The sequence below is a fragment of the Rhizobium sp. Leaf453 genome (assembly GCF_001425605.1).
Classification (GTDB): Bacteria; Pseudomonadota; Alphaproteobacteria; order Rhizobiales; family Rhizobiaceae; genus Pararhizobium.
Genome location: NZ_LMRG01000026.1, coordinates 57,672 through 170,849 on the forward strand (window position 1 = coordinate 57,672; position 113,178 = coordinate 170,849).

At 57.7% G+C, this 113,178-nt stretch carries 110 protein-coding genes, 3 tRNA genes and 3 pseudogenes (2 of these 116 running past the window's edge); 60 read left to right on the plus strand and 56 right to left on the minus strand.

From position 1 onward, the window contains the following. Positions 1 to 1,239: the 5' portion of a Na/Pi cotransporter family protein gene (locus ASG68_RS21730; protein ID WP_062581170.1), read on the minus strand. It extends 408 nt beyond the left edge of the window; only the first 1,239 of its 1,647 coding nucleotides appear in the window; the start codon lies at positions 1,237 to 1,239; the stop codon falls past the left edge of the window. A 372-nt stretch (positions 1,240 to 1,611) separates the two neighbouring features. Here ASG68_RS21730 and ASG68_RS21735 point away from each other — a divergent pair, with 372 nt between their 5' ends. Genes ASG68_RS21735 through glp form a run of 5 tightly spaced genes read left to right on the plus strand, consistent with a single transcriptional unit; the run spans position 1,612 to position 7,087 of the window. Further along, positions 1,612 to 3,507: a peptidylprolyl isomerase gene (locus tag ASG68_RS21735; protein WP_062581173.1), complete on the plus strand. Its 1,896-nt coding sequence runs from the start codon at positions 1,612 to 1,614 to the stop codon at positions 3,505 to 3,507. An 18-nt stretch (positions 3,508 to 3,525) separates the two neighbouring features. Further along, positions 3,526 to 4,539 carry an anthranilate phosphoribosyltransferase gene (gene trpD, locus ASG68_RS21740; protein ID WP_062581175.1) on the plus strand — a complete coding sequence of 338 codons (1,014 nt, stop codon included), beginning with the start codon at positions 3,526 to 3,528 and terminating at the stop codon, positions 4,537 to 4,539. A 12-nt stretch (positions 4,540 to 4,551) separates the two neighbouring features. Beyond that, entirely contained in the window at positions 4,552 to 5,367 is an 816-nt protein-coding gene (gene trpC / locus ASG68_RS21745; RefSeq protein WP_062581177.1) for an indole-3-glycerol phosphate synthase TrpC, read from the plus strand. Next, on the plus strand, positions 5,367 to 5,864 hold the full coding sequence (gene moaC / locus ASG68_RS21750) for a cyclic pyranopterin monophosphate synthase MoaC (protein WP_062581178.1): 498 nt from the start codon (positions 5,367 to 5,369) through the stop codon (positions 5,862 to 5,864). The genes trpC and moaC overlap by 1 nt, the downstream gene beginning before the upstream one ends. Continuing rightward, entirely contained in the window at positions 5,864 to 7,087 is a 1,224-nt protein-coding gene (gene glp, locus ASG68_RS21755; RefSeq protein WP_062581180.1) for a gephyrin-like molybdotransferase Glp, read from the plus strand. Before moaC ends, glp begins: the two co-directional genes overlap by 1 nt. A 238-nt stretch (positions 7,088 to 7,325) precedes the next feature. Here the strand turns inward: glp and ASG68_RS21760 are convergent. Together ASG68_RS21760 and lexA are read right to left on the minus strand one after the other, a co-directional pair. Next, positions 7,326 to 7,399, minus strand: a tRNA-Cys gene (locus tag ASG68_RS21760). A 277-nt stretch (positions 7,400 to 7,676) separates the two neighbouring features. After that, positions 7,677 to 8,390, minus strand: coding sequence for a transcriptional repressor LexA (gene lexA / locus ASG68_RS21765; protein ID WP_062581181.1), 714 nt, complete (start codon positions 8,388 to 8,390; stop codon positions 7,677 to 7,679). 295 nt (positions 8,391 to 8,685) lie between these two features. Here lexA and ASG68_RS21775 point away from each other — a divergent pair. Both ASG68_RS21775 and ASG68_RS21780 read left to right on the plus strand, forming a co-directional pair. Then, positions 8,686 to 9,899, plus strand: a protein-coding gene (locus ASG68_RS21775) for an IS3 family transposase (protein ID WP_156384901.1) whose coding sequence is annotated in 2 segments (ribosomal slippage) — positions 8,686 to 9,022 and positions 9,022 to 9,899 — 1,215 coding nt in all. Because the reading frame shifts where the segments join, the coding sequence is not laid out codon by codon here. A 176-nt stretch (positions 9,900 to 10,075) separates the two neighbouring features. Beyond that, entirely contained in the window at positions 10,076 to 10,423 is a 348-nt protein-coding gene (locus tag ASG68_RS21780) for a hypothetical protein (RefSeq protein WP_062585805.1), read from the plus strand. A 33-nt stretch (positions 10,424 to 10,456) separates the two neighbouring features. On the opposite strand, the gene ASG68_RS21785 is transcribed toward ASG68_RS21780, so the two are convergent. Next, a complete protein-coding gene (locus tag ASG68_RS21785; RefSeq protein ID WP_062585886.1) occupies positions 10,457 to 10,729 on the minus strand; it encodes a hypothetical protein in 273 nt (90 codons plus the stop codon). A 217-nt stretch (positions 10,730 to 10,946) separates the two neighbouring features. Here ASG68_RS21785 and ASG68_RS21790 point away from each other — a divergent pair. From ASG68_RS21790 to ASG68_RS32810, 7 genes and pseudogenes are all read left to right on the plus strand, one after another. Further along, positions 10,947 to 11,021: transfer RNA gene (locus ASG68_RS21790), tRNA-Asn, on the plus strand. A 223-nt stretch (positions 11,022 to 11,244) separates the two neighbouring features. Next, a complete protein-coding gene (locus ASG68_RS21795; RefSeq protein WP_062585804.1) occupies positions 11,245 to 12,702 on the plus strand; it encodes a cryptochrome/photolyase family protein in 1,458 nt (485 codons plus the stop codon). After that, positions 12,699 to 14,042: an NAD(P)/FAD-dependent oxidoreductase gene (locus ASG68_RS21800; protein WP_062585801.1), complete on the plus strand. Its 1,344-nt coding sequence runs from the start codon at positions 12,699 to 12,701 to the stop codon at positions 14,040 to 14,042. The genes ASG68_RS21795 and ASG68_RS21800 overlap by 4 nt, the downstream gene beginning before the upstream one ends. Further along, positions 14,043 to 14,921 carry a DUF1365 domain-containing protein gene (locus ASG68_RS21805; protein WP_082478056.1) on the plus strand — a complete coding sequence of 293 codons (879 nt, stop codon included), beginning with the start codon at positions 14,043 to 14,045 and terminating at the stop codon, positions 14,919 to 14,921. Positions 14,922 to 14,963: 42 nt separating this feature from the next. Beyond that, a complete protein-coding gene (locus ASG68_RS21810; RefSeq protein ID WP_062585800.1) occupies positions 14,964 to 16,217 on the plus strand; it encodes an SAM-dependent methyltransferase in 1,254 nt (417 codons plus the stop codon). Positions 16,218 to 16,287: 70 nt separating this feature from the next. Next, positions 16,288 to 16,710 (plus strand): annotated as a pseudogene (locus ASG68_RS32805) (MFS transporter); the annotation flags it as partial. A 112-nt stretch (positions 16,711 to 16,822) separates the two neighbouring features. Next, positions 16,823 to 17,551 (plus strand): MFS transporter, encoded by a 729-nt coding sequence (locus tag ASG68_RS32810; protein WP_274534234.1) that lies wholly within the window; start codon positions 16,823 to 16,825, stop codon positions 17,549 to 17,551. 50 nt (positions 17,552 to 17,601) lie between these two features. Here ASG68_RS32810 and ASG68_RS21820 read toward each other — a convergent pair whose 3' ends face one another. Together ASG68_RS21820 and ASG68_RS21825 are read right to left on the minus strand one after the other, a co-directional pair. Next, positions 17,602 to 18,444, minus strand: coding sequence for an SDR family NAD(P)-dependent oxidoreductase (locus tag ASG68_RS21820; protein WP_062585795.1), 843 nt, complete (start codon positions 18,442 to 18,444; stop codon positions 17,602 to 17,604). Positions 18,445 to 18,555: 111 nt separating this feature from the next. After that, positions 18,556 to 19,203, minus strand: coding sequence for a ChrR family anti-sigma-E factor (locus ASG68_RS21825; RefSeq protein ID WP_062610099.1), 648 nt, complete (start codon positions 19,201 to 19,203; stop codon positions 18,556 to 18,558). Between the two features lie 295 nt (positions 19,204 to 19,498). Here ASG68_RS21825 and ASG68_RS21830 point away from each other — a divergent pair, with 295 nt between their 5' ends. The 5 genes from ASG68_RS21830 (at position 19,499) to ASG68_RS21850 (ending at position 23,285) form a co-directional block, all read left to right on the plus strand. After that, positions 19,499 to 20,539: a cysteine synthase A gene (locus ASG68_RS21830; protein WP_062585793.1), complete on the plus strand. Its 1,041-nt coding sequence runs from the start codon at positions 19,499 to 19,501 to the stop codon at positions 20,537 to 20,539. 7 nt (positions 20,540 to 20,546) lie between these two features. Continuing rightward, entirely contained in the window at positions 20,547 to 21,290 is a 744-nt protein-coding gene (locus ASG68_RS21835) for an alanyl-tRNA editing protein (RefSeq protein ID WP_062585791.1), read from the plus strand. A gap of 15 nt (positions 21,291 to 21,305) precedes the next feature. Then, on the plus strand, positions 21,306 to 22,160 hold the full coding sequence (gene sseA / locus ASG68_RS21840) for a 3-mercaptopyruvate sulfurtransferase (RefSeq protein ID WP_062585789.1): 855 nt from the start codon (positions 21,306 to 21,308) through the stop codon (positions 22,158 to 22,160). 5 nt (positions 22,161 to 22,165) lie between these two features. Next, positions 22,166 to 22,732, plus strand: coding sequence for a GNAT family N-acetyltransferase (locus ASG68_RS21845; protein ID WP_062585788.1), 567 nt, complete (start codon positions 22,166 to 22,168; stop codon positions 22,730 to 22,732). Between the two features lie 82 nt (positions 22,733 to 22,814). Further along, a complete protein-coding gene (locus ASG68_RS21850) occupies positions 22,815 to 23,285 on the plus strand; it encodes a DUF1203 domain-containing protein (RefSeq protein ID WP_062585785.1) in 471 nt (156 codons plus the stop codon). A 50-nt stretch (positions 23,286 to 23,335) separates the two neighbouring features. Here ASG68_RS21850 and ald read toward each other — a convergent pair whose 3' ends face one another. Then, positions 23,336 to 24,454, minus strand: a complete 1,119-nt coding sequence (gene ald / locus ASG68_RS21855) for an alanine dehydrogenase (RefSeq protein WP_062585783.1) — start codon at positions 24,452 to 24,454, stop codon at positions 23,336 to 23,338. A gap of 154 nt (positions 24,455 to 24,608) precedes the next feature. Here ald and ASG68_RS21860 point away from each other — a divergent pair, with 154 nt between their 5' ends. Then, on the plus strand, positions 24,609 to 25,070 hold the full coding sequence (locus ASG68_RS21860) for an Lrp/AsnC family transcriptional regulator (RefSeq protein WP_062585782.1): 462 nt from the start codon (positions 24,609 to 24,611) through the stop codon (positions 25,068 to 25,070). A gap of 11 nt (positions 25,071 to 25,081) precedes the next feature. On the opposite strand, the gene ASG68_RS21865 is transcribed toward ASG68_RS21860, so the two are convergent. Beyond that, positions 25,082 to 26,326, minus strand: coding sequence for a sensor domain-containing diguanylate cyclase (locus ASG68_RS21865; protein WP_062585780.1), 1,245 nt, complete (start codon positions 26,324 to 26,326; stop codon positions 25,082 to 25,084). Between the two features lie 190 nt (positions 26,327 to 26,516). Beyond that, positions 26,517 to 26,837, minus strand: coding sequence for an HlyU family transcriptional regulator (locus ASG68_RS21870; RefSeq protein WP_062585778.1), 321 nt, complete (start codon positions 26,835 to 26,837; stop codon positions 26,517 to 26,519). A 99-nt stretch (positions 26,838 to 26,936) separates the two neighbouring features. Here ASG68_RS21870 and ASG68_RS21875 point away from each other — a divergent pair, with 99 nt between their 5' ends. Next, positions 26,937 to 27,842 carry an alpha/beta hydrolase gene (locus ASG68_RS21875; protein WP_244484305.1) on the plus strand — a complete coding sequence of 302 codons (906 nt, stop codon included), beginning with the start codon at positions 26,937 to 26,939 and terminating at the stop codon, positions 27,840 to 27,842. Positions 27,843 to 27,854: 12 nt separating this feature from the next. Here ASG68_RS21875 and ilvA read toward each other — a convergent pair whose 3' ends face one another. Further along, the gene (gene ilvA / locus ASG68_RS21880) at positions 27,855 to 29,102 is read right to left on the minus strand and encodes a threonine ammonia-lyase (protein WP_062585776.1); all 1,248 of its coding nucleotides are present in this window, start codon (positions 29,100 to 29,102) and stop codon (positions 27,855 to 27,857) included. A gap of 183 nt (positions 29,103 to 29,285) precedes the next feature. On the opposite strand from ilvA, the gene ASG68_RS21885 reads away from it, so the two are divergent. Next, entirely contained in the window at positions 29,286 to 29,900 is a 615-nt protein-coding gene (locus ASG68_RS21885; protein WP_062585774.1) for a hypothetical protein, read from the plus strand. 9 nt (positions 29,901 to 29,909) lie between these two features. Here the strand turns inward: ASG68_RS21885 and ASG68_RS21890 are convergent, their stop codons facing one another. Next, positions 29,910 to 30,671, minus strand: coding sequence for a competence/damage-inducible protein A (locus ASG68_RS21890; protein WP_062585772.1), 762 nt, complete (start codon positions 30,669 to 30,671; stop codon positions 29,910 to 29,912). Positions 30,672 to 30,834: 163 nt separating this feature from the next. On the opposite strand from ASG68_RS21890, the gene wrbA reads away from it, so the two are divergent. Then, positions 30,835 to 31,434 carry an NAD(P)H:quinone oxidoreductase gene (gene wrbA / locus ASG68_RS21895; protein ID WP_062585765.1) on the plus strand — a complete coding sequence of 200 codons (600 nt, stop codon included), beginning with the start codon at positions 30,835 to 30,837 and terminating at the stop codon, positions 31,432 to 31,434. Positions 31,435 to 31,686: 252 nt separating this feature from the next. Next, the gene (locus ASG68_RS21900) at positions 31,687 to 31,929 is read left to right on the plus strand and encodes a DUF2188 domain-containing protein (RefSeq protein ID WP_062585763.1); all 243 of its coding nucleotides are present in this window, start codon (positions 31,687 to 31,689) and stop codon (positions 31,927 to 31,929) included. Positions 31,930 to 32,148: 219 nt separating this feature from the next. Here the strand turns inward: ASG68_RS21900 and ASG68_RS21905 are convergent, their stop codons facing one another. Beyond that, complete coding sequence (locus ASG68_RS21905; protein ID WP_244484306.1) at positions 32,149 to 32,385, minus strand: hypothetical protein; 237 nt, start codon at positions 32,383 to 32,385, stop codon at positions 32,149 to 32,151. A 201-nt stretch (positions 32,386 to 32,586) separates the two neighbouring features. On the opposite strand from ASG68_RS21905, the gene ASG68_RS21910 reads away from it, so the two are divergent. From ASG68_RS21910 to ASG68_RS21925, 4 genes are all read left to right on the plus strand, one after another. Then, positions 32,587 to 32,671 (plus strand) — tRNA-Leu (locus ASG68_RS21910). 42 nt (positions 32,672 to 32,713) lie between these two features. Then, on the plus strand, positions 32,714 to 33,211 hold the full coding sequence (gene gpt, locus ASG68_RS21915) for a xanthine phosphoribosyltransferase (RefSeq protein ID WP_062585761.1): 498 nt from the start codon (positions 32,714 to 32,716) through the stop codon (positions 33,209 to 33,211). 179 nt (positions 33,212 to 33,390) lie between these two features. Beyond that, positions 33,391 to 33,975: a hypothetical protein gene (locus ASG68_RS21920; protein ID WP_062585878.1), complete on the plus strand. Its 585-nt coding sequence runs from the start codon at positions 33,391 to 33,393 to the stop codon at positions 33,973 to 33,975. A 708-nt stretch (positions 33,976 to 34,683) separates the two neighbouring features. Beyond that, the gene (locus tag ASG68_RS21925) at positions 34,684 to 38,502 is read left to right on the plus strand and encodes a vitamin B12-dependent ribonucleotide reductase (protein ID WP_062610209.1); all 3,819 of its coding nucleotides are present in this window, start codon (positions 34,684 to 34,686) and stop codon (positions 38,500 to 38,502) included. A 719-nt stretch (positions 38,503 to 39,221) separates the two neighbouring features. On the opposite strand, the gene ASG68_RS33095 is transcribed toward ASG68_RS21925, so the two are convergent. Both ASG68_RS33095 and ASG68_RS33100 read right to left on the minus strand, forming a co-directional pair. After that, positions 39,222 to 39,554: a helix-turn-helix domain-containing protein gene (locus ASG68_RS33095; protein WP_413814039.1), complete on the minus strand. Its 333-nt coding sequence runs from the start codon at positions 39,552 to 39,554 to the stop codon at positions 39,222 to 39,224. Then, positions 39,457 to 39,747, minus strand: a complete 291-nt coding sequence (locus ASG68_RS33100; RefSeq protein WP_082554039.1) for a helix-turn-helix domain-containing protein — start codon at positions 39,745 to 39,747, stop codon at positions 39,457 to 39,459. The genes ASG68_RS33095 and ASG68_RS33100 overlap by 98 nt, the downstream gene beginning before the upstream one ends. 145 nt (positions 39,748 to 39,892) lie before the next feature. Between ASG68_RS33100 and ASG68_RS21935 the strand changes: the two genes are divergently transcribed. The 3 genes from ASG68_RS21935 to ASG68_RS21945 all read left to right on the plus strand — a co-directional run bounded on the left by ASG68_RS21935 (position 39,893) and on the right by ASG68_RS21945 (position 43,030). Continuing rightward, a complete protein-coding gene (locus ASG68_RS21935) occupies positions 39,893 to 40,216 on the plus strand; it encodes a hypothetical protein (protein ID WP_156384903.1) in 324 nt (107 codons plus the stop codon). Continuing rightward, positions 40,213 to 42,252 carry an AAA family ATPase gene (locus ASG68_RS21940; RefSeq protein WP_062610107.1) on the plus strand — a complete coding sequence of 680 codons (2,040 nt, stop codon included), beginning with the start codon at positions 40,213 to 40,215 and terminating at the stop codon, positions 42,250 to 42,252. The genes ASG68_RS21935 and ASG68_RS21940 overlap by 4 nt, the downstream gene beginning before the upstream one ends. 403 nt (positions 42,253 to 42,655) lie before the next feature. Next, positions 42,656 to 43,030 carry a putative phosphothreonine lyase domain-containg protein gene (locus tag ASG68_RS21945; protein ID WP_062610109.1) on the plus strand — a complete coding sequence of 125 codons (375 nt, stop codon included), beginning with the start codon at positions 42,656 to 42,658 and terminating at the stop codon, positions 43,028 to 43,030. Between the two features lie 112 nt (positions 43,031 to 43,142). Here the strand turns inward: ASG68_RS21945 and ASG68_RS21950 are convergent, their stop codons facing one another. The 7 genes from ASG68_RS21950 to ASG68_RS21980 form a co-directional block, all read right to left on the minus strand. Further along, positions 43,143 to 43,703, minus strand: a complete 561-nt coding sequence (locus tag ASG68_RS21950) for a hypothetical protein (RefSeq protein WP_062602212.1) — start codon at positions 43,701 to 43,703, stop codon at positions 43,143 to 43,145. After that, the gene (locus ASG68_RS21955) at positions 43,678 to 44,304 is read right to left on the minus strand and encodes a hypothetical protein (RefSeq protein ID WP_151343419.1); all 627 of its coding nucleotides are present in this window, start codon (positions 44,302 to 44,304) and stop codon (positions 43,678 to 43,680) included. Before ASG68_RS21955 ends, ASG68_RS21950 begins: the two co-directional genes overlap by 26 nt. 194 nt (positions 44,305 to 44,498) lie before the next feature. Then, positions 44,499 to 45,014, minus strand: a complete 516-nt coding sequence (locus tag ASG68_RS21960; protein WP_156384905.1) for a GNAT family N-acetyltransferase — start codon at positions 45,012 to 45,014, stop codon at positions 44,499 to 44,501. A 73-nt stretch (positions 45,015 to 45,087) separates the two neighbouring features. Then, on the minus strand, positions 45,088 to 45,591 hold the full coding sequence (locus ASG68_RS21965; protein ID WP_244484307.1) for a ribonuclease H family protein: 504 nt from the start codon (positions 45,589 to 45,591) through the stop codon (positions 45,088 to 45,090). 23 nt (positions 45,592 to 45,614) lie between these two features. Next, positions 45,615 to 46,835 carry an arsenite efflux MFS transporter ArsK gene (gene arsK / locus ASG68_RS21970; protein ID WP_062610115.1) on the minus strand — a complete coding sequence of 407 codons (1,221 nt, stop codon included), beginning with the start codon at positions 46,833 to 46,835 and terminating at the stop codon, positions 45,615 to 45,617. 3 nt (positions 46,836 to 46,838) lie between these two features. Further along, on the minus strand, positions 46,839 to 48,248 hold the full coding sequence (locus ASG68_RS21975) for an NAD(P)-binding domain-containing protein (RefSeq protein ID WP_062610117.1): 1,410 nt from the start codon (positions 48,246 to 48,248) through the stop codon (positions 46,839 to 46,841). Positions 48,249 to 48,302: 54 nt separating this feature from the next. Beyond that, positions 48,303 to 48,623, minus strand: a complete 321-nt coding sequence (locus ASG68_RS21980) for an ArsR/SmtB family transcription factor (RefSeq protein ID WP_062610120.1) — start codon at positions 48,621 to 48,623, stop codon at positions 48,303 to 48,305. Positions 48,624 to 48,854: 231 nt separating this feature from the next. Here ASG68_RS21980 and ASG68_RS21985 point away from each other — a divergent pair, with 231 nt between their 5' ends. Further along, positions 48,855 to 50,588, plus strand: coding sequence for an adenylate/guanylate cyclase domain-containing protein (locus ASG68_RS21985; protein ID WP_234937111.1), 1,734 nt, complete (start codon positions 48,855 to 48,857; stop codon positions 50,586 to 50,588). A 265-nt stretch (positions 50,589 to 50,853) separates the two neighbouring features. Here ASG68_RS21985 and ASG68_RS21990 read toward each other — a convergent pair whose 3' ends face one another. From ASG68_RS21990 to ASG68_RS30860, 5 genes are all read right to left on the minus strand, one after another. Beyond that, on the minus strand, positions 50,854 to 51,309 hold the full coding sequence (locus ASG68_RS21990) for a DUF411 domain-containing protein (protein WP_062610122.1): 456 nt from the start codon (positions 51,307 to 51,309) through the stop codon (positions 50,854 to 50,856). Between the two features lie 301 nt (positions 51,310 to 51,610). After that, complete coding sequence (locus ASG68_RS21995) at positions 51,611 to 54,787, minus strand: efflux RND transporter permease subunit (protein ID WP_062610124.1); 3,177 nt, start codon at positions 54,785 to 54,787, stop codon at positions 51,611 to 51,613. Beyond that, positions 54,784 to 56,208 (minus strand): efflux RND transporter periplasmic adaptor subunit, encoded by a 1,425-nt coding sequence (locus tag ASG68_RS22000; protein WP_062610126.1) that lies wholly within the window; start codon positions 56,206 to 56,208, stop codon positions 54,784 to 54,786. Before ASG68_RS22000 ends, ASG68_RS21995 begins: the two co-directional genes overlap by 4 nt. Continuing rightward, the gene (locus ASG68_RS22005) at positions 56,205 to 56,561 is read right to left on the minus strand and encodes a FixH family protein (RefSeq protein ID WP_407692741.1); all 357 of its coding nucleotides are present in this window, start codon (positions 56,559 to 56,561) and stop codon (positions 56,205 to 56,207) included. Before ASG68_RS22005 ends, ASG68_RS22000 begins: the two co-directional genes overlap by 4 nt. Positions 56,562 to 56,732: 171 nt before the next feature. After that, positions 56,733 to 57,104: a hypothetical protein gene (locus ASG68_RS30860; RefSeq protein WP_082554041.1), complete on the minus strand. Its 372-nt coding sequence runs from the start codon at positions 57,102 to 57,104 to the stop codon at positions 56,733 to 56,735. A gap of 264 nt (positions 57,105 to 57,368) precedes the next feature. Here ASG68_RS30860 and ASG68_RS22010 point away from each other — a divergent pair, with 264 nt between their 5' ends. Continuing rightward, complete coding sequence (locus tag ASG68_RS22010; RefSeq protein WP_062610130.1) at positions 57,369 to 57,590, plus strand: heavy-metal-associated domain-containing protein; 222 nt, start codon at positions 57,369 to 57,371, stop codon at positions 57,588 to 57,590. A 178-nt stretch (positions 57,591 to 57,768) separates the two neighbouring features. On the opposite strand, the gene ASG68_RS22015 is transcribed toward ASG68_RS22010, so the two are convergent. Further along, positions 57,769 to 58,287 carry a hypothetical protein gene (locus ASG68_RS22015; RefSeq protein WP_062610132.1) on the minus strand — a complete coding sequence of 173 codons (519 nt, stop codon included), beginning with the start codon at positions 58,285 to 58,287 and terminating at the stop codon, positions 57,769 to 57,771. A 45-nt stretch (positions 58,288 to 58,332) separates the two neighbouring features. On the opposite strand from ASG68_RS22015, the gene ASG68_RS22020 reads away from it, so the two are divergent. Continuing rightward, a complete protein-coding gene (locus ASG68_RS22020) occupies positions 58,333 to 58,929 on the plus strand; it encodes a Crp/Fnr family transcriptional regulator (RefSeq protein ID WP_244484308.1) in 597 nt (198 codons plus the stop codon). 63 nt (positions 58,930 to 58,992) lie between these two features. Here ASG68_RS22020 and ASG68_RS22025 read toward each other — a convergent pair whose 3' ends face one another. The 3 genes from ASG68_RS22025 to ASG68_RS22035 are packed head-to-tail and all read right to left on the minus strand — an operon-like array spanning position 58,993 to position 61,732. After that, entirely contained in the window at positions 58,993 to 60,039 is a 1,047-nt protein-coding gene (locus ASG68_RS22025) for a CBASS cGAMP-activated phospholipase (protein WP_062610134.1), read from the minus strand. Next, positions 60,036 to 60,476, minus strand: a complete 441-nt coding sequence (locus ASG68_RS22030; protein WP_062610136.1) for a hypothetical protein — start codon at positions 60,474 to 60,476, stop codon at positions 60,036 to 60,038. Before ASG68_RS22030 ends, ASG68_RS22025 begins: the two co-directional genes overlap by 4 nt. Continuing rightward, entirely contained in the window at positions 60,473 to 61,732 is a 1,260-nt protein-coding gene (locus ASG68_RS22035; protein WP_062610138.1) for a nucleotidyltransferase, read from the minus strand. The genes ASG68_RS22030 and ASG68_RS22035 overlap by 4 nt, the downstream gene beginning before the upstream one ends. Positions 61,733 to 61,938: 206 nt before the next feature. On the opposite strand from ASG68_RS22035, the gene ASG68_RS22040 reads away from it, so the two are divergent. From ASG68_RS22040 to ASG68_RS22050, 3 genes are all read left to right on the plus strand, one after another. Next, positions 61,939 to 62,265 (plus strand): helix-turn-helix domain-containing protein, encoded by a 327-nt coding sequence (locus ASG68_RS22040; RefSeq protein ID WP_062583482.1) that lies wholly within the window; start codon positions 61,939 to 61,941, stop codon positions 62,263 to 62,265. Further along, complete coding sequence (locus ASG68_RS22045; RefSeq protein ID WP_062610139.1) at positions 62,262 to 63,167, plus strand: ImmA/IrrE family metallo-endopeptidase; 906 nt, start codon at positions 62,262 to 62,264, stop codon at positions 63,165 to 63,167. Before ASG68_RS22040 ends, ASG68_RS22045 begins: the two co-directional genes overlap by 4 nt. Before the next feature lie 66 nt (positions 63,168 to 63,233). Continuing rightward, positions 63,234 to 64,112 carry a hypothetical protein gene (locus ASG68_RS22050; protein WP_210173834.1) on the plus strand — a complete coding sequence of 293 codons (879 nt, stop codon included), beginning with the start codon at positions 63,234 to 63,236 and terminating at the stop codon, positions 64,110 to 64,112. Positions 64,113 to 64,232: 120 nt separating this feature from the next. Here ASG68_RS22050 and ASG68_RS22055 read toward each other — a convergent pair whose 3' ends face one another. Beyond that, positions 64,233 to 64,430, minus strand: a complete 198-nt coding sequence (locus tag ASG68_RS22055) for a hypothetical protein (RefSeq protein ID WP_082478073.1) — start codon at positions 64,428 to 64,430, stop codon at positions 64,233 to 64,235. Positions 64,431 to 64,766: 336 nt separating this feature from the next. On the opposite strand from ASG68_RS22055, the gene ASG68_RS22060 reads away from it, so the two are divergent. The 3 genes from ASG68_RS22060 to ASG68_RS22070 all read left to right on the plus strand — a co-directional run bounded on the left by ASG68_RS22060 (position 64,767) and on the right by ASG68_RS22070 (position 66,291). Then, a complete protein-coding gene (locus ASG68_RS22060; protein ID WP_037166890.1) occupies positions 64,767 to 65,255 on the plus strand; it encodes a ferritin-like domain-containing protein in 489 nt (162 codons plus the stop codon). 54 nt (positions 65,256 to 65,309) lie between these two features. After that, the gene (locus ASG68_RS22065) at positions 65,310 to 65,573 is read left to right on the plus strand and encodes a hypothetical protein (RefSeq protein ID WP_062610142.1); all 264 of its coding nucleotides are present in this window, start codon (positions 65,310 to 65,312) and stop codon (positions 65,571 to 65,573) included. A 232-nt stretch (positions 65,574 to 65,805) separates the two neighbouring features. Continuing rightward, complete coding sequence (locus ASG68_RS22070; RefSeq protein WP_156384906.1) at positions 65,806 to 66,291, plus strand: hypothetical protein; 486 nt, start codon at positions 65,806 to 65,808, stop codon at positions 66,289 to 66,291. A 29-nt stretch (positions 66,292 to 66,320) separates the two neighbouring features. Here the strand turns inward: ASG68_RS22070 and ASG68_RS22075 are convergent, their stop codons facing one another. The 3 genes from ASG68_RS22075 to ASG68_RS22085 form a co-directional block, all read right to left on the minus strand. Further along, positions 66,321 to 66,983, minus strand: coding sequence for an adenylate/guanylate cyclase domain-containing protein (locus tag ASG68_RS22075; protein ID WP_156384907.1), 663 nt, complete (start codon positions 66,981 to 66,983; stop codon positions 66,321 to 66,323). A 179-nt stretch (positions 66,984 to 67,162) separates the two neighbouring features. Further along, on the minus strand, positions 67,163 to 68,071 hold the full coding sequence (locus ASG68_RS22080; RefSeq protein ID WP_082554042.1) for a DUF4238 domain-containing protein: 909 nt from the start codon (positions 68,069 to 68,071) through the stop codon (positions 67,163 to 67,165). A 51-nt stretch (positions 68,072 to 68,122) separates the two neighbouring features. Beyond that, positions 68,123 to 68,884 carry an abortive infection family protein gene (locus ASG68_RS22085; RefSeq protein ID WP_244484309.1) on the minus strand — a complete coding sequence of 254 codons (762 nt, stop codon included), beginning with the start codon at positions 68,882 to 68,884 and terminating at the stop codon, positions 68,123 to 68,125. A 99-nt stretch (positions 68,885 to 68,983) separates the two neighbouring features. On the opposite strand from ASG68_RS22085, the gene ASG68_RS22090 reads away from it, so the two are divergent. Further along, positions 68,984 to 71,467, plus strand: a complete 2,484-nt coding sequence (locus ASG68_RS22090; protein ID WP_062610150.1) for a heavy metal translocating P-type ATPase — start codon at positions 68,984 to 68,986, stop codon at positions 71,465 to 71,467. 55 nt (positions 71,468 to 71,522) lie between these two features. Next, positions 71,523 to 71,966 (plus strand): Cu(I)-responsive transcriptional regulator, encoded by a 444-nt coding sequence (gene cueR, locus ASG68_RS22095; protein WP_062610151.1) that lies wholly within the window; start codon positions 71,523 to 71,525, stop codon positions 71,964 to 71,966. A gap of 55 nt (positions 71,967 to 72,021) precedes the next feature. On the opposite strand, the pseudogene ASG68_RS32570 reads toward cueR, so the two are convergent. Then, a pseudogene (locus ASG68_RS32570) lies at positions 72,022 to 72,375 on the minus strand (hypothetical protein); the annotation flags it as partial. 348 nt (positions 72,376 to 72,723) lie between these two features. On the opposite strand from ASG68_RS32570, the gene ASG68_RS22110 reads away from it, so the two are divergent. Continuing rightward, on the plus strand, positions 72,724 to 73,227 hold the full coding sequence (locus ASG68_RS22110) for a hypothetical protein (RefSeq protein WP_320416529.1): 504 nt from the start codon (positions 72,724 to 72,726) through the stop codon (positions 73,225 to 73,227). 97 nt (positions 73,228 to 73,324) lie between these two features. Here the strand turns inward: ASG68_RS22110 and ASG68_RS22115 are convergent, their stop codons facing one another. Next, the gene (locus ASG68_RS22115; protein ID WP_062610156.1) at positions 73,325 to 73,807 is read right to left on the minus strand and encodes an NUDIX hydrolase; all 483 of its coding nucleotides are present in this window, start codon (positions 73,805 to 73,807) and stop codon (positions 73,325 to 73,327) included. 189 nt (positions 73,808 to 73,996) lie between these two features. Further along, positions 73,997 to 74,569 carry a c-type cytochrome gene (locus tag ASG68_RS22120; RefSeq protein ID WP_062610158.1) on the minus strand — a complete coding sequence of 191 codons (573 nt, stop codon included), beginning with the start codon at positions 74,567 to 74,569 and terminating at the stop codon, positions 73,997 to 73,999. A gap of 694 nt (positions 74,570 to 75,263) precedes the next feature. On the opposite strand from ASG68_RS22120, the gene ASG68_RS22125 reads away from it, so the two are divergent. The 4 genes from ASG68_RS22125 (at position 75,264) to ASG68_RS22140 (ending at position 78,688) form a co-directional block, all read left to right on the plus strand. Further along, positions 75,264 to 77,477 carry a copper-transporting P-type ATPase gene (locus tag ASG68_RS22125; protein WP_062610160.1) on the plus strand — a complete coding sequence of 738 codons (2,214 nt, stop codon included), beginning with the start codon at positions 75,264 to 75,266 and terminating at the stop codon, positions 77,475 to 77,477. Further along, positions 77,474 to 77,686, plus strand: a complete 213-nt coding sequence (locus tag ASG68_RS22130; RefSeq protein ID WP_062610163.1) for a DUF2933 domain-containing protein — start codon at positions 77,474 to 77,476, stop codon at positions 77,684 to 77,686. Before ASG68_RS22125 ends, ASG68_RS22130 begins: the two co-directional genes overlap by 4 nt. Beyond that, on the plus strand, positions 77,683 to 78,186 hold the full coding sequence (locus ASG68_RS22135) for a polyketide cyclase (protein ID WP_062610165.1): 504 nt from the start codon (positions 77,683 to 77,685) through the stop codon (positions 78,184 to 78,186). The genes ASG68_RS22130 and ASG68_RS22135 overlap by 4 nt, the downstream gene beginning before the upstream one ends. Before the next feature lie 61 nt (positions 78,187 to 78,247). Further along, positions 78,248 to 78,688, plus strand: a complete 441-nt coding sequence (locus ASG68_RS22140; protein ID WP_062610219.1) for a hypothetical protein — start codon at positions 78,248 to 78,250, stop codon at positions 78,686 to 78,688. Between the two features lie 49 nt (positions 78,689 to 78,737). Here ASG68_RS22140 and ASG68_RS22145 read toward each other — a convergent pair whose 3' ends face one another. The 4 genes from ASG68_RS22145 to ASG68_RS22165 all read right to left on the minus strand — a co-directional run bounded on the left by ASG68_RS22145 (position 78,738) and on the right by ASG68_RS22165 (position 81,414). After that, complete coding sequence (locus ASG68_RS22145) at positions 78,738 to 79,070, minus strand: four-helix bundle copper-binding protein (RefSeq protein ID WP_062610167.1); 333 nt, start codon at positions 79,068 to 79,070, stop codon at positions 78,738 to 78,740. Positions 79,071 to 79,085: 15 nt separating this feature from the next. Further along, positions 79,086 to 79,514: a DUF305 domain-containing protein gene (locus ASG68_RS22150; protein WP_062610169.1), complete on the minus strand. Its 429-nt coding sequence runs from the start codon at positions 79,512 to 79,514 to the stop codon at positions 79,086 to 79,088. A 463-nt stretch (positions 79,515 to 79,977) separates the two neighbouring features. After that, the gene (locus tag ASG68_RS22160) at positions 79,978 to 80,727 is read right to left on the minus strand and encodes a sulfite exporter TauE/SafE family protein (protein ID WP_062610172.1); all 750 of its coding nucleotides are present in this window, start codon (positions 80,725 to 80,727) and stop codon (positions 79,978 to 79,980) included. Between the two features lie 246 nt (positions 80,728 to 80,973). Next, on the minus strand, positions 80,974 to 81,414 hold the full coding sequence (locus tag ASG68_RS22165; RefSeq protein WP_062610174.1) for a YqaA family protein: 441 nt from the start codon (positions 81,412 to 81,414) through the stop codon (positions 80,974 to 80,976). Positions 81,415 to 81,628: 214 nt separating this feature from the next. Here ASG68_RS22165 and ASG68_RS22170 point away from each other — a divergent pair, with 214 nt between their 5' ends. The 11 genes from ASG68_RS22170 to ASG68_RS22215 all read left to right on the plus strand — a co-directional run bounded on the left by ASG68_RS22170 (position 81,629) and on the right by ASG68_RS22215 (position 94,199). Next, a complete protein-coding gene (locus ASG68_RS22170) occupies positions 81,629 to 82,009 on the plus strand; it encodes a hypothetical protein (protein ID WP_062610176.1) in 381 nt (126 codons plus the stop codon). Positions 82,010 to 82,099: 90 nt separating this feature from the next. Next, positions 82,100 to 82,327, plus strand: coding sequence for a hypothetical protein (locus ASG68_RS32575; RefSeq protein WP_082554045.1), 228 nt, complete (start codon positions 82,100 to 82,102; stop codon positions 82,325 to 82,327). Next, a complete protein-coding gene (locus ASG68_RS22175) occupies positions 82,324 to 83,784 on the plus strand; it encodes a TolC family protein (protein WP_062610177.1) in 1,461 nt (486 codons plus the stop codon). Before ASG68_RS32575 ends, ASG68_RS22175 begins: the two co-directional genes overlap by 4 nt. 14 nt (positions 83,785 to 83,798) lie before the next feature. Continuing rightward, positions 83,799 to 85,148 carry a multicopper oxidase family protein gene (locus tag ASG68_RS22180; RefSeq protein WP_062610179.1) on the plus strand — a complete coding sequence of 450 codons (1,350 nt, stop codon included), beginning with the start codon at positions 83,799 to 83,801 and terminating at the stop codon, positions 85,146 to 85,148. Between the two features lie 32 nt (positions 85,149 to 85,180). Further along, positions 85,181 to 85,660 carry a plastocyanin/azurin family copper-binding protein gene (locus ASG68_RS22185; RefSeq protein WP_062583459.1) on the plus strand — a complete coding sequence of 160 codons (480 nt, stop codon included), beginning with the start codon at positions 85,181 to 85,183 and terminating at the stop codon, positions 85,658 to 85,660. Between the two features lie 21 nt (positions 85,661 to 85,681). After that, complete coding sequence (locus ASG68_RS22190) at positions 85,682 to 85,966, plus strand: copper-binding protein (protein ID WP_062610180.1); 285 nt, start codon at positions 85,682 to 85,684, stop codon at positions 85,964 to 85,966. A 131-nt stretch (positions 85,967 to 86,097) separates the two neighbouring features. Continuing rightward, on the plus strand, positions 86,098 to 87,453 hold the full coding sequence (locus ASG68_RS22195) for an adenylate/guanylate cyclase domain-containing protein (RefSeq protein WP_062610182.1): 1,356 nt from the start codon (positions 86,098 to 86,100) through the stop codon (positions 87,451 to 87,453). A gap of 1,700 nt (positions 87,454 to 89,153) precedes the next feature. After that, a complete protein-coding gene (locus tag ASG68_RS31585) occupies positions 89,154 to 89,759 on the plus strand; it encodes a hypothetical protein (RefSeq protein ID WP_156384909.1) in 606 nt (201 codons plus the stop codon). Continuing rightward, positions 89,737 to 91,695, plus strand: a complete 1,959-nt coding sequence (locus tag ASG68_RS22205) for a hypothetical protein (protein WP_156384910.1) — start codon at positions 89,737 to 89,739, stop codon at positions 91,693 to 91,695. The genes ASG68_RS31585 and ASG68_RS22205 overlap by 23 nt, the downstream gene beginning before the upstream one ends. Beyond that, the gene (locus tag ASG68_RS22210; protein WP_082554047.1) at positions 91,676 to 93,727 is read left to right on the plus strand and encodes a tyrosine-type recombinase/integrase; all 2,052 of its coding nucleotides are present in this window, start codon (positions 91,676 to 91,678) and stop codon (positions 93,725 to 93,727) included. Before ASG68_RS22205 ends, ASG68_RS22210 begins: the two co-directional genes overlap by 20 nt. Before the next feature lie 58 nt (positions 93,728 to 93,785). Then, on the plus strand, positions 93,786 to 94,199 hold the full coding sequence (locus tag ASG68_RS22215) for a hypothetical protein (RefSeq protein WP_062610189.1): 414 nt from the start codon (positions 93,786 to 93,788) through the stop codon (positions 94,197 to 94,199). A gap of 144 nt (positions 94,200 to 94,343) precedes the next feature. On the opposite strand, the pseudogene ASG68_RS33105 reads toward ASG68_RS22215, so the two are convergent. Beyond that, a pseudogene (locus ASG68_RS33105) lies at positions 94,344 to 94,967 on the minus strand (integrase core domain-containing protein); the annotation flags it as partial. 210 nt (positions 94,968 to 95,177) lie between these two features. Here ASG68_RS33105 and ASG68_RS22225 point away from each other — a divergent pair. Continuing rightward, the gene (locus ASG68_RS22225) at positions 95,178 to 96,239 is read left to right on the plus strand and encodes a hypothetical protein (protein ID WP_156384911.1); all 1,062 of its coding nucleotides are present in this window, start codon (positions 95,178 to 95,180) and stop codon (positions 96,237 to 96,239) included. A gap of 107 nt (positions 96,240 to 96,346) precedes the next feature. Here ASG68_RS22225 and ASG68_RS22230 read toward each other — a convergent pair whose 3' ends face one another. From ASG68_RS22230 to pcsA, 13 genes are all read right to left on the minus strand, one after another. Next, positions 96,347 to 96,703 (minus strand): endonuclease domain-containing protein, encoded by a 357-nt coding sequence (locus ASG68_RS22230; protein WP_062585757.1) that lies wholly within the window; start codon positions 96,701 to 96,703, stop codon positions 96,347 to 96,349. Positions 96,704 to 97,444: 741 nt separating this feature from the next. Beyond that, positions 97,445 to 98,722, minus strand: coding sequence for a hemolysin family protein (locus ASG68_RS22235; RefSeq protein WP_062585755.1), 1,278 nt, complete (start codon positions 98,720 to 98,722; stop codon positions 97,445 to 97,447). Between the two features lie 187 nt (positions 98,723 to 98,909). Then, positions 98,910 to 99,662, minus strand: a complete 753-nt coding sequence (locus ASG68_RS22240) for a FadR/GntR family transcriptional regulator (protein WP_082478052.1) — start codon at positions 99,660 to 99,662, stop codon at positions 98,910 to 98,912. 24 nt (positions 99,663 to 99,686) lie between these two features. Continuing rightward, positions 99,687 to 100,655, minus strand: a complete 969-nt coding sequence (gene yjfF, locus ASG68_RS22245) for a galactofuranose ABC transporter, permease protein YjfF (RefSeq protein ID WP_062585751.1) — start codon at positions 100,653 to 100,655, stop codon at positions 99,687 to 99,689. Then, positions 100,652 to 101,677, minus strand: a complete 1,026-nt coding sequence (locus tag ASG68_RS22250; protein WP_062585749.1) for an ABC transporter permease — start codon at positions 101,675 to 101,677, stop codon at positions 100,652 to 100,654. The genes yjfF and ASG68_RS22250 overlap by 4 nt, the downstream gene beginning before the upstream one ends. Then, positions 101,674 to 103,197: a galactofuranose ABC transporter, ATP-binding protein YtfR gene (ytfR, locus tag ASG68_RS22255; RefSeq protein ID WP_062585747.1), complete on the minus strand. Its 1,524-nt coding sequence runs from the start codon at positions 103,195 to 103,197 to the stop codon at positions 101,674 to 101,676. Before ytfR ends, ASG68_RS22250 begins: the two co-directional genes overlap by 4 nt. 239 nt (positions 103,198 to 103,436) lie before the next feature. After that, entirely contained in the window at positions 103,437 to 104,399 is a 963-nt protein-coding gene (gene ytfQ / locus ASG68_RS22260; protein WP_062585745.1) for a galactofuranose ABC transporter, galactofuranose-binding protein YtfQ, read from the minus strand. A 168-nt stretch (positions 104,400 to 104,567) separates the two neighbouring features. Next, positions 104,568 to 105,638 carry a BMP family ABC transporter substrate-binding protein gene (locus ASG68_RS22265; protein ID WP_062585743.1) on the minus strand — a complete coding sequence of 357 codons (1,071 nt, stop codon included), beginning with the start codon at positions 105,636 to 105,638 and terminating at the stop codon, positions 104,568 to 104,570. A gap of 42 nt (positions 105,639 to 105,680) precedes the next feature. Next, entirely contained in the window at positions 105,681 to 106,601 is a 921-nt protein-coding gene (locus tag ASG68_RS22270; protein ID WP_062610191.1) for an ABC transporter permease, read from the minus strand. Further along, positions 106,601 to 107,695 carry an ABC transporter permease gene (locus ASG68_RS22275; RefSeq protein ID WP_062610193.1) on the minus strand — a complete coding sequence of 365 codons (1,095 nt, stop codon included), beginning with the start codon at positions 107,693 to 107,695 and terminating at the stop codon, positions 106,601 to 106,603. Before ASG68_RS22275 ends, ASG68_RS22270 begins: the two co-directional genes overlap by 1 nt. Beyond that, positions 107,685 to 109,259, minus strand: coding sequence for an ABC transporter ATP-binding protein (locus tag ASG68_RS22280; protein WP_062585738.1), 1,575 nt, complete (start codon positions 109,257 to 109,259; stop codon positions 107,685 to 107,687). The genes ASG68_RS22275 and ASG68_RS22280 overlap by 11 nt, the downstream gene beginning before the upstream one ends. Before the next feature lie 53 nt (positions 109,260 to 109,312). After that, the gene (locus tag ASG68_RS22285; RefSeq protein WP_062585736.1) at positions 109,313 to 110,290 is read right to left on the minus strand and encodes a quinone oxidoreductase family protein; all 978 of its coding nucleotides are present in this window, start codon (positions 110,288 to 110,290) and stop codon (positions 109,313 to 109,315) included. Positions 110,291 to 110,299: 9 nt separating this feature from the next. Further along, the gene (gene pcsA / locus ASG68_RS22290) at positions 110,300 to 111,025 is read right to left on the minus strand and encodes a phosphatidylcholine synthase (protein ID WP_062585874.1); all 726 of its coding nucleotides are present in this window, start codon (positions 111,023 to 111,025) and stop codon (positions 110,300 to 110,302) included. Between the two features lie 284 nt (positions 111,026 to 111,309). Here pcsA and ASG68_RS22295 point away from each other — a divergent pair, with 284 nt between their 5' ends. Then, positions 111,310 to 112,512: a UbiH/UbiF family hydroxylase gene (locus ASG68_RS22295; RefSeq protein ID WP_062585872.1), complete on the plus strand. Its 1,203-nt coding sequence runs from the start codon at positions 111,310 to 111,312 to the stop codon at positions 112,510 to 112,512. On the opposite strand, the gene ASG68_RS22300 is transcribed toward ASG68_RS22295, so the two are convergent. After that, a protein-coding gene (locus tag ASG68_RS22300) for an AEC family transporter (protein WP_062585734.1) crosses the window boundary here: on the minus strand, positions 112,480 to 113,178 show its 3' portion. It continues 279 nt past the right edge of the window; only the last 699 of its 978 coding nucleotides appear in the window; the start codon falls outside the window, past its right edge; its stop codon occupies positions 112,480 to 112,482. The genes ASG68_RS22295 and ASG68_RS22300 overlap by 33 nt on opposite strands.

The window sequence follows — 113,178 nt, forward strand, 5'->3', positions numbered from 1 at the left end:
CAGATTGATCGCATAATCGATGATGACGATCGAGCGCCGCCCGTTCTCGTCGCTCAGGCCGTTTCGCCCCAGACGCGAAAGATAGAGTTTCACCTCCTGCTGCAACTGATCGACCTGCTTCTCCAGCTTGCCGACACCTTTCAGCGGCGCGAGATCGTTGCGATTGAAGGCGGTCATGGTGGCGATCAACATGCCTTCGATCAGGTCGCCGACGCGCAGAACCTCCCGCGTGGCACCTGATAGTGCGATGACCGGTGTCGTGAGCGCCCGGTCATCAAGATACAGCGGGCCGCTCTCGTTTTTCGGCTCGTCAGGAATGAGACGGAGCATAACGGCCGAGAGCAGCGAGGAAAACGGCCAGGCGAGAATGGCAAGCGCGATGTTGAACAGGAGATGGATATCGACGGGTAATTTTTCCGGCGGCAGGGAAAGCGTCTGCAGGAAATCGGCAACAAAACTTGCGGCAGGCAAGGCGATGAGGCAGCCGATCGTGCGCACGAGCAAATTTCCCGCAGTGACCCGCCGGGCGGAAGCGGGAGCCGACAAGGTCGCAATAACGGGCGGGATGGCACCGCCCAGATTGGCGCCGAGCACAAGGGCAATCGTCAAGCCGGACGACAGGATGCCTGACACTGACAATGACAAGATCAGCACGACGACCGCGAGGCTTGACGAAGAAATGAAGGCCAGCACCGCCGCAAAGATCAGCGCCACCGGCCAAGCGCTATCGAGCATGGCGAGGAAGGCGCCAAGCGACGGGGATTGCCGCATTGGTTCCGTCGCGAGCCCAAGCAGGTGCAAGGAAAGAAGCATCAGACCGATCCCGACCAAGGCAGATCCTGCGCCTTGTTTCGCGCTCGACCGCCCTGCGCGGTGCAGGACGACGCCGGCAAGAATGAGCAGCGGTGAAAGCCAGTCGATGCCCGTCGCAACGATCCATGCGGTTACCGCAGTTCCAACATTGGCCCCCAGCAGAACGATCTGCGCCATGCGCGAGCGGACGAGACCTTTTTCAACGAAGGACGCAATCATCAAAGCCGTTGCGGTCGAACTTTGCAAGGCGACGGTCGCCACGAAACCCGCGACGAAGGATCGGACCGGGCCGCTCGTACCCTGCGCCAGTCCCGTCCTGAGCTTGATGCCGAAAGCCCGCGTGGCGCCGTCCTTGACCTGCGACAGACCAAAGAGCAGCAGCGCGACTGCGCCGAACAGATTGATCATGACGATGATGGATTCCATGCAGCACTCCGGGATTCGCCCACGCCATCCGCGATCGAGTCGGCATATTCAGGCGGAACAAGACTAACATTCCAGAGGCGCAATCACGTACGCCAAAACCATTTGTGACAGATATTTTTCAGTTGCCGGCTAACAATTCCGACATCGATAGGTCTCGCGACGTCAAGCGGTGGTCCGGGACAAGGGCATGAGCGATCCGACCAGGCGGCCCCAACCGGTGATTTCTGCCTGAAGCCTGTCCCGTTGCCGGAAGAAGGACAATTCTCGCGTTTTTTTGCGTGTCCAAACCCTTCAATTCCAGATCGGATTGCTCTATGCAACGAAACCGGTCGCCATTCGGCGGCGCTGAATTGCGACGAGGTATGCAGTCCCATGCTTGAATTCCTGAGAAGAGGCTCCCAGACCTGGGTTGTCAAAGGGTTGATGGTCCTTCTTGTTCTATCCTTCGGTGTCTGGGGTGTATCAACGTCGCTTGTTCCTGGCACGGCCGATTCCGTCGTCACGGTTGGCGACATCAAGGTCTCGCCGAGCGATTTCCGTCTCGCTTACGAACGCCAGGTCGCCCAGCTTTCCCGTCAGTTCGGAACGCAGCTGACCCGCGAGCAGGCGAAGGCTTTCGGTGTCGAAGCGCAGGTCTATTCGCAGCTTGTTGCCGGTGCGACCCTCGACCAGCTCTCGGAAGACATGAACCTCGGCCTGTCGCAGGACCGCCTCGCGACGCTGATCAGCGAAGATCCGGCCTTCAAGGGCGTGAACGGCCAATTCGACCGCATGACTTTCTCGAGCGTGCTGCGCAATGCCGGCCTGCGCGAACAGGATTATATCAACAATCGCAGCCAGGTCGCCGTTCGCTCGCAGATCGTCGAGGCGCTTTCTGATGGTTATACACCGCCGAAGGTTCTGGGCGACGCCTTGCGGCAGTATCGCAACCAGACGCGCACGATCGATTATCTGCTGCTCTCGAACGCCAATATCGATCCGGTGAAGGCGCCGGCCGACGAGGTGCTCAAGCCTTGGTTCGAAAGCCATAAGGCTGAATACCGCGCGCCGGAATTCCGCAAGATCAGCTATGTGAAGCTGGAACCATCCGATATTGCCGATCCGGCATCGGTAACCGAGGAAGAAATTCGCGCCGATTACGACCGCCGCAAGGACACGTTCGGAACACCGGAAACGCGGACGGTCGAGCAGTTGACCTTCCCGTCGCGTGCCGAGGCCGATGCCGCCGCTGCAAAGCTGGCAGCCGGCACGAGCTTCGACGAACTCGTGACGGCGTCCGGCAAAACCGCAGCTGATGTTCTTCTCGGTGACTTCAACCGCAACCGCATGCCCGATCCGAAACTCGGCGCCGCTGCGTTTGCCGTTACCGCCGATGGCCAGACGACACCGGTCGTCGAAGGTGCATTCGGCCCCGTCATCCTGCGCGTGACAAACATCAAGCCCGAAACCGTCCGCAGTTACGACGATGTGAAGGAAGAATTGCGCAAGGAACTCGCCCTTGCAAATGCCGCGAACGAAATCATGTCGATCCACGACAAATTCGAGGACGCGCGTGTATCCGGTTCCACCATGCAGGAAGCGGCAGATCAGACCAACCTCAAGCTCGTGGTTCTCGGCGCTGTTGACGCCAGTGGCAACGATGCCCAGGGCGATCCCATCGAGGGCATTCCAGAAGCCAAGTCGCTGCTCCAGGAAGCGTTCAAGGCGGATGTCGGCGCGGAAACCCTGCCCGTCAATCTCGGCCGTGATGGTTATGTCTGGTTTGATGTCATCGAGGTAACGCCGGCGCGCGACCGCACGCTCGACGAAGCCCGTGAAAAGGCTGTCGCGGCATGGACTGCGGAGCAGCAGCGCACTGCCTTGGCCGCCAAGGCCGCCGAACTCAAGGCGCGCGTTGAGAAGGGCGAGACCCTCGCGACGATTGCCACGGAGCTGGGTATTGCTGTTGAGACCAAGAACGGCCTTCGTCGCGCATCGGATGATGCAGCCCTGAGCCCGGCCGCAGTTGCTGCCGCGTTCGGCGGAGCGAACGGCCTCGTCGCCAACGCGCCCGGCATTGGCGGCGAAGGCCAGATCCTGCTGAAGGTGACCGAGGTCAATGACGATAACCCGGGCGACGCGCTCGACAACGACGATCGCCAGATCAACGCCATGGCGCAGGCCAGTGGCGATGACATTCTCGATCAGATGGTCAGCGAGTTGCAGAAGGGCTACGGTGTTGCGATCAACCAGCAACTCGCCGAACTCGCTCTGTCGCAGCAGCGGTAACGCAAGAGGAAGTGAAGCATGCCTGACTTGAAGCCTTTCATCGCCAAGGCCGCAGCGGGTCAGGCGCTCAACCGCGACGACGCGCGCGCCGCCTTCGAGATCATCATGTCCGGCGAGGCAACCCCCTCGCAGATTGGTGGCTTCCTGATGGCCCTGCGCGTGCGCGGCGAAACGGTGGATGAGATCGTCGGTGCGGTCGGCGCGATGCGGGCACGCATGCTGACGGTCGAGGCGCCTGCAGACGCCATCGATATCGTCGGAACCGGCGGCGATGGCGCCGGCACTTACAATATCTCGACGCTTGCCGCCCTGATCGTCGCCGGCGCCGGCGTGCCGGTCGCCAAGCACGGCAACCGGGCGCTCAGCTCGAAATCCGGCACTGCGGACGCGCTCTCCTGCCTCGGCGTCAAGCTCGATATCGGTCCGGGTGCGATTTCCCGCTGCATCAGGGAAGCAGGCCTTGGCTTCATGTTTGCCCAGCAGCACCATTCGGCGATGCGCCATGTCGGCCCGACCCGTGTCGAGCTCGGCACACGGACGATCTTCAATCTGCTCGGGCCGCTGTCCAACCCGGCCGGCGTTACTCAACAACTCGTCGGCGTCTTTGCGCCGCAATGGGTCGTACCGGTCGCGGAGGTTCTGCGCGATCTGGGCTCGAAGAGCGTTTGGGTTGTGCATGGCGAAGGCCTGGACGAGATTACCACGACGGGCGTCACGCAAGTCGCGGCACTTGAGAATGGCGAAATTCGCAGCTTCGAACTGACGCCGGCCGATTTCGGCCTGGAAAAGGTTCTACTGGCTGACTTGAAGGGTGGAGACGGTGCGCACAATGCCGTGGCGCTCAAGGGTGTGCTGGAAGGCGACGCGACACCCTATCGCGATATCTCGCTCGCCAACGCGGCTGCCTCCTTGGTGATCGCCGGAAAGGCGGGCGACCTGAAGGAAGGCATGACGCTGGCACGTCAGTCACTCGAAAGCGGCGCCGCCCATGCGACGCTGGAACGGCTCGTGCGCGTCTCCAACGCAGCGTAAGGAACAGGTTCGATGGCCGACATTCTGCAGAAGATCGAGATATACAAGCGCGAGGAAATCGCAGCTGCCAAGGCCCGCGTCAGCCTCGCTGACCTGAAGGCCATGAGCACCGAGCAGGAAGCGCCACGCGGCTTCTTCAAGGCTCTGAAAGCAACGCAGTCGGAAGGGCGTTTTGGCCTGATCGCCGAGATCAAGAAGGCAAGCCCGTCGAAAGGCCTCATCCGCCCGGATTTCGACCCGCCGGCGCTCGCCAAAGCCTATGAATCCGGTGGGGCGGCCTGCCTTTCGGTGCTGACCGATACGCCGAGCTTTCAAGGTGCGCCGGAATTTCTGACTGCAGCGCGCAATGCGTGCGCACTGCCGGCGCTGCGCAAGGATTTCATGTTCGACACCTATCAGGTGCACGAGGCCCGGGCATGGGGCGCCGATTGCATCCTGTTGATCATGGCTTCCCTGAACGACAGTGATGCGCAACGGCTCGAAGACGAGGCATTTTCGCTCGGCATGGACGTACTGATCGAGGTGCATGACGAAGAGGAACTGGAGCGCGGCCTCAAGCTCGCCTCGCCGCTCGTCGGCATCAACAACCGCAACCTTAAGACCTTCGAAGTCGATATCGCGCTTTCGGAGAGGCTGGCGCCACTGGTTCCTTCAGACCGGCTGCTGGTCGGAGAAAGCGGCATTTTCACCCATGCGGACTGCGCGCGTCTCGCAAAGACCGGAATCTCGACCTTCCTCGTCGGCGAAAGCCTGATGCGCAAGGACGATGTCACTGCAGCCACCCGCGCGCTCCTGACCGGCTCTGCCGACATTCTGGCTGCCGAGTGATGTCGAGCCCATCCCTCACCCATATCAACGCCAGCGGCGAAGCCCATATGGTCGATGTGGGTGACAAGGATGAAACGACGCGTGTCGCCGTGGCTGAGGGCCATGTCCGCATGCGGCCGGAAACGCTGGATCTCATCCTCAAGGGCAATGCCAAGAAGGGCGATGTGATCGCGACAGCACGGCTTGCCGGCATCATGGCGGCCAAGCAGACCGCCAACCTCATTCCGCTCTGCCACCCGCTGATGCTGTCGAAAATTGCTGTCGACATCACCGCCGACGAGAGCCTGCCGGGCCTGCGCGTCCAGACCGTGGCCAAGCTGACCGGCCGCACCGGCGTCGAAATGGAAGCGCTGACAGCGGCGAGCGTTGCCTGCCTGACGATCTACGACATGGCGAAGGCGGCCGACCGGGAAATGGAAATCGGCGGTATCCGGCTGCTGCAAAAGTCCGGCGGACGTTCCGGTGACTATATTCATGGACAGGAGCAACAGGACTGATGTCGCTTCTCCCCGTGGCCGACGCCCTTGCCAGACTTCTCGCGGCGGCAAAGCTGACCGAGAAAATGGAAACCGTTGGGCTGCATGAGGGAATGGGCCGCGTCCTTGCAAAGGATCTGGCCGCCAACCTGACACATCCCGCCTTCGACAATTCCGCCATGGATGGTTATGCCGGTCGTCACGCGGATTTTGCGACGGTTGGCAGCGAACTTCGGGTGATCGGACAGTCAGCCGCAGGTCATGGCTTTACCGGCACAGTCGGACCCGGAGAGGTCGTACGGATTTTCACCGGCGCCCCCGTTCCAGCCGGCGCCGATACCGTCCTCATTCAGGAAGATGCCGAGACGCTCGGCGATGGCCGCATCCGGACGACGTTTGCGCCGGCCGAGGGCCGCCATATCCGTCGCAAGGGTCAGGATTTCAAAACCGGCGATAGCATCCTGCGGCGCGGCGATATGTTCGACGCTGGACGCCTGACGGTCGCGGCAGGCATGAACGTCGCTGAACTTCCCGTTTACGTTCGCCCGAAGGTGGCGATCCTTGCGACCGGCGACGAACTCCTGCCGCCGGGAAGCATTCCAGGCCCCGACCAGATCATTGCCTCCAACACCTACGGCGTTGCTGCCTTGGCGCGCGACAATGGTGCCGAGGTCATCGATCTCGGCATCGTGAGGGATGACCCGGACGCCATTGCCGCTGCGGTTGCCAAAGCACAGGCCTCGGGCGCCGATGTACTGGTTACACTTGGCGGCGCCTCTGTGGGCGATCACGATCTCGTTCAGTCGACGCTGATTGGCAGCGGCATGGAACTGGATTTCTGGCGGATCGCCATGCGGCCAGGAAAGCCGCTGATGGTTGGCACGCTCGGCGGCATGCAGGTGCTTGGCCTGCCGGGGAACCCGGTGTCCAGCCTGGTCTGCGCCCTGCTCTTCCTTGAGCCGCTGGTGCGCCGTCTGTCACGATTGCCAACTCGTAACCGAACCGCGATCGCCGCGACGGAGGACCTGCTTGCGGCCAACGACAAGCGGCAGGACTATGTCCGTGCCCGCCTCACCCGCAATGCGGATGGTGGCCTTATTGCACACCCATTTTCACGACAGGATTCGTCGATGATGCAGGTCTTCGCCCAATCCGATTGCCTGATCGTCCGGCCGCCCCATGCGCCGGAGGCTGCGCCGGGTACCTCCTGTGACATTCTGATGCTGCGCGATCCAGCGTTCTGATTGTCCAGGCATTTTGCCTGTCAACACGAACGCTCCCCTCTCGGACGGTCTGCTCTTACCGCCCGAATGGAGGGATATGACGCGAATGGACATGCGGCGATCACGTCTCGTTTCCATAGCGGAAACTCCTCGCGCTTACCATCAAGCGATTTGGAAAACCGAGAATTGATCGAAACACACAACCATCGGAATCAAACCATCTTAGGCGACATAAGACATTGTTCTGTGTGGAAAATTTTGGAGGCCTCGCCCGGAATTGAACCGGGGTACAAGGATTTGCAGTCCTCTGCGTCACCACTCCGCCACGAGGCCTCTCAAGCTCGAATAATCGAACCGTGGCGGCGGTTTAGAATGATCCTAGACAAATCGCAAGAGGATAAATCCGAAAATCGTCCGCGTTCATTTCCGAAATGATGTTTCCCGGCCGTTCGTCCACCGGCGACCCGGATCGTCTTTAAAAGCATCAGCAACGGCTGGACGCGGGATCACAATGACCCCACTCACCTTTATAGACAGCCTGCTGCCAATCTCCCATTCGCTGTCGCGAGAACCGGCGCGGACGAACGTGTGTTCGCCCTCGACGATTCGATCAGTGATAACGCCGAATCAAGCCGACCAGCTTGCCTTGAATCTTCACCCGGTCAGGCCCGAAAATGCGGGTCTCATAGGCCGGGTTGGCGGCTTCGAGTGCGATGGAGGCACCCTTGCGCCGGAAACGCTTCAGCGTCGCTTCTTCGTCATCAACGAGCGCCACGATGATTTCGCCGGGGCTGGCCGTGTTGGTGTTGCGAATGATGACCGTATCGCCGTCGAGAATGCCGGCTTCGATCATCGAATCGCCCCGGACCTCCAGCGCATAGTGATCGCCCGTACCGACCATCTCCGTCGGAACCGAAATGTCGTGGGTGTTGTTCTGAATGGCAGAAATCGGTACGCCAGCGGCAATCCGCCCCATGACCGGCACCGAAACGCTGTCGCTGTTGACCGCAACCGGCTTGGCCGGTGCAGGCTTTTCCGCGGGAGCACCGAGGCTGCCCTGAATGACGCTGGGTGAGAAGCCCTTCTTGGGCTGCAGGCTGGGGGAGTAGGCCTCCGGCAGCTTGATCACCTCAAGCGCACGTGCCCGATTCGGCAAACGGCGGATGAAGCCGCGCTCCTCGAGCGCGGTGATCAGCCGGTGGATACCGGATTTCGACGCCAGATCCAGCGCATCCTTCATTTCGTCGAAGGACGGAGGCACGCCGGATTCCTTCATTCTTTCGTGAATGAAGAGAAGCAATTCCTGTTGCTTGCGGGTCAGCATGAACGATCACTCCGGATTCGAGAAACAAAGCAAGAACGAACACTATATGTTCCATATGTGTTCCACAAGCCCCCTGGAAATCTTTTAATGTTTTCAACAGCGTTCCGGGCACAGTGAACTGCACCCCATTTCGACCGGACAGTCGGCATAAGCAGAAAGGCTCAAGCACAGGCTTGAGGACAGGCTTATGTCTAACGAGTATCGACACGTTGAATTGCTGACGGGTGATGTCCGCCGTAGGACCGGACAGTCGGCATAAGCAGAAAGGCTCAAGCACAGGCTTGAGGACAGGCTTATGTCTAACGAGTATCGACACGTTGAATTGCTGACGGGTGATGTTCGCCGCAGACGGTGGACAACCGAGCAGAAGCTGACAATCATTGAGCAGAGTTTCGAACCAGGCGAGACGGTATCGTCCACCGCTCGCCGCCATGGCGTTGCGCCCAATCTGCTTTACCGGTGGCGCAGGCTTTTGAGCGAGGGAGGTGCTGCAGCCGTGGATTCAGACGAGCCGGTTGTCGGCAATTCGGAAGTGAAGAAGCTGGAAGACCGCGTCCGCGAGCTGGAGCGCATTCTCGGCCGCAAGACGATGGAGGTGGAAATCCTCCGGGAAGCATTGTCCAAAGCGGACTCAAAAAAACGGATATCGCGGCCGATCTTGTTGCCGAAGGACGGTTCGCCATGAAGACCGTTGCAGACACCCTGGGTGTCTCCCGTTCCAACCTCGTCGAGCGGCTGAAAGGCATTTCAAAACCGCGCGGCTCCTATCATAAGGCCGAGGATGCAGAGCTTCTGCCTGTCATCCGTAGGCTGGTGGATCAAAGGCCAACCTATGGCTATCGGCGGATCGCCGCGCTCCTCAATCGCGAAAGGCGAGCCGCCGACAAGCCTGTCGTAAACGCCAAACGAGTTCATCGCATCATGGGCAACCACGCCATGCTGCTGGAGAAGCATACGGCCGTTCGCAAAGGCCGTCTCCACGACGGCAAGGTCATGGTCATGCGCTCGAACCTGCGCTGGTGCTCGGATGGCCTGGAGTTCTCCTGCTGGAATGGTGAGGTCATTCGGCTCGCCTTCATCATCGATGCCTTCGACCGCGAGATCATCGCCTGGACTGCGGTCGCCAATGCAGGCATCTCCGGTTCGGACGTGCGCGACATGATGCTGGAGGCCATCGAGAAGCGGTTCGCAGCAACCCGGGCCCCGCATGCCATCGAGCATCTCTCGGACAATGGCTCGGCTTACACAGCGCGCGACACGAGGCTATTTGCCCAGGCGCTCAATCTGACGCCCTGCTTCACGCCACTAGCAAGCCCCCAGTCGAACGGCATGTCGGAAGCCTTCGTCAAAACCTTGAAGCGGGACTACATCCGCATATCTCAAGTTCCGGACGCCGAAACAGCGCTCCGGCTCATCGACGGATGGATCGAGGACTACAACGAAATCCATCCACATTCCGCGCTCAAGATGGCTTCCCCTCGGCAGTTCATCAGGGCTAAATCAAACTAGCCGACCTGTCCGGTGAAACGGGGTGCACTCCACACAGAGAAAGATTGACCAATGCCGTCAGGCGAGACTCACCACGCCTGCCCAGCGTTTTGGGAACTTTTGTCTTACCCTAACCGTTGCGACGTCATCACAACGACAGCGAGCGGTGCGGTCTTGCACCGTGACAGGAGGCAAGCATGACAAACTATATTGATGAACGTGGTGATCGGGTATCGACGGCTGACACGAACAAAACAGTTCGTGTCAGCGGCGTAGAGGCTCGGCAAGGTCTATTGGGACGCCCCGTGCTGATGGTCCTGATCGGCGGGTTGGCGCTCGCAGCGGTTGCCTGGGCCGGGGTGGAAATATTCGGAGAATCGACCGACAACGACGCGGCGACCCAAGTGCAGCAGGTTGCACCGGCAACGGACGAGGCAGCGCCAGCCAATCAGGGCACCGTCGATAATACACCTCCGGCTGGCGACCAGATGCAGACCGCCCCGACGGACAAGAATCCGAACCCGCAAACGGGTACGGGCGGCTGAACGATTCTCAGCTTAGCTCCACGTCGCGCCGGCTCAGGACGAGGGCTGGCGCCGGCGTGCCCACCACACGGATATTCGGCGCCTCTGGCGGCGGACGAAGGCGAGGTCATGAGACAGGACCAGGAATCCCAGCGGCACCATCCAGAATCCGAGGACTGGCAGAAAACCGAGGCAGCCGCCGACGATCAGCACACTTCCGAGGGCGATGCGGACGCCACGTGACTGGGGCAATCTCAACCGCCATGTGCCCAGGATCAATTCATGCGTTTGCGGATCGATACCGAATTTTTTCTGCTGTGCTGCCATGAACTCCACCTGTTGGGACGCCGCTGGGCACGGCATCGTGAGCAACGCGGAATTGGCGGTATTGTTCACCTCCAAGACGGATCGCGTTGCCTCCCTCACATGGGGAGTTCTCCACAGTCATGCAAGATTGTGCACTTTTTTTGAAAAACCGCTTGGCAAATCGAAAAAGCATTTGTATTAGCAGCCTCACTTCTGCAGCACACAGCGGCGCAGATGATCCCTGGTAGCTCAGCGGTAGAGCATTCGACTGTTAATCGACAGGTCGCCGGTTCGAATCCGGCCCGGGGAGCCAGTTTCAGAAAGGCTGCATTCGAAAGCGAATGCAGCCTTTCGCAGTTTTAGACCTTCCCACAATCTGTCGCCGCAAATCGCTTTTGTACGCGTCAGCGGCTCACGCCGTTGTGATCGGCATGCCCAGCGCAAAACAATGAAATAAAAAAGCTTTCGCCGCGAAACCTTTGATCCGCGCTTTCCGTATCTGCGTAAAGAAACATCAAAAGGATGTGCGGGCAAAAATGAAAAAGAGTGACTCTTCTCCCGATAGCCCCGTTCTCGTCTGGTTTCGCAAGGACCTGCGGCTGGACGACAATCATGCGCTCCATGCGGCGGTGCAGTCCGGCTACAGCGTCATGCCGCTGTATATCCGCGAACCAGCCGAAAGCGGTACCGGGCCACTTGGCGCTGCGCAGGGCTGGTGGCTCCACCACTCACTGCGCGCCCTTTCATTGGCATTCGACAAACTGAACAGCCGGCTCCTGTTGCTGACTGGTGAGCCAGAGGAGATTCTCTCTCGCCTTATGAAAGAGACCGGCGCTTCCTGCGTGTACTGGAACCGCCGTTATGATTCGAACGGTATTGCCGTGGACAGCGCGCTGAAGAATCTCCTCGGCGATGCCGGCGTGACCGTGAAGAGTTTTGCCGGCCAGCTTCTGCATGAGCCATCGCGGGTGAAGACGGGCTCCGGTACGCCCTACCGCGTCTATACGCCCTTCTGGCGCGCACTGGAGGCTGCGGGCGAGCCGGATGCGCCGCTGGATGCTCCCACAGACATTCCTGCGCCAGGTGAATGGCCGAAGAGCGAGAAACTTGGCGACTGGAATCTTCTGCCGGCGAAGCCCGACTGGGCGAAGACCTTCAACGAAGTCTGGACGCCCGGCGAAGCCGCTGCCCTTGAACGGCTGGACGATTTCATCGATCAGGCAATCGACGGCTACAAGACGAATCGTGATCTTCCGGGCCGGGATGGAACGTCGCGGCTATCGCCGCATCTGGCTCTGGGGGAAATATCCCCAGCCCGCATCTGGCATGCGACGCGAAAGCTGAAGGATGTTCCGACCGAGGACGTCATCACGTTTCGCAAGGAACTGATCTGGCGCGATTTCTCCTATCATCTGCTGTTCCACAATCCGGATTTGCCGCGCGAAAATCTCAACCGTCGCTACGACGACTTTGCCTGGGTCAAGGACGAGCCGGCATTCGAGCTCTGGACCAAAGGGCAGACCGGCTATCCGATCGTCGATGCCGGCATGCGCCAACTCTGGCGGCATGGCACGATGCACAATCGCGTCCGCATGATCGTCGCATCCTTCCTGATCAAGGATTTGCTGATCGACTGGCGCCGGGGCGAAGCGTGGTTCCGTGATACGCTGGTCGATGCAGACCCCGCCTCCAATGCGGCAAGCTGGCAGTGGGTCGCCGGCAGCGGCGCGGATGCCTCGCCCTTCTTCCGCATCTTCAATCCGATCACGCAGGGTGAAAAATTCGATCCCGACGGCACTTACGTGAAAACGTTCGTGCCCGAACTTCAGGGCATGCCCGCCAAATTCGTACACCGGCCATTCGAAGCCCCGGTTCAGGTGCTGAAGACCGCCGGTGTCACGCTCGGTGAAACCTATCCCAAACCCATCGTGGATCATGCAAAGGCGCGCGACCGCGCACTTGCTGCCTATGGCAACATCAAGGACGCCGCATGAACGCCCATTTCATCCACGGCCCAAACAACCCGCCCGGACGTCGCCTGTCGATCGCGGTGATCGGCTCCGGCATTTCCGGCAGCGCGGCAGCCTGGGCGCTCAATCCCGTTCATGATGTCACCCTGTACGAGAAGGACGCGCGTCCCGGCGGCCACACGGCAACGGTCGATATCGATTATGATGGAACGCCGATTTCGGTCGATACCGGCTTCATCGTCTACAACGAGGCCAACTATCCGAACCTCACGGCACTGTTTGCCGAATTGGGCGTCACGACCCACAAGAGCGACATGAGCTTTTCGGTGTCACTGGATCAGGGGCGGCTCGAGTGGAGCGGTGATAATCTTGCGACCGTGTTCGCGCAGAAACGCAATCTGCTCAGGCCATCCTTCCTGATGATGCTGCGCGAAATCCTGCGGTTCAACCGGATCTGCCTGGAAGACCGCAGCGCCGGACGGCTGGCGGCGATGTCCATCGGCGATTATCTCAACTGGCGCGGCTTCTCGCCGGGCTTCACCAACAATTACCTCGTGCCCATGGCGGCGGCGATCTGGTCGACGCCCAGCGGCAAGATGTTGGAGTTCCCAGCCGAAAATTTCATTCAGTTCTTCGACAATCACCGCCTGATCTACTCGAAGCCCCATCCCTGGCGCACGGTCACCGGCGGCAGCCGCAATTACCTGCAGAAACTCCTGCGGCCGCTCGGCGATCGTGTCCGGCTCGGCTGCGCTATCCGTTCGATCCGCCGCGAGGATGGCCGCGTCGTGATCGTCGATGGCGACGGTGTCACCAAGGTCTTCGACAAGGTGATCATCGCTGCCCATAGCGATCAGGCGTTGAATATGCTTTCGGACGCGACGGCGGCGGAAACGTCGTTGCTCTCCGCAGTCCCCTATCACGCCAACCGTGTCATCCTGCATCGCGATGCCGGGCTGATGCCGAAGCGGCCGAAAGTCTGGGCGTCGTGGAACTATCTGCGTTCGGCCAAGCCCTGTGGCACACAGGGCGTCGCTGTCAGCTACTGGATGAACCGCCTGCAGGGGATTGATTCCCGTTGCCCGCTGTTCGTCACGCTGAATCCGGAGCGTGAACCGGCGCCCGAAAGCGTCTTTGCAGAATTTTCCTACGATCACCCGCAATTCGATGCGCGCTCCATGGCGGCGCAGCAACGGCTGAAGGCAATCCAGGGCGATAACAACACGTTTTTCGCGGGTGCCTGGACCGGTTACGGCTTTCACGAGGATGGCCTCGCCTCCGGGCTCGCCGCCGCCGAAGCGCTCGGGGGAATCATCCCTTGGCGCCAACAGGGAGCGGTGGATTTCCGGGAGGCGGCCGAATAGATGCAAACCACGCTCGGCTCGGACATGGCACGAAACGGTGCGCCTCCCGACGAGGCGGCCCTTCTCTATGCTGGCCACGTCATGCATCAGCGCATGAAGCCGGTCGGCCATCGTTTCAGCTACGAGGTCTTTTCCCTGATGGTCGATCTCGACCGGCTGGATGAGGCAGATCGTTTGAGCGCCGTCTTCTCCGTCAATCGGCGCAACCTGCTCTCCTTCCACGAGAAGGATCACACGGGCGATACCGGCGTGTCCTTGCGGAACTACGTCGACAGCATGCTGGAAGATGCCGGTGTCGAAACCCGGTCAGCGCGCGTGCTGCTGGTCTGTTATCCGCGCATTCTCGGCCTCGTCTTCAATCCATTGGCGGTCTATTATGCCTATGGCGAGAACGGCCGCCTGTGCGCTCTGGTATACGAGGTCCGAAACACGTTCGGAGAACGCCACACCTATGTCTGCCCGGTCGCATCCGGCGACCTCTCCGATGCCGGTATCCGGCAGCAATGCGACAAGATTTTCCATGTCTCGCCGTTCATTCCGATGGCGATGCGCTATCTGTTCCGCATGCTGCCGCCGGGCCGCGAAATCCGCTGGCGCATTCTGGAGACGGACAGCGATGGCCCCTTGCTCGCAGCCACTTTTTCCGGCGTGCAGGTGCCTTTGAAAACAGGTCAGATTTTGCGGCTTGTTGCCCGTATCCCGCACCTTACATTCAAGATTATCGCCGGAATTCATTGGGAAGCGCTGAAGCTCTGGATCAAGGGCATGCGTTATATCTCGCGGCCCGAAGCACCGGCCCCTACCAGTACCTGGAGAAACGGCCACCGCCTGCGGCACGGATTTTATGATGAAAGCAAGGTTGGCGACCCGGCGGAATAAGGTTATTTTGTGTCAAGAGCAATGATTGCTGAGGATCTGTAGATGAGTACAGCAGGCACCGGTTATTGTGACTTGAAGGACGCCGAGCGTCTTTCGACTGAAAATCTCTCGAACATTGTCAAAGGCCTTCCCGCCAAGGCACAAATGGTTCTTCGCGGGCTCGTTCACATGCAGACGGGCTGCCTGAAGCTCACCTTGCCCGACCGCCGCACCGTCGTGGTCAAGGGCAAGACGCAAGGTCCCGTCGCGTCCGTCACGCTGCACAACTGGAACCTGCCGCAACGGGCGCTGACCGGCGGCACGATCGCGGTTGCCGAAAGCTACATGGACGGAGATTGGGACAGCCCGGATGTCGGCGCCTTTCTCGAACTCTTCCTCGTCAATGCCGAGGTCGGCAGCCATTTTTCAAACGGCGCGCGCGGCGTCATGCGGCTCTTGGAAAAATTCCGCCACTGGATGAACGCCAATACGCGCTCGGGCTCGAAGAAAAACATTTCGGCGCATTACGATCTGGGCAACGCCTTCTACAAGGAATGGCTGGACCCGACCATGACCTATTCCTCGGCGCTCTATTCAACCGGCGCCAACGACCTTCAGTCGGCGCAGCGCGCCAAGTACAAGGCGCTTGCGGACGCGGCCGGCATCCGCGCCGGGCATCACGTGCTTGAAATCGGCTGCGGTTGGGGCGGCTTTGCCGAATATGCCGCAAGCGAGATCGGCTGCAAGGTCACCGGGCTGACGATCAGCCGCGAGCAACTGGCGTTTGCCACAGAGCGCATGAAACGCGCCGGTCTCTCCGACAAGGTCGACATCAAGTTCCAGGATTACCGCGACGAAACGGGTCTTTACGATCGTATCGTCTCAATCGAGATGTTCGAGGCCGTCGGCGAAAAATACTGGCCCGCCTATTTTGCGCAGTTGCAGCGCTGCCTGAAACCGGGCGGAAAGGCGGGTTTGCAGATCATCACCATCAAGCCGGAAGCCTATCGCGAGTACCGTGCCAATCCCGATTTCATCCAGAAATACGTCTTCCCCGGCGGCATGCTGCCGACCCGCGAGCACCTGATCGATCTTGGCCGCAAGGTCGGATTGAAGATCAGCGGCGATTTCGGCTTCGGCCTCGACTATGCCCGCACATTGGCTGAATGGCGCGAGCGCTTCTGGAATGTCTGGGATAAGGTCGAGCCGCTCGGCTTCGACACCCGTTTCAAGCGTCTATGGGAGTTCTACCTGTTCTACTGCGAGGCAGGCTTCCGGGCGAAGAACATCGATGTGAGACAGATCGTGTATGAGTGAGAGGCCGACCGGCGGCGAAGTGCAGATGCCGATAAGCCGCCGGATGCTCCTCGTCTATGCCCTGCCCGCCATGCCGCTGGCTGCGCTCGGCCTGCCGCTCTATTCGCTCGTTCCGACTTACTACACCGAAATACTCGGCCTCCCAATTGCCGCCGTCGGCTGGGCGCTGCTGCTGGTCCGCATGTTCGATGCCGTCAGCGATCCGCTGGTTGGCTATGCCGCCGATCGCATCCGTCCGGATTTCGGCCGAAGGCGCCTACTGTTCCTGATCTCCCTACCCGTCGCGGCCGTGTCGGCATTCATGCTGTATTGGCCTCCCGCAGATGTGGGCATCGGCTGGCTTACGTTCTGGGGCATGCTGGTCTCACTGGGCTTCACGCTGGCGATCGTGCCCTATTCGGCCTGGGGCGCGGAACTGGTGGCGGATTACCATGGCCGGACCCGGCTCACCGCGACGCGCGAAGGCCTGACACTGGTGGGCACGCTGATCGCCATTGTCCTGCCCTTTGCCATCGGTTTCGAGCAGAAGGGGTTTTCCGGTCTTGCCGTGCTCGGTCTGGTCTGCAGTCCTGTTGCCGGCCTTCGGATATCTCACTGTCTGGCGCGTGCCGGAACCAGAAGATGTCACCCGAACGCCACTGTCATTGGCGGCGGCGCTGTCCCAACTCGCCCGCAATCAGCCTTTCCTTCGCTTGATCGTTGCGTTCTTCCTGAACGGCCTTGCAAACGGCATACCGGCCACGCTGTTTCTCTATTTCGTCTCGGCACGGCTGCAACTGCCCGACATGCGCGGCCCCTTGATGTTCCTTTATTTCTTGAGCGCCATTGCCGGCGTACCGCTGGCGGCAGTTGCGGCAAAACGGCTCGGCAAACACCGCGCCTGGGCCATCGCCATGCTTGCTGCCTGCGCGATCTTTGCCGCTGCGCCGCTTCTGTCGGCCGGAGCGCTCATTCCATTCGCCCTGATCTGTGCTGCAACGGGCCTCTTGCTCGGTTTCGACCTCGCCATCCCGCCCTCGATTCAAGCCGATGTCATTGATACGGATACCGCCGTTTCCGGCGACCAGCGCAGCGGTTTCTATTTTGCTGCCTGGGGATTGGCGACCAAGCTTTCCTTGGCCTTGGGCGTCGGAATCGTCTTTCCATTGCTCGGCTTTTTCGACTTCGAGCCGGCATCGGGTTCACAGAACAACGCGGCGGCACTATTCGCACTGGCCGTCATCTATGCCTGGATACCGATCGTACTCAAACTTTCAGCGATCACCCTCATGTGGAATTTTCCACTCGCCGAGGACACGCAAAAGCAATTGCGCGCGCGTATCCGGCAAAGCTGACCTTTCTCGCCATCCTCGGATAACAGTCGGATGTGAACGTCAACCGCCGGTCATACGACCTGAGGATCACGGGCGACGGCTTCCGGCGCGTGGTTTGCGGTCACGAGCGGCCGCGTCTTCCAGCCGGTGGCCCTGTTCATCAGCCAGAAATAGAGACCGTACGGAAGCAGGTTGAGAAACTTCAAGGCATAGGTGAAGCGTTTCGGGAAAGTAATCTCGAAACCGCTGGATTTTAGCCCGCTGACGATGTTGTCTGCCGCCTCCTCAGGACTGACCAGCGCCGGCATGGCAAAGGCGTTCCGTGCGGTGGCAGGCGTGTCGACAAACCCCGGATTGATGATCTGCAGCCGTATCCCGGCCTTGTCGAGATCGAATTTCAGGCTCTCGGCCATATTGATCAGGGCTGCCTTGGTCGCGCCATAGGCGGCACTGGTCGGCATGCCGCCATAGCCTGTCACCGAGGAGACGATGGCGATCTGGCCATGGCCGCGCGCCTTCATGTGACGCACTGCTGGCAGCAGGCAATTCACCGTGCCGTGCAGATTGACAGCAAACGTCTTTTCGAAATCCTCCCGGTGCATGTCCTCGCCGTGGACGGGGATGTAGACGCCGGCGTTCAGTACCGCCAAAGCCATCGAGCCGTGTTCGTATTCGATGGCAGCTAAAATACGTTCCATGTCGCGCGGATCGGTGACGTCTCCGTCTAGCACGATGATCTTTCCGGGACCGGGCGATTCATGCTGCAGGTGCACGAGCTTTTCATGGTCTCGCGCCGTCACGACGACGTTAAAACCTTCCTGGACCAGTTTCAGCGCCAGCGCCCGGCCAATGCCGGAACTTGCTCCTGTCACCCAGGCAAGACCCAATTCGGGGTGCGCAACAAAATCGGTCATCGGTCTTCCTTTCCTGCTGAACATCGCGCCGATGCCGCAACAGGGCATCACGAAATAATACGCGCTGAAATGCAGTTTGTTCCGATATTCTGGCCATTCCGGGGCGGTGGCTCAACCGATGAGATCGCCGATCAGTTGCCGGGAGGAGCCGGTCAGTTTCAACGGCGCGTCCGAGACCGCAAACCCGATGCACGGCACTTCGCTTTCGGCCTTTGGCCGGTGATCGACGCTCTCGTCGGCCACCGAAATATCCCCCTTGCCGAAGCGTCCGCGCACATCGTTGAAAGCGCCGTCAAGCACCAGCAGCAGTTCATAACCCTGATGGGTATGTGCCGGTACGGCGCGTCCGGGGCGAAGCCAGAAAAAGCTGACATCGCAACCGTCAATCTTGCCGACATTGAATTCCTTGAAGCCGGGCAGCTTTCGTTTCCACGGCATGTCCTCCCCCTCGAATCCGACAAGCTCGCGGATGGCTTTTGGGAAAAGTGCGTTCGTCGGACGCTCGGTCTGTTTTGCAGTGACATCGATGGGAGGTGCGGAGAAGATCGCGTTCAGAATGTCGTCCCTCGACGCCAACGCAGCGGGTTCCATCTTTTCCAGCGCATCGCCCGCGGCTGTTTCAAAGTCGATGACTTTCGCGCGGTTGACGGACTTCATTTCCAGATGCGCCTCGACAAGCACACGCGCGGGCTCTGGCAGGATGCCTGCAGCATACCGCGCCATCAAGGCATCCACCATGTCGAGCTGAAAATCAGCCATGAATTGCAGCACCTGTTTTGCTGGTTGAGCCCCTGGACCGTATCGCCTCATTACGTGCAGGGTCAAGAATCGGATCACCGCGTTCGAAGCCGTACTCTGGTTTGCGGGGTCAATTTTTGCCCGTGACGTAGCCCTGTTGAAACGCTATTTCTTGCTTCGACGGCCAGCGCGGTCGAAAAGACACTATTATTTCGGACGTTTGGATCGTCACTCAACGATCGGAACGATCCGTGCCAACACCTGTTCAACCAGGCTCCGGCCTGGACCATTGCCCGCCAATCCAAGAGGTCTTCTCATGCCCGTCCTGCCATCCGTTCTCGATGCCATCGGCAATACGCCGCTGATCCGCCTGAAGGGCGCATCCGAGGCAACGGGTTGCAACATTCTCGGCAAGGCGGAGTTCCTCAATCCCGGCCAGTCGGTCAAGGATCGCGCGGCGCTGTCGATCATCCGCAATGCGGAGCGGTCCGGTCAGTTGAAGCCGGGCGGCGTCATCGTCGAAGGCACGGCCGGCAATACCGGTATCGGTCTTGCGCTGGTGGCGCAGGCGCTGGGCTATCGCACGGTCATCGTCATTCCGGAAACGCAGAGTGAGGAAAAGAAGGACGCCATTCGCCTTCTTGGGGCCGAACTGGTGGAAGTGCCGGCTGTGCCCTACAAGAACCCGAACAACTACGTGAAGCTCTCCGGCCGTCTCGCCGCCGAACTGGCCAAGACCGAGCCGAATGGCGCGATCTGGGCCAACCAGTTCGACAATGTCGCCAACCGTGATGCCCATGTGGAAACCACCGCGCCGGAGATCTGGCGCGATACTGACGGCAAGATCGACGGTTTCATCTGCGCCGTCGGCTCGGGTGGCACGCTCGCCGGCGTTGCCCAAGGGCTTCGATCGTTCAACCCGGACGTCAAGATCGGCCTTGCAGACCCGGAAGGTGCCGCGCTCTACAATTTCTATGCGAACGGTGAACTGAAGGCTGAAGGCAGCTCGATCACCGAGGGTATCGGTCAGGGGCGTATCACTGCCAATCTCGAAGGCTTCACCCCGAATTTTTCGTATCAGATCTCCGATTCGGAGGCGGTTTCCGTGGTGTTCGATCTGGTCGAAAACGAAGGCCTCTGTGTCGGCGGCTCCTCCGGCATCAATGTCGCAGGCGCTATTCGCCTCGCAAAAGATCTGGGTCCCGGACATACCATCGTGACGATCCTCTGCGACTATGGTAACCGCTATCAGTCGAAACTGTTCAATCCGGCGTTTCTGAAGTCGAAGGGCCTGCCCGTCCCGGCATGGCTGACACGAAACTCCGGAATCACGGTGCCATACGAACCTGCCGGATAAGCATCCCATGACAACGACTGCCCTTTTTCGTGACGACTTCTACCTTTCAACAGCAGAAGCGGTCGTGACGGGGATAGGGCCAGACGGTGGGATCGAACTCGACCAGACCTGTTTCTATGCAACGTCGGGTGGCCAGCCCGGCGATAACGGTTTCCTCGAGCGCGCCGACGGCAGCCGAATCGAGATCGCCACGACCCGTCACGGCGAAACCAAGGACATCATTTTCCACATGCCGGCCGCCGATCAGCCTGTGCCGGAGGTCGGCGAAAAGCTGGTGCTGCATATCGACTGGCCGCGCCGCTACAAGCTGATGCGCATGCACACGGCCTGCCATCTCCTGTCCGTCGTCTGCCAGTATCCGATCACCGGCGCCGCTGTCGGCGAGGACGAGAGCCGGGTGGATTTCGACATGAGCGAAACCATCGACAAGGATGTCGTGACCGCCGACATGATGGCGCTGGTCGAGGGTAATCATCCGATCTATCTGCAATGGATCACCGACGCGGAACTCGCCGCCAATCCCGATATCGTCAAATCCAAGAATGTCCGGCCACCGATGGGGCTCGGCCGTGTCAGCCTTGTCTGCATCGGCGAGAATGCTTCCATCGACAGCCAGCCCTGCGGCGGCACGCATGTTTCGGAGACACAGGAAGTCGGCCAGATTTTCATCGCCAAGATCGAAAAGAAGGGCAAGGAAAACCGCCGTTTCCGCATCCGCTTCGGCACGCCGGAAGCAAGCCCCGCCCTCTGACCGGAGAGATCCATCATGTCTGAACAGAAGAGCGCATTCGTCGTGTCCGCGGATTGGCTGCAGGAGCGTCTGGGCGATCCCACGATGAAGATCGTCGATGCCTCCTGGTATCTGCCGGCGCAGAATCGCGATCCGAAGGCGGAATATGCCGCCGCGCATATTCCGGGTGCCGTGTTCTACGATCAGGACCTGATCGCAGACCCCGACAGCGGCTTGCCCCACACCATCCCCTCGCCCATGGCCTTTGCCGATGCCGTCGGCAAGCTCGGGCTCAGCGATACCGACACGATCGTCGTTTATGATGGCCCCGGCATTTTCACGGCACCCCGCGTATGGTGGCTTTTGCGCACCATGGGCGCGACCTCGGTCTTCGTCCTCGATGGCGGCATGGATGGCTGGAAGGCGGAAGGGCGGCCGGCAACGACCGAGGTGCCACACCCCGCGCCTGCGACCTTCCGCCCGACCTTCAACGCCAGCGCCGTCACTTCCTTTGACCAGATGACCACGATCGTTGCCAATGGCGACCGCCAGATCGCCGATGCCCGCGGTGCCGGCCGGTTCACCGGAGAGGAGGCTGAGCCACGTGCCGGCATGCGCTCCGGCCACATGCCGGGTGCCAGAAGCCTGCCCTCGGGCGTCTTCTCGACAGGCGGCAAGCTGAAGTCTCTGGACGCTTTGCGCGAAACCATTGAGGGCGCCGGCATCGACCTCGACAAACCTGTTGTCACTACGTGCGGGTCTGGCGTCACTGCTGCCATCATCATGTTGGCGCTGCAATCGCTGGGACATACGAGTAACACGCTTTATGATGGCTCCTGGTCCGAATGGGGCAGCCGAGCGGATACATCAGTCGTTACCGGAAAAGAGTGAACGGCATGGCAGAGACTGCAGGAATCGAACCGCTGGACGTTCACGTCACAGAACTGGAAATGCTCGCGCCGCCGAAGCAGAGCCTTCCTTTTCCAGTCAATATCCAGACCGCCCTCATGCGCGTGCCGGAAATCCCACTGCCCTTCTATCGCTTCCTCTATCTGCAGGTCGGCCGGCGCTGGACCTGGGTCGACCGGCTGCGCCTGAGCGATGAAGACCTGACGGCAACGCTGCACGACAAGCGCAATTCCGTGACGGTGCTCTACGTCAATGGCGCGCCAGCTGGCTTCTTCGAGTTGCTCCAGGTGGACAAGGATATCGTCGAACTCTCCCATTTCGGCCTGTTCGAACATGCGCTTGGCCTCGGGCTTGGCAAATGGTTCCTGCTGCAGACCCTCTATGCCGCGTGGAGTTCCGATCCGAAAAAGGTGCGTGTGGCCACCAACACGCTCGATCACCCCCGTGCCTTGCAGCTTTACCAGCGCTTTGGCTTCAACCCGGTATCAACCCGAGACGCAAAAGTCCTGCCGCTGAGCGACGACGAACTTCTGGCACTCTCGCGCACGCTTTGACGATCGGTTACCGGCAAGAATCGGGTGTCGCCGACCTGGTACGCATGGCATGTCCTCCGGCATCCAAACCGGAGGAAAACCGATGTCCCTGCGCTATAAGCCCATGCCAAGCGATATTGCCGCTCGCTACCGCCGCCTTGAACCCGATGCCTATGGCATGGTGCCGGAACGGCATGTCTCCGATGGACAGGGTATGCCCTGCCGCCATTGCCTGGCGAACATCGCCGCCGGCGATTCCTATCTCATCCTCGCCTATCGCCCCTTCCCGGCGCTTCAGCCCTATGCCGAAACCGGCCCGATCTTCCTGCATGCCGAGGAGTGCCCGGCCTATGCCGGCGGCGCGGAGGTTCCATCGATCCTGAGGACCAGAAAGGATTATCTGCTGCGGGGCTATAGCGCCGACGATCGCATCGTCTACGGCAGCGGCGCCGTCACGGCCGTGGAGGATGTGCCGAAGCGCGCCAGTGAACTGCTGGAGCGCGCGGATATTGCCTATGTGCATGTGCGCTCGGCGCGTAACAACTGCTATCAGTGCCGGATCGAGCTTGCATGAAAAGGGCCGGAAATCCCGGCCCTTGCAGATGTTCCGGGAAGCGATGGTGATCAGGCGATCTTCAACAGTGCTTCCGGTGCGTGGTTCTCGTAACCCAACGCTTCCGCCACCGCCTTGTTGGTGACGCGGCCCTTGTGGACGTTGAGGCCAGCGCGCAGGTGCCGGTCCTCGGCAATCGCCTTCAGGCCGCGGTCGGCAAGCTGCAGACCGTAGAACAGCGTCGCATTGTTCAGTGCATGCGCCGATGTGACGGGCACCGCGCCCGGCATATTGGCGACGCAATAGTGCACGACGCCATCGACTTCGTAGGTCGGGTCGGAATGTGTCGTCGCATGCGATGTCTCGAAGCAGCCGCCCTGGTCGATGGCGACATCGACGATGACGGCGCCCTTCTTCATGCCGGAGAGCATTTCGCGCGTCACCAGCTTCGGTGCGGCTGCACCTGGAATCAGCACGGCACCGATGACGAGATCGGCCGAGAAGACTTCCTCTTCCAGTGCATCGATGGTCGAAAACCGGGTGTGGACACGACCGCCGAAGATATCGTCGAGCTGGCGCAGGCGCGGGATCGATCGGTCGAGAATGGTCACATCAGCGCCGAGGCCAACGGCCATGCGGGCCGCATGCAGGCCGACGACGCCGCCACCGATGACGGTGACCTTGGCCGGCAGAACGCCAGGCACACCGCCGAGCAGGATGCCGCGTCCGCCATTGGCTTTCTGCAGCGACGTGGCGCCAGCCTGGATCGCCAGACGTCCGGCAACTTCCGACATCGGTGCAAGCAACGGCAGGCCGCCACGATCATCCGTCACCGTTTCATAGGCGACAGCGGTAACGCCGGAGCCGAGCAGACCCTTGGTCTGCTCCGGATCGGGAGCGAGGTGGAGATAGGTATAGAGAAGCTGACCGTCGCGAAGCTGTGCGCATTCGGCGGGCTGCGGCTCCTTGACCTTGACGATCATATCGGCTTTTTCAAACACATCCTTGGCGGATGCGACAATCTTGGCGCCGGCAGCGCGGTAGGCGTCATCCTCAGCGCCAATTCCTGCCCCCGCCTTGGTTTCGATGATCACATCATGGCCATGGGCCACATACTCCCGGACCGATCCGGGGGTGAGCCCGACACGATATTCATGGTTTTTGATTTCCTTCGGGCAACCGACACGCATCCTCGCGTTCCTCTCCTCTGCGGCTTTCGCCATTGCTGTTGGACACCATAAGGGATCAGAAACAGCGCCGCATGTCCTTGCAAAGACGATGGAGCTCGCGATAATCTTCCGTGAGTTATTGCGCAAATAGGCAGAAAGTTCGCAGGATATTCGAATGTCGATGATGGATGCAATTGATGCTGCGATCCTGCGGATTCTTCAACAGAATGGCAGGATCGCGAATGCCGAGCTTGCCGAGCGCGTTGGCCTGTCCGCTTCCGCCTGCTCGCGCCGGGTCGATATTCTCGAAAAATCCGGCGTGATCAGCGGCTATCACGCCCGCCTGTCGCACAAGGCACTCGACTACCGGATCATGGTGATCGTCCATATCTCGCTGTCGGGCCAGTTCGCCAAGACGCTGACGGAGTTCGAGGCGGCGGTCAAACTCTGTCCGAATGTGCTCGTGTGCTACCTGATGTCGGGCGAGTACGATTATATCCTGCGCGTCGCGGCGAAGGACCTCGAAGACTATGAGCGAATCCACCGTGACTGGCTGTCGGCCCTGCCGCATGTGGTGAAGATCAATTCCAGCTTTTCGCTGCGAGAGGTGATCGATCGCCCGAATGTCGGCGTCTGAACGATCGGGGGTCAGAGATTGCCGACTACGCAGTTTCGGCCTTTGCGCTTGGCCTCGTAGAGGCGCGCATCCGCCTTGGCCAGCAGGTCCATCGCAGTTGAACCGTCGATCGGTGCCGATGCAATGCCGATACTGATCGTCACCGTTGAATGATCAGCGGTCATGACATCGCTCATGACACGCAGCCGCAAATCCTCTGCACGGGTAACGGCCTTGATGTGATCGAGACCTTCGCAGAGCACGACGAACTCCTCGCCCCCATAACGAAACAGCCGATCGCCCTGCCTTAATCCAGATTGTATCGCCGCGGCGATCGCTTTCAAGACCTGGTCCCCCTCGATATGTCCGAACCGGTCGTTGATGCTCTTGAAGTGATCGGCATCGATGATCATCAAACTGGCAGGATTTCCTGACGTGACTGCGCTGCGGATCAGTCGCGGCGCCTCGAATTCGAAGCGGCTACGATCGAGAACGCCCGTCAGCATGTCTCTTCCCGACTTCGACAAAAGGTCCTCGTAGCGCTCACGGAAAGTCAGCGTGTTGAATATGTCGCCAATCGGTTGTTGCGAAACCGGGAGGGCAATATGGCTAGACAGGCGCAGATAGGCTCCGAGTATGACCGAATAGAAGACCGCCGCTCCCATCTTTGCGATCCAGCCACCCCAGAAAACGTCCATCGGCACGCCGTTGATGGCATGCAACGCGATAAAGAATCCGGTCTGGTCGAAGGTCAGAACCACCGCGCCACAGATCAGGAAGCGCAATGTCAGGGATTTCCGTACCCAGCGCCCGATCCGCTCGTAGAGCAGGATGATGATGAGCGAATCCAGATAGAGCAGCAGTGTGCCCCACAGCATCAGCCAGCCCATCTCGTCGATAAACGTCAGGTCGGCGGTGCGTTCCGGCGCGATCATGACCGTATCATGCAATCGCAGGATGAAGCCAAGTCCGAGTGTCAGGAAATTTCCCGCCAGAAGACCATAGATCGGCTGGCGCACCATTGCCGCATCCTCCTTCACGTAGAGAAGGAGGATCATCAACAGCTTGCCGGAAAACAGAACCGCCGAGCCCGGTGAGATGACACCGAACGGCAGTTGGACGTAAAACACGGCCGCAAGATATGTTTCGATGAAATGCATGACGCCGAGCGCCGCAATGAAAACACCGATACCCAGACGATGGCGCAGGTGCAGCAGCGCGAGCATGATCACGACATAGACGAGACCTTCGCAGAGAAACAGGACTATGTTGGTCATCGGCAGTCGTTCACCCGGATTTGCTTCCCGGTTCTATAAAGACCAAGTTTGAAGAAAAGTTTATGAGTTTACCCGCATCGCGTGTCCAATGCGCTTTGAGTGCTTATCGCACTCAATTGTCAGTGGTGTCGATGGCGAAATTTAGCGACCGGCAGATCATCAATCTGAGATCGAGACGTCGAAGCAACCATCAAACTTGGCGGGAAACGGCATCGTCGGAAAATAGAGACGGGCCGTGCTGGTCGATGATCTGGTGGCCCTTACGCAGCGTTGCGTCGATCACGTCCTGCTCCGAGCTGAAAAGGTCCGCACGAATGAAGGTGCGCACTTTCGTCACCCCATCGACTTCCTTTTCCACCGAGCCGGCCAGCCGGAACTGCGCGCCTTCGCGCTTCGGTGTCGCGCGGATCACGCAATCCGCATAGGCTTCGGTCTTGCCTCCGCCGGACGCATTTGCGTCCTCTTTGGAGCCACCCGAAAGTCCGAACAATTTTGAAAAAAACGAAGCCATGCGGAAGACTTACCCACGGCAAACCGGCCTGTCAAAGGTTAAGTTTTGGCAAGATGTGCGGTGTATCCTCAAGTTCGGGAAACAGGCGCTAAAGCGATCATGACAGCAGATTTCGAAGCAATCGCATCGGTCCGGGATATCGACGACGGGCTTGCACATCGCGAATCGGCGTTTCCGGATATCCGTCCGGGCCTTGCCAAGGAAATCGTCTGGGCAGATCCTTCCGCGAAAAATCGCACGCCACTCGCCATCGTCTATATCCACGGCTTTTCCGCCTCGAAGGGCGAGGTTAGGCCCCTGCCCGATCGGATTGCAGAGGCACTGGGCGCCAACCTGTTTTACACCCGCCTCGCTGGCCATGCCCGCAGCGGCGATGCCATGACGGAGCCCACTGTCGAAGACTGGGAAAATGACATGGCCGAAGCCCTGACGATCGGGGCGCGGATCGGCGAACGGACATTGATCATCGCGACCTCCACCGGCGCCTCGCTCGCCACATGGGCCTTGGCGAACCCGGTTCTGTCGGCCCGCGTTGCCGGCGCGGTCTTTCTGGCGCCGAACTATCGGATCAAGGGACGCGGTGCCTTTCTCCTGACGGCACCGCTTGCAGCGATGACCGCCCGTCTCATTCTCGGCCCTCACCGCTCCTTCACCCCCAGAAACGATCTGCACGCCGCCTACTGGACGACCCGCTATCCGGTGCGGGCACTGCTGCCGATGGCACGTCTGGTCAAGATCGTCAGCACGCTGTCATACGAGAACATCCGCGTGCCGGCACTTTTCCTGCATTCGTCCCGCGACCAGGTAATCGATCACAGCCGCACGCAGGTTGTCGCGGAACGCTGGGGCGGACAGGCGACGCTGCTTGATCCCGGCGATATCGGTGATCCGCACGGCCATGTCATTGCCGGCGACGCACTGTCGCCGAACACCACCAAAAGCCTGATCGGCATCATCCTGAATTGGTTCAGGAAAGACGTTCAAAAGGCAGATATTGCTTCATAAAATGATATCATATCAAATGACGAGATTGGCTAGTATCTCGTTGTCTGTGATATCCTGATAGCGCAGCCCGGCACCATCGAACGCAGCCTTCAACCGTGGGAAATTCTCCGGATTCCTGGTTTCAATGCCGATCAGGATCGAGCCGAAATTGCGCGCCGACTTCTTCAGATATTCGAACCGCGCGATATCGTCCTCTTCTCCGAGCAAGCCGAGAAAGTCCTTCAACGCACCGGGACGCTGCGCCATCCGCAGGATGAAATATTTCTTCAGGCCCGCATGCCGCATGGCCCGTTCCTTCACATCCGGCAGGCGCTCGAAATCGAAATTGCCACCCGACACCACCGCCACGATCGTCTTGCCTTCGATCCGCTCCCGGCCGAGTGCCTCTAACGCAGTGATTGACAAGGCCCCCGCCGGCTCAAGCACGACACCCTCGACATTGAGCATATCGGTGATCGTGACGCAGATGGCGTTTTCCGCCAGAAGCAGAACCTGATCCGTCGAGAAACGCCGGAGCGCTTCGAAATTCAAATCACCGATCCGCCCGACCGCCGCGCCATCGACGAAGTTATCGACCTGATCGAGTGTCACCACCGAGCCAGCTTCAATGCTGCGCCTAAGGCTTGGCGCTCCCTCTGGCTCGCAGAAGATGAAGGCTTCCGGGGACACGACGTCCTTTAGATATCCGGTCATACCGGCCGATAGTCCGCCACCGCCGACCGGCATGATGACGAGGTCGGGAACGGTGCCTTCGGGAAGTTGCTCCATGATTTCGGCCGCAACCGTCGCCTGCCCCTCGATGATGTCGGCATGGTCGAACGGCGGCACCATCACGCCGTCGATTGCATCGACGTGATCGCGGGCCGCCTGGTAGCACTGGTCGAAGAAGTCGCCGACCAACTTGATGCTGATGAACTCGCCGCCGAACATCCGCGTCTTGTCGATCTTCTGCTGCGGTGTCGTCACCGGCATGAAAACCACGCCCGGCACGCCGAAATGCCGGCAGACGAAGGCAAAGCCCTGTGCGTGATTGCCGGCCGAGGCGCAGACGAACGTCTTGCCCGTGCCACCCGCCGCGATCACCTTGCGGAAGAAGTTGAAGGCTCCGCGAATCTTGTAGGAGCGCACCGGCGAGAGATCCTCGCGCTTCAGGTAGATCGTCGCGCCATAGCGCGCGCTCAGATGCTCGTTAAGCTGCAGTGGCGTTGCCGGAAACAGCGCGCGCAGAGCCTCTGCGGCATCATCAACATCCTGCTTCATGGAATGCGGTCTTTCCTTCGGGTTCCTGTTGCCCTGCCTATGCCACAACACCCAGATTGAGGCCATCGGTATTCGCAAAATAACATGAGTTGTTTGATCATGTTTATTCATATCGAGGCCGCTTGACAGCGTCGGGCAAATCCCGAAAATCCGCGACCGAGGATCGGTCCTGTGGAGGAAAACATGTGCACCGGCAACAAGATCAGCGCTCTGGCTTACGCCGTCTGCGCTTCGGTGCTGATGCAATTTGCAGGCGGACCGGCAAGCGCTGGGCCGCTGGCGCAGGCAGCCGCGAAAGCCGAGGCCTTGGCCGCGGCGGGCGATACAGTCGGCGCCCACAATCTCCTTCGCTCCGCGGCGAGCGACTTTTCCGCCAAACTGCCCTTCTCGATCGCCAAGGCGGTGTTCGTGAAGGCCAGCCCGGATGGTTATGCGCGCTACGACCTGCGCGACGGCTCATCCTTCAAGCCGGGCGAGAAGCTCATCTCCTATATCGAACCGATCGGCTTGAGCTGGAAACCCGCCCCCGCCGGCAGCAAGAAACAGTCGCACTTCTCCGTCGACATGGACATTCTGAGCATCACGGGCGAGCAATTGGCGAGCCAGAAGGCAATCGGCGAATACACCTTCGCCAGCCTCGTCCCCAACCAGGAAATCTACGCCACCCTGACCACCGATGTCAGCGGCGGTGCGGCCGGAGATTATATCCTCCGCTTCCGTTTCAACGATCTCAACAACGGCAAATCCACCACTGTCGATCAGAAGTTCACGATCTTGGGACCAGTCGCCCAGCCCTGAAGATAGCCCTCAATTTTGCGCGGCGGCTTTCGCAGCCGCAATCGCCTCGATCATCGCCTTTACATCAAACTCCGCCGCGTCGAGCAGCGCTTCGTCTCGGGCGCGGATGACGAGATCCGTCGAGAACGACTTGCCGTCGAACTTCGGGTAGGAACCGATGCTGGTCTGCGGATGGGCTTTCTGCACCTCGCCGAGCGGCCCGCCGATATCGCCTTCGCCGAACGGCGACCTGACCGTGCGCGATTTCACCGCCGTTCCGGTTTCGAGCTGCGGCAGCAGCACATCCAGCATCGCCTGGAAAACCTGCGGCACACCGGCCATCACATGGACATTGCCGATGCTGAACCCCGGCGCCGTCGAGACGGCGTTGGGTATATGCCGCGCGCCGTTCGGCATGCGCGCCATGCGCCGGCGCGCTTCCGTGAATTCCATACCGCGACGCTCGTACATGGCAGCCAGCAGCGTCATGGCTTCCGGATCATGGATACATTCGACGCCGAAGGCACGCGAAATGGCGTCGGCGGTAATGTCGTCATGGGTCGGCCCGATCCCGCCGGAGGTGAAGACATAGTCGTAACTGCCCCTGAGTGCGTTGAGTGCAGCCACGATCGCCGGCTCGTCATCGGCGACGATACGCACTTCCTTGAGATCGATGCCGGCGATGGTCAGCATTTCCGCGAGATGGCCGATATTCTTGTCCTTGGTGCGTCCGGAAAGCAGTTCGTCGCCAATGGCGAGCATGGCGGCCGTGACGATTTTTTCGCTGGTCATTGCAAATTCCCTGGTTTGCGACTGTGATCGTTCAGTCAAAAATCCTGCTGTCTACTATTATCGAACAGTCTGTTATCCGCATGGGTTCGGACAGAGCCTGCATGAACTGGTAAAACGCTCTCCAGAGGCAATCAAGCAGCATTGCCAGATCAAGGAGAAGACGATGGCTAAGGTACTGGTGCTTTACTATTCCGCTTATGGACATATCGAAACGATGGCCTATGCCGTGGCCGAGGGTGCAAAGTCGGCAGGCGCCGATGTCACCGTCAAGCGCGTCCCGGAACTTGTTCCGGAAGATGTCGCCAAGGCGTCGCATTTCAAGGTCGACCAGAAGGCCGAGATCGCCAAGCCGGATGAACTGGCCGAATACGACGCCGTCATCTTCGGCGCCGGCACCCGTTACGGCACGGTCGCCTCGCAGATGCGCAACTTCGTTGACCAGACCGGTGGTCTATGGATGAAGGGTGCGCTGGTCGGCAAGGTCGGCTCGGTTTTCACGTCCTCCGCCACGCAGCACGGCGGTCAGGAAACCACCATCCTCGGCTTCATCCCCACGCTCATGCATCACGGCATGGTCGTTGTCGGCCTGCCCTACGCGTTCCAGGGCCAGATGGGCCTTGAGGAAGTCAAGGGCGGCTCGCCCTATGGCGCTTCGACGATCACCGGCGGGGACGGCGCACGCCAGCCCTCCGAAGTCGAACTGGAAGCAGCCCGTTACCAGGGCGCCCATGTCGCCAAGATCGCTGCAAAGCTTTCCGCATAAGCGACCGGACACGGTTTGCTGGACCTCAAGGGCGGCCGCAAGGTCGCCCTTTTTAATGCCTGAGGCTCAGCAACAGCCACCGAATACAATTCCCGCTCGTTTCGTGTTAGGCTGCTTCGCCCGGACGAGAGACGATAAATCAGCGACACGCATTCCGGCATCTGGAACGATTGGCCTCGACCGGCCGTTCCGTCCGGTCAGACCGCAAGCCATGATGGCATTCGAATGCGGCGCGCTTTCAGGGAGCAGGACATGACGAGAGTGGTATACGCAGTCGTTCAGCATGATGGTGGGTGGGCCTACAAGCTCGCCGATGTTTTCTCCGAATCCTTTCCGACCCGGGAAATGGCGCTCGCCGCTGCCCGCGCCGCGGCCGCCGAACAGCAGGTGGGCGGCGATGATGAGGAAATCAGCTTTCAGGATCAGGACGGGCACTGGCATTTTGAACATGCCGATGGTGGCGATCGTCCGGAAGCTGTCGTCGACGATCGCTGAATGACCGCGAAGCCGTCCGGCACGTCGCTGTTGTGAAATCGAGTGCCCCTCTCCGGCGCCGAAGAGGGGCAAATTTGTTTCGTGATGAAAACGCCGAGTTTCCCTCCCTCGGCAAGGCGATTTAGTCTGTGCTCGCGCCCCAGATCAATCGAAACCCTTTATTAACCTTCACGCGTAGGGTTAATGGCCTCTGGCGTCGCTCTGTCGCAATCGACCGACTCAGGTTGCCGTTTCGAGCAATCCCGCCTGACGGAACCACTCATCGACGCTTGCCTGCACTGCGGCTTTCGCCTCGTCGAGTGTATCGGCGGACTGGAAATCATAGCGCAGCGTGCCGTTGCAGCCGGAGACCATCCATTTCCAGTTGTTCTGGCCATCATGCTGCAGCACGAAGGCTAACTGGTTCTGGCCGAGCATGCCGATATAGGATCGGTTTCGGAGTGGCTTCCACGTCAATGGGATTTCTTGCAGCACTGCAGCTTGGCCTTCTTGTTTCCTCTCAAATATAGGCTTCTGGCTGTTAACGCATAACCCTGTCGTTTGAGGGGTTTTTGCAAAACCGCATTGTTACCCAACGAACCGTAAATCACCGGCTGGCCAGTCTTTTCCGAGACAGGCACTTGACCTTGGCGCGCGGGTGTTTGAAAGAAAAGGAATGCGGACGTGGCGAAACTGGTAGACGCAAGAGACTTAAAATCTCTCGGAGAGATCTGTACGGGTTCGATCCCCGTCGTCCGCACCAGATCTCGAACCGTCGACGCCGCGTCTAACCGGAGCCTTGCACATGTCACTTCCCGAAAAAGCGTTTCCCGTTTCATGGGATCAGTTCCACCGCGACGCGCGCGCACTCGCATGGCGCCTCGCCGACAATGGCCGCACCTGGAAGGCCATCGTCTGCATCACGCGGGGCGGGCTCGTTCCGGCGGCCATCGTCTGTCGCGAATTGAACATCCGCCTGATCGAGACGGTTTGCGTCGCCTCCTATCATACCTATGATACGCAGGGAGAGATGTACGTGCTCAAGGGTATCACGGAGGAACTGAAGGCCAATGAGGGCGAAGGCATCCTGATCATCGACGATCTGACCGACACCGGCCGTACGGCAGCGATCGTCCGTGCCATGTTGCCAAAGGCGCATTTCGCGGCCGTCTATGCCAAGCCGCAGGGCCGTCCGCAGGTGGATACCTTTGTCACCGAAGTCAGCCAGGATACCTGGATTTATTTCCCCTGGGACATGGGCTTTACCTATCAGGAACCAATCGCGAAGGGTTCGCGCGGCTGATTGCGAGCCGCTGGTATCTTATTACAGCGGCAGCGGCGTTTTTTTTCATCATCGTTCGCGAATATTCACTGGTTTTCAAGACGCTACACCTGATAAATTGAACCATCGTCGCAGCGATGACAAGAACCCGAGGCGGATCGCAGGCGCCGCCGGAACGGGTCGAACGGGGGTGGATCATTGTGCCAAGGTTTTTTGCTTCGACCATCGTCGGTGCCTGCTTTTGGGCGCTCCAACTTGCCCCATCCTCCGCAAATGACGTCCATGTTGCGGCGGTAACCGCCTATGTCGAGGCCAATGTGCGGCGCTGGATTCAGGACCCCGTCATTATCGACGGGATCAATGATCAGAACGAACTGCATGCACATCTCACCCAGTTCGACATCGAGACCATGGATGCCAACTGGAAGATCGAATTTGCAAGCAACAACCGCCCCCTCATCGACTCTGTCCTGAATAATGCGCTTTCGAAATTCCTCAAGGAAAAGCAGGCGGATTCTGACGGTGTCATCACCGAAATCTTCGTCATCGATGCCAAGGGCCTGAGCATCGGCGAGAGCGAGGTGAGTTCCGATTACTGGCAGGGCGACGAGCTGAAGTGGCAGAAGACTTATCTTGTCGGCCCGGATGTCCTGTTTGTCGATCGGCAGGAAAAGGATGAATCGACGCAGATGCTGCAATCACAGGCCAGCATGACCATTTCCGACCCGAAGACCGGGCAGCCCATCGGTGCGATCACTGTCGGCATCAATCTCGACGCCCTGTAATTGTGAAACCGAAGAAATGCGGGCGCGCTGGCGAAAGTGACAGCCTTATGTGCCAACCCTTCGGCGCACGACGCTGAAAACGAACGCGAATCACATTTATCCACGGCCCACATTTGGCGTAGCTTGGCTATGGCGGAAGCTCGCGAGGGTTAATTCTCTATTGTTTTTCACCCGCAAAATCTCACTTTTTCCACATGCCCCTGCGGCAAGCCCTGAGGCCTCGCGAGCAAGCATCTGATTTTGCTGGATTTGCCTGATGTCCCCGTTTTCCACAGGTAGCACACACAACATCTGGTGTTCATAAATACGGCACAAACCAGCCCTTGACGGAATCGGGTCCGATACCGTTAATGGATTTCACGTTGCGGCGGCGGCGGGACCGGAAAGTTACGAGGCCGGTTCATTTCAGAAAAAATCGTCTGTGTATCAGGCGGCCCTGGTGGATGATCCGCCGGTCGCGACGGTTATTTTTTGTGATCTCCCCAGGCGCCAAACACGTCACAAAACGCTGGCGTAAAGAAGTTGTTAATACTATATTTAGTGTTTGCAGCGAAAATCAGCACAAGATACAGGGTTACCCGAGACGGGTTTCCCACTCAGATCGGAAACTGGAACTGGCTGCGCGACCTCCCGTGCGGCCGGACGGAAATAATTGTGCCTTGAGCCTCCTTCGGTTCAGGCATGCGGCAAACAAAGGACAAGGGACAGATGCAGATCGAACGTCGTTTCACCAAGGCAGGCCAGTCGGCCTATGCCGAGATTGAGTTCCGCAAGGCCATCAGCGAGATCAAGAATCCCGATGGCTCGATCGTGTTCCGCCTTGCCGATATCGACGTGCCCGCGCAGTTCAGCCAGGTTGCCGCCGACATTCTCGCCCAGAAATATTTCCGCAAGGCCGGCGTTCCCGCACGCCTGAAAAAGGTCGAGGAAAATTCCGTTCCGTCCTGGCTGTGGCGCTCCGAGGCCGACCTCGCCGCCATGAAGGATCTCCCGAAGGAAGAACAGTACGGTTCCGAAACCGACGCCCGCCAGGTTTTCGATCGTCTGGCCGGTACCTGGACCTATTGGGGCTGGAAGGGCAACTATTTCGCCTCTGAAGAAGACGCCCTCGCCTTCCGTGACGAGCTTGCCTACATGCTCGCCACCCAGCGCGTCGCGCCGAACAGCCCGCAGTGGTTCAACACCGGCCTGCACTGGGCCTATGGCATCGACGGCCCCGGCCAGGGCCATTTTTATGTCGACCCCTTCACCGGCAAGCTCGTCAAGTCGAAGTCGTCCTACGAGCATCCGCAGCCGCATGCCTGCTTCATCCAGTCCGTCGGTGACGACCTCGTCAACGAAGGCGGCATCATGGACCTGTGGGTGCGCGAAGCCCGCCTGTTCAAGTACGGCTCCGGCACGGGCTCCAACTTCTCCTACCTGCGCGGCGAAGGCGAAAAGCTGTCCGGTGGCGGCAAGTCGTCGGGCCTGATGTCCTTCCTCAAGATCGGCGACCGCGCCGCCGGCGCCATCAAGTCGGGCGGCACCACCCGACGTGCGGCCAAGATGGTCGTCGTCGATATCGATCACCCGGATATCGAGGAATACATCAACTGGAAGGTCAAGGAAGAGCAGAAGGTTGCCGCCCTCGTCACCGGCTCGAAGATCGTCTCCAGGCACCTGAAGGCGATCATGAAGGCCTGCGTGAATTGCGCTGGTGATAACGGCGCCTGCTTCGATCCGAACGAGAACCCGGCCCTCAAGCGCGAAATCCGCGCCGCCAAGAAGGATCAGGTGCCGGAAAACTATATCCAGCGCGTCATCCAGTTCGCCAAGCAGGGTTACAAGGACATCGAGTTCAAGACCTACGACACCGACTGGGATTCGGAAGCCTATCTCACCGTGTCGGGCCAGAACTCCAACAACTCCGTCTCCCTGAAGGACGATTTTTTGCGCGCCGTGGAAGCGGATGGTGACTGGAACCTCACCGCCCGCAAGGACGGCAAGGTCATGAAGACGCTGAAGGCGCGCGACCTGTGGGAATCGATTTCCTACGCTGCCTGGGCATCGGCCGATCCGGGCCTGCATTTCAACACGACCATGAACGACTGGCACACCTCGCCGGCCGCAGGCTCGATCCGCGCCTCCAATCCGTGCTCGGAATACATGTTCCTCGACGACACTGCCTGCAACCTTGCCTCGCTGAACCTGCTTCAGTTCAAGGATGCCGCCACCAAGAACATCAATATCGGCGATTACGAGCATGCCGTGCGCCTCTGGACGCTGGTGCTTGAAATCTCGGTGATGATGGCGCAGTTCCCGTCGCGGGAAATCGCCGAGCGCTCCTATGAATACCGCACGCTCGGCCTCGGTTACGCCAATATCGGCGGTCTCTTGATGTCGTCGGGCATTCCCTACGATTCGACTGAAGGCCGCGCCATCGCCGGTGCGCTCACCGCGATCATGACCGGCGTCTCCTATGCGACCTCGGCCGAAATAGCCGCCAAGCTCGGTCCGTTCCCCGGCTTCAAGCCGAACCGCGAATCGATGCTGCGCGTCATCCGCAACCATCGCCGCGCCGCCCATGGCGAGACGCAAGGCTATGAAAGCCTGTCGGTCAACCCGGTCGCGCTCATCCATGCCGAATGCCCGGATCAGGCCCTGATCGCCCATGCGACCGCCGCCTGGGACAAGGCGCTCGAACTCGGCGAACAGCACGGTTATCGCAACGCCCAAGTCTCCGTCATCGCGCCGACCGGCACGATCGGCCTCGTCATGGATTGCGACACGACCGGCATTGAGCCAGACTTTGCGCTGGTGAAGTTCAAGAAGCTCGCCGGCGGCGGCTACTTCAAGATCATCAACCGCGCTGTTCCCGAAGCGCTGCGCACGCTCGGCTATTCGGAAAGCCAGATCGCCGAGATCGAGGCCTATGCCGTCGGTCACGGCAACATCAACCAGGCCCCCGGCATCAACCCCGGCTCTCTGCGTGCCAAGGGCTTTTCTGATGAGAAGATCGAGGCGATCAACGCCGCCACCAAGGCCGCCTTCGACATCAAGTTCGTCTTCAACCAGTGGACGCTCGGTGCCGACTTCCTGAAGTCGACGCTGAAAGTCTCCGACGAACAGCTGTCCGACATGAGCTTCAACCTGCTCGAGCATATTGGTTTCTCGAAGAAGGACATCGAGGCCGCCAACATCCATGTTTGCGGTGCGATGACGCTGGAAGGCGCGCCGTTCCTGAAAGCCGAACATCTGCCGGTGTTCGATTGCGCCAATCCATGCGGCAAGATCGGCAAGCGTTACCTCTCGGTCGAAAGCCATATCCGCATGATGGCGGCTGCCCAGCCGTTCATCTCGGGTGCGATCTCCAAGACGATCAACATGCCGAACGATGCGACCGTCGAGGATTGCAAGAACGCCTACATGCTGTCCTGGAAGCTGGCGCTGAAGGCCAATGCGCTTTATCGCGATGGCTCCAAACTCTCCCAGCCGCTCAACGCCTCGCTGATCGAGGACGAGGACGACGAGGATGCGCTGGAGGATTTCATCCAGCAGCCGGTTGCCGCTCAGGCCGTGACCGTCACGGAAAAGATCATCGAGCGCGTCATCGAGCGGGTCACCCGCGAGCGTGAAAAGCTGCCGAACCGCCGCCAGGGCTATACCCAGAAGGCGATCGTCGGTGGCCACAAGGTCTACCTGCGCACCGGCGAATTCGGCGATGGCCGCCTCGGCGAGATCTTCATCGACATGCACAAGGAAGGTGCCGCCTTCCGTGCAATGATGAACAACTTCGCCATCGCCATCTCGCTCGGCCTGCAATACGGCGTGCCGCTGGAAGAATATGTGGAGGCCTTCACCTTCACCAAGTTCGAGCCGGCCGGCATGGTTCAGGGCAATGACGCGATCAAGAACGCCACGTCGATCCTCGACTACGTGTTCCGCGAACTCGCCGTCTCCTACCTCAACCGCCATGACCTCGCCCATGTCGATACATCCGACTTCGGCAACACGGCGCTCGGCAAGGGCATCCAGGAAGGCAAGACCAACCTGATCTCCACCGGCTGGACCCGCGGCCACAAGCCGACGCTCGTCACCGGCGGCCAGATCGACCGCGCCGCCGGCGAACCGAAGGGTGCCGCCACCGCCGCCCCTGCCCGCGCCGCCTCCACCGGCACGGTGACAGCCTTCTCCGGCAACGCCGCCCGCAAGATCGAAACGGTTTCCTCCGTTGCGATCTCCACCTCCGAAATCGTCGCCTTCAAGCGCGATTACGAGGAACGCGCCGCCGAACTGGCCGAGGAAATCGCCGACGAGCACACGGTCGAGGCCGAACCCGACGTCACCGCCCTGTTCTCCGACAAGGCCGCCGCCGAAGCCGCCGCCGCCAAGGCCGATGCCAAGAAGATCGAAGCCGAACGCCGCATCCGCTCCATCGCGCAAGGCTACACCGGCAACATGTGCTCCGAGTGCCAGAATTTTACGATGGTGCGGAATGGCACGTGCGAGAAGTGCGACACATGTGGAAGTACAAGTGGTTGTTCTTGATTACTCCGTTTACTCCGTAGTTGCTAGCTCCTGTACGAAGACACTTCCTTAGAAGAAGATAGTCTGGGCGAAAGTCCGGACCATCTTTGGGGAATAGACCTCCGTGATCTGGCTGAAGCTGCGCGTTGCCAATTTGCGCTGAAGCGGCTTCAGCCAGATGTGGCACAGGGCTCATTTTTGGACCCAGCCAAAGGCTGGGCCTGCTCATTGTCTCAAATGATTCCGATTATGTTGAGTATGGCTGAACCAAGCAGAAGAGCCGCAGCTCCACGCTGTGGAGGTGTAGCCGGTGCGGAGTGCTCGAAACAATTTGGCGGTGCGCTTCGGTCGGGTTTCCCTTGATCACCGCTTATGCCGCTTGTCCTCGCTCGCATGACGACGTCAACCACACCGTTGTCGTCGAGAGCGTCATGAAGTTTCCCGGCAGAGCTTTCTGAACGGCACTTGGTCTCATCGCGCTCTATCCTAGCGATGAGGCCCTGCCTCTCGCTCATTGCCAGATTGATTGAGAAGTGCCCGCGCACGGCGCAGGCTTTTGACTTCAGGCTGAAGCTACGCGTTTCCAATTACACTGTAGCTGCTTCTCCCTGATGTGGCGCGACGTTTTTGAAACCAGGGTTCGGCCTGGGCTTCGTCAATCCGACCTTCGTCAAATCGTCTTCGCCGGAAGGTGACCGTCGGTTCGCAATCGAACTTCGGCAACACCTTTTTGAGGATCGTCAAACAGCTCGACGAAATGATTGCGTTTTTCCACTCTCAAACCGGCTAATCAGGCTCTGGCTTACGTCGGCCTTTTTGGCAAAATCCGCTTGTAGCAGTCCAGCGATTGCCCTGCCCGCCCTCAAATGTTCGCGCTGAACAAGGGGGCAATTCTGCCTGTATGCCACCTGATACCTGCGCGGTATGCCGCTACGGACCCTTTTGGACTTTGAGGGCGTGCAACGAAGTATACAGTTACCCCTTTTTACGGACGTCGTCCTCGGCTGGGTCCTCACCAATTCGACCAGCCGGGGTCCGCCACCGAACACCCACACCGTGCTCCATGGTCGCACCGGTGAATTCAACCCCCTGCTGCTCATAGGCTTGCACGATTGCTTCGACGGTCTCCACCGTCGCATTTCCTCCGGACTCAAGGCGATTAATGGTCGGACGGGAAACTCTCGCGGCAACAGCAATCTGGCGCTGACTCCAGCTCAAAAGCGCTCGGGCGGCACGCAGAACGTCTGATGAAGGATTAATCGCCATAAGGCGAGAAACCCGCCTTCAAAAAAAATGTCAACATAGATTCATAATGACTTACATAGTTGACATTATGAATCATTTAATATTCAAGGTGCATCACTAAATCCTACCCGACTCTCTGTTGTTTTTAGAATCACCGTGAGGTTCCATGCCCGTTTCTCCTTCAGACCCACAAATTCCCTCGCCCCAGGAAATGATCGCCGCCTATCGTCGACTGGCCGACGACCTTGAACAATTCGCGATGCGAGGTCTAAAATCCATCTCGTCGAGCGCTACCATCACCGACTGGGTTATTGCCAAACGCGCAGTGCCCGTTCTCTTGGGCACTATCGCCGGGCACCCGCACATCAAAACTGGAAACGCGGGATTTACGACGGAGATCGTTTTTTGGGATCAGAACCAGAACGTCGCGAGAACTTTCAACCGTTGGTATCGCCTAGGCCGTCCTCTTGATGGAGGACCTAACCAATGAGACCCGACGAATCTCAAGATATGCTCGATGCCGCAATCAGAAACCTTTTAACAGCAACCGCCGAGGTCAATGCCGCGATCTCCAAATTTCCTGCCGAGCTGAGCCGGAGGGCCGCCCCGACTGCATTGGCCAGCAGCCCGAGACGGTTTCTGGTATTTTGCGCATTCGTGCGGCTGATGAAAAATCAGCAGCATTTCTTCACCTCTACGACATCAGTAATAGTGGTCCAAGTCCCAAGGGCTTGGCCGACGGACGACTTCGACTACGTCGCAGACCTCAGCTTCAAATCTGGAGACCGCAGCTCCTTGCGGTTTAAGTCCTTTTGCCATCCCTCAAGGACTAAAAAAGGTAATTGGGACTTCCAACCCAGCGCATACCTGGACGCACAGAAGGTGGTTGTCTTTCTCCCGAAGGGAGCTGAGCTGCATGCTGAGTTCAAAATATGCGCAGACACAAACGTCGAGTTGGAAATCCTTGATGACCGACATCTAGATAGCCTCGCTCGCCAAATGGAAGTCGGCCCGTTGTCGAAAGAAGACAAAGCACTTCTTTGTAAACAGGACCCTAGGTACATCGATGCTATCTTTCGGAAAGGTCGCTCGGCACGGTCTGCACTGGCAAGGCTCAAGGAATTAACTTCAAAAACCAGCAGTTCACGACGTGTCCTTCCGCTTACATCGTATGGCGCGGCAGGAACATGGGGCCTCGATCTAAAACGCGACCTGGAACTCTGGCGGGCCGGTGCGCTTCACTGGGCCGATGTTGATAAAGGAGTTCTGCTATACGGCCCGCCTGGTACCGGAAAGACCAGTTTTGCGATATCCCTCGCGTCGGAGTGCGGCGCTCACCTGGTTGAAGCCTCGCTCGCAAAATGGCAAAGTCACGGGCATCTCGGCGATTTATTGAAAGCGATGAGACTCGATTTCAATGAGGCGCGAGAATCCGCCCCGTCCATCCTATTCCTCGATGAATTCGATGCTTTCGGTGACCGTAGGAAATTCTCAGGGGACAACCAGCAGTATTGCAGTGAGGTGGTCAACGCGTTGCTAGAAGCGCTCGATGGGGCTGGCGGACGCGAAGGCGTTGTAGTGGTGGCATCAACGAATCTTCCGGAACGTCTTGATCCCGCCCTTATTCGGTCGGGCAGGCTGGAGAAACATATCGAACTTTTGCCACCCAATGCGGAGGAGCGGGCCTCAATCCTTCGGTTCTATCTTCCGGAACTAGCGGACTTCCTAGCGATACGGCAGGCTGCGGGAGCACTCGTTGGGAAAACGGGAGCGGACCTGGAACTTCTTGCTCGGAAAGCGCGTCAGCGGGCGCGCGTTGCGAATAGAAGTCTGATGATTGAGGACCTTACTGAGCACATCTCCGAGCGCATAAAGTTGGTCGGAGCCGATCTCTGGCGAATATGCATTCATGAGGCAGCGCACGCGTTGGTAGCGAAGGTGCTGGAAGTGGGGACCGTCTCACGAATAGAGATTTTCGATCATACATCAGAAAACGAACGGTCACATGAAACTCACGGAGCGACTTGGATCGATGAGCCGGTGACACCGTTTAAAACTGAGAGGTACTTCCGAGCTGACATCGCTGTGGGTCTCGCCGGTATGGCCGCCGAGGAGCTGATATTCGGCTACCGCTCGACTACTGCTGGAGGATCACCAAGGAGCGACGTTGCGAAAGCAACTGAATTAGCTTCGCAAATGGTCACGAGGTTCGCGTTGGGCAGACGCCTCTCGACGTTTCCCGAAGAAATTGACCAGTCGGAAGGGGCCTTGTTTTCAATAATTCCTGACCTTCGCGCTGATATCGATCTCATTCTTGATGCGGAGTACAAGAGATCGAAGGAAATACTGGAGTCGAACCAGGAGGCGCTGATAAAAATCGCGGGCGCACTGAGGGACGAGAAATTCCTAGCGGGTGAGCGCCTTGCACAACTGCTCAATCACTTATCCAGCGACGAAATTTCCGGATTTCAACAACTCTTCCAAGGCAAACCAGGCCTCCTAGTCCAACCGGGAACGTCGCCATGATCTAAGGCTCAGCTGGAACCGGATTGAAAACGGCCTCGGATGACGCGCGCAATTTCACGGGCATCATCCAAAGTCATGTGCGGAAAGCCAGTGTCCCGCTGCCCTACCATCTGAAGGAGACAAGCACTTGCCGCCTCCAGTTGAGCATCCTCATGAGGAATCGCCGCTCTTAACGCAGCTAGGTTAGGATTTTGGGGCATCATCTGAAATTTCGCACAGTCTCGGACCATTAAAGGATCGGGCGGAATTTCGTCGACGTCAACCAGCCACGATACGCCGCTTGTCGTTTAACAGACCCGGCCAAGCGATTTCTCGTCGGGCCGCTAACCTCGGCTCTTGGTTATTTGGTCTCCGCGCCAAAGGCCAATTCTCAACGTTTATCACTTCGAGAGGAATGCGCCTTATGTGGCACGCTGCGATTTCAAAGTCGGGGTTCACTTCGCAAATCGGCGGTGACGACGACATATTGGCGTCTGGCAAATGGTTGGTTCCCATAGCCCTTGGCGATCCTGAAGGCATATGGCGGAAATTGGCGGAAGCTGCGGCTCATGGCGATCTGGCGGCTGTGAAGATTTCGTCAGCTAGGCTTGATGTGAAGCTCGGCCACCACCTCGTCTGTGCATACTGCAAAACTTCGCAGGAGAACGACGTAAATGAGACACTGACGAAGCTTCGTAACCTCGGAGCTACAGGCGACCTACGCTACAAGTCTGACCGAGCGACCCTGCAAGGCCGCGACGAATATCTATGGCATTCGACCGAATTGGAATCCATCTAGCTGCCAAATCACGGTATGGCGCGCGCGCGTTATCTCGCGCCAGGTATTTGGTTCTTCCGAAAATCGATCCTACGCCTATATTTCAATATTGATGTTTTCTCTTTGGTAGCATTCAGTTCTGATTCTCTAGATGTATCGCCTGCATTGGCTGAATGATGCGCAAGTTACTCTCTCCTTGCTTGTCAAAACCGATAGTATATTGACCACAATCTTTCAGTTGAGCCACGCTGTCGATGACTGCCGCCATCTGCGTCGGGTCCATGGCCTGCGCAACTATCTCGTTGTCGCTGGTGGTAAAGAATGTGGTGCCGACCGGCTCGTTGCCTTTGATTGCCTGTGCGACCTTCGTTTTGTCCCAACCATCCCACGCATTGCCACAGTTTGCCACCAAAGGGTTCTCGTCAGGAGATGGCGCATTTTTGCATTTGTTTTTTGTGGGAAGCAGTTTGTTGCGGTCGAGCGAAAACGATTCCCCGGAACAGGGCTTGAAGGTGACGAAATTTCCGGCGGTGGCTACAACAAAACCGATGACGCCTGACTCGTCCTTTATCTCATACGGTCCGTCGCCAACGACAATTTTTCTTCTCCCGGCGAGTTCAATATCGTCGCCAAATGACGGATGGGGCACCGCGAGAAGCACGAGCAGACTAAGGCTGACAAATCTTCCGAACATTGATTTCCTCCCTGACCTTGTCTGCCGAATAAAGAATCTTTCCCTCATGGCTGACAGCAAAAAGCGTTCCCCTGTTACATTCATCGACATCACTGCGACACATCAAAAATAGTTGGCTCGGCAAACCTATTATCTGGCGAAGACGTCGGCCGTCTCTGCAAGCGTTATATAATTTTGCTGCCGGATCGTCCTTTCGCGCGTCGAGTAGAGGCACTACCGACTGGGATTTGTCACCTTTCCAGACATTGTCGCTCATATCACGAGCGGCTGTCGTTGCCGCTGCCTTTACAACGAAAAGAAGGACGACAACCAGAACCAGAGCGACAAGACCAAGTGACGCAGCCAGGCTGCGCAATATCTTCGCATCTTCCTTCACGTTGAATTCGAGCAAAAAACCCGTAAAGCCAAGGAGGACGATGGCGGCTATCGCGAAAATAACAGAACAAGACTGAAGTGGCACAAACGCATAGACGAGTACAGTTGTGAAGCTGACGTCGAACTGGGTCGCGTCAATCCCAAACTGGCCGAGATAAGATGTCAGATAGGCCCAACCACTGAAATAGATCAAGGCCACCGGCAGGGCGGCAATGAAGGCGTCCACCAACGCTGCTCTAACCGCCCCCACTTGTGGCCCCCACACCTGATAGTTCAGCCGAACCTTCTAGAAGCGTAGGTCGGCACGGTCCCTCGCCTACGTGTACTTCCCCCCGAAGTTCATGTCCAGATTGCTTCTGGCATGGCGCAGGCCCAGTTATCACGCCTGTGCGCGTTAAACCGATGCAGCGAGGAGTCCGGTCATTCGATAAACCGCATCATATAAACGGATGCCGTCATATTGCCCCACGGATCAACAAAATGACGAGGCACTGTCCCAACCTCTTGCCATCCAAGGCGTCGATAAAGGCGTTCCCCCGCCCCTCCCTGCGCCGTATCGAGCAAAAGAAGTGAACGCTTGTATTTGGTGGCCTGTCGTTCGACTTCGTGCATCAAAGCTTCGCCGATCCCTTGATTTCGGCGAGTGCTGTTGACGATGAGTTTATAGACTTCACCCCGATGCGGAGCGTTTGGCTCCGGCGACAAATATAGCTGGACCGTACCGACAAGTTTATTCTCGACCGACGCGCAGATCAATAAGCGTTCTCCAGCGACGACCGAGATTGCCACATCGTGCCAGTAGTGCTCGACCGCGTTCATGTCTAATGGCAGGATATGGCCGACCAACGCGCCCTGATTGACCGCGTCGACCAACAGGCCCGACAATTTCTTAAGGTGCAGCGAGATGTCGGCCCGGTCAAAAACCTCGATTTTCATGCGCCCCTCTTTACTGGGAAAATACAACTAATAGTCAGCTTGGGGAACGTCGCGAGGTTTCGCCATTCGCAAATCAAGCAAGTTCGCCCGCCCGGAGCGAAAGGCATCCGCTTCCCGCGAGTTCATCCGCGCGTTCGTTGCCTTCGATGCCGGAATGACCTTTGCACCAGGCGATGGTCACCAACGGGTTGGGTGACAACTCAAAATCGATTGCCTTCCACAGTTCTGGACTGGCTATAGTTCGACTTCGAGCATTCGCATTCGCGACGATTTTTTTCCAGCCGTTGGTCTTCCAGATGTGTCGCCAGCTATTGCAGCCTCTGACTGTGTACAGGGAGTCGGACCAAATAATCGCAGGTTCACCAAGAGCATTGGCATTGAGCCAGGTTGCTGCCTTGAGCAGGGCGACTAACTCCAGCGCGTTGTTCGCTGAATCCAGGACGCCACCGAAGTCGGCCGCGATTTCCACGGCATCGCGGTAGGCGACGAATGCCCATCCCCCCTGTCGGGAATTGGGTTCATAACACCCGTCCGCGAAGACGTGAAGGCCATTTGGGGTGTCCGGCAATAAGCGCACGCTACCTCCACGGGCGGAGAACTTCAGGCGCTCAGTGGTGATGTGACCATCCTCTGCCTCACGATTAATGGAATCGCCAGGAACGCCAGTGCTCCAACCATACCGATTAAAGCGACGATCCACAAAGAGGGAACGACACCTATGGCGGACATCGATGCCGACATGGAAACCGGCGCAATGGCCGACGTGAATTGTTTCGCCGAGGTGCACCAGCCTAAACGCTTGCCGTAACCTTCGCGGCCGAACAGTTCCAAGGGCAGTGTACCGCCGACAATGCTCGTCAAACCTGAACCCAGGCCCATGCAGATCGCGAAGACGACCGCCCCCACAATCCAAGGCGATGTAGGGAGCAGGATCGCCAGGCCGAGCGGGAGAAAGAGCGTCGCGATTACCGCAAGCCAGGTCTGGGAAAGTCCGCCGCCGAACAGCAAATTGACGAAACGGCTCGCGACCTGTGACGGTCCAAAAAGAGAGGCAATGTAGATTCCGGATGCGCCAAGGCCCAGTGCCAGTGTCAATGGAACCATATGAACCAGGACTGCCGACAGGGCATAACCTTCAATTGCGAAGCCGATCAGCATCAGAACGAATATCAATTGCCCTTTTGGCAACGGCGTGGCCGACGACACAGCGGGTGCAGAGGATTGCGCGGGTTGTTCGCCTGCAACCTTCGACGACGTTAGTCTGGCAAGCCAAACGTGGATCGGGAAGCATATGCCAATATTGAGCAGCGCAAACAGGAGATAGACCTGCCGCCATGACATCCAGTCGTGAAGCCAGGATGTCATCGGCCAGAACAGCGTTGAGGCAAAGCCAGCGATCAGGGTCAGATGAACAATCGATTTCTGTGCTTTTCGTCCGCCGATTTGAACGATGGCCACGAAGGCGGTGCTGTAAAGCACGGTTGCAGAGACGATCTGCGTCAGGGCGAGAGCCAGACAGAAGGTGATCGGTCCTGGTGCCACTGCCGTTAGAAGGAGCGAGATTGCGGCCCCGACCGACCCAACCGCCATCAACCGTCCAGCCCCGATGCGATCCGCCCAATGACCGGCAGTCGGCGCGATCAAACTTCCGGCCAGGAGCGAACCAGAGAACGCGCCGAAAACCCATTGTTCACTCCATCCAAGTTGCCGGGCAATGTCCGGCACGAGGATGCTGAAAGCATAGTAGAGGGTTCCGTACCCGATGATCTGGGTAAGGCCGAGTCCCCATAGAGCTGAAACTGGCAGTTTTTGATCATCCATTGTTCAGGCGCTCTCAGTCAGACGTTCGGTCTCATTGGACCGAGGTCCGCAGCCGCAGCCAGATTTTCCTTCTGATTTTGCCGTGGCATCGGCAACACAACAGGCATCGACTTCAACAGGGGCCGGTCCACCGCAGCACGAAACCGCCGTTTTGCTACCGAGGTCGACGCTGCAGACGCCGGTTTCGGGGAGAACCAATTGGACAATACGGGCGGCGACATGATCACCTGCGATTTCGGCGACGACCGACCGCACCTGTTCGTAACCCGTCTTCATCAGAAATGTCGGCGCACGACCGTAGGACTTCGAACCGACGATGTAGAAATCCTTCTCCGGATGCTTCAGTTCCTCGATGCCGTGAGGCGGCACGGTTCCGCAGGAATGGAAATTGGGGTCAATGAGTGGAGCCAGCGCTGGCGGTGCTTCGACGGCTGGGTCCACCTCGACCCTGAGTTCGCGCAGGAAGGAGAAATCTGGACGAAACCCGGTGGTGACAACGATCTGGTCGATATCCAATTCTGTCTGCTGTGTCCCAACCGTCGCCGTCAGATGAACCCTCTCCTCGTGCACGAGGACCTTTTGGGCGGAGAACGAAGTCAGCATCTGCAGCCGCCCCTCATCCATGGCGTTCTTCGCGGCCAGCCCCAGCGCTCCGCGTTCCGGCAACTGATCGTTCAGGCCGCCGCCGAGCAGGCGCTCGACGCCGTGGTGCCGCAGCGCCCAGAAGATTTGCGTCCTGGGGTCAATATCCTGCAGGTCCATGAGAGCGATGGCGACATTGATGGCCGAATGGCCGCTGCCGACCACCAGCGTGCGTTTGCCAAGGAATTCGTTGCGGCGAGTGCCGAGAACATCAGGAATGCCGTAAGAAATCCGGTTGGACGATGCCTTTTCCCCCGGAACGCTGAGGCCGTTAATTCCCATTGGATTGGGTTGGGTCCACGTTCCCGAGGCGTCGATCACGGCCCTGACGAGCACGTCATGCTCTCCAGCCTGATCGGTATATCGGACAATAAACGGAGCATTGTCACGATTGCCAGACGAAACCTTGTCGAGGCCGTGACGGGTGATCGCGGTCACTGTTGCACCCAATTTCAGGCCAGACGCAATCTCCGGCACGGATGCCAGTGGGACGAGATATTCTTCGACGATCTCCTGGCCGTTCGGCAGATTATCCGGTTGAGGTGCGTCCCATCCGTGACGGTCCAGAAGGGTGCGTGCCGCATCATCGATATTGTATTTCCATGGCGAGAAAACCCTGACATGTCCCCAACCGAGCAGCGCCGCGCCTACCGTTTCGCCACGTTCGAAAACGAGTGGATGAATGTTACGGGAGACAAGGTGAGCGGCGGCGGCAAGTCCGACAGGTCCCGCGCCTATTACGGCAACTGGGAGTTCATTCATGGCAGTCATTCTTATCTCCTTCGGTATTTCCAGAATATTCGAAATTTGGAGTCAAAAAAGGGATCAGGCGGCGGCCTCTTTCGACTTTGTCCCGCACTTTGCATCCGCGCAGCATTCATTCGCGAGGTAACCGACCAAAGCATCCATATCGCGGTAGTTCGTGGTGCACATAAGTGTCGTCGCCTGCCGCTCCTGGATAACCAGGCCGGTATCCACGAGCTTCTTGAGGTGGTGCGACAGTGTTGAACCCGGGATGTCCAGCTTTTCCTGCAACTGGCCAACCGGCAAGCCTTCGTCACCAGCACGGACCAGCATTCGGAAAATCCGAAGACGGGTGACATTGCCGAGAGCTTCAAGCTGGGATGCTGCTTTTTCGATAATCATGGAAATAAGCTACTGTCGGTGAAGAAAGCAGTCAAGAGCTATTTCGACATCTCTCGAAATAATGCCTAGACGGCCGACCTAATCTTCTCGCAAGCTGCTAACCGAGATGGGGTGGTCACGGCTCACAGCCGCGAAGAGGTATTGGGTCGGAGCTTCGAGTTCACGCTCCTCCCGGACTTTCGATTGCACTTTATCCGAGGTAAACTCCAGAACTGTCACAGAGGATCGATTATGATGGAGCGTGCCGAACACCGTCTCGCTGCCATAATGGTCACGGATGTCGTCGGCTATTCACGGCTTATGGAAGACGATGAAGCCCGAACGCTCACCGCATTGAAGCAAGTTCAAACGAGAATTTTCGAGCCTGCCATCTGCGAATTTAGCGGGCGCATAGTCAAGACGATGGGCGATGGCTGGCTCGTTGTCTTCAATTCCGCCGTCGATGCGGTGGAATGCGCACTGTCCATGCAGAAGCGACTGGAGGCGGATCAAAGCGACGTTTCCGCATCGGAACGCATTACCGTCCGTATTGGCATCAATCTCGCCGACGTCGTTGTCGACGGTGATGAGTTTTACGGAGACGGCGTGAACGTCGCCGCGCGGCTGGAGGCGTCGGCGCTACCGGGCGGAATTTGCATAGCCGACGCCGTGCACCGCGAGGTCGCAGCCAAGGCGGTAGCGGAGTTCGAGGACGCAGGTGAAGTCTCCTTAAAAAACATCTCGCGACCCATCCATGTGTGGCACTGGCCCCGGGCACCCGTGCAGGCTGCTCCGGTCAGCGGTAAGGGTCATGCCAGAACCACGGTCGCGGTCCTCCCCTTCGAAGATTTGAGCCAGGCGCGCGACCAGACCTACTTCAGCGACGGCGTGACAGAGGACATCATCGCTGGCCTCTCGCGGTTCAGATCGCTATCCGTCATCGCCGCCAACTCGTCGTTTCATTTCCGTGCCAGGTCGATGCCGTTGGACGAGATAGCCAGGAAGCTGTCTGTCCGATACGTCGTGGTGGGAAGCGTTCGGCGCTCTGGCAACATGATAAGGATCGCCTCGCAACTCATAGAAGCTGCCACCGGGACGCAGCTTTGGGCGGACCGCTTCGACCGCGAACTGGTCGAAATCTTCACTGTCCAGGACGAAGTTACCAGGATGATCGTATCCAACCTGGTCGGCCAGATCGAAAGCCAGGATTTCCAGCACGCGATGCGCAAGCCGACGACCAGCCTTGCCGCGTATGATCTATATCTCCGGGGTTTGGTTCATCTGCGGGGGTACCAGGACACTGACAATTCCGACGCAGTGAAGATGTTCGAAGCCGCTCTCGAACTCGATCCGATGTTCGCGCTAACCCGGGCGTACCTTGCACTCTCCAGGGTGGCTGTCGGCGGGTACGCGTCAGCTCCACCCGCCCTGCTTGACGAGGCCCTGGCGGCGTCTCAGATGGCGGCTGCGCTGGATCAGGGGAACAGTGTCTGTCAGCGCATTATCGCGCTTGTTCTCACGTTCCGTCGCGAATTCGATGCCGCCGAACGTCACTATCGGCAAGCCTATCAACTCAACCCGAACGACGCCAATGGCCTTGTAGGAATGGGAGGTCTAATCGCACGTCGCGGAAGAGTTGCCGAAGCAACGCAGTGGATTGAGGAAGGATGCAGGTTGAATCCGTTTCCGCCTCCTTGGTATCACGCCGTTCTGGGAAATCTGCTCTACATCTCGGGCAAATATGACGAGGCGGCGACCACTCTGCGGGAATTGCCGAATCCTGGGGCGTACACACATGCGAGATTGGCCGCGTGTTATGCGCAGGCAGGAAGGATGACGGAGGCGAGCGCTGAGGTCGCCTTTGTACTTCAACTCAACAAAGCGTTTTCGACGGACGGGTTTCTGAAAAACGTGCTGCTGATCGAGCAGTTGGAACATCGTGCACTCTATCGTGAGGGCCTCTTGAAGGCGGGCCTGCCAGAATGAAGTGACGATCAACACGATGGCAACGAACCCGTCGACCTAGTGCACTGCTGAATCACCTCGTACGTTCTGGTTCACTGAGCGTGGCGGGTGGGAAATTGCCCCTCGACTAACGCCGCGACTACGCACCGGCACATCGGCCCCAGGGAGTTTTGGTTGTATCCGATATTGGCAATGTCTCGCGGTCCGGCGAGACATTGCAGCCGAGCGCCAGGTATATCGGACCCGGGGCTGGCTCTTTGCATATCGCCGGGAGACCTACCGACTATCAGGTTTTCGGCCTAACCGCCTGATAAAGTATGCTCGACCCGTCTTTGTTCACCGCATAGACGTCGTAAGATGCTTTCGGGTCGTCGCCCATTCCCAGTGATCCCTCTGGCATTCCGGCAACGGCAAGCCCAGCAATCTGCGGGCGTTCTGCCATCAACCTTTTCGCTGCGTCCACGGGAACGTGACCTTCCAAGTAATACCCGGCGACAATGGCTGTGTGGCAACCTTGCATTTCAGCAGGAACAGCGAACCGCTCCTTGATGATGTTGAGATCGCCCACGTTTTCAGCCCGCACGGAAAAACCAGCGTTTTTCATCGCCTCGGCCCAGGCGTGACAACAGCCACAGTTCGGGTCCTTGTAGACGGTCATACTTTCACCGGCCGCCCGCGCCACTCCGAGCAAGGAAATCGATCCTGCCGCGACGATGGAGCAAAGGAATTGTCTTCGTTTCATTTTGATAGTCCTTTCCCAAAACGTGGGCAGTGGGGAACCGAGCTAATCGCCCCCCAAACTGCCGAGCTTTCGAGTGCCTAACGGCATTGTCGGAGTTGCGCCGGACCGCAGTCAAATCACACTCACTCACGTTTCGGCGCTGGCTGCTTCCCGCCTAGAAACATCCTCGTCAGCGGAAGAACAGATATTTGACGAGCGCCGCGATTACGAGAACAACGACGGCGAGCCCGATAAGGCCTGCAAGCCCCATCCCCCACATCATGCCGGTGCCCATCATATCGTTCATCATGGCGTCCTCCCTTCATTCGGCCGCCTCGTTCAAGACCACCGATCCGGGCTTCATATCGACCATCCGGAATTCTGTGCTGGCAGGTAGCCGCCAACCCTTGACCAGCCCGTAGATCGCCGGGATCACCACCAATGTCAGGATCGTCGACGAGATCATCCCGCCGATCATCGGCACGGCGATCCGCTGCATGATTTCTGACCCGGCACCTGTGCTCCAAAGAATAGGCACCAGTCCGGCCATGATAGCCACGACGGTCATCATCTTCGGCCGAACACGCTCGACAGCACCGACCATGATCGCCTGCTGGAGATCGAGCCTCGTGAAACCGCGCTCCTCCGCCTCGCATGCGATCCGTCGTTCCTTCAGGGCCTGATCGAGGTAGATTAGCATGATCACACCGGTCTCTGCCGCGACGCCTGCCAAAGCGATGAACCCTACCGCTACAGCGACGGAGGCATTGAACCCCAACCACCACATCAACCAGATGCCGCCGACCAAGGCGAACGGCAGGGAGAGCATGACGATCAGCGTCTCGGTGAGCGCCTTGAAGTTCAGATACAGCAGCAGGAATATCAGCGCGAGTGTAAGCGGCACGACGATGGCGAGGCGTGCCTTGGCCCGTTCCAGGTATTCGAACTGTCCGCTCCATGCGACCGAGTATCCGGAAGGCATCGTCACACTGCTGGCAACGGCGTTTTGTGCTTCCGCGACATAGCCGCCCAGATCACGATTGGCGATATCCACGAAGATGTAGACGGCAAGCTGACCATTCTCTGTCCGGATGGTGGTGGCACCCCGTGTAAGCTTTACCTCTGCGACCTCCCCCAACGGTACAGTTCCGCCACCCGGTAGCGAAACCTGGACATCCCGTGCAATCGATTGGGGATCGCTTCTGAACGCCCTCGGATATCGGATGGCAACGCCGTAGCGCTCTCTGCCCTCGACCGTCGACGTCACCACTTCCGAACCAAGCGCCATGCCGATCACATCCTGAACGTCGTCGACGCTCAGTCCATATCGGCCAAGCGCCGTGCGGTCCGGAATGATATCAAGATAGTAGCCGCCAATTACACGTTCGGCATAGGCGCTCGATGTTCCCGGGATCGTTTTCAGGACGGTCTCGATATCCCGAGCAACCCGCTCCATTTCCTTGAGGTCGGTTCCGTACACTTTGACGCCGACTGGCGTCCTGATGCCCGTTGACAGCATGTCAATGCGGGCTCGGATCGGCATAGTCCACGCATTGGAGACGCCCGGAAACTGAAGCGCCGAATCCATCTCCTGCTTCAAGCTGTCAATGGTTACGCCCGGCCGCCACGCAGATTTTGGTTTCAAGGTGATGATCGTCTCAAACATTTCCGTCGGTGCGGGATCAGTTGCGGTTAGCGCCCTTCCCGCTTTGCCGAACACCGTTTCAACCTCCGGGAACGATTTGATGATCCGATCCTGCGTCTGCATCAGCTCGGCAGCTTTAGTGATCGACAAGCCTGGAAGCGTTGTCGGCATGTACATGAGCGTGCCTTCGTTCAGGCTCGGCATGAACTCGCTGCCAATCTGACGGGCGGGCCAAATTGTAACGGCAAGTGCCACCATCGCGACGAGGATCGTCAGGGTCTTTGCCTTGAGAACACCTGAGATGATCGGGCGGTATATCCAGATCAGGAACCGGTTGAGCGGATTCTTGTGTTCCGGAACGATCTTGCCCCGGACAAACACCACCATTAGCGCGGGCACCAGCGTGATCGACAGTAATGCCGCCGCCGCCATGGCGAAGGTTTTCGTGAAGGCGAGCGGCCCGAACAACCGCCCTTCCTGTGACTCCAGTGTGAAGATCGGGAGAAACGAGACGGTGATGATCAGCAGGCTGAAGAACAGGGCTGGCCCAACTTCGCTCGCAGCTTTGATGAGAACCTCCGTTCGCGGTTTGTCAGGCGGAGCGCGTTCTAGATGCTTGTGGGCGTTCTCGATCATGACGATGGCCGCGTCGATCATCGCGCCGATGGCGATGGCGATACCGCCAAGGCTCATGATGTTCGCCCCGATCCCTAGTGAACGCATCGCGGTAAAGGCGATCAAAATGCCGATTGGGAGCATGATGATTGCGACCAGGGCGCTACGGACGTGGAGCAGGAATGCGATTGTCACGAGGGCGACAACGATGGACTCCTCGATGAGTGTCCCTTTCAGGGTCTCAATAGCGGCGTTGATCAGTTCAGATCGATCATAAACCGGCAGGATTTCCGTCCCTGCTGGCAAGCTGTCCTTGATTGCGGCCAAACTCTTCTTGGCGTTGTCGATGACGGTCAAGGCGTTTGCGCCGAAGCGCTGGAGGACGATGCCGCTCGCGACCTCCCCCTCACCGTTCAGCTCGGTGATGCCCCGGCGTTCGTCCGGAACCAGCTCAACCCTAGCGACGTCGGAAAGACGCAGCGGGATGCCGCCGTTGGTTTTAAGGACAATGCTCTCGATGTCCTTGATGCCTTGCAGGTAGCCCTTCCCCCGCACCATGAATTCGAACTCGGAGAGTTCGACGGTACGGCCGCCGACATCGCGATTGCTGGATCGCACGGCATCGGCGATATCCGACAGCGAGACATTCTGGGCCTTCAGCCGGGCGGGATCGACGACAATGGAATATTGCTTGACGAACCCGCCGACGCTTGCGACTTCGGCCACACCCTCTGATTTGGAAACGGCAAATCGCACGACCCAGTCCTGCAACGACCGAAGTTCGGCCAGAGACAGTTCCTTGGCCACCACGGCATACTGGTAGACCCAGCCTACGCCCGTCGCGTCCGGCCCGAGGCTCGGGGACACGCCGTCGGGGAGACGGCCTGCGGCCGCGTTTAGATATTCGAGTACGCGGCTGCGGGCCCAATAGGGATCGGTTCCGTCTTCGAAGATCACGTAGACGAACGACACGCCGAAGAACGAGAAGCCGCGCACGACTTTCGATTTCGGCACGGTCAGCATCGAGGTCGTCAAGGGATAGGTGACCTGATCCTCAACGACCTGTGGTGCCTGCCCGGGATAGTCGGTGAAGACGATCACCTGGACGTCGGACAGATCAGGGATTGCATCGAGCGGTAACGCCCTCAGGGCATAGATGCCGCCTGCGATAGACAGTGCTGCGCCCACGAAGATAAGGACCAAGTTGCGGGCCGACCATGCGATCAAGTGCGCGATCATGGCTTCACCTCGTCTGGCGTCAGGGCGCTGAGTGCAGCGTTTAGGTTGCTTTCGGCGTCGAGGAGGAAATTGGCAGAAACAACCACGCGGTCTCCAGCCGCGACCCCATTGGTGACCTCGGTGACATCTTCACCCCGGATGCCCAGGGTGACATCCACCGGTTCGAATTTCCCTTCACCTTTGTCGAGAAACACGATCTGGCGGTCGCCCGTGTCGATGACTGAATTGTTGGGGACCGCGACGACCCGGTTTCCGGCTCCGGCCTCGATTTCGACCTCGGCATAAATGTTGGGCATCAGTTGCCCGTCCGGATTTGGAAGCTCGATCCGGACCTTTGTCGTCCGCGTCTGCATCTGGACCTCCGGATAGATGAGGTCGACCTTGCCCGTAAAAACCTTGCCGGGAAGATTGCGGACGTTGACGGAAACGACCGCGCCCTTTCGGACGGCACTCAACTCGTATTCGGGCACGTCAGCGATCACCCAGACCTTGGAGACGTCCGCGATCCGGAACAGGATGTCTCCGGCCTCTGCCATCATGCCGCTCACCACCATGCGCTCCAGGACAACGCCATCACGCGGAGACGTGTAGGAAATACTTTGCGGCACCTTTCGGTCGGTCGCGATGCTATTGATCGTTGCTGTCGGCACACCGAGGTTCTTCAATCGGAGGGCGGAGCCTGTGTCAGGGCCAGCCTTCCCGCCATTGCGCATCTCGGTCGCGTATTCGGCTCCGGCGGTCGCGATCTCCTTCGAGTAGAAATGGAAGAGGTTTTCCCCCTTCTTGATCCTGTCGCCAGTGGTGACGTTGGCGACATCTTCCACGAAGGCGTCCGCCCGCATGGAGATGATGCTGACCAACCGCTCATCGAGCGAAACCGTGCCTGGCACGCGGATTTTCCGGCTGACCGTGGTCATCTCCGCCAAAGCGGTTTTGACGCCGGTCCGCTGGAGTTTTCCGAGCGATACCTTCACCGTTGAGCTATCCGTTACCTCCCCGTCGTAAACAGGTAGGTAGTCCATTCCCATGGAATCCTTCTTTGGTACCGTGGAGGTATCCGGAAGGCCCATCGGATTTCGGTAGTACAATAACTTTCGTTCGGAACTCGCGGACGCGGTGTCAGACGGGAGCACCGCTCCTTTTGCGTCGAACTTCACGTCTTCGCTTTCGCGGACGGCCACAAACGGCCGCCCGTCGTCAGTATTCTTGGCCCCAGCCGAATACTCGGCCGCCCCGTCGGGGTGGCTGTAGTAAATAATGGCACCGGTAGGCTCCGGCTTTCCGTCATCATCGGCCGCCATCGCGACTTCTGCTGGCTTGTTTCTGAGCCAGGAGCCGAGATCATTTTTCCCAGCCCAATAGCCTCCCCCGCCGACAAATGCGGCCAGGGAAACCGTGGCAATAAAGCGCGGCGTCGTCACGGCATAGCCTTGAGCACGAGTTCGCCCTGAACCGTTTCCGGTTCGCCCTGGACCTTGGCGGCGATCTGGAACCGCCATCCGCCTTCCATGGAAAGGTTGGTCGTGAAGGTATAGACGCCGGGTTCAGTGGATGCAGCCGCCTCGACGGGGGTGGTCATCGTTTCCATGCCTTCTGGAGCCATATCCATACGGGTGGTGAAGATGACTGCATCGGGAACTGTTTTGCCGGTTCTCTTGTCGACCAGGCGGACGGATACGGTTTCCCCAGCCCCCTGTTTGATGTCGGTCTTGACTGCCTGAAATTCGTAGTCGGTTGCCGCAGCCGAGGAGGCAACTGGAGTTACGAACATCATTGCGCCTGCGAGGAGGACGGTCCCCGCGTTAAAGAGTGTCTTGCTCATGATTCAATGTCTCATCCGGACGGGTCCTGGACCGCGTCCTTAGTCAAAAGGGATCGGTGTCAGGACGACCAGTCGCAGAATGCGGACACGGCTCACATGACAACGCGCTTCAATGACGGCAGATCAGGCTCTTGGAGGACGAGCGGGAGGATCGATGTCGGTGGATGCCAATTCTGCATGGGGCATCACGCTGAACCGTTGCGCGATCCAGCCTGGTTTTAGCGCCCATTCATGATTATTGGCCGACTGACCAACAATCGCTGTAGTGCAGAGCAACGCCAGGGGGCAGGCTTTACCGCAGTCTAGCTTGATGGGCGTTCGTTCCGGGCAGCACGGCATTTCATCCGGCATATCCATGCCAGCCATCGCGACTGGCGCAGACGAAACTGATGACGCCATAGCACCGTCGGCTGCTCCAACGCCGACAGGACCAAGGATGATCCCGAGCAGCGCAGCAATGAAGAATAGCCGGTGCAAGGTCTTCAGAAACGACATGCGCGCACTTTGGCACGCGGTGAACGACGTGGGAAGTGGGTTCACGCAGATGTGTGAGCAATGGGGCTCCTCAAGACGACCGTGCGATCATTCAACATAAAACCGGTATCATTGCGAAGGTCCTGCCGGTTTCGCGGAGTGACGCGCGATCCAAGCGAGCCACAAGTTGGTAAAAACGATTTCCATAAAAAAATCGGAAGGCTCTTGACCCTCCCATCGTTGGAAGCCCCACATTGCATCAGTCACATTAATCGGAGACTTCCAATGTATCATCTCAACATACCCGACATGACCTGCGGTCACTGCGTCAGTACCGTAGAAAAGGCTGTAAAGACCGTCGATCCGAGCGCTTCGGTGGCTGTCGATCTGGGCACCAAGACCGTATCCATCGAGTCGCAAGTGGCATCCGAAGCATTCATTGCGTCGATTGCGAGCGCCGGATACGGCGCGTCTTTTAAGAAATCCTGCTGCAGCCACGTTGCCTAGAATTGTCGGTCGCAGCTCAACCAGATAAACACGCGCCGTCTCGACGGCGCGTGTGATTGATGCAGAAAGAGAGCTAACGGACAGATCGTATCAAACGAGCCATGTTTCGAAAAGAGTTCATCGGGGTCAGGTTCTCGAACCACTCCTCTTCACCTAGCAGATAGCTGGCTTGCACATATCACCGGGAGTATCCGCGCAGTTCGTTGTACAGCTTGACCTGGTCCTCATTCAGCACGCCGATCATCTCTAAGTGGGCTGCGAGATGGATGGAGCGCAGATTTGATCGGATTATTTCGATCTCGCGTATTCGCTCCCGCAGACTTCGCCAAGCAAGGGAGCGCTCGCGAAATCCGACCTCCAGAGCCGTTTCCCCAGCGATCAATTTCTTCCCCTCCTCAATGGCGTCATCTCGCATCCTGGCGAAAATGCGCCGTGTCGAATCTTCCTGATCCGCCGTCAGCCCCAGCTCATGCTTCATCTTCAGAACATGCGAAGGTCCGGGTATACCGTTCAGCTCGGCAGCCTTCGCCAGTCCCCACCCTCCTCCTTCTTCCAATTCCGTAATGTCTTCTGCCGACAGGCTTTTGATTTCGCGCAGCTGCTGCCCAACATAAGGCGAAGAATGCGTATGCTCCCCCTGCGCCAGAGCTAGAAAAGGCACAAGCACGGCAAGGAGCGCAACAATCAGAGATTTCATATTTTCACCGGCAGGCTTGTTTCAAGAACGGCAGCTTGCCAACCTATGATCATTGGCGACATGATAGCTATCATGTCAGAGAAAATTATAAGATGTCTGCAGCCCAAGGCCGTTGCTCAAAAGTCCTTCGCAAAAGGCGAGCATCTATTCCACCGAGACGATCCGGTGCGCACGCTGTTCCTCATCACAGGAGGGTGCGTAAACCTCGTCCGCTACCAACTGGATGGAAACCAGGCGCTTTTGCAGCGCTCGACGGCAGGAACCGTCTTGGCTGAGGCGTCCCTGTTTTCGGACCGGTATCATTGCGACGCTGTGGCAGCGACAGCAACCGATGCGATTCTGGTACCTGTTACCGAGGTCCTGCGACTGCTGGAACATGACCTGATCTTTGCAGGGGAATGGATGGCTCATCTCTCGCGGGAACTGCTGAGCGCGAGGAAGCGGTCCGAAATGGCTGCACTCCGAACGGTCAGTGCCCGCCTGGACGCGTGGATTGCCTGGAACGATGATGCCTTCCCAGCCAGGGGCGATTGGAGAGGTTTGGCAGACGAACTCGGAGTTTCCTCGGAGGCGCTCTATCGCGAACTGTCAAAGCGTAGGCGTTGCGGCCACATCGGCACCTTGCTCAGGAAGGCTGATTGACGGCACTTTCAGCTTCGCAGGGACTTCAGGGCGACGACCGATTTGGCTCTGCAGAACCCTTTCCTATTTGGCTGCACAGCGCAAAAAGGCATCCGCCTTATCCGAGAGAAAAACACTTTCGATGTAGTGCCCGGACGCTTCCGCCTGGGCGCGTGCTACTCTCGGTAGTTCCGTTCTTGAGCGACGGACATCATCCAGAGCAATCAGTTGATCGTGCTCTGGGACATCAATGCGCACAACATTGTTCTTCCCGGCGAGAAGGTAGGCCTGTCCCAAGGCGTTCTTCGACTGTGCCCTGGCTGCGATCTTGAACAGTGGTGGCACTCCGAAAGATATTCCCCACCCGTTCACGCCGCCGTTGAACTGCTTGTTGCGCAACTTCAAAGTCTCGTCGCCGGTTCCGAGCGAAAGAATGCGGATGTTCTCGCGTGGCACGTCATAACACGCGAGGACATCCACCAAGGCGTTCATGATTGGGTTGTTCGCCCAAACACCGCCATCGATCATGATATGGCCATCGTTTTCGACTGCCGGGTAGTAGGCAGGTGCCGCAGTGGTGTGCAATGCGACATGGGCGAAACTCTTATGGCGATCCTTCTGATAGTCGGGATGATGGGGCGACTTGTAAATGAATGGCTCACCGTGGACGCCTTCGAAGCTTGGAATGACCAAGCGCGTCGTTGCGTCATCGATGACTTTGTCGCCATAAATCCGCAGAAGTTCTCCCTTCAGTACCGATTGGTCATGTTTGGGCCAAAAGAGGAAACGAGCCAACTGCCGAACGCGAGCGAAGCCCCTCGGCGATGGGAAGATGATATCGCCGCGCTCCGTATAGATTTCGAGCACCTGTTTTGCAGACATGCCGTGGGCAAGACCCAAGGCAATAATTCCACCAGTCGAGGTCCCAGCGATCATGTCGAAATGATTGGCAATCGACGCACCCCCGAGGAAACGCTTCTCGATCTCCGCAAGGTACGCGGCCGGGAAGATACCTCGGATACCGCCGCCATCAATCGATAGAATGCGGAACAGGCGGTCTTTCGGCCACGGCAACTTCTTCCTGGTATGTTGGATGGTGCCATCGGAACGCGGTGGAGCTACATAATTCATTGTTGGGTCTCCGTTGACGGCGAGCGCTCAGGATGCCGACCGCCGCCGGACCATTTCTTGGTCATCACCCAGAATTCGTAAAAAGTGAGCCAGTCAATTGTCCAAGGTATCGTCGTGCGGGAAAGCAACATCGACCCGTCCCACTCGTCGGTTGCCGGGTCGAAGAGACAGAGTGTCGGGTCGGTAAGGGGACCGTATATATGTGGCAACGGCCCTTCCGGATTTTCAGGCATCCTGATCAACTCAGGCGCAATGACCCTGACTTCAGGCGAGTCCCCAACCGCATACCGGACCTCGATCCGGTATGCGGAGAATTGCGGCTTCAGTTCGCCGGTCCAGATCGCCGATTCAGGGCCTGCTTTTCGTACGCGAAACAGCGGCCAATCGGCTCGCATGGCGGTGATCTGTTCCTCAATTGTTTTGAACACTGCCCTCATTTGAAGTTGCTTCCAAAGTAAGTGTGACGCGAACCCTGCACGGGCGAGGCGTACGCGGAACTCTGCGAAGAGGTGACCACCACTGCAGCGGCCGGTACCAGGATGCTGCCGCGTTTGGTATAACCTTGACGGCCATGCTCTGCCGCAAGGCGCGTCTGCATCGCCATTTGGTCAACAGCCTTTGTGACGACACGGTCGCCGAACATTTCGCGAAGCCAGTCCTGCAGTTCGGTCGGCAACATTTCGCCGTTGAGCGCCCTTTCGATCCCCCGGACGAGGTCGCGAAGATCAGCAGCAAAGCGCTTCTGTTGATCAATGGTATCCGGCCACCTGTCGGTAAAAACATCATCGCTGTATACGGGGTTCTCAACCCGGAGCTTTTGGTTACGGATGGTTGCCTGATCGATGTCGTTGATGATCCACTTGGTGATGCGGAAAAGAGCATCAGTCAACGAACTGCCGGGCCTGGCCGCCACGCCCGCGAAGTAGGACAACATAACGGATGGCGGCATCCGTCCCGAACGATCAGCATACCGGACATTTCGAAACCGTTTGATCAGCTGAAGCGCCAAGGTTGTGTTGCTCTTGACAAGGAATTCCGTCTGGAGAGGCACGTCATCAACGTCCGCGTCTGCTTTTACGCGGCGTCGTTCGGCATCCTCCCACCGCCGTTTAAAAGCTTCGACGACCTTCAATTCTGTCGGGGTCCGCTCGATGTACCACTCGCCGAAGCCGTAGGCATTCATCGGGACTTCTTGATCATCGAATGAAGCCTTCGCGCCCCTGGCATGCATAATCACGCTCTGCCGTTCCAAGGTTCCGACATCCCTGAGCGACGGGGAGATATCCAAGTGCATTTGGTCGGCGTAGTAGATCGTGACGCACCGCGTCTGGCGAACGACGGTCAGGCCGCGATAGCCAGTAAGGCCTTTTTCAAGTTCGGTAAGAATTTCGATGGGCGACATTGACCGGAACCGCTCGCCCAACTGGGCAATGATATCCAGGTCATATTCGTCGTCAGTTCCACGATTTGAGATCGTGGCATCAATAGCCATAGAACCCTGCGGATAGAAGTGTTCAATCTGGTCATGAAAAATCGAACTGGTGGCTTCGAGGTGATTTCTAACCGCCTCATATCGGTCAACGGCTTTGCCGTGCAAAGACGGCGGTAGCTGAACACTGAAAGCGATCTCTGCGAGTATCGCGTCGATGCGGTTTAAGAACGGGTCAATTCCATCGACCGTAACTCTTGTCATGTTTACTCTCCAGTTTAGGTTTGTGACGCGCAAGTTTGCTGATCATTGTGGGCTCCCCTTTTTGGTCGTGCTGAGTTCGCTAAAACTTAATTAAAAAGTTCGCTACTCCGAACTCTATATGATGGTCTTGATATTCGAAGTCAAGGGTTCTAAAATATCGCTACTCCGAACCTGTGGAAAAACGAGAAAAAGAAGGAGATCGGATCATGCAGAATAAACTCGGCGCTCGCATCAAAGCGCTGCGCACGGACAAAAAGTTGACTCTTGACCAGCTTGCCGAATTGTCAGGATCATCAAAGAGTTACATCTGGGAGCTGGAAAACAAAAATCCGCCTCGCCCCTCCGCTGAAAAGCTCGCCGATATCGCAAAAGCGTTGGGAGTCACCGCCGACTATTTGATCGGAAGCGATGAGCAGAATCGCACGCAGGCCGAGGACATCGCCTTCTTCCGACAGTACAGCGGATTGCCGGATGACACTCGGAAGGTTCTGAGAGACATGGCAGAATCCTTGGCCAAGTTGGGAAAAAAATGACCGCTCGTATGGGGCCGAAGCCGCTTGTTGAATCTGGCCGCATCACCAAGATGTTGGACCTGGTATTGGGGGAGGATCGGTTCGACCGTCGCCCTGTCGATATTACAAGTTTGGCGATGGAATATTCCCGAAACATCAATCCGGTCAGTCCCATTCACGAGGTCACAGGGAAACATCTGCCGGGGTGCGTTGGAGCCCTGGTCTATAGCCAAACCAAACCGAGGCAATGGGGTATTGCCTACGAGAAAAGCCAACCAGAAACCCGGAGAGCTTTTACTGTCGCCCACGAATTTGGGCATTACATCTTGCATCGCCGTCTCATCGAAGAAGATGACCGTTTCGATGGCGGCATTTTCTGTGATGAAAACAGCGTCAATCGCCGCGCGGGTGAAGGGATTGAAAAGGAAGCCGACCAGTTCGCTGCCGCCCTGCTCATGCCCCTTCATGACTTCCGGCGAAAAGTCACCCCTAAAGAGCGCCCGGATATTGAAAAACTGGGCAATATGGCAGCCCGCTACGGCGTCTCTCTGACCGCCGCTATTTTGCGTTGGCTCGAATACACCGATACGCGGGCGCTCCTTGTTGTATCAAATGAAGGCTTTGCTTATTGGGCGAAATCAAGTGACGCGGCACTTAAGTCCGGGCGATATTTTCGCACGAAGAATGAGGTTGTAGAACTTCCTGCTGCAGCGATTGCAGTCCGCAAGCAATTTGGCCAGGAGGCTATCACTGGCGTTCGGCAGCCCAGCGGCATCTGGTTCGATGAACCTGTCGTAGAGATGTGCATGAGATCAGACCGCTTCGATCAGGAACTGACCCTACTTCATTTCGAAAACGCGGGTCCTAAACATCAAGGAGAGGAAGAGGTCGAAGACACCTATGATCGCTTCCAGCCAAATTGATACCAGCCTGACCATGCTGGAATTTCGGCGTTGTATCCTTGCCAATTGAAAGCTGTGTGGATGGAAATGGCAGACGAAATACGGCTGACCCTACGAACGAACAGCCAAGCCTTTCTGGCGGAATCCGTCTCGAAGGCCGTGCTTGCCCATGGCGAGCCGCGTCAGTGGCAATTTGCGATCACAACCCTCGTGCAATCCCTGGAGTTGGCGCTCAAGGCGAAGCTCGAAGAAATCCATCCAATGTTTGTTTTTGAAAACATTGATGACCCCAAACATACGATCAACATTACAGGAGCAATCAAGCGACTGAGCAATCCGAAAATAGGAACCATCCATTTCAGCGAAACGGATAACAAACGGCTGCACGCGGCGATCAAGCTGCGGAACGAACTGACGCATGCTGAAAGCCGTCTAAATGTTCATCATGCTCAAAATTCGTTTTGCTTTGTGTTCTCCTTCGTAGCCGATTTTTTCCGCCACCACCTCTCCACCTCGGTAAACGAGTTCTTGCGTCCGGCTGACTTGGATCAAATCATTCAGTGGAATGCCGCCCGAAAAGAGTTACGCAAACGGGCACTGCATCGCATTGCGGAGAAAAATATTCCAGATCAGGATATTAGGGACTGCCCCGAGTGTTTTGAGACCACATTTGTTTTGTTCGATGCCGAATGTGCTTGCTACACCTGTATGCATCACCATGAGACGGTGGAATGTCCCCGATGCGGCACCTACACCTATTTTCCCGAGGAAATGATTTCCCTGCACGACGACTTCGACACCGATCTTGACGAGGGCCGATATGTCGTTCTTAACCGGTTCGGTATGGATTACGACGAGGTCTGCCCCGAATGCATCGGGGACGCGCGGAACGAAATTTCCACGGCGCGGTACGATGACTATGTCGAATACATGCAGCAGGAGGCTTATTATTCGCCTCACCGATGAGACGTCGAGGACTTGATCAAGTCGAGGCCTGCTATGTTGATTGCCCGGGCGTATTCATTTCAGCATGAAAAACCCGGCTGGTTAGGCCGGGTTCTCGACTTTCAGCGGATGTTGAGCCCGCTAGTGCGTGGTGCTGTTTATAAGTGCGTCAATGAGGGCGATCTGCGAACGACAGCCTCGCTGATACTCGTTGATCAATATCTTTGCTTCTGCAGTCGCATCTTTGCGCAGAATGCGCTGCTGTGTGCACCAAGCGTCAAGAACCGACTGGAGCATATTGAGGTCTTTTGGTGGTATTGCGATATCAGATTTCTGCATCATTTCCCTCCCAAGGATTGACATCTTTTTTGTTGAGAAGCCGCCTCCTCGCGACCTCCAGCACATTCGACCTTAGTCTAATGTACTAGGTGCACAAGATGAAAATGTGACATTCTGGTTGAGGTACGTAACCGATTTTCTACCGGCCGTGATCGCCTCTCATGGGCCCGTTCTGGGATCAAGGCGAGATAGTTCCCGAAAACGTAGATGGGCCTTGAGGGGCGCGACGGCGACAATGCACGTGATGCTCGGCAAGACGGAACATTGGTTCCTCCAATGAGTTGTCGGCCCATACTTGCCCCGGCTGTCGGAGCGCAATGTTCAGGAGACAAAGCCATGGCCAAATTACTCGAAGACCTGTTCCTCGACACGCTCAAGGACGTCTATTTCGCCGAACAGAAGATCGTCGACACATTGCCCGAGATGGAGCAGGCGGCGACGAATACTCAGTTGAAGTCGGCATTTCGCAAGCACCTGGATGAAACCAAAATCCACGTGACGCGTCTCGAAGCCGTCTTCAATGTGATCGGCGAGGAGCCGGAGGCCAAGACGTGCGACGCTATCCTTGGGATCACCGATGAGGGTGCCGAAATTATGGAAGAATACGAAGGCTCCCCTGCCCTTGATGCTGGTCTCCTGGCTGCTGCTCAGGCAGTCGAACATTACGAAATGTCACGCTACGGCACGCTACGCACGTGGGCGCTGGAACTAGGCTATGAAGAAGCCGCTGAGATTCTCCAGTCTACGCTCGATGAAGAACAAGCCACCGATCTGGCACTCACCGCGATTGCCACGTCCGTCGTGAACCAAAAAGCCGAAGGCTGATCAAAGACGGGGGGCTGACCGATGTCAGTCCCCGTCCGTTGACAGATCATTGTCATGAGCAAACGTTTTACCTATCTGCTCACAAGACTACGCGGAACCGAGCTGCTGGTAGGTTCTGAGGAGCAGACAATTGATGAGATCAAGTCTCTGCTTGTTGAAAACGGCGTGCCAATCGAGAGCGGCCTGGCCGAGCTTCACCAGGTCGGGAAACTGAAAATCGGCAAACAAACCACCGAGGGACTGATCGAAACCATTCTCTTGGCCAAACCACCTCAAGAGGCGGAAAACTCGGCGTCGGCCGATCCCACCGAGCCCTGAGATATTGAAAGTTGCCGATACTGGTCTTGTATTCGCCCAGGGTAGCTGGCAATCCGCCCCAGAACAAACAGGAAACAAAACTATGAGCGCTCGTAAGGGTGAACTGACTAAGGCGGTCATGCATCTGGCGCGAGGCAAAACTTCCTGATGACAGCTGCAAATGCCGCGCTTCCACCCTAATGACGACTTACAAATAGCGCAGAGTCGAACGTCGAAACCGACGAGGTGGTCGATGACGGAACGGCTTTCTAGGATAAAGGCTACCTGCATTCTGACTGCGGCCACGTCGTGGTTTTACGCCCCCGCCTCCGCCGATTGCTGGTCGGCGCTCGACAGTCCAGAGTGGCCCCGTATCGCCCAATCTGTGGCGGCAATTCAGTTGTGCGAGCAAATACCTGTCGGCCCCTATGGGACTGCCAGTGTACAGGTCGAGTCATTCGAGTTTTGCTCCGTTTCAAACAGCGTTGCCACCGTTTCAGCAAGAGCACAGCTGACTTGCGAATTCGGTTCAGATGCCCTGATCCAAATGCCTCCGCTTGACGGCGAAATCGTAGCCATCGTGGCGCTTGATACCACTGCATGCAGCGTAGGAGACAACGATCTCCAAATCAGCGGTGAAATCGGCGCACTCCTGTCTGGGCTGGAAGAGACGCAACAAGTCGCCCGCGACTGGGCACAATCGCAGTTAGCGCTCCTCTGCAGCTTGGACCGACCATGACGGGTCCATAAGAGCCGCCCGTCGTCGCGTCACCGGGGCACCTCATAGGTTTGCGGCGACCGCCGATATGCTTCCTCACAACGCGGCGAACAAAACCACGGCCCCTCCGGGGCGGCCCGCCTATAGGATGAGTACGGCGCATGCATCTTACACACGGGATCGATCCAGGCCGGGTCAGCCGACGGAGCAAGCTCGATCTCGTAGAGAGGGACTTCCCCGGTTACCGATCTAAGTGCCACCATTCCGAGGTCTCGCACCAGGATACCTCTTGTGACAGCCGCCTCGGCAATGGGTTGAGTGGCAAGCAATTGCCCAGGCGATGCGAGCGCGGCGATTCGTGCTGCGATGTTGACGGTCGATCCAAAGAGATCACCAGCTCTGTAGATGACCGGCCCATGGTTCAGCCCCGCCCGAGTGAGCGGTAGCCGCGATTCTTTACGGCATGCTTCCAACAACGGTCCGAGTACCTTGATCGCTGTATCGGGCTCAGGAAACGAGAGCATTGCCTCATCGCCGATCCATTTGATGGGGGGCTCATAGCCGCTGAGGGCGTCGCGGACCATGCTCTCGAATACTTCAAGCACGTCAAGCGCAGCCGCGTCACCATAAACGTCCGCAATAGCGCTGAATCCGGCAATATCTATGAACGCAACGGTGGCCGGTGAGTTGGCCGAATTCTCTCGCTGCCCCACATCGCCCTCCATCGCTCGAAGATTTGATCCCTAGCAACACCGCATTCTCGCCCGCATTCGCTTCCTACGCAACTTCTGAAAACCAGTCGCCACAGCCGGAGCCATGCATAACGACGCGCCATGATGGAACCAAATTCGCCATGATAGATCGGCTTACGCAGCTCGATGCCCACCGACCTTCAGTTCTTCATGATCTCGCGTGGAAACGGGAGCATATAATCTCGCTTACCCATGCGCTTTTTCACTTCGGTCGTGCTCTGCTCATCAGCCGCATACACAGAACGACGCCCCTGACCTATCACTCCGTCATTCACCTCTCGCACAATGCGGCCGACAGGTATCCGCCGAACAGCCTCACCAAATTCGGCATTCATGAAAGCGACGAATACCTTCGTCGGACTGAGCGGCAGTGCGAAATGCCCGTCGGGTCTTCCAAGCCCATTTGTCATGATGAGCGGATGGTCAGAGGTCAGGATGCGCCTGGAAACGGTCGAAGTATCCAGAACCCACCACATCGCCCCCATGAAGGTCCGAAGAACGTTTTCGTTCTGGATGAGCTTGGTCGCAACGATAATGGCGGTCCGTTCCAGCATCTTGGGGCTCTCCAGCTTCATATAATCTTCCAGCGTGGCAGGCCAATTTTCCTTGCGGACCTGGTCATACCGGGCTTGGAAAGCCGGATCGGGCACATCCATGTCTCTAATAACTTTGACCTTGAACGCTCGAATCTCCTCGGGAGTGCGGATGATCAGGGACAGAAGAAAACGCGCCCAAGCATGCCTTAACTCCGGATCAGTGGGGATGTTGCTCTGGAGCAGCTGGTCACGAGCATCCGCCGCCTTTTTGTCGACCGCTCCCATGAATATCTTTTCGATGTTCTGCTTTGTCTCAGGAGTGGCACCAGGAATGATGTAGAGGTTCTCTTCATAACCGGTCTCTCCGGTCCCTCGCCTCTTTATCTCAAGCCTCGGAAACTGCTCGTGCGGGAATTTGAGCCGCCGGTACTCCGTGAGCTTGTTATCTGTGCCGAGCCAAGGCTTCAGGTAGAACTGGGGAATGTAGTGATGTTTCAGGAAACGACTCAGCAGCTCGTTAAACGATAGACTTTATCATGGTCATCAAGAGCAGACAGCGCAGCATCATCCTCTTTTGGCGGCCAATGTTTCCACCAGAAATGTCGCGACTGCCCCTGCCGTGTTGACAGCGAGGCTGGCGTGCCGAGGCGAAGGTCTGACCGGCAAGGGACCTCCCCGCCCGTGCGCATCGCTCAAACGATTTCGGAGGGTCCCGATACCGTTCACCAGGTTCATGGCTCCTCCTAAAATCTGTCTTACCGGTTCCTCCGTGTGCTGATCAGGCGCAAGATTCAGCTCCTTCGCCGCCATTCGGTACAACTGTGGCAGGTCCTCCTTATCCGTGTAAGGGACGTGCAACTCGTCAAGGACCCGCTTGCAGACGGTCTCCAGTAGTGTGCGCGCTACCGTGATCGCACCCTCCGGATCAGAAGTGCGTCTTGCCAGGGCTTTATTCCAGACCGAATGCACGCCTTCTGTGTCGAAGCTTTCCAGCGTGTCCGAGGCAATTTTATCGCCCGGGGCGCGGTTCTTGCCCTCCAAATGATTAATGAGCGGAGTGAACGCTTGGCTGATGATCTCGCGGCGTTCTGCATACTTTCCTGCCGTTCTCTGAATAAATGGCCAAAACGCATCTAGCGTGCGAGACGTTCGAACGAATGGGGGTAGGAGTGCCTTCAGCTGGTCGGATTGCATGAATTCCTGCCGCAGATACTCGTACAGGCGGGAATTTGCGGTTGTGTCGCCAGTCGCCCTCGCCGTCATTAACTGTTCCATCATCGTTGCTCGTTCGGCCAGCGATGTTGGCAACTCGTCTTCGTAGATCACGTCAACTCCATCTTTCCGCATTTTTTGCAAACCGCTCTTGACCTTACCATCTTTGGAAGCTTTACCTATCTATGCAGTTAAGGAAAAGGACACCATCCAATGACTGCAATATCGAAGATCACACCAGCGTCTCCAGTGCCCATCGCGACCGATTTTGGCATCGAGGGAATGACATGCGCTTCCTGTGTCGTGCGCGTGGAAAAAGCTATTGCGGCCGTGCCGGGCGTGGCTTCCGCCAATGTTAATTTGGCTACGGAACGAGCAACCGTTCAATTCGATGGAGCGCCAGACACCAGTGGGGTTCTCCGCGCAATCGAAAATGCTGGATATGAGCCCAAGATAGTCACCCAGGAATTCAGTGTCGAAGGCATGACCTGCGCCTCGTGCGTCTCTCGTGTTGAAAAGGCGCTGAAGGCTGTGCCCGGGGTCACCGACGCTTCTGTGAACCTCGCTACGGAAAAGGCGACCGTTCGCATCATCTCGGGAGCGACTGAGATCACCGCGCTTGAGGCAGCCGTCCGGGGTGCCGGTTATGACGTTCGCAAGGTGGTCGCCGCTGACGTCAGCGATGAAGGTGCGGATCATCGTAGCGTCGAGATACGAACGCTCAAGAACCTGCTGTTTTTCTCGGCGTTGCTGACACTTCCGCTCTTCCTGTTGGAAATGGGCTCCCACTTCATTCCCGGCGTCCACGAACTGATCATGGACACCATCGGGATGCGCAACAATCTGTATCTCCAGTTCGTGCTGGCGACCGTGGTTCTGTTTGGCCCGGGCCTGAGGTTCTTCCAGAAGGGCGTGCCAAACCTGTTACGCTGGACGCCTGATATGAATTCGCTTGTCGTCCTTGGTACTTCTGCGGCCTGGGGTTATTCGGTCGTTGCAACCTTTTTGCCTGGCGTTCTGCCTCTAGGGACCGCGAATGTCTATTACGAGGCTGCGGCCGTTATCGTCACGCTAATCTTGCTCGGCCGTTACCTGGAAGCCCGCGCCAAGGGTCGGACCAGCCAGGCGATCAAGCGGCTTGTCGGCCTGCAGCCTAAGACCGCCTTCGTCTCGCATGGCGGCGAATTCGTCGAAATTCAGATAAGCGACGTTGTCGTCGGCGACGTCATCCGGATCAGACCGGGTGAAAAAATCCCGGTCGACGGCACTGTCGTGGACGGCAGTTCGTACGTCGACGAATCCATGATTACGGGAGAGCCTGTACCCGTTCAGAAGTCTGCGAACAGCGAAGTTGTCGGCGGCACCATCAACAAGACGGGGTCGTTTACCTTCAAAGCAACCAAGGTCGGCAGCGACACGCTGCTCGCGCAGATCATCAAGATGGTCGAGGCCGCGCAGGGTTCGAAACTGCCGATCCAGGCACTGGTCGACAAGGTTACCGGTTGGTTTGTTCCGGCCGTGATCCTCGCGGCCATCGTGACCTTCGCTGCCTGGTACGTCTTCGGCCCCTCTCCTGCGCTGACATTCGCGCTGGTGAACGCGGTCGCTGTTCTCATTATTGCATGCCCCTGCGCCATGGGTCTGGCAACACCGACCTCGATCATGGTCGGCACGGGCCGCGCGGCTGAACTCGGCATACTGTTCCGGAAGGGTGAAGCACTGCAAAGCCTGCGTGAGGCAGATGTCGTTGCGCTCGACAAGACCGGAACCCTGACCAAGGGACGCCCCGAACTGACGGACCTGATCGTCGCTAACGGTTTCGATGCCGACCTGGTACTGGCTCAGATTGCAAGCCTGGAGTCCTTGTCCGAGCATCCGATTGCCGAAGCTATCGTATCGGCCGCGAAGGCGAAGGGCGTTGGTTTGGCCACCGTGACGAATTTCGAGGCGACACCTGGATTTGGTGTGAGCGGCACAGTGGACGGATCGGACATCCTTGTTGGTGCCGACCGCGCCCTGCATCTGCACAAGATCGACGTTTCGAGGTTCGCCCGCGAAGCCGAACGGCTCGGCGACAGTGGCAAGTCTCCGCTCTATGCAGCAATCGATGGACGTCTGGCGGCCATCATCGCTGTTTCCGATCCAATCAAGGAAACCACTCCTCAGGCGATCAAGGCCCTGCATAACCTTGGCCTAAAGGTGGCGATGATCACCGGAGATAACCGTCGTACGGCCGAGGCAATAGCCAGGCAGCTTGGCATCGACGAAGTAATCGCCGAGGTTTTGCCGGAAGGAAAGGTCGAAGCGGTCAAGAGACTTCGCCACAATAACCGAAAGGTGGCCTTCATCGGTGATGGCATCAACGATGCCCCAGCTCTGACCGAAGCCGATGTCGGCCTGGCGGTAGGCACAGGAACCGATATCGCGATTGAAAGTGCCGACGTGGTGCTGATGTCTGGAGACCTGAACGGTGTGCCGAAGGCCATCGCCCTCAGCAAGGCCACGATCCTGAACATCAAGCAGAACTTGTTTTGGGCATTCGCCTACAACGTCCTGCTGATTCCGGTCGCAGCGGGCGTATTGTACCCCGTGAACGGCACCCTTATGTCGCCGATATTCGCAGCGGCTGCGATGGCAATGTCGAGTGTGTTTGTACTCGGCAATGCGCTCCGGCTTCGTCGGGCAAATCCGGCTTGAAATCCGGGCGTCCGGTTCTGGCCGGACGCCCGTCCACTCGTAAAAGGATACCAAAATGAATATCGGGCAAGCCTCAAAAGCGACCGGCGTTTCGACAAAAATGATCCGCTACTATGAGCAGATCAAGCTGATAAGCCCCGCGCACCGGACTGCGTCCAGCTATCGGACTTACGGGGACAATGACGTTCATACTCTTCAGTTTGTACGCAGGGCACGTGATCTCGGTTTCTCAGTGGAACAGATCAAGGAACTGCTTGCGCTGTGGCGAGATCGGTCCAGGGCTAGCTCCGACGTTAAGGCCGTCGCTCTGGAACACGTTGTCGAGCTGGAGCGCAAGATAGCAGCTATCCAGGAAATGACGACAACGCTCAAGCACCTCGCGAGCAACTGCCACGGCGACAACCGACCAGAGTGTCCAATAATTGAGGAAATGGCGACCGGGTTCGGAGGGGAGAAAATGGGCGTCAAGGCACGGTTCGGTGTCGCCTCACTGAAATGACTTTTTTATCGTTCTGACGCATAGAAGCCCGCCGCTGAAGCGGTAGTTTCAGCCTAACATTATCTGGCGGCGCGAAAAAGCAGTTCACGTTGTCTTCGGTCGGATGAAGGCAGAGGTGATAGTTGCCGTCTCCGGACGGGATCTCGTCTCCATAAGGAATAAAAAAATTGTGGCTTCTGGTGGCGAGATGATGGTCGCCAGGCTGAAGGATAACCGAAAACCCTCGGGGGCCCTTCCTGACATCCCAGCTGGGGATCGCATCGCAATCCCCTCCCACGTCGTTGCCCTTGCAGCAGGCCGGAGGATAGGTCCAGCCACTGCTGGGCTGGTGGGCGTGGCTCGGCGCGACCAGGCCCATCGACATGACAGCCAAGCTGATCACGGACGCTGTTGATGGTATGACAGTCATCAAATGCCGCCAATCTGAGGAATCCGCGTCTTGACCCAGCAATTGTACGCCGAATGCTCGCCGTTGGGAGATTAATTTTAGCGATAGCTCATACACAGCTGGCGGCGATACCGACGTACACTGTTGGCAACTGCCGAATTCTGCGAGGCTAACGAAGATGGCTGATCCGGACGCCTACCCTGGAATGCCTCGATGGGTGAAAATCTCTGGGATAATGCTCGGCGTTGTGATCGTGCTGGCCGTGATTCTGATGGCCACCGGTATTGGCGGTCCTCACGGTCCTGGCCGCCACCTTTCGCCTGCTGACACGGACAGCCAGACAACGCCACAAGGTGATCGCCCGTGACAATGAGACCCGGCCTGCGCAAGATCATCCTGATCGCGCACATCGTTTCCTCGGTTGGCTCGCTCGGTGCGGTGGCGGGCTTCCTCGCCCTCGCGGTCGCAGGGCTCTCCAGTCAGGATGCTCAGGTGACGCGGAGCGCCTATGTCGCAATGGAGGTGATCGCCCGTTTTGTCATTGTCCCTTCGGTTTCCGCCTCGTTGCTAATCGGCGTCGCTCAGTCTCTTGGCACCACATGGGGCTTGTTCCGGCACTATTGGGTCCTGGCGAAACTCCTGCTAACCACCTTGGTTTTAATTGTCCTGCTGCTCCAGATGGAGGGAATTTCCTACGTCGCAGCGGTAGCGGTCGAGACCACGTTGTCTAGTGCCGGTCTCCTCGGTCTCAGGCGCTCGCTCGTGATCCATGCCGCTGGTGGCCTGGTCGTATTGCTCGTGACGACGATGCTGTCGGTCTACAAGCCGCGTGGAATGACCCGATACGGATGGCGCAAACATCACAACCAGTAGGGTAACCCGGTATAGCCACGCCGGAGGATTACCGCGATCAAATGACTTCTGGTAGTCGCTATGGACTTTAATAAATTTTCGGGCCGAACAAATCTGACTAAGCGACCGAGCGTCTCAACAAGCTCATAAGCAATCCCTTCAATTCCGGCTCCGAAACCCGCACTGCAGCCGCAACCGGCGATAGCCACTCTACGCGACGCTCCTTCGATTCCGGAAACTCAATGAAAGCTTTTTTGACCTCAACGAGATGTACTTCGACTAAGGATGGTACCTTGGTCCCGTCATCGAGCGTCTTGAGATAAGTAAAATAGCCGAGGGGCCTCTTTCTTGCCTTGCCCTTTACGCCAGCCTCTTCCCAAGCCTCTCGTTCTGCGGCCTCGTGCGACTTCAGCCCTTTGATCGGCCAGCCTTTTGGAATGGTCCAGCGACCGGTCTCGCGGGTCGTGACAAGCAGGACTTCGGTGCTTCCTTGAAGACCTGTGCGAAAGCAGATTGCTCCGACCTGCTCAACCATCCCGCCACCCATTATTACGCCCGCGTAGGCGGCTAGACGCGCAAGATGGGTCACCTTTTTTGTCATCGGCCTTCGTTCCAATCTCGAACAGAAGATGGGGTGCCAGGTGATTCTCGGCAATCCCAGCTCATTAAATCAACACGACATTGGTCGGTGGCGGTCAGAGGCGCTTCTTGCCAAGAGGCGAAACCGCTGTCGACATAGCATAGCCCGTCATTCCTTGGTCGGCGCTAGGCGGCCGCATCCTAGTTCCCGCTACTTGACCTCCATCCGGAACTTCGCGTGGCACGACGTGCAAGTTTGAAGCATCATGTGGAAAGCATGTTCTGCGGGCATTGCCACTGCATCTCTCGCTGCATCGACCTTTCTTGCGAGCGGTCCGCCTCCCATGGCATCTCCCGTTTGCATCCGCGTTCCGGGGCCGAGCGTGTCAGGATTTCGGTCCGCTGCGACGGACAAGGCGGAGGCGTAGATGCCAAGGTCTTTTGCCAGCTTGTCGAACTGTTGACGGTCGGTTTCAATGCTTGGGCTGGCTTTTGAGCCAGCCGTGGTGACGGAACCGTCGAACAGCGCCGAAAGGGTAGCCCCAGAGTGAGACCGAATGGTCTCGGCGGCCGCTTTGAACGCTTTTGCGTCGTAGGGCGACGTGTCCTTGAACATGGCGTTGATGGACTTGGCGGCGTTTGCCATCGCCTTCATGCCGTCCTGTCTTTGGACAACGTTGCCGGGCGCGGCGGTTTGGGCGGTTGCCACAGAGATCGCCGTGGCGAAAACGGCTATCGGAAGCACAAGAACGGCTAGTTTCGTCACGCTCGCATTCATCCCCATGCTACACTCCATTTTCCCGGGGGCTGTTCCTCCCACTTTTGACCATCCCGGCAGATGGAGGTCCAACCTTCGGGTTCTGGACACGTACTCGCGCTTGATCAAGATCAACGCAACTCTTGCAACGGCACGGCACTGTGCTTGAATACGATAATAGGGTCCCAGCCAAAACATGATCGCCGTAAGCCGAACCATTCGAAGATACGCGAGAGAATTGCTGACCGTTTTGGTCGCAATTATGTTCCTCGTCGCTCCGATGGCCGAGGCTGCTCCCGAAATATGCGACAACGACTTACCTCAAGCTGTACATATCGAAACTTCCATGGGTGACGTAGCTGGACAAGGTGATCTCCATCCTGTCGAGCAAAAGGCCTGCTGCAAAAGCGTATGCAGCCTATGCAACGTCATTCTTCCACCTTCGAACCCTGTAGCTTTTCACGTCGGTTCTGGCGCTCAGCGATATTTTGATCCTCAGCAGTCCATCACAGGCCTCAGCTCCTCACCTGCTCTCGGCCCTCCCCGATCTATTGTTTGAACACCTCCGCTCAACGGCGGGATGATCGTCGGTTGCCTGCGATACCCGCACGGCGACCATGTGGTGACAATTGCCGAGACCGCCGTACCACGTCTCCTTGCAAAGTCTTGGATCAGCCAGGGGACGTTCCGAACGAGGCGAACCAATAGGGAACTAAATCCAATGGACGTTCAAAAGGACCATAAGGGTCACTATTACCATAATCACGAACATCACGCTCAGGCCACGCTTGCAACCGAAGGCCGTCCGGTGACCGATCAGACGGAAGGCGTGATGTACACTTGCCCAATGCATCCGCAGGTAAGGCAACTAGGACCCGGGAACTGCCCCATTTGCGGGATGACACTGGAACCGGAAGTGGTCACAGCCGAAACCGGGCCCAGCGCCGAATATCTCGACATGAGACGCCGTTTCTGGGTCGGGCTCGTTCTGTCCGTGCCTGTGCTCCTGCTGGAGATGGGTGGCCACCTCACCAATCTTCACATGGTGCTTGGTGCCCAAACCTCCAATTGGATTCAGCTCGTGCTTGCTACACCTGTCGTCCTATGGGCAGGCTTTCCATTCTTCGAGCGAGCATGGAAGTCACTCGTCACTATGCGCCTGAACATGTTCACATTGATAGCAATGGGGACGGGAGTCGCGTGGACTTACAGCGTCGTTGCTACCCTTGCGCCTGATCTGTTTCCAGCCACGTTCCGCTCCGCAGACGGTTCGGTCGCCATTTATTTCGAAGCTGCAGCCGTCATCACGGTACTGGTATTGCTTGGACAAGTGCTGGAGCTGCAAGCCCGGGAACAGACCGGAGGAGCCATCCGCGCACTTCTTGACCTTGCCCCTAAGACGGCACGCCGCGTCCGCGATGGTGTCGATGAAGACATCGACCTGGAGATGGTTGTCGTCGGGGATCGGCTTCGGGTTCGCCCCGGTGAAAAGGTCCCGGTCGATGGCAGCCTTATCGAAGGTCGCAGTTCAGTTGATGAATCGATGATCACAGGTGAATCGATGCCCGTCACCAAGGAAGTCGGTGCAAAGCTGATAGGCGGCACGATGAACCAGACCGGTGGCTTCGTCATGGAAGCTGGAAAAGTCGGCCGGGATACAATGCTGTCGCAGATCGTTCGGATGGTTGCGGACGCCCAGCGCTCGCGAGCGCCCATCCAACGCCTGGCCGACGAGGTTTCTGGTTGGTTCGTGCCTGTGGTGATCGGGATTGCCATCGTCGCATTCGCAGCCTGGATGATATGGGGTCCAGAACCGCGCTTTGCTCACGGTCTTGTCGCTGCGGTCGCGGTGCTTATCATCGCATGCCCCTGTGCGTTGGGCCTTGCGACCCCAATGTCGATCATGGTGGGCGTTGGCCGGGGTGCGGGTCTTGGTGTCCTGATCAAGAATGCCGAAGCTTTGGAGCGTTTCGAGAAAATCGACACGTTGGTCGTCGACAAGACCGGAACCCTGACAGAGGGTAAACCCAAGGTAACGTCCATGGCCGCCATAAATGGGTTCACAGAACCCGAACTGCTGAGACTGGCGGCAACACTGGAACGAGCGAGCGAGCATCCACTGGCAACTGCCATAGTCAACGCGGCGACGGAGCGCCAGTTGGTTCTCGGCGTCGCGGAAGATTTCGATAGCCCGGTTGGCAAAGGGGTCACGGGAAGTGTCGACGGACGCAGGCTCATCATAGGCAGCCACCGCATCATGGAGGAAGCTCATATCGATGTCTCGGCTCTCACCAGCCAGGCGGAAGCGATGAGGGGTGAAGGCGCAACGGTAATCTTCGTCGCGATAGACGGCCGTGTTGGAGGCCTTTTGGCGATCTCCGACCCGATCAAAACGACGACGCCAGATGCAGTCCAAGCTTTGCTGAAGGCAGGGGTCCGGGTCGTCATGCTGACTGGCGACAACAAGACGACGGCCGACGCAGTCGCTCGCAAGCTCGGGATCACCGAGGTCGAGGCCGAAATCCTGCCGGAAGACAAGAGCAAGATCGTCAAACGTTTGCGGGAAGAAGGCCGGATCGTCGCCATGGCCGGAGATGGAGTGAACGACGCCCCTGCCCTGGCTGCCGCAGATGTCGGAATCGCTATGGGAACCGGCACTGATGTCGCGATTGAAAGCGCGGGCGTCACACTGCTGAAGGGCGATCTTCAAGGGATTGTCCGGGCTCGTGAACTCAGCCACGCGACAATGAGCAATATCCGGCAGAACCTGTTCTTCGCCTTCATTTATAATGCGGCTGGCGTCCCAATCGCCGCTGGAGTGCTCTACCCCACGTTCGGACTTTTGCTGTCTCCGATCATCGCTGCGGCCGCGATGGCGCTTTCGTCGGTAAGCGTCATTGGCAACGCCCTGCGATTGAGGAGCGTACGGATATGAAATGGGATCGCAAATGGGCGCTGCTTGCTGCGTCGCTGGTCGTCATCTTCGCCTTCTTCCTCCTGCGCGAGCACTGGGCGCATGCATTTGGTCTCGCGCCCTACATTCTCCTGTTGGCCTGCCCTCTCCTGCATCTATTCCATGGCCACGGTGGTCATGGCCATGGTGGTCACGGCGAGGACCGCGTGGTTAAGGATGAAACAAGTTGATCTACACACGCTCCGCACAGGCAGATGTTGAGGTGACGACGTCGGCGGAACGTCTATTTGATTACATGGATGACCAGGCAAACCCCGGCACGCACATGCAGAGATCGTCGGCCATGATGCTGTGGGGTAGCATGGCATATGAGTTCGACGACGCTCGCGGCCGAAGCGTCGGTTCCGTCATCAAGATGACCGGAAAAGTAGCGGGTGTGAAACTGTATGTGGAGGAGGTCGTCATTCAGCGGCAACCGCCGTTTCTAAAGGCATGGGAAACGGTAGGAGAGCCGCGCCTTCTCGTTATCGGAAGCTACCGGATGCGCTTCCAAATAGAGGATAGCGGGCGTCTCTGCCGTCTCCACGTTTTTATCGATTACAACTATCCAAGTTCCGTGGTTGGCCGGATCGCTGGGACCTTGCTAGGTGCAATCTACGCAAGATGGTGCGTCAAGCGGATGGCAGCGGCTGCCACGGCAGCATTTTCGACCAAACTCGGTCCGGGCTGACGCAACGCAATCGATGGCGATGAGCGTATTAACGAGAGCGGCCCGCTTTGAGGAGAAGACGATGCTCGATAGACGTAAGTGGACACCTTCAGCCCTGCTTCTGACGATGACTGGGATCGTCCTAGTCGGCATCGGGGTCTATTTTGTTCTAATTCGCCCGCCGCTGCTGCCAGAGGACGTGCGTTACATGCAGTTGACCGAAGCCGACCTGTCGGTAGTCGGGCCGAGCTTGAGAGATTGGCTCGGCCGTGTCTTTGCGGTCCTTGGAGGCTTTGCGATGGCGACGGGCATTCTTATGATCACGCTTGCCGCTACGGCCTTGCGCTCGCGAGAACCCATAGCGGCGTTCGGTGCCATTCTTGGAGGCGTGGTTTCGATTGGGACGATGACAGCCGTCAATTTCGCCATCAACTCCGACTTCAAGTGGGCACTGCTTGGTCTCTTTGCCCTTTGGGCCGCGAGTTTGATCGCCTACTGGCTGGAAGGGGCAGAGGCTCGATGATACTGCATGTTGGGGGAGAGCACGGATGACAGTGCTCTCCCCCGACTTTTCAAGCCGCCATTTTAGTGCAGCTCTCCGCACAGCGACGGCAAGCCGCGACACACGACTCCATGTCCCCAACACGCTCACAATCCTCGGCGCATTGAGCGCAGATTTCGGCGCACTCTCGGCAGACGTGCTTGTGATGCTCTGAACCAATGAGCATGAAATGAGCCGAAGTTCGGCAGATTTCCGCGCAGGCCATCATGAGCTTGAAATGTTGCGGCTCGGTGTGCTTGCCGCCCATTTCTAGGCAGTGGCCCATCGCCATCGACAGGCACTCGCTGTAGCAGCCCAGGCAGTTGTCGATGCACGTTTTCATTTCTTCTGAAAGGTGATGCATGCTCCTACTCCCTTCCTACTTCGCTTCCTTGTTGAGCCACTCAGTCATCTCGGCGATTTCTTTGGTCTGCGCGTCGATGATCTTCTGGGCGTTTGACTTGGCTTCCTCGTTGTCGCCGAACTTGAGTTCGGCTTTCGACATGCTGATCGCACCCATGTGATGGGCGATCATTCCGCAGACGAAGGCGACATCGGCGTCTTTCTTCATCATGCCCTGCATCATGTTCATGTGCATGGACTTCATGCCTTCCATTGATTCCTTCTGGTAGTCGGTCATCATATCGCCCATGCCCATGTCGCCGGACATCATATCCATCTTCGACATGTCCATCTCGGACTTGCACTTATCCGGATAGGCCATCTCCGCGAAAGAGGCGGTTGGCATAATGGCGAGCATTGAAAGAGCGCCTATTGCGGCGAGCGAATTTTTCACGAGAGTTTTCATCTCTATTCTCCTGTTTGGATTCACATATTTGGATTCAGGAAATCAGATATGAAGCTTGGGCGGCGGGTGGAATGTACGCACGAGCAGGAACGGACTGAGTTCGTTGAGGATTGGCGTAACCGGTCGGGGGACGACTGCCTGCGCATCTGCACACGGCGGCTCCGCCAAAATCGGACAGCAGTGCAAGTTAGAGCAGCATCCAGCATGATGAACGGATTCTGGCGCATGATGGCCAGACTCCGAGACCGACGGGCAATTGCGATTGGCGGTGAATTGCCCAGCCACCGCCGCGCCGTGGAGGTTCACCACCATGACGCACAGGGCCGCTATTCGGACCAAGCGGTAAAGGATTCTCAGAACGGGCATGGAAGCGCAATCCTTTTCGCCTCCAAACGCGCCTTTAAGAAGAATGTTCCGAAGAGTGCGGTTTCGACAGTGAAGCTGGGTGAGTGAGTGTTGCTTTTCAGATCAATAAAAGTTTTGTGCCGGACACCAGGAGGACTGCCGCGAGGATGAACCTGAGGCTTCGGTCGGAGAGATATCGGCTACCGACAAGACTGCCAGCGACGCCGCCGAGACCCACCGCTACCAGCCACAGCGGGAGGGCAGAGGGAATAGACTTGATCGACGCGTAGGCTCCCGCGAGGGCTGCTGCCGAGTTCAGAAGATTGTATGCAGCCGTGACGGCAGCAGTGCGCCGACGGCTTACCCAATTCATGGCGAGGATGATCGGCGCGAGGAAGATACCGCCTCCGGTTCCTGTCGTGCCGGAGACGAACCCGATCACCGCCCCGGTAAGTAGTGCCGGGAGGAAGGGTGGGGCTTCGGCGGCTTCAACGGCAATCCTCTTCGTCAGGGCCGAGCGTATCATCTGGATGCCAGAGAGAATCAGAATGATCCCCACGACCGGATAGTAGATGTGTCCCGGCAACTGCACCGATCCGCCTGGCAGCGAGAATGGAAAACCCAGCACGGCGAACGGATAGAAGGTTCGCCATGAGAACAGCCCGGAACGCCAGAACTGGAACGTCCCGATCCCGGCGACGAGCAGGTTCAAGGCGAGCGCTGTCGGTTTCATCACCGTCGGCGCGAGACCGAACATTCCCATTGCCGCCAGATATCCTGACGCTCCGGCTTGGCCGACCGCCGCGTAGAGTGCGGCGACGATCAGGAATAGCACGGCAAGCCATATGGTCTCGTCGAACGCACTCAAAGGGGCAGCCTCGTAATCGGTGAGAAGGATGGGCTATGTGTCGAGAACTAACCGGTAGTGATGCATCTCGTATATTGATGATCGACCTGGTGACATGCGTTTTTCAACGAACGCAACCATCCCCTCAGTTTGCATTTGCACAACACGGCGAACCGCAGGATTTCCACTTTTCCACAGTCGTCAAAATGCGGTTTCAGCGCCAAATGCAAGGCCAGCAACCCGCCTCCTCCCGTTGGTTATGGAAACTTAGAACCCGAGGACTGCCATTGTGCCCAGAGTCGCCGCCGCGAGGACAAGATAGCGGCCGGTCTTTGCCACTGTCACGAGGGCGACAAAGGACCACAGGGGCTCACGTAATAATCCGGCTACAACCGTCAGCGCATCCCCGAACAGTGGCATCCAGGACAACAGCAACGACCATCGCCCATACCGCCGATACCAACCACTGGCTCTCTCTAACGAGGGCTTCTTCACCGGAAACCAAGTCCTGTCCTGGAAGCGATGAATGAACCGGCCGAGGACCCAGTTGCATACTGCTCCCAGAATGTTTCCGACACTTGCAACAATGATCAATCCAGGCACGGAGAATTTACCCGAAACGAGCAAGCCAATTAGGACCGGTTCTGACTGAAACGGCAGAACCGTAGCTGCGCCGAAGGCAACCAGGAAAAGCCCGATATAGGCCATTAAGTTAGTCACTGGGCGTAATCCGCATATCTGACATAGATTCGGCACTTCCCTGTTAGAACCCTATTGACCTTGCCATCGTTGGAAGCCTCAAAAGGTTCTTCATCGTTAATCGGCGGAATGGTCCCTTGTGCAGCGCCATATAATCGACGCGAATCATCTGATAGATGAAGCTCGTAATTGACAACTTCCGGGCTGATGGTAGTCCTCGGGCATGGGTATGTATCGAATCACATTAGCAAAAATGCTGGTTCTACTTCGCTTGGTGATCATCGCATCACTGGCTGGATACTCCTTGCCCACTGCTTCGGCAGCGATGCACGGGCCAATGTCGACGTCTACAACCGTCCAATCTGACGACCACCACGAAATGACAAGCGGCGAGCACGTCCATGCAGACGAAAGCGCCTCTCCGAACGACATTCAAAAAATTGCGAAGCAGGAGTGCTGCAAAGACTTCTGCGTGAGTTTTGCAATTGTCGCGACCGCCGAGGTCGACGGTGGCCCGGTCGTGATGCGTTCCAGTCACGAATTCATCAACGACAACCATGTCGTGGGCGAACTCGTCCCGCTGCACCGCCCCCCGAATATCTGAATAGGACACGCCCGTCCTTACGGGTCTGAACGTGCGTAGGTGGGTATTTTTGCCCGCTGCGCCGCTGCCATCTCCTATTCGGATTACACCATGAAACCTATATTTCTGGTGGTTGCCTTGCCGCTTATCGCAAGCGGTTGCGCTTCCACGTTTCCTCCTGAAGTCACGGCTTCGGGCGACCTCGCCGACCTTCCGTTCGACGTTCGCCCAGTTCACTACCATAGCCCCGTTACGGGCTACACGCACCGCGTCCCGGTCGATCCCAAACCGTGGCGAAATCAGAACGACGCGCAGGCTCCAGACGGAGGCGCGTCATGAACGTATCGAAACTCAAGCTCGCGGCGACTGTCGCGTTGCCACTTATCCTCGGCGGGTGCGTCACGGCGGCGGAGTATTCCCAGAAGAATTCCGGATTCTCGTCGGTGTCCAACAAAACCGCAGAAGCGAGTGGAAAAGACACGGTCTGGATTCAGAACCGCCATGATGCCCAAGCGGTCGCTGGTCGGGTGAAGACGTTGCTGACCAAGAAAAACGTCGACGTCGAGACAGCGGTGCAGGTCGCCCTCCTCAACAACAAAGGCCTCCAGGCAGCCTATGCCGATCTCGGGGACTCTGCTGCGGATGCGTGGCAGTCGACCATGCTCGTGAACCCGACAGTCGAGGTCGGACTGATCGGTATCGGCACGCCAGGACTTGAAGCTTACAAAACCGTCGAAGGCGTGATCGCCACCAACCTCCTGGCGCTCGCCACTCATAAACGGAATGTCGAGATTGCCGATACCGGGTTCCGGAAGGCCCAGCTCAATGCAGCCCTGCAGACCTTGCAACTCGCCGCTGATACCCGGCGTGCGTGGATCACTGCCGTTGCCTCGTGGGAAACGGTCGCCCAACTTAACCAGGCGCAGGCGGCGGCAGACGCTGCTTCGGACCTTGCACAAAAACTCGGCGAAACGGGTGCGCTGACCAAGGGTGGCCAGGCCCGCGAGCACGTATTCTATGCCGAACTGGCGGGTCAGACGGCAAAGGCCCGGCTTGAAGCCCGGCTCGCGAAAGAAGAGCTGACACGGCTCATGGGACTTTGGGGATCGGACGCCGATTACCAGATTCCCAATCGCCTGGCACAGCTTCCGAAGGGTCTGATCAAACGCGACCTGATCGAGGCCGAAGCTCTGCAACGTCGCGTCGACCTGCAGATGGCCAAGCTCGATCTCGAAGCCACGGCCAAGTCCTACAGCCTAACGGAAGCGACACGCTACGTTACCGATCTCGAAATCCTGACTGGATTCGAAACCGAACGCGAATTGGAAGACGGCGAGAAGAAAGTCGATACGACAGGCAACGTAGCCTTCGAATTCGTTATTCCGATCTTCGACAGCGGCAAGGCCAGGATGCGGAAATCGGAGCTGGCCTATATGCGGGCCGCGAACTTGCTGGCGGAAAAAGCGGTGAACGTTCGGTCCGAGGCGCGGTCCGCCTACCAGGCTTATCGCTCGAACTACGACATCGCCCGTCATTACCGCAACAGCGTCGTGCCACTGCGTACCAAGATCGAGGAAGAATCCCTCCTCACCTACAACGGCATGATCACCAACACGTTCGAACTGCTCGCCGACAGCCGGGAGAAGGTCAACTCGACCCTCCTGGCCGTCAACGCAAAACGCGATTTCTGGTTGGCCGAAGCCAATCTCGCGCCTGCCATTTATGGCGGCGGCGCGGGTGCGGCAGGTGGTGAAACTGAAGTTGCAGCGGCTGCCGACAGCGGCGGCGGTCACTAGGAAAGGACACAGACATGTTCAACAGAAGACAGATACTCGGCGCGAGCGCCGCTTTAGTATCGACAGCCGCCTGGGCAAAGACCTCAAACATGGGTCTGCCTGAGACTGCAATCATGGAAACCGCCGAAACGCAGACGCCTGTCCGCCCCTCATCGGGACCGGACTACACGCCGGTCGTGACCCTTAACGGGTGGACGCTACCGCATCGCATGAACAACGGCGTCAAGGAATTCCACCTTGTCGCGGAGCCTGTCGAGCGTGAGATGGCCGAGGGCATGACAGCGCACCTCTGGGGCTACAACGGCCAGTCGCCGGGTCCGACCATCGAGGCGGTCGAAGGCGACCGCGTCCGCATCTTCGTCACCAACAAACTGCCGGAACATACCACCATCCACTGGCACGGCATGATCCTGCCATCCGGCATGGATGGGGTCGGCGGTCTGTCGCAGCCGCATATCCCCGTCGGCAAAACCTTCGTCTACGAGTTCGACCTCGTGAAGTCGGGCACCTTCATGTACCACCCGCATTCGGATGAAATGGTCCAGATGGCGATGGGCATGATGGGGATGTTCATCATCCACCCGAAGGACGAGAAGTTCATGCCGGTGGACCGGGACTTCGTGTTCCTGCTCAGCGCCTATGACATCGACCCCGGCACCTATGTTCCCCGCATCATGGAAATGACGGACTTCAATCTCTGGGCCTGGAACAGCCGCATCTTCCCCGACATCAGCCCGCTTGTGGTCTCCAAGGATGATAGGGTCAGGGTCCGGGTGGGCAATCTGACCATGACCAACCATCCGATCCACATGCACGGCTACGACTTTGAGGTCACCTGCACGGACGGGGGCTGGGTGCGGCCGGAAGCCCGATGGCCGGAAGTCAGCATCGACATCCCGGTCGGTGCGATGCGGGCCTATGAGTTCGACGCCAAGTACGTCGGCGATTGGGCAATCCATTGCCACAAGTCGCACCACACGATGAACGCCATGGGACATGACATCCCGACCTTCATCGGCGTCGACAAGAAGGAAGTCGCGGAAAAGATCAGGAGGCTTCGCCCGGAATACATGCCGATGGGAACCGCTGGCATGGCCGACATGGGCGAGATGGAAATGGAAATTCCGGAGAACACCGTTGCCATGATGACCGGATGGGGTCCGCATGGCCCCATCGAAATGGGCGGCATGTTTTCCGTTGTCAAGGTTCGCGAGGGAATCGCGGCCGACGACTACACCGATCCCGGCTGGTACGAAAACCCACCCGGTACGCAGGCCTGGGAATGGACGGGCGAGCTTCCCGACACGACCAAGGCCAAGGATGCCAAAACCCAGATCACGCCCAAGCCCATGAAGCACGGCTGATCGCATCTCCCAACCAACCAAAGGACTGAATCATGAAGACTGCAATTATCGCATTGTTCCTCGCGGCGCTCGCGTCTCCGGCCCTTGCCTCGGGTTCACACGCTGGTGGTCACGGCGAAGCCATGGCTGTCGGTGAGCCCGGCAAGAAGGCGCAGGCCACCCAGACCATCCGCGTTTCCATGAAGGAGACGGACGACGGCAAGATGATCTTTACGCCGAACACCTTCAAGGTCCGCAAAGGTCAGACCATTGTTTTCTCCATCAAGAACGCGGGCGAGTTGGACCACGAGTTCGTCCTCGACCAGGAAGACAAAATCATGGAGCACAAGGCCGTGATGGAGAAGTTCCCGGAAATGGAACACGACGACCCGAACGCGATCCGCCTGGCTGCCGGAAAGTCTGGCGAGATCATCTGGAAGTTCACCAACGACGGTACGTTCAAGATCGCCTGCCTGGTACCCGGCCATTACGACGCCGGAATGCACGGCGACGTCACCGTTGCCAAGAAGTAACGACGAAAAGGAGAAATCGACATGAATTCATTTATCAAGGTCGCCTCTGCGACCATGCTCGCGCTCACGCTGGCTTCCGGTGTTTTCGCTGCCGAATTCACCAAGGGAACGGTCAAAAAGGTCGATGCCAAGGCGAAGAAGGTAACCCTCATTCATGAGGAACTGAAGGACCTTGAAATGCCCGCGATGACCATGGTTTTCCGTGTTAAGGACGACGCGATGCTGGAAAAGCTCAAGGAAGGCGCGAACATCGAGTTCATTGCCGCGCGCGTTGACGGCAAACTGACAGTCACGGAAGTCAAGTAGTCCGATAGCGTCTGAAAGAGCACGCGGCTGTTTAAACTGCCGCGTGCGACACCCCTGTTTCACCGAGAGAAAGCGGACTCGGTCGGCCCACAAGGTCTTGGAAACCCACCCGCGCTTTCAAGCGACGAGCAATGACATCTTCACTCAGCGCCCAGTGGGACGCCGCGCGGGAAATCCGTTCAATCCTTTTGCGATTTGTCGCTTTCGCCATCCTGCTTGCCAACCTCCTACTTGGTGGCAACGAGGGAGCTGAAAGGACGCATTTCATCGTCGTGATCTGCTACTTCATCATCAGCGTCGCTTCGGTGGCGACCGCACGGTATCTGCCCAGCCTGTCCTGGCTTAAGACGCTCTTTGTCGTTCTCGATGCGCTGCTGGTTGCCCTGATTTTGTACGCGCACATTCTTGGCGGACCGGTTACCGAGAACCACAACCTGACGACGACCAGCCTGGTGGTCGCGTTCATCTTGCTCAATCATGTCGGCTTAAAGCAAGATCGTCGGCTCGTGCTTGTCTTCTCCGGCATCGTTCTGGTTTCCTGGGTAGCCATGTTGGCGGTCACCGCCGCCAGACATCATACCGCCGACGCAATGTCGTTGCTTGCGGCATTCTTCAACCAGGACTTGGGCCTCACAGTAAGCTTCGGCTTTACGGCTTTCGCTATCTACTTGCTCGCGAGGGACCATGATCGGACCCGCAAAGAAGCCTTACGAGCCGACAAGCACCGTCTCAATCTCTCGCGCTTCTTCTCGCCGCTTGTGGTCGCGGACCTCCAGGAAGGCAGCTCAAACCTTGACCTTGAACGTCGCAACGCAGCGATCATGTTCGTCGATCTTAGGGACTTCACGAGTTTCGCAGAGACCGCGCCTGCACGGGAACTGGCGTTGGTGTTGGCAGAATACCGCCACCTCGTTTCCGGCATGATCTTCCAACATGGCGGAACGGTTGACAAATTCATCGGGGACGGAGTGATGGCGGTCTTCGGCCAACCTTCCCCGTCAGAGGACGATGCGGATCGAGCCTTGGCATGCGCTCTCGACCTTGTCGATGCACTGAACGATTGGAAAAACCACAGCATGCGGAACGGCTCCCCTGCCCTCAAGGCGGGCATCGGCTTGCACTACGGCACGGTCGTCGGAGGGGTTTTGGACAGCGGGTGCCACAGCGAGTTGACGGTGATCGGCGACGCTGTAAACGTCGCCCAACGACTGGAGACCTTGGCTAAATCACTCGACGCACTACTTGTGGTGTCGAATGCGCTGATGGCCCGGCTGCTGTGTCCAGTTCCATCTGCCCTCTGGATACCACAAAACTCAGTGCCGCTGCCGGGACGTCGGTTCCCGATAGATGTTTGGTATCTGCGCCGCGAAGCGGGTCTCGATCCGGCCGAGGACAGTTCAGGCTACGAGACAGGAGTCATGCAGACTGCCCTCCAAAGATCGTCCTTCCAGTCATCCCCTCCCGGGCCCAGTGTGTGCACCGGGTAGTCAATGCCTCTGACAGACACTTTGGCGGGATCACTGCATTTCACAAATGCTCGATGCTTTCCCGGATCAATGTAGGCAGAACCGCTCGTAGCGTCACCTTGTGAAAGCGATATTTGGACGTCGTAATCGTATCCAGCTCGCTTTGTTGAGTGACTACTGACGAGACCAAGATTGACAACGGTGTTGTCGTCGAAATGCGCCGTGTGGAATATAAGGGGCTCTCCCGCCACCGCGCTTAAAGCGGACAGCACTCCGACGGCGAGGATGAGTACAAAAGCACGCATTCCCACCTCCCATGGTTCAGCGAAGCCTGTATCATATCACGTACGTGGCGGCTTGCTAAGGATCGCGTCGGCCCCTCCGGGCTGATCAGTATTCGTGCCACGCCACCCCCGATTCGGGTGCTTCGCATAGATGCGGCTCTTTACGCTTCGCGACGGGCTGGCTCCAATCACTTCTCCAAATGGAGTTATACTGAGCCCAACAAGTATCATCCAGTCTTGGATTATTCCTTTTTCTGCCTAGCAGGAGACCTACAATTCGCGTCGCGAGGAAGGAGTTCTTTGGTTGTCGCCTACCCCGCCAAGGAATTCCTGCTCGTTATTGGGAGCCGTCACGCTATACAAGCTCTATGTATAATTCTTTTCACGATTTGACGCGCTACCGAAAAGAACTTCTGAACATAGAATTGTTTACTAAAAATAAATCTATACGCTAAAATGAAAAATATATCCGCACGAAATTTACGTATTTATCTGATGGACAGACCGCCAAAACACAAAATAGAAAAAGGAAATAAAAAACCTAACGACTCAAACACGCCAGATCGAAGGAGTTCTTCAGAATCATGCTAAAGTATTATTTTTTACTATAATTCGACCATGTTTGACAAAATTACATTCGTAAACTTGAATCCGGCGACACCGTTGCTGTTGTTCAGCAATACACACTAATGCAGGTGGCCTCTTTGTCGGGTCCGCTAGGATGGTAGGGTGAGGCAGTTGGGGCAGAGTTTACGTCAGCGCAGACAATCCGTTTGGCAAATTCACTTTCCCGACGAGGCGCGTTTGAAAAGAGCGGGTTTCGAAAGCATTTCGTACTGCCCATCAATCTTCCACCAGCACCGGTATCAACCCCATCCATCTCAATATTTGAGAGAACGATGCACAGGCCACTGGAAGCCAGATTGGGCGGAGGAAGCGGGGACGACTGCCGAAACCGTGGCAAAGACGACCATCCGAAATTGCTCATACAGCCTAACCAACTTCTTCAATTGGTCCGACAGCGTAGCGCTGGTACTTTCCGATGCAAAATATGATGACGTGCTATCATATCAGAGCGATATGATAGCAGGCGTGTGGAGCTGTAAAGGTGATGGCCTCTCGCCCGGTACAGTGAACCCTCGCGCCGATGAAGCCTGTTCGTACCTAAGTTGGCTCGCATCTAAAAACCTTCGTCCACCGTTCGTTGTCCCCACGAAGCTGACGCGTATCATTCACCCGCGCTCTCGAAAAGCAACGGTCCGCCGAATACGGCTCGGACGCGAAAAAGCCAGCCGACAAAGTCTCAGAATGCTGACCCTGCCCTCGGAGTGGCAGGTTCAAGACTGGCTCGCGACGGTTCGAAGAAGTAGAGGCGTTAGCAAATTCCACGCCTGTGGCACCATCATCAAAACCGGTCTTCGGTCGCATGAGCTATGCATGCTGCCTGTCGCTTACTGGCCGAGCCGAAAAGCAATTGATGATGCGATATCGGCTGGCCTCGCTGAGGTGACCATGCCACTTGGACCAACTAAAGGAAGCGTCAAACGCGTCATAGCAGTCGACGTCGAACATGGTAGCCGTGTTCGCACTTGGATAGACAATGACCGACCTTCACTGGCTCTGACCTACAAAGCTCGAACCGGTCTTCCAGAACCTACCCGGCTATTTCTCTCCGACGCTCCAGGTCACGAAGGAACACCGCTTTCACAATCACAACTCTATAAATGCTTCAAGCTGGATATCAAGTTCATATGGTATCCCCATCTCGGCCGTCATTACTTCGCATGCACGTCCTTGCTCAAAGGCATTCAGCATGATGCCCAAATATTGGGCCACGCGCCACGTGATATGTCGCCTAATTGGATCAGAAATCGCGGCGAATACTGGCTGGATATGCAGCGCCGTCAGCTCGGACATCTCTCCGAAGCAACAACTGAATTGTATCTGCGGTGGATAATTACTCATCATGTGCTTGTAAACACCTTTGACGAATGGAATTTCTTCTTGGATGGAGAGAGCCTTGAAACTCAACAAGCCCACTAGCGATCCGCCCTTAAAGCCGTACCAGTTCTGGATAATCCCAGCAAACGGGAACCCGAGGCATCTCGCTGATACTGCTGAGTTTTTCAATGGGTGCAGCGCGCGGGACCTAGGGAAGAAAGAACAGCGGCTATGGAAAGGTGATATCCAAGGGAATCCCGGGCTCGCTGCTGACTTCGTCCGAGTTGTTCAGGCATTGCGACACGACCAACAAAACTTCAAGCGACTTCGGTATTCGTGGCGGAATTTTTATCGTTTCATACAGGAGCGTACCGATCTCCCCCCTGTCCATTCCATCCATGATATAACCAGAATTCATGGGCTTGCCCTCAAGCAGTGGCTCCACAAGCGCGGTTTGGGATCGGGTGGGTACAGGCCTATCAAAGCTATCGTAGATGCCTTCTCTATGATGGAGTGTCATCGGCCCTCCGATCTCCCTGCCCGAGATGGCGATGCAAAAACAGAACCAGAAGAGCAAGACCTCATCGGTTTGCAGCGGCTCAGCCTCATACTTAGAGGAGAAGCACGCGAGCAAAAGAGAATGGTACGGGAAGGAAATGAACTCGCTGACTTAGGACGTGATCCTAGAGGGCGAACTTCCTCCTGGAACTCTATTGTGAACCAAGTCTGGCTGGTACGCGAGCTTACCGCTGACTTCATCCCGACCAAGCCCGAAATCCTGAAGGCTCGCGCTGGCAACTTGAGAGATCGCTCCGTTGGCGGTCCAAGCTACCGAAGTCCGGGGCAATCACCGAGAGCGACCCGTGGGTACGTTGGGAAGTTAAGATATTTTGCGCCCGCCCAAGCAGATACTGCCGTCTATCTCTGGCTCTTCATGCTTCATACCGGGTTCAACCTTGCAACAACCCTCGACATCGACATCAGCGATGAACAATGGTTCCAAACGAGTTTTCAAGACCCAGAGCACGTCGTAATTTCTATATTTAAGGAGCGCGCAGGGACTTGGGTGTTCGCTCCGTCCCTAGTGCAGCCTGAGTTTCATCCGTACCAGTTGATCCGGTTCATGATAAAGCGCACCGAAAAGCTTCGAATGACGCTGGAACGGAGACTAGTTGAACTTCAGAAGCACGACGCCGATTTTCCTACCAATACGGTTAAAGCAGAGATCACTTACCTTCAGCGCCTGATCAAGTCACCCTGGCTCTATCACAACATCGGCGACGCAGGGCGCGTCGAGGGATTCCAAAGCACTGATGCTGGCCTTCTAAATACGTTCATCAGAAACATAATACATGCTGAGGAACTCCAGACCGAACACCCTTGGCTTGCCCGACTGGCCACGACGCAGGTTCGCGATGGGATGATAAATTTTGCGCATGATCGGTCTGGGTCCGCGATGATAGCCCAATACGCAGCACAGCACGGGTCGCAGAGATCACTTCGGTACTATCTTGCGCGGGGTAAACAGCGAAAGAGGAACTTCAAGGCGGTCAACCAAGTCATATCTCTCATGATCAGCGAGGCGTTGAACAAAAACGTCATTGATTTCGTCCGAATACGCATCATGAGAGAGCGTGGTGAGATAACCCTGGTTCAAGAAAAGCGTCTCCTGGACTTCCGCCAACGAACGCGAGTTGGCATGGGATGCCTCGAACCAACCAACCCACCCCGGCATATCGCACCTGATCATGTTCCGGACACGATCTGCAAAATCCAAAGATGCACGGGGTGTTGCCACGGAATTATCTTTGACGACAGCGTGGAACCCCTTTCTAACGCACTCGCCGACCTTCACTTTATTAAGCGATCCCTGCCGCTTACAAGCTGGGCTGACACCAGTCTCGCCGACGAAGAGGCATCAATTAAAGCGACCCTAAAGCAGTTCTCCCCAGAGATCGTTAAGGGCCACTACACTGACCGATTTAACAAGCTAATCTCCGGCGAAGCGAAGGTCTTTGATGTATATCCGTTATACTGAAGATGCATTTGTAGCATTTCGTAATGAGTTGCTGCTGAAAAACGACGGGATCGAAGGACTCGCGCGCTTTAGTTGGGAGACTTTAGCGAGGATCGAGATTTTTCCTGGATCGCCGCTGGGAGCAGCGCAAATCGTCGTACCTGAGAACTATCTTCCTCCAGGGCCGAGACGACGCCCATCATTCCGAACGCGATCCCCTTCCCGAGACGGGAGGATCACCCAGGGTACAAGTACCGCGATTGGGGCGAAGCGAGAAGAATGGGTCCGAAGAGCACTTTTCGTAATTTGGCTTCCGCATCGTCTCGACGTCAAAAAGGATGGGTACGGGCCGTCGACATGGCTGTCAAAAACAAAAAACTTTCTTCGTGTTGTCGAAGCCCTATCAACGAAACTGCGGCCATGGGAGCATGATTTTTGGCCACTGCTGCTCACGGCTGAGCATCAGAACTACGATGAGTTTACAAAAAGTGCAGCTACAAAGGATGATCTTCGCCGCACCTGTGAAATGCTCAAAGACGCTGCAGAAGATGGCATAATGCCACGCCCTTCGGAGATTGCTGGACTACAGACAGGAACGACGATTTCGAAATCGTTCCGCACCTCAGGTGCGGTTTCGGACACCGTTCCGGTAGAAAGCTCGGAGGTATCTTCCCCCTTACAAGAGAAAAGAAACCAAGCGTTTCCAAATGATTTCGTCGTATCCTTTCTCAACATTGCAATATGGCTTCAGGAGAACCTAATCGATCAGCTCCTTGAGTGCTGGGAGAGGACGGAGGCAATCAATAATGGCGACCCTAATAATCGGGGAAGATTGAATGAACGTACAAAAAGAGCGAGGGAGCACATAGTCAATGAATTCGAATGGAAGGATAAGAATGGACGTCCTCTGACCAAACTTCCCTTCAACCTAAAACAGAGTACACGCTTTGGGTACGAATACACGAATGCATGGCCCCCTAAGAATTACGCAACTTTGCCGCTTTGTATCACAGTTGTCCAAGCATCGAATGCTTGCCTAGCGGGGTTCTGCACCGGGGCTAGAATTCACGAAATAAGTGGGGCCGAGTCCCCCTCGGTGGATGTCGATGACGAGGTCATGGCTTCGCAGACCTATAAGTATGCCCCTTCGCTAGGTGGCGAGAAGCGCCATTGGCCTCTCCATCCATACGCTCGACGGGCTTTGTTACAGCAGGACCGACTCGCGAGGATTGTAAGACCAACTGATAGTCTGCATCTTTGGGTTCAGACACGGCACTCCAGTACAGCCGATAGAGGCAGTGCGCTGTATGACCTTTCTCAAGCAACGGTGGAGTGCCTTAAACACCTCCAGTTGGACGAGCTATCCGACGGTCGCCCCCATTTCCATCGGTGGCGTCACACCTTGGCACGATCCATTGCCTTGACAGTGGTAGAAGCGCAGCAGGTCATTCAAGATGTCTTAGGTCATGACGATCTAGAGACCACTCTTCACTACATGCTTTCCGACCCGGAAATCGCGCAATGGGCAATGCAAGTTGCGCGGGAAGCAGCGCACGCCCTGGCCGTTGAGGCTGTGAAAGAGATTGAGAATGGGGTGGCAGGAGGTCCTGCTGCCGTTCCTCTCGCTAACGGTTTAGCTGAGCTAAAAATGAGGAGAGGCATCGAGGCTCTAGGTACGAACGATATTGAGGACGCGGCAAAACTTCTGACGCTGAACGGCATTGCGTTCCATCGAATCAAGGGCAAGATAATCTGTACGAAGCTGCCAAATCAATTCGGCCCATGCACTAAAAGCCGAGGGCGTGCTGATCCTGGGTCGTGCCGTAGTAGCTGCGCGAACCGGCTCGAACTCTCAGTCGAGCGCATAGAATGTGAGCTTGAGCTAACTCGCCTCCTTGCAGAGTATCAATCGTCGAAAGTTGAAAACAGGCACTTTGAGGTAGCCTTCCTTTCTGGAGCGATCCTAGCCGAACTCCACAGATGGCCCGAAGTTCGAGAAGAATTCATCTCCAAATCAACGCTTGCATCAGAAATTTGGCATGGCAGAAAGTAAATCGTTCAGGCGGTCGAGAACCCCACGGCACCACACTCGGGCCAATTTGGATAACAAGGTGTTCGTCTACGTGACCGTGGCACCTCCAACGCTGGTCCCCGAGGACCGCATAAAGTGGGCGCTCGATTCGATTGAAAGGGAAACTTCGCAAAACAACGGTGTCTATCCGTTCGCGAAACGCAAACCTGGAATTCAAGAGGTTCTGCGACGATCAGGTTTCTCGCCGTCATACCTTGAGCGCAAGGGTGAGGATGAGTCTCGCGATGCAGGCCAAGCCAAGCTAAAATCTTACATCTTTGGTGAACTTTCAAAAATTAACAACACACCGAGGGTGTTGCCCGAGTCGCAGTTAAATAAAGATATGGGTGATCAAACCTATCAGCTTCGCCAGGCCATTCTGGAGGCAGAGCTTGAACTATATGAAGTCCGTCTCCAACTAGAGCAGCTCAAAAGTAACAAAAACTCTGCCTGAGGCTACGAAAACTCTATAAGAACGTTTTCCTGTCCCTTTGGCGTTTCATCTCCTTAACGGCTCAGTCAACGGGCCTGCGAACAGTTTCATAACCCGGCCGCGAGGACGCGCATGCGTTTCAGCGCGACGGTAATCCCCCCGTGTTTAGCAGGGCTCTGCAGTAGAATTCACGCGGCCATTTTTCGGTTTCTGTGCTGGTGTGATGCCGCCGAGGCCCATATTGGGCCGTTCGTTGTTGTAGGTCCATAGCCACTGTGTGGCCAATTCCTTTGCCTGGTCGAGCCATTCATGCCGGACGGTGCGGTTATAGCGCTCGACATAGGCATTCTGCTGCGGCTTGCCCGGTTGGATGTGCTTCAAGGCGATCCCTTGTTTCTCTGCCCATTCCATGAGCTTAACGCGTGATCCGCAGCTTGAACCAGATCATCGAATGGCGCTGCAAGCCATACGCCATTCGAATGGACAACGGCCCGGAATATGTCAGCGGCAAGCTGGCAGTGAAAAGTCCACTTCGATGCCCAGCCCTTCGCGGTTGAAGTCGTCTAGGATGTTGAGTAGCCGGAACTGCCTGCCGTCCTCCAGACGGTCTGCCATGAAGTCCATTGACCAACCGTGTTTGGCTGATCCGGAACGGCGAGCACATCGGGCTTGTCCCGCTTCAATCGCTTTCTTGGCTTGATCCGTAGGTTCAATTCCAGCTCGCGGTAGATGCGGTACCCGTTTGTGGTTCCAGCGATGCCCCCGGACATTGCGCAGGTAGGCAGGACAGCGTGGGAGTAAGCTCGCGGAGTAAGGTCTCGCAACGTTTTGAAAATATGATCTTTTTCACAATGTAGTAATACTAGGATGGTGCGACGAGTGGTTGCAGCTAATTAATACAGGGATAAGTGGTTGAGATCGCCTCCTAACAACTGACGCTGAATTTAAGCTTATCCCCGCGGTGATTTGGTTCGCAGCGGGGATTTTCATAGGTGCTACATGTACAAGACCGAAACTGTTTTCGTTATAGGTGCAGGTGCTAGTTATGAAGTTAAAATGCCTCTTGGAGTGCATTTAAAAGAGAAGATAAAAGAACTCCTAGATATTAAATTTGATCATTCGACGACGCCTATAACCGGTGATCGGTACATTGCAAAGGCATTAGAAAGGAAGATTGGACTGGGTTCTCAAGAAGAGGCCAACGAATATAATCGTTACCTCGCAGCTGCTTGGCATATCCGCGATGCTTTAGATCAAGCAATTTCGATCGATAATTTTATTGAAAATCAAGAAGATGATCGAATTTCCACGATGGCGAAATTAGCTATCACGCGTTCGATATTGTCAGCAGAACAAAAATCACTGCTTTTTCCCAAGGATGAACGAGGCCGTTCAAATATCGATTGGAGACGGATAACCGATACTTGGTATCATGGTTTGTTTCAGACGCTGGTTGAAGGGCGAGCGAAGAGTGACATCGGTAATTTATTTTCTAATGTAAGTTTTGTAACGTTTAACTACGACAGGACTCTTGAGTTTTTCCTTTTTGAATCAATAAAAAATTACTATAATGTGGAAAACGACATCGCTGCTGAGTTAGTAAATGGCGTTAGTATTACTCACCCCTATGGGGTTGTAGGTGTCTTGCCTTGGCAAACAAAACCAGGGGTAAGGGTGAATTTTGGAGTGCCGGATACAATAAACTTGTTAGATATCTCAAATTCGATAAAGACATTCTCCGAACAAGTCGATGATCAAACTTCACTGATCAATATAAGGTCGAGAATAACCGAAAGTAAGAGAATAGTATTCCTCGGCATGGCATATCATGATGCTAATATGGAAATTTTGCAGCCGGAATCCGCTACCTCTATAGATAGAATAATCGGTACAGCGTTTGGCGTTTCGCGAAGCGATTTGACGGTTTTAGAACGCAGGATGATACGATTAGCAACAAGTAAAGAAGAAGATTTACGCTGGCCGGGCGAGAAGATATCTCTGGAAAGAGACCTAACTTGTGCAGCGCTGTTTTATGAATTTGGTAGAACCCTTAGAGCGTAAGCCATCCTTTTCTCCCATCTGCGAGAGAGAAAGCAAAATCTAACACTTAGCCTGCGGCTAAATGTTAGATTTTGCGTCCTCTCCCACAAGGGGAGAGGTCAAGCCCCTCATTCGCCGCTATTCCTCAGCTCAGACGATATCGTCAGGCAAACACCATCAAGGTTCTTGACGATTTCCTCGTTCCAGAAGCGCAGGATGCGAAAACCCTCGTTCTGGAACAGCGCATCCCGCACAGCATCACCCACATTCTCCGCGTGTTGAAACCCGTCCACCTCGATGATCAACCGCGCTTCAAAGCAGACGAGATCGAGGATGTAACCGTTGAGCGGAACCTGCCGCTTGAATTTGAACCCTTCCAATTGGCGATTGCGCAGCGCCTGCCAAAGCAGGTTCTCGGCCAGCGTGGCATCGGCCCGCATATGGCGGGCGCGGCTGCGATGGATCGGCGGCGGTGTGTGGCGCATAGTGGGGTCCGGTTGTTTTGCGAGTGTAGCAAAGATCCCCTCACCTGCAATTTCTAACACTTAGCTAAAGCTAAGATGTTGAAATTGCTTCCTCTCCCACTGGGGGAGAGGTAACCCGGAGCCGAATTCTCGCCAAGCCGTGGATGATTTCGAGCCGCAAAGGTGCGGCATCCTTACCTCTCCCCCGGTGGGAGAGGACACAAAATCAACATCTTAGCCGCAGGCTAAGTGTTAGATTTTGTTGGTGAGGGGATCTCAGCCACATAACAATATCCCCGCCCCGAAAATCCAGCCTATGATTCCCCTCGTCCCGCCACGGATACACTGCCAGCCGTGGCAGCGAGGCGGGGCCGGCGCCGGGTTTGGGGGAAGGACGGACGTCCCCATAGCCGGGGTCCAGGCGAAATTTCCCCTCCGCAGGCTGTTGCTGCTGCGGGCGTGCGATGCACAGAGGGTCCACTGCATGTCGCCAGAAAGTGTATAGCGGTTTCTGGACAACGACATGCACATGAGCGGGCCGTAGTGGAAAAAGTGCGTGGGCAAAAACCGCCGAACGGGGCGCTGGCGAGAGCCACTTTCCCACTACCAAACGAGGCTCTTTCGAGCGCCCCGGCCATGTTCTTTGACAAACCACGGGCAAACCTGCCGCGTGAACATACAGTCATGCCGGTTCGGCAACGTGAGCAGAAACGCTCCCCTGGTGCCATACTGAAAAGTTTCAGCCTGCCTTGGCAGAAAAACTCACGATGCCGCGCGCGATACCAGAATCTTGTCGATACGCCGGCCGTCCATGTCGATGACCTCGAAGCGGTAGCCGTAGGCTTCCGTCACGTCGCCCTCTTCCGGGTTCTTTCGCAATTCCTGGACCAGGAAACCGGAGATCGTCTCGTAGTTGCCATCGGAATCGATCTCGTCGATACCGATCGTCAGATGGATTTCGTCGATGGGGGTGCGGCCGTCGACGAGATAGGAGCCATCGTCGCGCTGGCGAATCAGGGCATGTTCGATATCGTCGTAGTTCGACGGCAGCACACCGACAATCGCCTCGAGAATATCGGCAATGGTGAGAATGCCCTCGATACTGCCGTATTCGTCGACGATCATCGCCATGTTGGTGTGCGACGCCTTGAACGCCTCCAGCGCCTTGAGGCAGGACGCTGTCTCCGGCAAGGTATGGATATCCTTGATGAAATTCCGGATCTGGAAACCTGCCTTGTCCGGCGCGTTGAGAATTTCCTTGACCTGGACAGCACCGAGAACCTCGCCGCTCGCATCCATCACAGGGTAACGGGAATGGGCGGATTGGCCGACCTTTGCCCGGATCGTCTCCAGCGTGTCGTTGATGTCGATGAAGCTCACCTCGGTGCGGTGCGTCATGATCGATTTGACGTTGCGATCACCCAGCCGGATGATCCGCCGCAACATTTCATGCTCGGACTTTTCGATCGCGCCGCTTTCGACCCCCTCGGCCATGATCGCCTGAACCTCTTCTTCCGTCACCTGGTCGCTATCGCTGGCGACACCGAAAATGCGCATGAAAAGCGCGGCCGAGGTTTCGAAAAGATAGACAATCGGAGCGGCGAGCTTGGAGAGGAACGACATCGGGCCGGCAACGAACATCGCCACGCCTTCGGAATTCTTCAGCGCCAGTTGCTTGGGGATGAGTTCCCCGATCACGACCGAAAGATAGGTAATGAGAGTGACGACCAGCGCTACCGCGACCGTGCTGCCATAGGGATGGATCCAACTGATGGTGTCGAGCGTCGGCGCAAGCTTGTCGGCGATCGTCGCGCCGCCGTAAGCGCCAGCCAAGGTGCCGACCAGCGTGATACCGACCTGGACTGTCGAGAGAAACTTGCCGGGATCCTCGGCCAACCGCAGCGCCAGTTCGGCGCGGCTGTTGCCCTGTTTTGCCATCTGCCGCAGCAGTGGCCGGCTTGCCGATACAATTGCCATTTCCGAAAGCGCGAAAAACGCATTGATCAATAAGAGCACGAAAATAACAAGCAGTTCGGACATAACCCTCGGACACCGTTGATAGAGATCCGCCCGCCGGAACCGGCGCGCGTCAAAGTCGACCTATCAAATAGGCGGAAGACGCAGTTGCAGCAAGGCGGCAACGGCAGAATTGCGGTTCTTTTGCCGAAAGACCTGCATTATCAGGCTCGCAGCGCTGCCGATTGCGGAGACGCGGACGCCAAGCGGACTATTCGCTCCGGGGTTTCGCTTCCGCCCGTTCACTGAGCGCGGCGCGAACGCGTTCGCGCCCGACACGGATAACATTTTCCATCGCAGCCCTGGCACCGGCCTCGTCGCGCCTACTGATCTGCTCGACGATCTTGATGTGCGAGCGCGCGACATCGTCGATACGCTCCTTGCCCGACGCCGGCGAACTCAGCTTGAAGATACCGACCAGCGCCGCCTCGATCAGGCTGCCGACGGTGCGCATGAACGGATTTCCCGAGGCCTCGACGACAGCCAGGTGAAACTTGAGGTCGGCGATAGCGAGTGTTTCGGCCGTATGGTCTGGGTCGCCCATTGCGACAGCGAGACGCATCATGCCGCTGATTTCCGCTTCCGTCGCGTTGATGGCGGCCAGAGCCGCCCCATGCGGCTCAAAGGCGAGGCGGATTTCGCTGAGGTGATACAGAAACTCCTCGTCCACGCCGCCATGGAAATGCCAGGTCAGCACGTCGCTGTCGAACAGGTTCCAGTGGTTTTTCGGCGTGACGCGCGTGCCGATCCGCGCCCGCGGCACAATCAGCCCCTTGGCGGCAAGCGTCTTCATCGCCTCGCGCAACACCGTGCGCGACACCTTGAACCGCGCGGCAAGCTCCGGATCTCCCGGCAGGATCGAGCCGACCGGAAACTCTCCGGCAATGATCGCCTTGCCCAGTTCATCCACCACCTGTGCATGACTGGTGCGCGTGTTCACACCGGTGATGACGGTTTCGAGCATACCCTTACGCAAGCAACTCCCCCCTCAGGAATACTTTCTGTTCTGCCGCGATACAAACAGGATGCCCTTTTGCATGAGAATGAACGCAAAGAGCAAAGCACCGATCAGGATCTTCGTCCACCAACTCGAAAGCGAACCATCGAAGGTGATGTAGGTCTGGATCAGTCCCTGTATCAAGACGCCGACGAGTGTTCCTCCCACAAACCCGGCGCCTCCTGTCAGAAGCGTTCCGCCAATGACCACGGCGGCAATGGCATCCAACTCGACCCCGACCGTGGCGAGCGAATAACCTGCTGATGTGTATAGCGAATAAACGATTCCCGAAAGCCCGGCGAGAAAACCGGATAATCCGTAGATCATGATCGTGGTGCGGCCAACCGGCACACCCATGAGCGCCGACGTCTGCGGGCCACCGCCGAGTGCATAGACATTGGTTCCAAAGCGCGTCCGCTGCGCGATCAGGATGCCCAAGGCAAAGACCAGGAGCATGACGCCGCCGATCAGCGTGATGCGACCACCGCCCGGCAGCTTGTAGTAAAACGTCTTCATCGTGGCATAGAACGGATGCTTGATCGGGATCGAGTCGATCGACAGCACAAAGGCCATTCCACGCGCGAGAAACATGCCGGCGAGCGTGACGATGAAAGCCGGCATTTCCAGATAGTGGATTATCGCCCCCATGATCGCGCCGAACAGCGTGGTGATCAACAGAACCAGCACAAAGGCCGCCAGCGGATGAATACCGGTGTTCTCCAGCATGACTGCCAGGAAAATCCCGGTGAAAGCGATGACGGAACCGATGGAGAGATCGATGCCTCCCGACAGGATGACGAAGGTCATTCCGACAGCGGCGATGCCGAGGAAAGCGTTGTCAGTCAGCAGGTTGCCGATCACGCGGGTCGACAGGATGTTTGGATATTGCGCCGCGCAGGCCGCGTAGGAGACGACGAAGATGACGATCGTGGCGATCAGGGGAAGATATTTCTGGTTCATCGAACGGTCTGCTTTGCGACGTCCCCGCGGACGGTTTTGCGGCTGAGGAACGTCAAGCCGGTCTGCACGCGCGGCGACTGGATGACGAGGATGATGACGATGATCGCGGCCTTGATGATCAGATTGAACTCCGGCGGGAAGCCCGAAGACAAAATGCCGGTGTTGACGGCTTGAATGATCATCGCGCCGATCAGCGAGGCGACGATGCTGAACCGGCCGCCAAGCAGCGAAGTCCCGCCGACCACGACGGCCAGAATGGCGTCCAATTCAAGCCAGAGCCCGGCATTGTTGGCATCGGCGCCGCGAATATCGGCGGTGACGATCAGGCCGGCCAGCGCCGCGCAGAGACCGGAGAGCATGTAGGCCGCCATCAACAGCAGCGGTGTGCGGATGCCCGACAGGGTCGAGGCGCGACGGTTGATACCGACGGCCTCGATCAGCATGCCGAGCGCGGTACGCCGCACCAGAAGCGCCACTGCCGTGCCGAAGACCAGCCAGATGACGACCGGCATGGGCAGACCGAGAAAGGCGCCGCTGCCGATGAAGATCAGGCCTGGATCGTTGAAGGTCAGGATCGCACCTTCGGTCACCAGCTGCGCGATGCCGCGTCCGGCGACCATCAGCACCAGGGTAGCGATGATCGGCTGGATGTTGAGCACCGAAACGAGGAAGCCATTCCAGACGCCGCAGAGAAGACCTGTGCCGATGGCCAGCACCAGCGTCATCACGAGCGGATCGCCGCGCACGCTGGAGGCGGCAGCGACCGCCCCGCAGATCGCCATGACCGCGCCGACAGAAAGATCGATGCCCTTCGTTGCGATGACGACGGTCATGCCGACGGCAAGCAAAGCGACCGGCGCACCGCGGTTGAGAATGTCGATCAGGCTGCCGTAGAGCCGGCCATTCTGGATTTCGATCGAGAAGAAGTCCGGAAAGACGATTCGGATCAGCACCAGGATGATCGCCAGGGCTATGAATTGCGGCAGCAGTCGCCAACCAAGACGTCTCGCGCTGTCGATCATTGCGCTTCTCCCGCGTGGTTTGCCGTGGCAATGGCATTAACGATATGTTCGGTTGTGATTTCGCTTCCCGTGAGTTCGGCGACATGCGCCCGGTCACGCAGCACGATGATGCGGGAACTGTAAGCGACGAGTTCCTCAAGCTCCGAGGAGATGACGATCAGCGACATGCCCTGCGCGCAGAGATCCTCGATCAGCCGGATGATTTCGGCATGGGCGCCGACATCGATGCCGCGCGTCGGCTCATCGAGAATGAGAAATTCCGGATTGGTGGCCAGCCAGCGCGCCAGGATGGCCTTCTGCTGGTTGCCGCCAGACAGAAGCCGGATCGGCTTTTCACGGTCGGTGGTACGGATGTCGAGCGCTTTGATATATCGGTCCGCCAGTGCATTCTGCTCCGACATCGACAGCGGCCGCGCCCAGCCACGCCGGGCCTGCAAGGCGAGCGCGATATTTTCGCGTACGGAGAGTTCACCGATGATGCCGTCAACCTTGCGGTCCTCCGGACAGAAGCCGAAGCCTTCCGCAATGGCCGCGCGGGGCGACGACAGGGTCGTTGTCTTGCCACCAATCTCCGCCGTGCCGCTATCGGCGCTTTGCACCCCGAACAGCAGTTCGGCTGTCTCCGTCCGGCCGGATCCCAGAAGACCGGCAATCCCAACCACCTCGCCTTTGCGGACATCCAGATCGAACGGCTTGATCTTGCCGGTCTTGCCGTAGTTGGAAAAGCGGAACTGCACCGGCCCGCTGGCAATCTCCGTATCTGCTACCGCTTTTTCGACAGACTGCAACTCGTGCCCGAGCATCATTGTTACCAGCTCGCGGCGCGGCAGGGATGCCGTTTCGCGCGTGCCAACCAACTGACCGTTGCGCAGAACGGTGATCCGGTCGGTGAGATCGTAGACCTGTTCGAGGAAGTGGGTGATGAACACGATGCCAAGCCCCCTCGCCTTCAGATCGCGAACGATGCCAAACAGCATTTCGACTTCCTGCGCGTCAAGGCTGGCGGTCGGCTCGTCGAGGATCAGGACTTTGCCCGAGAGATCGACAGCCCGGGCAATTGCCACCACTTGCTGGATCGCGACCGAGTAACTTTCGAGCGCCGCCGACACGTTGATATCGACGCCATATTGGGCCAGCAGCGCCTCGGCGCGCCGGCGCATTTCGCCGGTATCGATCAGGCCGAAGCGGCGCGGCTGGCGCCCGAGGAACAGGTTTTCAGCGACGCTGAGATTTCCCAGCAGATTGACCTCCTGATAGACCGTGCCGATCCCCAGTTTCTGGGCGTCGAGCGTATCGCGGGGATCGATCTCCTGGCCGTCCAGGGTCAGCGTTCCCGCATCGCGGCGATAGGCGCCGGTCATGCATTTGATCAGCGTGGATTTGCCAGCGCCATTTTCGCCGAGCAATGCATGAACCTCGCCGCGGCGCAGCGAGAAGTTGACCTTGTTCAGCGCGATCGCACCCGGGAAGGTCTTGACGATCCCTGATGCGACGAGAATGTCATTTGTGATGTTCTGCATGAAACCGGCTTCTTGAGGAAACGCAAGGTCACCCGAACCTTACGGACTGCCGCGAAATATGCCACGGGCTACAGCGCCGGATGAAACACGGCAAAGCGACATCGTGGCAGATGTTGAGCCTTGAAACGCATATTGAAATGCGAAGGCGGGACACTGGCGAAGAAGACGTGCCGGCATCCCGCCGAATCCGCCCGCAAACTCAGGATTGCGGGCGGAAATCGTGCAATGCCGACAGTCTCTTAGTAGCCGAGGCCCTTCTTTTCTTCGTAGACCTTCTGCGGATCGTCAGCCTGCGTGTAGAGCTTCGATTCCGTCTGGATCCACTTGGCCGGCTTGGTGCCGTCCTTCAGGAAGGCGTCGAGCGCGTCGAGCGCCGGGCCGGCCATGTTCGGGGTCAGTTCGACGGTGGCGTTCGCTTCGCCGGCAGCCATGGCCTGGAAGATATCTGGAACAGCGTCGATCGAGACGACGAGAATGTCCGTGCCCGGCTTCAAGCCGGCTTCCTTGATGGCCTGGATCGCGCCGACGGCCATGTCGTCGTTGTGGGCGTAGAGGGCGCAGATATTCTTGCCGCCGTCTTCAGCCTTCAGGAAGCTTTCCATGACTTCCTTGCCCTTGGTGCGGGTGAAGTCGCCGGTCTGGCTGCGGATGATCTTCAGATTGTCGTGACCCTTCAGCGCTTCCTCGAAGCCCTTCTTGCGGTCGATGGCCGGCGACGAACCCGTCGTGCCCTGCAGTTCAACAACGTTACAGGCCTTGGTGCCGACGGTATCGACGAGCCACTTGCCGGCAACATTGCCTTCGTGAACAAGGTCGGAGGTGACGGCGGTCAGATAGAGTTCGTCCGACGAATCGACGGTACGGTCGAGCAGGATGACCGGAATCTCGGCATCCTTGGCTTCGGTCAGGACTTCGTCCCAGCCAGTCGCCACAACCGGAGCGATCAAGATCGCATCAACGCCCTGGGCGATAAAGGAACGCAGAGCCTTGATCTGGTTTTCCTGCTTCTGCTGCGCATCGGCGAACTTCAGGTCGATGCCGCGCTTTTCAGCCTGCTGCTTGGTCAGCGTGGTTTCTGCCGCGCGCCAGCCGGATTCAGAGCCAATCTGCGAAAATCCGATCGTCAAATCGGCAGCGGACGCCGAACCGAACATGCAGGCAGCCAGAATCGTGGCACTCGCGAGTGCTGTCTTCAATTTCATGATTTCCTCCCAAAGAAAGCTGCGCTTCGCAGCACCGGTAAAAAATCATACTATATTATTTATGTAAACCAGCTTTTTGAGCATGTGCGCAAATTTTCTCAAGCCAGAATCAAAAGAGGGCGGCCGACGGCCACCCTCTCTGATTGCATAATCTATAGCGCGAAAAGCTTATTGCGGCAGCTTGTCGTCCACGCCTTCGACGTAGAAGTTCATGCCGAGCAACGTGCCATCATCCGACGAAGCGCCAGCTGCGAGCCATTCTGATCCATCCTGCTTCTTCAGGGGACCGGTGAAGGGCTTCAGTTCGCCCGACTCGATCTTCTTCTGGGTCTCTTCCGCCATTGCCTTTACATCGTCGGGCATGTTGGTATACGGCGCCATCGTCAGGATGCCGTCCTTCAGGCCATCCCAGCTGGACGTGGTTTCCCACTTGCCATCGATGAAGGCCTGTGTGCGCTTGATGTAGTAGGCGCCCCAGGTGTCGACGATCGCGGTCAGCTGGGTTTCAGGACCGGCCTTGATCATGTCGGATGCCTGTCCGAACGCCTTGATGCCGCGCTCGGCAGCAACCTGCATCGGCGCGGTGGTGTCGGTGTGCTGCGTCAGGATATCGACACCCTGGTCGATCAATGCCTTGGCGGCGTCGGCTTCCTTGCCCGGATCGAACCAGGTGTTGGCCCAGACGACCTTCAGCTTGAATTCCGGATTGACGGAACGCGCGCCGATCAGGAACGAGTTGATGCCCATGACCACTTCCGGAATCGGGAAAGAGGCGATGTAGCCTGCGACACCCTTCTGGGACATCTTGGCGGCAATCTGACCCTGGATGTAGCGGCCTTCATAGAAACGGCTGTTGTAGGTCGCAAGGTTCGGACCGGACTTGTAGCCGGTCGCATGCTCGAACTTCACGTCCGGGAACTTCGCGGCGATCTTGACGGTCGCGTCCATGAAGCCGAACGACGTGGTGAAGATCAGGCCGCAGCCGGAACGGGCGAGACGCTCGATGGCGCGCTCTGCGTCCGGGCCTTCCGGAACATTTTCAAGGAACTGGGTCTCGATCTTGTCAGCGAGGGCTTTTTCAAGCTCCTGACGGCCGATGTCATGCGCCTGCGTCCAGCCGCCGTCCGTCTTCGAGCCGACGTAGACGAAGCAGATTTTTGCCTTGTCGGCAGCGCTTGCCGCGGCTGAAAAGCCGATGACGGCCGCCGTGGTTGCGAGTGCGAGGAGAAGTTTCTTCATTTTGGACCCCTGTCGGTTTGAGTATTCCATCAGTGTTTTTGGTCACCGGTCGGGCACAAAGGGTTTTCCCAATGCTGCCGGTGTGTTGATCAGCGTCATGCGCCGATTGTGCGAGATCAGGATCAGTACGACAATTGTCGCCAGATAGGGAAGAGCAGAAAGAAACTGCGAAGGAATTCCAACACCATAGGCCTGTGCATAGAGCTGGCTGATGGATACGGCCCCGAACAGGTAACCACCCGCCACGATCCGCCAGGGCCGCCAGGAGGCGAACACGACCAGAGCCAGCGCGATCCAGCCACGGCCGGCCGACATGTTTTCCACCCATTGCGGCGTGTAGACCAGCGACAACTGCGCGCCCGCCAGACCAGCGCAGGCGCCACCGAACATCACGGCGAGATAGCGCGTGCGGATGACGTTGATGCCGAGGGCATGGGCAGACGAATGGCTGTCACCGACGGAGCGGAGCTTGAGACCCGCACGGCTTTTGAACAGGAACCAGTTGACGCCCGCTACCAGCGCGATCGACAGGTAGAAGATCAGATCCTGCTTGAACAGGACAGGGCCGAGAAACGGAATATCCGACAGGACCGGAAAGACGATCTGCGGCAGCTTGATGCCCGACTGCCCGAGATAGGGCTCCGCGATCATGCTGGAAATGCCCAGGCCAAGAATTGTCAGAGCCAACCCTGTCGCAACCTGATTGGCGACCAGCGTGAGCGTCAGGAAACCGAACAGCAACGAGAAGAGTGCAGCAGCGGCGATTCCCGCGAGAATGCCGACATAGGGCGATCCCGTCGCCTGCGTGGCAATGAAGGCGCAGGCCGCGCCCATGACCATCATGCCCTCGACGCCGAGGTTCAGGACACCGGAGCGCTCAGTCACGAGTTCCCCGATTGCTGCCAAAACAAGCGGGGTGGCTGCGGTGATGACCGTCAGAAGGATTGCTTCGACAATACCCATCAGCGCGCCCCCTTGCCCGCTGTTTCGCTCAGGTCGTACCACATCATCCTGATCTTGTAGTGGATAAGCGTATCGCAGGAGAGCACGAAGAACAGGAGCAGCCCCTGGAAGACGCGGATCGGCTTGTCGGAAATCTGCATGGACACCTGCACCGCTTCGCCACCGAGATAGGTGAGCGCCAGAACAAGGCCGGCGACGACAATCCCGAGCGGATTGAGCCTGCCGAGGAACGCGACAATGATGGCGGTAAAACCGTAACCGGGCGAGATCACCGGGCGCAACTGCTGGATCGCCCCGCTGACTTCGGCAATGCCCGCGAGACCTGCAAGCGCGCCGGAAAGCAGCATGGAAAACCAGATCATCTTGCGCGATGAAAAGCCAGCGAACCGCCCTGCCCGCGCGGATTGGCCGAGAACAGTGATCTCGAAGCCCTTCAGCGTGTAGCGCATCATGAACCAGATCAGGACGGCCGCGATAATCGCGAAACCGAAGCCCCAATGCGCCCGGCCGGATGCGACCATTTCAGGCAGAACGGCGATCGGATCAAAGGTGCGCGTCTCGGGAAAATTCATGCCGCCGGGATTACGCCAGGGACCACGCACCAGCCAGTCGAGGAACAGTTGCGCCACATAGACCAGCATCAGGCTGGTCAGGATTTCGTTGGTGTTCATGTGCGCCTTGAGAAAGGCGGGAATGGCCGCGAACAATGCGCCGCCGAGCATGCCGAGGATCATCATCAGCGGCAGCACCAGCGGCGATTGCCAGTCGTAAAACACCACCGGCAGGATCGAACCGGCAATCGCGCCCATGATGAACTGGCCTTCGGCACCGATATTCCAGTTGTTCGAGCGATAGCAGACCGACAGGCCGACGGCGATCAGGATGAGCGGCGCCGCCTTGATCGCCAGTTCGTGCAGCGACCAGACCTCCATCAGCGGTTCGATGAAGAAACTGTAGAGCGCCAGGATCGGATCCTTGCCGAGCATCATGAACATGATACCGCCGAAGAAGATCGTCAGCGCCAGCGCGATGACGGGCGACAGGATCGAAAACAGCCGGGAGACGTCAGGGCGCCGTTCCAGTTCAATGCGCATGCGCCATCTCCGCAGTCTCGGCCTTGCCGTGCATCCCGCCCATCAACATTCCGATTTTTTCGCGTGTCAGATCCGAGGCCGGATAGATATCGGACAGGCGACCGTCGCTGATAACCGCGATCTCCGTCGCCACCTCGAAAATCTCGTCGAGATCCTGACTGATCACCAGAACGGCAGAACCGGATTTTGCGAGATCGACGAGCGCTTGGCGAATGCGGCTGGCGGCTCCTGCATCTACGCCCCAGGTGGGCTGATTGACGACCAGCACAGTCGGTTGCCGGTCGAGTTCGCGTCCGACAATGAATTTCTGCAGATTGCCGCCCGAAAGCGATCCGGCCGGCGGATTTTCGCCGCTCTTGCGGACATCCATCGCCTCGGAAATGCGCTTGGCCGCCATCTTCACGGCATCCTGCCGAATAAGCCCGAGAAAACCGCCGCCCAGAAAGGCACGCCGATCCGACTTGTGGCGCGCCAGCACGAGATTGTCAGAAAGCGACAGGGCCGACACCGCGGCGTGTCCATGACGCTCTTCAGGAACGAAGCCTGCCCCCATCAGCCGGCGTGCATTGATGCCACGCGTTCCCACCGGCTTGTCGGAAATACGGATGGCATCATCGAGATCAGCCGGATATTCGCCCGACAAGGCATCGAACAATTCGCCCTGCCCGTTCCCGGCAACGCCGGCGATCGCCAGCACTTCGCCGGCATGAACCTTCAGACAGATGTCCTTCAGGGAAACGGCAAACGGCGTGCGGGCGGCGGCAGACAGATTACGGGCCTCGAGCTTCACGGCTCCCTTGGCGTTCGTTCCCTCCGCCGTCACATGCGCGACATCGCTGCCGACCATCATCCGGGCGAGCGAAGCGGGGGTTTCCTGGCGCGGATCGCAGGCGCCGGTCACCTTGCCGTGGCGAAGAACGGTGGCGCGATCACAAATGCGCTGCACCTCTTCCAGCCGGTGGCTGATATAGAGAACGGATCGCCCTTCAGCCTTCAATTTGTTCAGGGTTTCGAAGAGCCGGTCGGCTTCCTGCGGGGTCAGCACCGAGGTCGGTTCGTCGAGAATGATCAGCTTCGGGTTCTGCAGTAGCGCGCGGACAATCTCGATGCGCTGACGTTCACCGACGGAGAGATCGGCGACATGGGCATCCGGATCGAGCGGCAGGCCGTAAGCGCGAGAAAGATCAGAGGCTTCCTTCGCAATCCTGGACAAGGACACGCCTGGATCCATCGACAGGGCGATGTTCTCGGCAACCGTCAGTGCCTCGAATAGGGAAAAGTGCTGGAACACCATGCCGATGCCAAGCTTCCGCGCGGCACTTGGGCTGGTGATCCTGACCGGTTGGCCCTGCCAGACGATCTCGCCGCTGGTCGGGGCAAGCACGCCGAACAGCATCTTGACAAGGGTCGACTTACCCGCGCCGTTTTCGCCCAGCAGCGCATGGATTTCACCGGGTCTGATATCGAGATTGATCCCGTTGCACGCAGCAAATGTGCCGAACAGTTTCGTCAATTGGCCAACGGCCAGCAATGGCCCGTTGGCGGGTTGTCCCTCAGCCGACACGCCGCCCCTCTTTTCTCATGCTCTGCCGCCCCCGGCCGCCTCTCCGGCTTGTCTCAGGGAATCAGCAATGTTGTTCCGCTCGTTTTTCTTGCTTCGAGATCCGCATGCGCCTGACTTGCATCGGCAAGCGCATAGGTCTGGTTGATATTGATACGCACTTTGTTGCTTTGCACAATATCAAACAGGGAGTTTGCACATGCCTCAAGCGCGGGGCGGGTCGCAACGTAAGCGAAAAGCGTCGGTCGCGTGGCAAACAACGAGCCTTTCTGCGCGAGGATACCGATATTGACGCCCTCGACCGGCCCGGACGAATTGCCGAAGCTGACCCAGAGCCCGCGCGGCTTGATGCAGTCGAGCGAAGCCGGATAAGTGTCCTTGCCGACGGAATCGTAGACGACATCAACGCCCTTGCCATGGGTGATTTCCTTCACCTGGGCGACGAAATTGTCGGTACGGTAATTGATGACGTGGTCATAGCCATGGGCAAGCGCCAAGTTGATCTTGTCCTGCGAGCCGGCCGTGCCGATGACGGTCGCGCCGAGCGCCTTCGCCCACTGCCCCGCGATCAATCCCACGCCGCCGGCGGCGGCATGAAACAGGATGGTTGTCTCCGGCCCGACCTTGTAGGTCTGGTTGAGCAGATACTGCGCCGTCATGCCTTTGAGCATCATCGCCGCTGCCGTTTCCAGCGTGATGCCATCCGGCACCTTGACCAGTTGCGAGACCTCGATATTGCGCTCGCTGGAATAAGCGCCATCCGAGGAGGCATAGGCAACGCGGTCGCCCACGGCAAACGTGCTGACATTGTCGCCGACAGCGGTGACGATGCCGGCACCTTCCTTGCCCGGAATGAATGGAAGCCCTTCAGCCGATTTATAGAGACCGGTGCGGAAATAGACGTCGATGAAGTTCACGCCGATCGCCACCTGGCGAATCTGGACTTCACCCGGGCCGGGAGCGGAAAGCGTCACGCCCTCGATCTTCAGAACCTCGGGTCCGCCGAGCGAACGCACCATGATGGCCTGTGCCATTAAACCTCCTTAGCCCCGTCCAAGCCGGGGGAACAACTGCAGGACGAAGCCGATAACGTAGAGATAGATGCCCGTGCCGACCACGCCGGCGACCACCCAGGCAGGCGTATTGAAATGCAGCAGCAGCGCGTAACCGCCGAGGACGGACCAGATTGCAAAGACGATGAGATTCAGTGGTCGCAGCCGCTGGACACGCACCGGATGCAGGAAATTGATCGGCATGAAGGTGAGCACGACCGAGACGAAAACGACGATCGAAGCCGTCAATTCGCTGGCGTCGATGACAAACAGGGTGAAGACCACCATGTTCCAGACGACGGGGAAACCGGAGAAGAAATACTCATCCGTCTTCATGCCCATATCGGCATAATAGATCGCACTCGAAACGACGATCGCGCCAGCCGCGACGAACGACCAGGGCTGACCGATCATCTCGCTCTGGTAGAGCGCGAAGGCCGGCATGATTACATACGTCACATAGTCGATGACATTGTCGAGCGTCTCGCCCGACCAGTTTGGCAGAACTTCCTTGACCCGGACCTTGCGGGCAATCGGACCATCGATCCCGTCAACGAGAAGAGCAAGACCGAGCCACCAGAACATGTCGACGAAGCGATGTTCAGCCGCCGCCACGATGCCGAGAAATGCGAGAAATGAACCGGACGCAGTCAGAATATGGACGGAAAAGGCGCGGATTTCCGCGTAGGGCACGCGCTTGTAATTGAAAAACTTCATCGGCAGACGCACCCTGTCCTTACCCTGCGCTTTCTCCCGAAGCATGCTGAACCAGCCGCTGCAGCGGCCCACGCTTCCGTACCCGCCTTGCTGCGCGGTGTTGGCGGTAATATGCACCCTTTCCCGTTGGCTGCCAGCAAAAATCACATGCATGCCGAAAAGCGCGGCAATCATCTGTGGACCCGTGACGCTGGTCTGCGCCATTTCATCCCATTCCCTTCGCGACACGTGACAGGTATGAAAGAGCAATGCCATACGCCATGCATGCACAGGGACCGGACGTGATGGGACACTATGAAATAGCCGTTGTCGGTGCCGGGTTGGCCGGATCTCTGGCAGCCCTAGCGTTTGCCGATGCTGGGCGCACCGTCATTCTGATCGCGCCCGCCGTAGGTCGCGCCGACGGACGCACGACCGCGCTGATGGATCAATCGCTTGAGCTTGTCCGCAAGCTCGGTCTTTGGAACGATATTGCGCCGTCCGTAGCGCCGCTCGCCAGTATGCGTATTATCGACGGCACCGATCGTCTCCTGCGCGCACCGACCGTCACGTTTCATGCCGCCGAAGTTGGCCTTGACGCATTCGGCTACAACATTCCGAATGCGCCCTTCCTGGCTCTTCTGGATCGGGCAATGGAAAGCCGGCCATCGCTGAAACGTGTGACAGCCAGCCTCTCGGAGATCAACTTTGCCGAAGAACGGGCAACTCTTGTGCTCGACGACGGAAACACCATGACCGCCGACCTCGTGGTCGGCGCCGATGGGCGGAAGTCCGCCGTCCGACAGGCAGCCGGTATCGACGTGCGCAACTGGTCCTATCCGCAAAGCGCGGTTGTGCTGAACTTCGCGCATCAGGTGCCTCACCAGAACATATCCACCGAGTTTCACACGCCGGACGGCCCATTCACGCAGGTTCCCCTGCCAGGCGGCCGTTCCAGCCTCGTCTGGGTACAAAAGCCCGAAGCGGCCGCGGCAACGGTGGCACTGTCGCTGGATGCACTTTCATCGGCGGTCGAGCGTCGGATGCAGTCGATTCTCGGCAAGATCACGGTGGATGGCCCCGCGCAATCATTTCCCCTCTCAGGCATGTCAGCCAAGGCTTTCGGCCGGGGCCGCACGATCCTGATCGGCGAAGCTGCCCATGCCTTCCCGCCGATCGGCGCCCAGGGGCTGAATCTCAGCCTGCGGGACATCATGGCAGCCATTTCGCTTCTCGGCGCAGCGCCTGTTTCCGCCGATTTCGGACAACGGTACGACCGCAAGCGGCGAGCCGATATTCTGACCCGCACCGTCAGCGTGGATCTGCTCAATCGCTCGCTTCTGTCCGATTTCCTGCCGGTGCAGATGTTGCGGGCCGCCGGCCTGCAGGCGCTTGCCAGCGTTCCGCCTCTGCGCAATTTCATGATGCATGAAGGGCTGAACCCCGGCAGCGCTTTGAAGTCGCTGAGCAAAAGCTTACGGGAAAAGATCGGGCGGCAGCGCGCCTGAACTGATCAGATACAGCAGGATGGTAACTGTCGCGACCGACAGGACCGTGGTGATCAGGATCGTCGCCGATGCCCGCTCCTGCCAGACGCCGTACTGCTGCCCGATGACAAAGACGTTGGTGGCCGTCGGGAGAGACGCCAGAAGCACCGCCGTCTGCACCCAGACCGGCTCGAAATTTCCGACCAGACTCAATACCAGGTACATCAGAACCGGATGAAGGACGAGTTTTGCCGGGACAATGTAACCGATCTCGGCCGGAATCCGCTTGAGAGGGCGGAGCGCCAGCGTGACGCCCATGGCAAACAGCGCACAGGGAGCCGCGGCCTGCGCCAGATAGTCAATCAGCCTCTGGATCGGAACCGGCGGCTGGAATCCGACAGCCGCCGCCGCCACGCCGGCGACGGTCGACAAGATAAACGGATGCAGCACGATTTTTCGCCCTATGCTGACGACAAGCCGGCCCGGTGAACGTTTCTCGCCGCCCGCAAGCGCCATCATCGCTGGCGCGACCATGAAGTGCAGCACGTTTTCAAAGCAGAAGATCAGTGCCACCGGCACCGCCGCTGGTTCGCCAAGCGCCAGAAGCGCAAGGCCAGGCCCCATATAGCCGATATTGCCATAGGCGCCGGCGAGCCCCTGCACAGTCGACTCGGCCAATGAATTCCG

Bases quoted from the DNA above. Each gene is read 5' to 3' on its own strand.
- ASG68_RS22270 (WP_062610191.1), bottom strand. From the start codon at position 106,601: ATGGGTATTGTCGAAGCAATCCTTCTGACGGTCATCACCGCAGCCACC.
- pcsA (WP_062585874.1), bottom strand. From the start codon at position 111,025: ATGAAGTTTTTCAATTACAAGCGCGTGCCCTACGCGGAAATCCGCGCC.
- ASG68_RS22175 (WP_062610177.1), top strand. From the start codon at position 82,324: ATGAACGTATCGAAACTCAAGCTCGCGGCGACTGTCGCGTTGCCACTT.
- ASG68_RS21795 (WP_062585804.1), top strand. From the start codon at position 11,245: ATGAAAAAGAGTGACTCTTCTCCCGATAGCCCCGTTCTCGTCTGGTTT.
- ASG68_RS21890 (WP_062585772.1), bottom strand. From the start codon at position 30,671: ATGACCAGCGAAAAAATCGTCACGGCCGCCATGCTCGCCATTGGCGAC.
- glp (WP_062581180.1), top strand. From the start codon at position 5,864: ATGTCGCTTCTCCCCGTGGCCGACGCCCTTGCCAGACTTCTCGCGGCG.
- ASG68_RS22060 (WP_037166890.1), top strand. From the start codon at position 64,767: ATGGCCAAATTACTCGAAGACCTGTTCCTCGACACGCTCAAGGACGTC.
- ASG68_RS21960 (WP_156384905.1), bottom strand. From the start codon at position 45,014: ATGAAAATCGAGGTTTTTGACCGGGCCGACATCTCGCTGCACCTTAAG.
- ASG68_RS22090 (WP_062610150.1), top strand. From the start codon at position 68,984: ATGACTGCAATATCGAAGATCACACCAGCGTCTCCAGTGCCCATCGCG.
- ASG68_RS33100 (WP_082554039.1), bottom strand. From the start codon at position 39,747: ATGGCGATTAATCCTTCATCAGACGTTCTGCGTGCCGCCCGAGCGCTT.
- ASG68_RS21995 (WP_062610124.1), bottom strand. From the start codon at position 54,787: ATGATCGCGCACTTGATCGCATGGTCGGCCCGCAACTTGGTCCTTATC.
- ASG68_RS22265 (WP_062585743.1), bottom strand. From the start codon at position 105,638: ATGAAGAAACTTCTCCTCGCACTCGCAACCACGGCGGCCGTCATCGGC.
- ASG68_RS21980 (WP_062610120.1), bottom strand. From the start codon at position 48,623: ATGATTATCGAAAAAGCAGCATCCCAGCTTGAAGCTCTCGGCAATGTC.
- ASG68_RS22165 (WP_062610174.1), bottom strand. From the start codon at position 81,414: ATGGCCTATATCGGGCTTTTCCTGGTTGCCTTCGGCGCAGCTACGGTT.
- ASG68_RS22030 (WP_062610136.1), bottom strand. From the start codon at position 60,476: ATGAGGGCAGTGTTCAAAACAATTGAGGAACAGATCACCGCCATGCGA.
- ASG68_RS22180 (WP_062610179.1), top strand. From the start codon at position 83,799: ATGTTCAACAGAAGACAGATACTCGGCGCGAGCGCCGCTTTAGTATCG.
- ASG68_RS22015 (WP_062610132.1), bottom strand. From the start codon at position 58,287: ATGAAATCTCTGATTGTTGCGCTCCTTGCCGTGCTTGTGCCTTTTCTA.
- ASG68_RS21780 (WP_062585805.1), top strand. From the start codon at position 10,076: ATGACAAACTATATTGATGAACGTGGTGATCGGGTATCGACGGCTGAC.
- ASG68_RS21990 (WP_062610122.1), bottom strand. From the start codon at position 51,309: ATGAAACGAAGACAATTCCTTTGCTCCATCGTCGCGGCAGGATCGATT.
- cueR (WP_062610151.1), top strand. From the start codon at position 71,523: ATGAATATCGGGCAAGCCTCAAAAGCGACCGGCGTTTCGACAAAAATG.
- ASG68_RS22185 (WP_062583459.1), top strand. From the start codon at position 85,181: ATGAAGACTGCAATTATCGCATTGTTCCTCGCGGCGCTCGCGTCTCCG.
- ilvA (WP_062585776.1), bottom strand. From the start codon at position 29,102: ATGAAGCAGGATGTTGATGATGCCGCAGAGGCTCTGCGCGCGCTGTTT.
- ASG68_RS22195 (WP_062610182.1), top strand. From the start codon at position 86,098: ATGACATCTTCACTCAGCGCCCAGTGGGACGCCGCGCGGGAAATCCGT.
- ASG68_RS22020 (WP_244484308.1), top strand. From the start codon at position 58,333: ATGATCATTGGCGACATGATAGCTATCATGTCAGAGAAAATTATAAGA.
- moaC (WP_062581178.1), top strand. From the start codon at position 5,367: ATGTCGAGCCCATCCCTCACCCATATCAACGCCAGCGGCGAAGCCCAT.
- trpC (WP_062581177.1), top strand. From the start codon at position 4,552: ATGGCCGACATTCTGCAGAAGATCGAGATATACAAGCGCGAGGAAATC.
- ASG68_RS21830 (WP_062585793.1), top strand. From the start codon at position 19,499: ATGCCCGTCCTGCCATCCGTTCTCGATGCCATCGGCAATACGCCGCTG.
- ASG68_RS21845 (WP_062585788.1), top strand. From the start codon at position 22,166: ATGGCAGAGACTGCAGGAATCGAACCGCTGGACGTTCACGTCACAGAA.
- yjfF (WP_062585751.1), bottom strand. From the start codon at position 100,655: ATGAACCAGAAATATCTTCCCCTGATCGCCACGATCGTCATCTTCGTC.
- ASG68_RS22125 (WP_062610160.1), top strand. From the start codon at position 75,264: ATGGACGTTCAAAAGGACCATAAGGGTCACTATTACCATAATCACGAA.
- ASG68_RS22010 (WP_062610130.1), top strand. From the start codon at position 57,369: ATGTATCATCTCAACATACCCGACATGACCTGCGGTCACTGCGTCAGT.
- ASG68_RS21985 (WP_234937111.1), top strand. From the start codon at position 48,855: ATGATGGAGCGTGCCGAACACCGTCTCGCTGCCATAATGGTCACGGAT.
- trpD (WP_062581175.1), top strand. From the start codon at position 3,526: ATGCCTGACTTGAAGCCTTTCATCGCCAAGGCCGCAGCGGGTCAGGCG.
- ytfQ (WP_062585745.1), bottom strand. From the start codon at position 104,399: ATGAAATTGAAGACAGCACTCGCGAGTGCCACGATTCTGGCTGCCTGC.
- ASG68_RS22225 (WP_156384911.1), top strand. From the start codon at position 95,178: ATGTACAAGACCGAAACTGTTTTCGTTATAGGTGCAGGTGCTAGTTAT.
- ASG68_RS22170 (WP_062610176.1), top strand. From the start codon at position 81,629: ATGGGTATGTATCGAATCACATTAGCAAAAATGCTGGTTCTACTTCGC.
- ASG68_RS21900 (WP_062585763.1), top strand. From the start codon at position 31,687: ATGACGAGAGTGGTATACGCAGTCGTTCAGCATGATGGTGGGTGGGCC.
- sseA (WP_062585789.1), top strand. From the start codon at position 21,306: ATGTCTGAACAGAAGAGCGCATTCGTCGTGTCCGCGGATTGGCTGCAG.
- wrbA (WP_062585765.1), top strand. From the start codon at position 30,835: ATGGCTAAGGTACTGGTGCTTTACTATTCCGCTTATGGACATATCGAA.
- ASG68_RS21935 (WP_156384903.1), top strand. From the start codon at position 39,893: ATGCCCGTTTCTCCTTCAGACCCACAAATTCCCTCGCCCCAGGAAATG.
- ASG68_RS21850 (WP_062585785.1), top strand. From the start codon at position 22,815: ATGTCCCTGCGCTATAAGCCCATGCCAAGCGATATTGCCGCTCGCTAC.
- ASG68_RS32575 (WP_082554045.1), top strand. From the start codon at position 82,100: ATGAAACCTATATTTCTGGTGGTTGCCTTGCCGCTTATCGCAAGCGGT.
- ASG68_RS21785 (WP_062585886.1), bottom strand. From the start codon at position 10,729: ATGGCAGCACAGCAGAAAAAATTCGGTATCGATCCGCAAACGCATGAA.
- ASG68_RS22145 (WP_062610167.1), bottom strand. From the start codon at position 79,070: ATGCATCACCTTTCAGAAGAAATGAAAACGTGCATCGACAACTGCCTG.
- ASG68_RS21870 (WP_062585778.1), bottom strand. From the start codon at position 26,837: ATGGCTTCGTTTTTTTCAAAATTGTTCGGACTTTCGGGTGGCTCCAAA.
- ASG68_RS30860 (WP_082554041.1), bottom strand. From the start codon at position 57,104: ATGTCGTTTCTGAAGACCTTGCACCGGCTATTCTTCATTGCTGCGCTG.
- ASG68_RS21820 (WP_062585795.1), bottom strand. From the start codon at position 18,444: ATGACCGATTTTGTTGCGCACCCCGAATTGGGTCTTGCCTGGGTGACA.
- ASG68_RS22140 (WP_062610219.1), top strand. From the start codon at position 78,248: ATGCTCGATAGACGTAAGTGGACACCTTCAGCCCTGCTTCTGACGATG.
- ASG68_RS22115 (WP_062610156.1), bottom strand. From the start codon at position 73,807: ATGACAAAAAAGGTGACCCATCTTGCGCGTCTAGCCGCCTACGCGGGC.
- ASG68_RS22230 (WP_062585757.1), bottom strand. From the start codon at position 96,703: ATGCGCCACACACCGCCGCCGATCCATCGCAGCCGCGCCCGCCATATG.
- ASG68_RS21810 (WP_062585800.1), top strand. From the start codon at position 14,964: ATGAGTACAGCAGGCACCGGTTATTGTGACTTGAAGGACGCCGAGCGT.
- ASG68_RS22055 (WP_082478073.1), bottom strand. From the start codon at position 64,430: ATGCAGAAATCTGATATCGCAATACCACCAAAAGACCTCAATATGCTC.
- ASG68_RS21950 (WP_062602212.1), bottom strand. From the start codon at position 43,703: ATGTTCGGAAGATTTGTCAGCCTTAGTCTGCTCGTGCTTCTCGCGGTG.
- ASG68_RS22120 (WP_062610158.1), bottom strand. From the start codon at position 74,569: ATGGGGATGAATGCGAGCGTGACGAAACTAGCCGTTCTTGTGCTTCCG.
- ASG68_RS21865 (WP_062585780.1), bottom strand. From the start codon at position 26,326: ATGACCAACATAGTCCTGTTTCTCTGCGAAGGTCTCGTCTATGTCGTG.
- ASG68_RS21975 (WP_062610117.1), bottom strand. From the start codon at position 48,248: ATGACTGCCATGAATGAACTCCCAGTTGCCGTAATAGGCGCGGGACCT.
- ASG68_RS22130 (WP_062610163.1), top strand. From the start codon at position 77,474: ATGAAATGGGATCGCAAATGGGCGCTGCTTGCTGCGTCGCTGGTCGTC.
- ASG68_RS22065 (WP_062610142.1), top strand. From the start codon at position 65,310: ATGAGCAAACGTTTTACCTATCTGCTCACAAGACTACGCGGAACCGAG.
- ASG68_RS22235 (WP_062585755.1), bottom strand. From the start codon at position 98,722: ATGTCCGAACTGCTTGTTATTTTCGTGCTCTTATTGATCAATGCGTTT.
- ASG68_RS22275 (WP_062610193.1), bottom strand. From the start codon at position 107,695: ATGCGCATTGAACTGGAACGGCGCCCTGACGTCTCCCGGCTGTTTTCG.
- ASG68_RS21860 (WP_062585782.1), top strand. From the start codon at position 24,609: ATGTCGATGATGGATGCAATTGATGCTGCGATCCTGCGGATTCTTCAA.
- ASG68_RS21925 (WP_062610209.1), top strand. From the start codon at position 34,684: ATGCAGATCGAACGTCGTTTCACCAAGGCAGGCCAGTCGGCCTATGCC.
- ASG68_RS22150 (WP_062610169.1), bottom strand. From the start codon at position 79,514: ATGAAAACTCTCGTGAAAAATTCGCTCGCCGCAATAGGCGCTCTTTCA.
- ASG68_RS21805 (WP_082478056.1), top strand. From the start codon at position 14,043: ATGCAAACCACGCTCGGCTCGGACATGGCACGAAACGGTGCGCCTCCC.
- ASG68_RS22025 (WP_062610134.1), bottom strand. From the start codon at position 60,039: ATGAATTATGTAGCTCCACCGCGTTCCGATGGCACCATCCAACATACC.
- ytfR (WP_062585747.1), bottom strand. From the start codon at position 103,197: ATGCAGAACATCACAAATGACATTCTCGTCGCATCAGGGATCGTCAAG.
- ASG68_RS31585 (WP_156384909.1), top strand. From the start codon at position 89,154: ATGCTGCCTGTCGCTTACTGGCCGAGCCGAAAAGCAATTGATGATGCG.
- ASG68_RS21800 (WP_062585801.1), top strand. From the start codon at position 12,699: ATGAACGCCCATTTCATCCACGGCCCAAACAACCCGCCCGGACGTCGC.
- ASG68_RS22295 (WP_062585872.1), top strand. From the start codon at position 111,310: ATGGGACACTATGAAATAGCCGTTGTCGGTGCCGGGTTGGCCGGATCT.
- gpt (WP_062585761.1), top strand. From the start codon at position 32,714: ATGTCACTTCCCGAAAAAGCGTTTCCCGTTTCATGGGATCAGTTCCAC.
- ASG68_RS22110 (WP_320416529.1), top strand. From the start codon at position 72,724: ATGAGACCCGGCCTGCGCAAGATCATCCTGATCGCGCACATCGTTTCC.
- ASG68_RS22285 (WP_062585736.1), bottom strand. From the start codon at position 110,290: ATGGCACAGGCCATCATGGTGCGTTCGCTCGGCGGACCCGAGGTTCTG.
- ASG68_RS21735 (WP_062581173.1), top strand. From the start codon at position 1,612: ATGCTTGAATTCCTGAGAAGAGGCTCCCAGACCTGGGTTGTCAAAGGG.
- ASG68_RS22045 (WP_062610139.1), top strand. From the start codon at position 62,262: ATGACCGCTCGTATGGGGCCGAAGCCGCTTGTTGAATCTGGCCGCATC.
- ASG68_RS22035 (WP_062610138.1), bottom strand. From the start codon at position 61,732: ATGACAAGAGTTACGGTCGATGGAATTGACCCGTTCTTAAACCGCATC.
- ASG68_RS21875 (WP_244484305.1), top strand. From the start codon at position 26,937: ATGACAGCAGATTTCGAAGCAATCGCATCGGTCCGGGATATCGACGAC.
- ASG68_RS21945 (WP_062610109.1), top strand. From the start codon at position 42,656: ATGTGGCACGCTGCGATTTCAAAGTCGGGGTTCACTTCGCAAATCGGC.
- ASG68_RS22190 (WP_062610180.1), top strand. From the start codon at position 85,682: ATGAATTCATTTATCAAGGTCGCCTCTGCGACCATGCTCGCGCTCACG.
- ASG68_RS21825 (WP_062610099.1), bottom strand. From the start codon at position 19,203: ATGGCTGATTTTCAGCTCGACATGGTGGATGCCTTGATGGCGCGGTAT.
- ASG68_RS22240 (WP_082478052.1), bottom strand. From the start codon at position 99,662: ATGCTCGAAACCGTCATCACCGGTGTGAACACGCGCACCAGTCATGCA.
- ald (WP_062585783.1), bottom strand. From the start codon at position 24,454: ATGCGTGTCGGTTGCCCGAAGGAAATCAAAAACCATGAATATCGTGTC.
- ASG68_RS22070 (WP_156384906.1), top strand. From the start codon at position 65,806: ATGACGGAACGGCTTTCTAGGATAAAGGCTACCTGCATTCTGACTGCG.
- ASG68_RS22250 (WP_062585749.1), bottom strand. From the start codon at position 101,677: ATGATCGACAGCGCGAGACGTCTTGGTTGGCGACTGCTGCCGCAATTC.
- ASG68_RS22210 (WP_082554047.1), top strand. From the start codon at position 91,676: ATGTATATCCGTTATACTGAAGATGCATTTGTAGCATTTCGTAATGAG.
- lexA (WP_062581181.1), bottom strand. From the start codon at position 8,390: ATGCTGACCCGCAAGCAACAGGAATTGCTTCTCTTCATTCACGAAAGA.
- ASG68_RS22005 (WP_407692741.1), bottom strand. From the start codon at position 56,561: ATGATGTTCGTAACTCCAGTTGCCTCCTCGGCTGCGGCAACCGACTAC.
- arsK (WP_062610115.1), bottom strand. From the start codon at position 46,835: ATGGATGATCAAAAACTGCCAGTTTCAGCTCTATGGGGACTCGGCCTT.
- ASG68_RS21885 (WP_062585774.1), top strand. From the start codon at position 29,286: ATGTGCACCGGCAACAAGATCAGCGCTCTGGCTTACGCCGTCTGCGCT.
- ASG68_RS22040 (WP_062583482.1), top strand. From the start codon at position 61,939: ATGCAGAATAAACTCGGCGCTCGCATCAAAGCGCTGCGCACGGACAAA.
- ASG68_RS22050 (WP_210173834.1), top strand. From the start codon at position 63,234: ATGGCAGACGAAATACGGCTGACCCTACGAACGAACAGCCAAGCCTTT.
- ASG68_RS21835 (WP_062585791.1), top strand. From the start codon at position 20,547: ATGACAACGACTGCCCTTTTTCGTGACGACTTCTACCTTTCAACAGCA.
- ASG68_RS21940 (WP_062610107.1), top strand. From the start codon at position 40,213: ATGAGACCCGACGAATCTCAAGATATGCTCGATGCCGCAATCAGAAAC.